Here is a 95,597-nt window from a genome sequence, read left to right as displayed (position 1 = left end):
TCTGTGATGATCCGGCCGGCGCCATTGCCGCGCTCGGCGCCTAGGGATTGTGTCGCGGCACTGCCAAATGCTCAAACACCGGCACGAGGCTGTCCGGAACGGGCCGGTAGCTGCCGATATCGGGTCGCGACAGTGCACAGGCATTGATCCACACTTCGGTTGTGATGCCGGTGCACTCCGGGTTGTAATCGAGCTTGAAGCCGCTGAGTGCCGAGACGTGCTGCATGAACAGTTTTCCGACCCGGCCGTTGCCTTCGCGGAACGGGTGCGCCTGGTTGATGTGGGCGAACACTTCGGCGGCCGCCTTCGCGAATTGCATCCGATCCAGCTGCGGCCATTCCGCGCCGCGTACGAGGCGTGAAACGTCGTCCAGGTAACGGCCGATTTCGTCGGGGTGAGCGAATTCAAGCGGTGGTTTGTAAATGCCCACGGTGCGATATTCTCCCGCCCACTCGTAGACGTTCTTGAACAGCGCGCGGTGGATCGCCCGCAGGTGCTCGGCGTCGTAGGTGCGGGGGATCACGATGGCGCCGCGCTCGATGAACGCCTGCTGCTTAGCGGTTTCCGCGTACTCCCGCCGCGACAGGTCGGCCCCGTCGCGCAAACCGTAGAGGTTGCGTAGGACGGGGCCGCCCGGTTCCCAAAAATATGAATCCCAGGAATCGAAGCGTGCGGTCATTAGCCAGCGGCAGCGAGGGCGTGAGCGCGCTCGACGGAGGCCGCCGCGCGGCGGTCGTACTCCGCCTCATCTATCGCGCCGCGCATCAGGTCGGTGAGGTTTTTGACATCCTCGCGGTTCGGCACCCAGCCCTCGTGCCAACTCGACGCGAGGGCGTTCACAACGATCTCACGGTCGGCTGCGCTGAGATTCGCAAACAGCTCGGGCCAGCGCGCCTCGACGTTGAACTTGGTAGCGGCCATAGGGTTCCCTCCTGGTCTCCTATTTACTCTACCGTTGGGGTTGAAACTCAAATATCGGACGAAACGAGACCGTTACCCCTGCGGTTTTGCGGGGTGTAATGGGACGAGACACAGACGTGGCTGGCAGATATTGCGCTCGACGCCTAGGGATTGTGTCGGAGGTTGCGGATAGGGTTTACGAGACATGTTCAACCTGTTTGCTCCCGAAGTTCCCTCGCATCTGGTCGACGGTCTCAACCCACCTCAGCGTGAGGCGGTCGAGTACCGAGGCGATGCGATGCTCATCATTGCCGGGGCCGGTTCTGGCAAGACTCGCGTGTTGACCCACCGCATCGCCGGTCTGATCGCCACCCGTGAGGCCTGGCCGAGCCAGATATTGGCGATCACCTTTACGAATAAGGCCGCCGCCGAGATGCGTGAGCGTATCGGCCAGCTCCTCGGCGAAGCGGTTGAGGGGATGTGGGTGTCAACCTTCCACTCGGCCTGCGTGCGCATCCTGCGCCGCGAAGCACCGCGATTTGGGTATCCGCAGGGGTTCACCATCTATGACGCCGCCGACTCGAAGGCGCTCATGAAACAGATCGTAAAAGCGCTCGAGGCTGAGTCGCTGGGCGTCACCCCGGCGGCCGCGCTGAACCGAATCTCGGGTCTGAAAAACGAACTCATCGACCCGGACGGTTTCGCGCGCAGCATCGACGGCAGCAACCCGCGCGATACGCTCATCCTCGAAATCTATCGCCGCTATCAGCGTGAATTGCAGCGTAATAAGGCGTTTGATTTTGACGACTTGATTAGCGAGACGGTGTGGATGTTCCGCAGCTTTCCCGAGGTTGCGGCCCTGTACCGACGCCGTTTCCGGCACGTGCTGGTGGATGAGTATCAAGACACGAACCATGCCCAGTACGCGCTCATCCGTGAACTCACGCGCCGCACCGAAGCCGAACACGTACCGGCCGATACTCGCATCGAGCTTGACTCCGACGGTTCGCTACCACCGGCATCGCTCACGGTTGTGGGTGACTCAGACCAGTCGATTTACGCATTCCGCGGCGCGGATATTCGCAATATCACCGAGTTCGAGCAAGACTTCCCCGGTGCCAGGGTGGTGTTGCTCGAACAGAACTATCGCTCAACACAGAACATTCTTGACGCGGCGAACGCGGTGATCGGCAACAACTTCGACCGGCGCGATAAAAACCTGTTCACCACCGCTGGAACTGGCGCAAAAATTGTTGGCTACACCGGTTTTTCGGCGCACGATGAGGCGCAGTTCATCGCCGACGAGATTCACAAGTTGCGTGATGAGGGGTATCGCTTCGGCGATATGGCGGTGTTCTATCGCACGAACGCACAGACCCGTGCGCTCGAAGAAATCTTGATCCGTTCGGCCGTGCCGTACAAGCTCATTGGCGGCACGAAGTTCTATGAGCGCGCCGAAGTGAAAGATATCGTGGCGTATCTGCTCACGATCGCCAACCCCGCCGATGAGCTCTCGGTGCGGCGCATTATTAACTCACCGAAACGATCGATCGGGCCCGCCACCGAGACCGCGATCTCGAACTTCGCGCAGGCACATGACATCACCTTCCGCGAGGCGATGAGCCGTGCCAGTGAGCTGGGGCTCGGGCCGAAGGTGACCCGAACGATTATCGAGCTCGCCGAGATTCTTGACCGGGCAGGGGCGGCTATCGACCCCGATCGACCGCAGGGGCCGATTCCGGTTTCGCAGCTGCTCGCGAACCTGCTGCGAGACATCGGCTATGTCGACAAGCTGCGTGCCACGGGAAACCCGCAGGATGAGGCGCGTGCCGAGAACGTCGAAGAACTTGTTGGCGTTGCGAAAGAGTTCGACAAACAGCATCCGGAAGGCACCCTCGTCGACTTTCTCACCGAGGTGGCGCTGGTGGCCGCAGCCGATGAGATCGACGATGAATCGGGTGTGGTGTCGCTCATGACCCTGCACACTGCGAAGGGGCTCGAGTTCGATGTGGTGTTCATCACCGGCATTGAAGAACAGCTGTTGCCACACCGGATGAGTGTCGACGAACCCGGTGGTCTTGCCGAAGAACGACGTCTGTTCTATGTGGGCATCACCCGTGCCCGCAAGTTGCTGCATCTGACGCTGGCGATGCAGCGCACCACTTTTGGTGAGTCGGCGCCATCGCTGCCGAGTCGTTTTTTGCAGGAGATTCCGGATGCGCTGGTTGATTGGCGTCAACCGCCGGGGATGCCGCAAAACCGACAGCTTGGCAGCAGCGGCTTCGGCGGGGGCGCAGTTCGGTCGCGCGGCCCAGAACGGCTACCCGCAGGCCGCGGGCTCAAGGGAACGTTCAAACCCACTCGCGAAAATCAGCGGTTCGCGAACCGAGTGACCGGGGCAGTGCGCGACAACTCGGCTCTCGAACTCGCAGCGGGTGACCGCGTGAAACACACCGACTTTGGTGAGGGCACGGTACGCGCAGTGCTCGGGGCGGGCCCCAAACGCCTCGCCGAAATCGACTTCGACGAGGCCGGGCGCAAAAAGTTGCTCGTTAAGATCGCGCCGCTTGAAAAGCTCTAGGCGTGTAGCCGTGCCGCAGATCACCACCAACCGACGCGGTGGTGGTTTGATTGATATGTCACGCAAATATGCAGATCGAGTGCGTATTCGCACGGGGAGCAGTAAGAGAGTAGGTCAGCATGCGGTCGGCGCGTGTGGGAGTAATTGGGCTCGGCTCAATCGGCGCGTTCGCGCTCTACGAACTGGTGAAACGCGGAGCCGATGTCGTCGGGTTTGAAGCGTTCGGCGTTGGTAATGACCTTTCGGCTGTGGGTGGTGAAACCCGCCTATTTCGCCGCCTCTATCGTGAGGGTGCGGCCTACCGCCAACTGATCGAGCGGTCGCTGCAGCTGTGGCAAGAGTCATCCCAGCGGCTTGCCGGCTCGTTTGTGCAGTGCGGGGCGCTCACGATTGTGCCCCGAGGGTCGATGTACGCCTACGACCTCGAAACCTACGCCGACCAGTTCGATGTGGCGTATGAGGCGCTCGACCCGGATGAGATTGCCGCACGATTTCCGCAATTTGCGCAGGCGCACGGCGATATCGGCTATTTCGATCCCGATGGCGGTTTTGTGCGCACCGACCTGGTGGTGCGGGATGCGGCCGACCGCGCCCTCGATCTTGGGGCGACGGTCATCGAAAATCCAGTGCGCCGTATCGAGCGGCACGGTGACGGGGTGGTGGTGCACACCGAATCGGGCGCTTGGCTGTTTAACCGCGTCATCGTTGCTGCCGGTGCTCGCACGGTGCAAATCTTGCCACAGCTCGCGACGGTCGCCAGCCCCGAGCTGCAGATCATGACCTGGTTCCAGGCCGATGACCCCGAACTTTTCCGTGCCGGCAGGATGCCCGTGTTCATCCGCGAGGGTGCCGGTTTTCACGCCTACGGCGCGCCCTCGCTCGACGGTTTGCACGTGAAAGTTTCGGGGCTCACCGAGCGACGCCCAGCCGAGTTCACCGGGCTCACCTACGACCAGTTCGTCACTCGTGACGATTTGCTCGCCTGTGAGGCCGGGATTCCGCGGGTGCTGAACGGGATGCATCCGCTGCCGGTACGCACCGCGATCTATCCCGAACTGTATGCGCACGATAAACGGTTCATCCTCGACTTTGTTGATAATGATCAGCGCATCTTTGCGGCCACCGCATTTTCGGGGAAGGGTTTCAAGATGGCGAATGCCATCGGTGAATATATTGCCCGGGTGTTCTTCGACGAGATCTCGCTTAACCCCGATTTTCAATTGGCTCGGTTCGATAACTAACCGCATTCAGATCGGTCATAGCTGCGAAAACGTAGGAGGTGCCGTGTCGCGCAGTCGGAACACGGGGATGGTTATTGCGGTGTTGACCGCGATTGCTTTTTCAGGGTCGGGCCCCTTCGCGAAACCGTTGATGCTCGCCGGTTGGTCACCAAACGCGGTGGTTGTGATGCGTTTGGCTGCGGCCGCGCTGGTGGTAATGCCGGTTGCGCTGTGGCAGACACGCATCGACTTGAGCGTGTGGTGGCGGCGTTGGCGCTGGATCATTGGCTACGGCGTGATCGCGTTGGCTGCGGCTCAGCTATTTTACTATTCGGCCGTGGCCAGAATGCCGGTGGGAATGGCATTGCTGATTCAGTATTTGTCGCCGGTTTTGATGCTGATGGCGGCGTGGGGGTACACGAAGTATCGGCCCGCTTCGCTTTCGTTGATCGGCTCGGTGCTGTCGGTGCTCGGGCTCGTGTTCGCCCTGGACGTTTTCGGTTCGGGGGAGGGGATCGACCCGATCGGGATCTTGTTTGCCACGCTGGCGATGCTCGCGGTGTGTGGCTACTACCTGATTGCGGCAGCTATTCCGGATGATTTGCCGCCGACCGCGCTCATCGGCGGTGGTTTGGTTGTGGCTGCTTTGGCCACCGGCACTGTCGGTGTTATCGGTTTGGCGCCGCTGAAATTCACTTTTGGCACGGTCGAGCTGTTTAACCAGCCGGCTCCGTGGTGGATACCGATGCTCGTGGTGGTGCTCGTCGGTACTGTCGGTGGCTATCTCGGTGGCGTGGCTGCGGCGAAGATTCTTGGCTCGCGGCTGGCTTCATTTTTCGGGATCCTTGAAGTGCTCGCGGCGATCGGTGTCTCGGCGATCTTGCTTGCTGAGCTGCCAACGTCCAGCCAGCTCATCGGTGCGGTGCTGGTTGTTGGTGGTGTGGTGTGTGTGCGTTTGGCCCCCGATACCGTCACCGTCGAGGCGCCGCTCGGCCCGGTTACCGCACCGATTACGCTGCCGCTCAATGACGAAGAGTTCGAGGTGTTGCGTGAGCTGGAAGAAGCGGAGCCAATTACCGCCAGCATCCCGGTTATTCGTGATGATTCGACACTCGCCGGCGGCGTCGATCAGTCGGTCGCGCCGACGCTGCCACAACCCACTATCGAGGGCGGGGATGCTCGAAAGTAACGCTTGTGGGCAGTCGCTCGGCAGCTGTGAAATGTATCCGAGCATAAAACTGACCGTAAGGTTGGGGGCGTTAGACTTCGAGACTGGATGCGTGCCGTCTCACCATGGTGCGAAACTTTGGTGCAGTGCCGCGCCTCTATCTGCTAGTTAGGGCTCGGACGGATAACCGCCCGAGGAGTCGATCGACGCGGCTCAGCCGCGGATGGGAAATCAACGTGGATCTTTTCGAGTACCAGGCGCGCGACCTGTTTGAAGCGCACGGCGTTCCGGTGCTGGCCGGTATTGTCGCCGACACCCCTGAAGCGGCAAAGGCTGCCGCTGAACAGCTGGGCGGGGTGACCGTCGTGAAAGCTCAGGTGAAAATGGGTGGCCGTGGTAAAGCCGGCGGGGTGAAGGTGGCGAAGAACCCCGATGAGGCATACGCTGCGGCACAGCAGATTCTTGGTCTCGACATTAAGGGGCACACTGTCGAGCGCGTGATGGTGGCGGCCGGCGCCAACATCGCCGAAGAATACTACTTCTCGGTGCTGCTCGACCGCGCCAATCGCAACTATCTGGCCATGTGCTCGGTTGAGGGCGGTATGGAAATCGAGCAGCTCGCTGCCGAGCGTCCCCAGGCGCTTGCTCGCGTCGCTGTCGACCCGATCGTGGGGATCGATGAGGCGAAGGCTCGTGAGATTGTGGCGCAGGCTGGTTTCGAGCCTGAGACGGCCGAAAAGGTGGTGCCCGTGCTGCAGAAGCTTTACGAGGTTTACCGTGACGAAGACGCAACCCTCGTCGAGGTGAACCCGCTCGTGCTCACCGCCGAGGGCGAGGTCATTGCGCTCGACGGTAAGGTCACGCTTGATGACAATGCCGAGTTTCGTCACCCCGACCACGAGTCGTTGCGTGTCGCCGCCGGCGGCCTCGACCCGCTCGAAGAAAAGGCGAAAGAACACGACCTCAACTACGTCAAACTCGACGGCCAGGTTGGTGTTATCGGTAACGGCGCCGGGCTAGTGATGTCGACCCTCGATGTTGTGGCTGGCGCTGGCGAGAAGCACGGTGGGATGAAACCCGCGAACTTCCTCGACATCGGTGGCGGTGCCTCGGCCGAGGTGATGGCTGCAGGGCTTGACGTCGTCCTCGGTGACGAGCAGGTCAAGAGCGTGTTTGTGAACGTCTTCGGTGGCATCACCGCCTGTGATGCCGTAGCCAACGGTATTGTCGGCGCACTCAAAACGCTCGGCGATGCGGCCTCCAAGCCGCTCGTGGTGCGCCTCGACGGCAACAACGTTGACGCCGGTCGTGCCATTCTCGACGAATTTAACCACCCGCTGGTCACCGTGGTCGCCACCATGGATGAGGCCGCCGATAAGGCCGCTGAGCTCGCAGCAGCCGCCGCCTAGCCCGAAGCTACCGATAAAGGATTCAGAAACATGGCAATTTTTCTCGACGAAAACTCAGTCATCATCGTCCAGGGCATCACGGGTTCAGAGGGTTCGAAGCACGCAACCCGCATGCTCGAGGCCGGCGCCAATGTCGTGGGCGGCACAAACCCCCGCAAGGCTGGCCAGACCATCGAGCTCGCCGGTAAAGAACTGCCGATCTTCGGCACTGTAAAAGAGGCGATGGCTGCCACCGGCGCCAATGTGTCGGTAATTTTTGTACCTCCGGCATTCGCCAAGGACGCAATCATCGAGGCTGCCGAGGCCGAGATCGGCCTGGCTGTTGCGATCACCGAGGGGATTCCGGTGCGTGACGCCGCCGAAGCTTTCACTCGCGTGCAGCAAATCGGCAAGACCCGCCTGATCGGCCCCAACTGCCCGGGCATCATCACCCCCGAGGTTTCGCTGGCTGGTATCACGCCCGCCAACATCACCGGCTCGGGCCCGATCGGTCTCGTGTCGAAGTCGGGCACCCTGACCTATCAGATGATGTACGAGCTGCGCGAGATCGGCATTTCGACCGCAATCGGCATTGGCGGCGACCCGGTGATCGGCACCACGCACATTGATGCGCTGGCTGCTTTCGAGGCCGACCCCAAAACGAAGGCCATCGTGATGATTGGTGAAATCGGTGGTGACGCCGAAGAGCGTGCCGCCGAATACATCAAGGCGAACGTCACCAAGCCCGTTGTCGGCTATGTTGCTGGTTTCACAGCCCCGGAGGGAAAGACCATGGGGCACGCCGGTGCGATTGTCACCGGTTCGGCCGGTACCGCGCAGGCCAAGAAAGAAGCTCTCGAGGCTGCTGGCGTGCGCGTGGGCACCACTCCCACCGAAACTGCCAACATCATGAAAGAGATCTTCGCCGGGCTCTAGGCCCAGCGCCTGTTAGATGTTGCATCTCGGGGTCGGCAGCGGCAGCTTCCGGCCCCGAGGTGTTTTGGGTATCGGGGGTTCCACGGCGCTCCGGCTCGATGCCGCATTTGCCACGCCCGAGTCGACTACTCTCAGAACGCAATGTTTCGGCCACTGACTCTCATCTCACTCATCGCCGACGCTCTGCTCTGCGTCGCGGTGGGCTTTGGCGTACCTGCACTTGTTGGTGCGATCAGTTGGCTTGCCACGCAGGGGTGGGTTGATACTCCGTTTAGCGCGATCATCATGGCTGCCACCGCGGTTTGGGGGCTCGGGCTCGGCGGTGAGGTGACGTTCACTGTCGACCCGGCCACCTACCCGCAGCTCGGACTCCCTGAGCCGTTCAGTTTCATGGTTTCGGTTGCCCCGCTGCTATTTGCGGTGCTTATCGCCGTGTTCGGTTGGCGTGCGGGCGCTCGGATGACGGTTGATGAGAACCGACAGCCCTGGTTCGAGTTTGTGGTCGGCATTGCGGCATTTGTGGGGGCCGCTGTGTTTTCGCTGCAGTTCACCAACCCCGACGTGGTGGCCGTTGATGTTACGAGCGCGGTGGTGCCGGGCGCACTCATTTGGCTGCTGGCGATGCTCGCCGGTATGCGGGTGTGGGAGTTCGTGCCCTGGGAGCGCTGGCTGGGCGAGAAAACCGATCTTGTGCTCGAGCTTGCGGGGCGTGCGGCTCGGGTTGCTGCGGGATTGATTGTTGGGGTTTTTGCACTGGCATCGCTGGCCCTTTTGGTGGCATTTTTCACCGGCGTTGGACGTGTTATCGCACTGCAGCAGGCCCTGCAACTGGATATTTCGGGTGTGGTCGCAGTGGGGCTTGCCCACCTGGCGTATTTGCCCACAGCTGTCGTGTGGGCGGCGTCGTGGCTACTCGGCTCGGGTTTCGCGCTCGGTGAGGGATCGTATTCGCAGCTGGGCGGCACCCACGCCGGTCCGCTGCCGGCGGTTCCGCTGCTCGGGCTGGTTCCCGAGGGTGAGCTGCCGGCACTGTGGGCGCTGGTGGCGCTGCCGCTGGCACTGGCAACTGCGCTGTGCCTGAGCGACCGGATGCTGGCGCCGAGTGACGCTGGCCGGCCCTGGTATTTGCGGCTGGTGCCCGGTGCTATTGGCGGGTTACTGGCTGCGGCGGCGCTGTCGCTGTGTGGGGTGTTGGCGCGGGGGTCGCTCGGCCCCGGTCGGCTGAGCGATTTTGGCCCGCATCCGGGGTGGATGCTCTTGGCCGCGATTGTAATTTTTGTCGTGGCCGCGTGCATGGGCACTTTCGTGCCGCTTGAGATAATCGGGTTGGATGCTGCCGCGAAGCCGTCGGTGTCGCCAGTAGCGTCTCGGGAACCAGGGTCGTCGCGAGAACCAATGTCGTCTCGGGAACCGGGGCCATCGTGGTTTGCCGGCGACCGGTTCGAGGCTGAGCCGTACGCAGCCGAGGTTGATGACCACGACTCGGGCGTGCAGCCAGAAGTGAGTAGCGACAGGGCGAAGCGGCCGGATGCGCGCTGGCCGCGCGCGGTTGGCTCTGCTGCCGCGGGTGCGAGTGAGGTGGCGGCAGATCACGGCCGAAGCGGCCAGCGCCGCGACCCGAAAGAGGTGTCTCGCCGCGACCTGTCTGAAGTGCTGCGCCGCCCCGACGAACCCGATATTTACGCCGATCTCGACGACGAACTCTAATCGGGGGCGGTTGCTGCGCCGAGGTCCATCGGCGCCGGCGCGATAAGCTGGAGCGGTGCTGAAGCTCGTAGTTCTTATCTCTGGGTCGGGAACGAACCTGCAGGCGCTACTCGAAGCGCTCGAGGCATCGCAGGCAACACCCAACCCGATTGCCGCTCGCGTGGTCGCAATCGGCGCCGACTCGCCGCGAGCCAACCTGGCATTCGCAGACGAACTCGGCATCCCGACCTTCATCGTCAACCCGGCCGACTACGACAGCCGGGCCAGCTGGGGTGACGCGCTACTCGAAGCGGTGCAGCAACACCAGCCCGACCTCACCGTGCTCAGCGGCTTTATGCGCCTGGTGCCGCCGCGATTTGTGGCGTCCCTGGCACCGGCACTGCTCAACACGCATCCGGCCTATCTGCCCGAATTCCCCGGCGCGCACGCGGTGCGCGACGCCCTCGCAGCCGCCGCCACCCAAACCGGGGCCACCATCATGATCGTCGACAACGGTGTCGACACCGGCCCAATCATCGACCAGGTGCGCATCCCTATCGCACCCGACGATGACGAAACCACACTTCATAACCGCATCAAAGTAGCCGAACGAAAGCTACTCATCGACACGGTGCGCGGCATCGCTGACGGCACCATCAACCTGGAGGAAATCACGGCATGAGCGCACCGAAGATCACCGAGCCACGTCGCGAACGCGACCGAATCACCGTTCGCCGCGCGCTCATCAGCGTGAGCGACAAAACCCGTGTCGAAGAGCTCGCCGCCGCAATCCACGCCGCCGGCGCCGAAATCGTTTCGACCGGCTCAACCGCATCCCGCATCCGTGACACCGGCATCCCCGTAACCGATGCCGCCGAGGTAACCGGATTCCCCGAAATCCTCGACGGTCGCGTCAAAACCCTGCACCCGCACGTCCACGGCGGGCTGCTCGCCGACCTGCGTCTCGCCTCGCACGAACAGCAACTGGATGAACTCGGCATCGCGCCGTTCGAACTCGTCGTCGTCAACCTCTACCCCTTCGCGCAGACCATCGCGGCCGGCGCCGAGTATGACGATGCGGTGGAACAGATCGACATCGGGGGCCCGGCAATGGTGCGTGCAGCGGCGAAAAACCATGCCAATGTGGCCATCGTCGTCAACCCCGACCGCTACGGCGACATCATCGCCGCGCTCGCGGCGGGTGGCACCACCTACCAGCAGCGCCGCGAACTGGCCGCCGCAGCCTTCGCACACACCGCCGAATACGACACCACCGTCGCCAATTGGTTTGCCGAACAGCTGTCTGCCGGTAACCACGAGCGCGCCGGTGTTCTGCCCAGCCGCCTCGAAGTTGGTGCCAGCCGCGCTAGTGAGCTGCGTTACGGCGAAAACTCACACCAGCAGGCCGCCCTCTACACCTTTGATAGGGGTGCCGGTATTGCCCAGGCCACACAATTGCACGGCAAAGAGATGTCGTACAACAACTACGTTGACGCCGATGCGGCACTTCGCGCGGCCTACGACTTTACGGTGCCGGCCGTTGCCATCATCAAACACGCCAACCCCTGCGGTATTGCCATCGCTCCCGCCGGGCTCGATGATGCCGCGGCAATTGCCGAGGCGCACCGGCGGGCACACGCCTGCGACCCGCTTTCGGCATTCGGTGGGGTAGTGGCCGCCAACCGCGAAGTTTCGCTCGAAATGGCCCAGACTCTGAGCGAGATTTTCACCGAGGTGGTCGTGGCCCCGAGCTTTGCCGCCGCGGCTGTCGAGCTGCTCACGAAGAAGAAAAACATTCGCCTACTGCAGCTGCCCGCGGGATACCATCGCGAAGACATCGAACTGCGGCAGATTTCGGGAGGCCTGCTCGCTCAGACTCCCGACCGCTTCCCGGCAGCCGGTTTCTCGGCCGGCTGGGAGCTCGTCACCGGCGAGGCCGCGGATGTCGAAACCCTGCGCGACCTTGAGTTTGCGTGGATTGCTTCGCGTGCGGTGAAATCGAACGCGATTCTGCTCGCCAATCAGGGCGCCTCGGTGGGCGTGGGGATGGGGCAGGTCAACCGGGTCGACTCGTGCCACCTCGCGGTCAGCCGTGCAGGCGACCGTGCCAGGGGTGCTGTGGCCGCATCCGATGCGTTCTTCCCGTTCGCTGACGGCCTGCAGGTGCTCATCGACGGCGGTGTGCGGGCGGTCGTGCAACCGGGCGGGTCGATCCGCGATGATGAGGTGAAGGCCACCGCCGAGGCTGCCGGGCTCACCATGTACTTCACCGGCGAACGTCATTTCTTCCACTAGACCAACACACCAGCTGCCGCAGGGTCGAGAGTAGTCACTGTGCGGCAATAGCCAATGAGATTGAGGGAACCCGTGGCCCGTATTCCGCAACCCACCCACGCCGCGCTGGGAGCAGCACTCGCAGCTGCCGCCGTCACCCTGGCAGGCACGCTGCTCATCACCAACCAGCGCGACCTCACTTTTGTGCTCTCGCCGTTCGACACGTTCGGTCGAGCGCTCGGGGTCGCCGCCATGCCGGTGCTGTTCTACCTGGTGCTGATGTTTACCGCGGGCGCGCTCGGTTGGCTGCGCACCTGGTGGCAGGGCGCCCTCGTCGGGCTGGTTTCGGTGGTGGTCGGCGGCGTGCTCGGACATGTCATTCTCATTGTGGCCAATGGTGCACAGCTTGACGCATCCACCTGGGGCGCCGTGTTTGCAGAGCTTTTGGGGCTGACCTTTCCCTACGCCATGACCGGTGTTTTGACGGCGACGCTGTTAGCTCCGCCGGTGTACCGTTCGCTCGCCGGGCTGGAGGTGAATGCGCGCCTGGTGGGCAATATCGCGGCGCCGGTTTCGACCAGCGCTGCCGGGTCGGCTTTCGTTCGCATCCCGTCACAGGCAATGCTCGATGCCGCCGTCAATGATGATGCCCGCGAGGCGCTGAACGCGCAGTGGGAAGCCATGGTTGCAGCGTTTGAGTCTCATGGCTGGGGCACCGAGGCGATAGCCGAGGCCGCGCACGAGAAACGGTCAGTTTTCGTTGGCGATACGGCGTTGGTGATCGGCGAGCAGGTGGTGTTGGCTCGGCCGAAGCGTGATGTGCGTCGCGCTGAACTTGCCGATGTGCGAGAGGTGCTTGTGGGTGCCGGAGCGGTGCTAGAAGAGTTGGAGGCACCCGCATTTTTTGACCCGGCCGATGTGCTCGTGAGCGAATCGACTGTCTACGTGGGATTGGGCGGGGCAACCAACGTCAGCGCGGTGCGGCAGCTGCGCCGCCTGCTGGCGCCGCGCGGCTACCGGGTGGTGTCGGTGCCGATGGTTTCGGGGATGCAACTGACCGACGTGGCGTCGGTGCTACCCGACGGTGTCGTGCTGGTGTGGCTGGCCGCGATTGAGCTGCCCGAGGCGCTGGGCGGGTTCATTCCGGTGCCCGAAGCCCGCGGTGCTGCGACAGTTGCGTTCGATGAGTACACCATCGGAGTTTCGGCATCGGCGCCCGAGACTGCCAAGCTGCTTCGCGGCCTCGGATATGACGTGGTTGAGCTGGAGATTGGTGAGTTTGAAGCTGCCGGCGGCTCGCTACCGCGGCTCTCACTGCGCTCGCGCGACTAGCGCCAGCGGGTGCGCCGCTACTGCATGATGCGACGCTCGCCGATGACCTCGCCGTAGGGGGTTTCGCCGACGACCTTGAATCCCATCGCCTCGAAGAACCGACCGGGGCCGAGGTCGCCGTCTTCCCACACCGCGATCACCCGGTCGAAACCACGGTTGAGAGCTTCGGTGAGCACCGCGTTAACCGCGAACGCCCCGACCCCCTGGCGCTGATGTTCGGCGCTCACATTCATGCGCAGGATGGTCGAGCGAAACAGCTCGTCTTCGGCGTCTGGATCGAAGGTGGCCATGATGAAACCAACCACCTCGCCGTCGGCTTCGACAACCCGCGGCCACATGGTGTCTTGGTTGACGTACGCTTCCGAGATTGAGTGCGAAACCGGAGCGACAAATGCTTCCTGCCCTGGCTTCAGCGTCAAGGTATTGGCTGCCACAACATTGTCGGCAGTAAGTGGAGTAATTCGCAGCTCGGTCATAGCTCGAGCCTACCCGCTGTAGGTAACGCTTCACGGAAACCTCGCTGTGCACCGGCTGGATGCGAGCTTGTTTACCAAACGGTAAGTTCCAGCTGTTCTCGAGCTATACCGCACTACCATTACCAGATGATGAAGCTCGCTCTGAACGGGCGTGCCTAGCGGCTTGCGGTACTCACCGGTACCGATGTCGGACCCCAATCTCATGCATTCGCTGGAGGCTCCTCGTGACACGTGATTCAAGTGACGCACGGCATGGTCTGGTCGCGCTGGTTCGCTATGACGGGAAAGGCGAGCTGCGTGAGGGGCTACACGTAGAGCGTTTCGAAGCCGCCGATGCCGACACGGTGCGTGAACTAGTAATTACCAGGGCCATTGAGCGTGCCGCCGAACTGGGTGAAGACCTCGATGTGCGCACGATCGACGTTGATGCGGTTTATCCGCTGCGCGTGCGTGCGAGCGGTGGTCTCGATCAGGTAGGCGACCCTGAGCCACTGCAGCCGGGCGACACCTCGCTGGCACCAGTGACCGAATCGCTGCACGAGACGGTTTCGCTGCCGCGCACCTCGATGATGGCGAAGCTGCAATCCGAGCCTGAACCGGTGGCGCAGCAGCACGCACCAGCGGCAGAGCAAGACGAGCAGCTGGTGTTTGCCAAGCCCGAACCGGCGGCCGAAACCGATCACGAAACGAAGGCTGCACCTCAACCCCAGCGTTCGCGAGTTCAGGCCGAAGCCGACCCCGAAACCGACGAGGTGCCGATCATCAGCCGCATGTTTGCTGATCTCGACGACGATAGTGTCGCCGCACTTGATGCCTATCTCAATGAGGGGGCAGGCCGCAACTTCGACGACGCTGAGCGGGCTACCGAGGCCACTGACACTGCGGCGGATGAAGACTGGTCACCGGTATTTCCGCGAGAGGCACGGTCTGCTAAACAAGACCAGCAAGCCCAGCAGGCAGCACCGAAACCGACCAGGGATACCACACCACAGCCAGCTGCATCCCCGTCGGTGGGCGCCGAATCGGTGCCCACACTCGACGATTTTTTCACCGAACCCGAACCGGCCCACAAGCAGGTTGCTGAAACCGGTTGGCGCGCGGGGCTGAACAAGCTCAGTGGTGGTCTCATCACGCTGCGCCCGGGGCGTGTCGAGCTTTCTGAGAGCGAAGATATCGAGGCCATTCAGCGACACTACGATGGGCCGCGCACTATCGTGGTGGTCAATCCCAAGGGCGGCGCACACAAGACCACCACGACCCTCATGATCGCGGCAATGTTCGGGATGTACCGCGGCGGCTATACCCTTGCCTGGGACAACAACGAGACCCGCGGCACCCTCGGCTGGCGGTCGAAACCGGCCAATCACTCGAACACCGCCGTCGATCTGTTGCGCGAACTGCCGAAGTTTGAGATTTCGGGCGGAGCCTCGGTGAACGAGCTCGACCGGTATGTGCGCAACCAAGGGCGCGCTCGCTTCGATGTGCTCGCCAGCGATGACGATGCGGCCAGCGCCGCGATTATTGACGACGACGCGTTTAGTCGGCTGCACCGGGTGTTGAGCCGGTTCTACCGCATCATGGTGATCGACACCGGGAACAATATGCGCGCTTCGAACTGGGAGGCGGCGGTTGAGGCTGCCGACCAGCTCGTGATTGTTTCTACCTCGCGCGAAGACACCGCAGCCTCGGCGGCCTGGCTCGCTGACGGGCTGCGTGAACGCGGCCTGGGAGACAAACTCGCCAATGCCGTCACAATCATTTCGGCACCCTCGGCGAAAGAAGATCAAGCGCGCACCAACCGATTGGAGAACCACTTCTCTCAGTTGACGCGAGTGGTGCTTTCGGTGCCCTACGATGAGGCATTTGTTGGCGGCAGCGAACTCGATGTGCGCTCGCTCAAACCCGCAACCCGCGATGCGTGGCGGCGCGTAACCGCCGAGATTGCGCGGGGGCTGTAGCAGCCGCCAGCTGTGCACCGAAAACTTGGCTGATCGCGCACCCGCATTCTCTCGGCGCATCCAGGCACTAACCTAGCTTGTATGCTCACAGTAACTACCGCTACGCACGCCGTCGACCCCGCAGAAATGACTGAGATCATTACCGGGCTCGACTGGCGCGCCGGTGTGGTGTTGTCGAGCGGAGTGGAGTTTCCGGGCCGCTACACCCAGTGGGACCTCGGCTTTATCGATCCACCCCTGAAACTTGAGGGCCGCGGTTTCTCACTGCGGATGCAGGCGCTCAACGACCGGGGGCTGGTGCCGTTGCAGGCATTCGTGGATGCGCTGCAGCAGATTGATGGGCTCACCCTCAGCGCCGCCTCGAGCCACGAGTATCTGATTGAAATCACACCGCAGCGCGATGAACTGCTCGCTGAAGAAGACCGCACCCGTCGCCGCTCATCGTTCACAGTGCTGCGGGCGCTCATCGCTGCACTACCGTCGGATGCGCCGCATCTGGGGCTGTACGGCCCGTTCGGTTACGACCTGGTGCGCCAAATTGAGGCGCTGAACGAGCCAGCCGGCGGCAGCCAGCGCGACCTGGTGGTCTACCTACCCGACTCGGTGCTGGCGGTTGACCGGCAGCGCGGGGATGCACGCCGCTACGACTTCGAGTTCGAATATCTCGGGCAATCAACCCAGGGCATCCCCCGCGCCGAGGTGCCGGCACCGTTCACAGGTCCCGACCCGCTGGCGCAGCCGAGCCGTGACCACCAGCCCGGTGAGTATGCACAGCTGGTGCGTGAAGCAAAAGCATCGTTCCGGCGCGGCGACCTGTTCGAGGTGGTGCCCGGGCAGGCGTTCCGCAAGCCGCTGCACACCACACCCTCGCGAGTTTTCCAGCGCCTGCGTCGCGACAATCCGGCACCCTATGGGGCGCTCATGAACCTCGGCGACAATGAGTTTCTCATCACCGCATCCCCCGAAATGTTTGTGCGGGTTAATGGCCGCCGCATCGAAACCGCGCCGATCTCGGGCACAATCGCCCGCGGTGCCGACGCGATTGAAGATGAGGGCCAGATTCTCACGCTGCTCAATAGCGAAAAAGACCGCGCCGAACTGACGATGTGCACCGATGTCGACCGCAACGACAAGGCACGAATCTGCGAGCCCGGGTCGGTGCGAATTATTGGTCGCCGCCAGGTTGAACTGTACGCCAAAGTGATCCACACGGTCGACCACGTCGAGGGCACGCTGCGCCCCGGATATGACGGTATTGATGCCGTCGCCTCGCATATGTGGGCGGTCACCGTTACCGGGGCACCGAAGATTTGGGCAATGCGCTTTATCGACGAACATGAGCGCTCACCGCGCACCTGGTATGCGGGCGCGCTCGGCGTACTCGGAGCGAATGGCGACATCAACACCGGGCTGACAATTCGCGCGGCAATGATTCGCGACGGAGTGGCCGAAGTGCGCGCCGGCGGCACGCTACTCATCGAATCGGTCCCCGAGGACGAAGAGCGCGAGACCGAGATGAAAGCCTCGGCGCTACTCGAAGCCATCGACGCCGCCGATGCTGACGAACCCGAAACCGAAGCCGCGCCGCGCACCGGCAGCGGGCATCGCATCCTGTTCTTCGACCACGAAGACTCATTCGTGCAAATGCTCGCCGGATATATGCGCGAAACCGGCGCCGAGGTGCACACGGTGCGAGTGCCGAAAGGCGGCCTGGATGCAGAGACTATCGTCGCGGTCATCGACCAGCACCAGCCCACGCTCGTGGTGATGTCGCCAGGGCCAGGCAGCCCCGATGATTTTGCGGATGCGCAGATTCTCGCCGAGGTTGACCGTCGCGGTCTGCCGGTGTTCGGTGTGTGCCTCGGACAGCAGGCGATAGCCGAATATTTTGGCGCCACCCTCAAACAGCTCGACCATCCGCTGCACGGCCAGGAGCGCGAGGTGCAGGTGGTGGCCGCGGGATTCCTCGACTCACTCCCCGAAACATTCGTCACCGGCCGCTACCACTCGCTGTATGTCGACCCCGTTTCGATACCCGACGAACTCACCGTGGTCGCGAGCGACACCGACGGCATCCCGATGGCGATCCAGCACCGTGACAAGCCGTGGTTTGCGGTGCAATTTCATCCCGAATCACTCATGACACTGCGCGACCGCGCCGGGCACCGAATCATCGATGCGGTGCTGGCACGGTGCGAGGCCACAGCGTAACTCAGCCAGCGATAGCCACCGCGAAAGACGGGTTTGGGCAGCGGCAGCAAAGGCGTTACCAACCCGTCACTTCGACTTTGGTCGTGCTCGATTACACTCGCTTTCGGCGCCGATCACGCGCTATCTCACCCGCGCGTGCCGTGCGCCCCACCAGGGCGGTGCATGCCTGAGTCTGAAAGGATCTTGTTGAGCAGCAAAATCGAGTTCCGCTACCTTTCCGAACCCGACACTATCGCGGCTGGAGTGTTGGATATGCCCGCGTGCGTGTCGGTAATGGAAGAGACATTTCAGCTGTATGCCCGCGGTGATTATCGGATGGCCGGGCCCAATAATGATTCGCACGGTGCGCGGATGACCTTCCCCGAACATCCGGCAATTCCAACGATGCCGGCACACGCCGATGAGCGTCGTTTCACCGCGATGCCGGCCTATCTGGGTGGCTCGTTCGGCACCACCGGAATGAAGTGGTACGGCTCAAATCTCGACAACCGCGACAAGGGCCTGCCGCGCTCCATCCTCATGTTCATGCTCAACGACACCGACACGGCGGCACCGCTGGCACTGATGTCGGCGAACCTGCTTTCGGCGATGCGCACCGGCGCGGTTTCGGGTGTGGGCGCCAAATATTTCGCGCGCCCCGACTCGAAGGTGGCGGGCATTGTTGGGCCCGGCGTGATGGGGCGAACAACACTCTCGGCGATGGCCGCGGCGCTACCCGAACTTGACACCGTAAAGGTTCGCGGCCGCAGCCAGGCGGGTATCGAGGATTTTCGCGAGTGGGTGGGGGAGTGGATTCCGCAAATTCGCGATATCCAGGTGGTGTACTCCAACGAAGAGGCGGTTTGCGATAGCGATGTGGTTGCCTATTGCGCCACCGCCAAAGCCGGGGATGTAGAAAACTACCCGCTGCTCAAGCGCGAGTGGCTGCGTGCAGGCACATTCGTCACCATGCCCGCACCGGCAAATATTGACGAGGAACTCGAAGATCTCGCGGTGCGCAAGGTCGTTGACTCGTACGGGCTGTATGAGGCCTGGGCGCTGGACGCGCCATATCCCACGCACAACTTTGTCGGCATTATCGGCTGCAAGTTCCTCGACCTGGTGTCGGAGGGCAAGATGCGTCGCTGGGATATCGAAGAGCTCGGCGCCGTAGTTGAAGGGAGCGCACCGGGGCGTCGCGACGATAACGAAATCGTGCTGTTCTCGGTGGGTGGCCTACCGATTGAGGATGTTGCCTGGGGCACCACCGTGTACCGCAACGCGGTCGAGCGCGGCATTGGCACCGTGTTGCCGCTGTGGGAGACCCCGGCGCTTGCATAGCAGCAGCGACAATAGCTCACCGGGTGGCAGCTGCCCAGTGCATGGCACCTGCCGCCCGGTGGGTTCGTAGTTTGCGCGTGCGGGTGGCTAGTCGAAGACGATCGTGCGCTGACCGTCTAACAGGATGCGGTGCTCGGCGAACCACTTCACCGCCCGGGTGAGGGTGCGCGACTCTTCATCCTGGCCGAGCGATTGCAGCTCAGCCACCGACTGCGAGTGATCGACACGGCGCACATTCTGCTCGATGATCGGGCCCTCATCCAGGTCGGTAGTGACAAAGTGCGCGGTGGCACCCACGAGCTTCACGCCGCGGGTGTGGGCCTGCCGGTAGGGGTTCGCGCCCTTGAAGCCGGGCAAAAACGAGTGGTGAATGTTGATGGCGCGGCCCTCGAGCGCATCACACAGCTCTGGCGACAAAATCTGCATGTAGCGGGCGAGCACCACCAGCTCAATATCGTGCTCGTTGACCACCTCGAGCACTCGACGCTCGAACGCGGCCTTTTCTTCGGGGTTCGTCACCGGGAGGTGTTCGAACGGCACCTCATAAAACTTGGCGAGGGATGCGAGCGTGGGGTGATTCGACATCATCATCGGCACCTCAATCGGCAGATAGCCCGAGTGATACCGGAAAAGCAGGTCATTGGCGCAGTGTTCGGCCTTCGAACCGAGGATGAGCGTGCGGATGCGGCGGTTGGTGGCATCGAGGTGGATCTGCGCGTTGAACCGGGCTGCAACCGGTTCGAGCTCGGCCATCAGCGCACCGCGCGTTACCGGCGTCGCGACCTCGAGGCGCAGGAAGAACCGGCCAGTGTCAGTGGACGAAAACTGTTGCAGTTCAAGAATGTTTCCCGAGGCCGCCACCAGGGCGGCGGTGATGGCGTGGACGATACCGGGGCGGTCGTCGGCGACAAGCGTCAAAATCCACTGCTGTTCGTTCGGGGTGCTGGGCTGCTGCGTCGAGGAATTGCTCACCAGATCAGCCTACGACACCGCCAAGTTTCAACGCGTAATCTGGGGCAGTGAATATCAGCCTCGATACCAAACATCCCCTGCCCATGCTGGCGCTCATCGCGCTCGCGGCGGCAACTTTCATGTCGATCACTATCGAGATGATGCCGTCGGGTTTGATGCACCTGATGGCGCCCGAGCTGCAGGTGCAGCACTCAGACATCGGCAACCTGGTGTCGGTTTTTGCGCTGACGGTCGTGCTCACCTCCACGCCGCTGGTGCTGCTATTCGCCCGCATCCCCAAACGCACACTGCTGGTGGTGGTGCTCACGATCTTCGCGATCGGCACCATTTTCACCGCGCTTGCCCCCAACTATGCGCTCGTGGTGGTGAGCCGAGTGGTCACCGGGGTTGCCCATGGGGTGTTCTGGGCCACGGTCACCGCCTACACCGCGACCATCGTGCAGCCCGAACAGGTGATGAAAGCGGTATCGATCACCGGCGGTGGCGGCAGCCTTGCCTTCGTGCTGGGTGTGCCGATCAGCACCTCGCTGGGGCAGTGGCTGGGATGGCGCGCAGCGTTTATCGCAGTGGCCGGAGGCTGTTTGGCGGTGGTGCTCATCCTGCTTGTGGTGCTGCCGAAGGGGCGGCCCGGTAAGCAACCTGTCACTACCGGCGCAATCGACACTGAGGCTGTTGTGAGTGCGCTGCAGGGGCCGCAGCACTCGCTGCGGATGGTGACGCTGGTGTGCATCCTCACCGCTATCGTCATGTGCGGGCAGTACAGCTTCTACTCGTATAACGCACCGTATCTGCTGCACGAGGTGGCGATTACCGAGGCGCAGCTACCGGTGGCACAGTTCGGTTATGGCATAGCTTCGGCGCTCGCGGCGATGGCAACCGGGATGCTGTTCACGAGCCGACCGAAGTCGGGCTGGTATCTCACCGCGGTGATCATGCTTGTCGGTGGCGCCGTGGTGACGATTTTTGCAGAGGTTCAGCCGGTGGCGCTCGCGGGGTTTGTGCTGTGGGGTGCCGGGATGGGATTCATGCCGGTGCTATTGCAGGCCCGACTGCTGGCAGCTGCGGCTGCACGCCAGCGAGATCTGGCGGCGGCGCTCTACAACACCGGGTTCAATGTGGGTATTGCATCCGGCTCGTATTTGGGTGGTGTGTTGCTGACCTCGTTCGGGATGCGGGCGCCCGGTTGGGCGTTCATGGGGCTGATAGCGCTGTCGATCCTGCTGTCGATCGCGATTGATTTGCGGCAGCGAAAGTCGGCTGCGTCTGCCGAGTGAACGCGACAATTTTGTTGCGCGCCGTATTCTGAGCTGCTCGCAACTTCGGCCCGCTTTAGTATGGAACGAGCCGCGACTGGCGTTGGGTGGGTCACCATCGGGAAGCGGCAAAGGAAACACGAGCCGCACGCCTGGGTTCGCCGATCCAGTTCAACAAGCCATTGAATTGAACAAGGAGTCAATGTGTCCGACTACCAAAACCTGCCGCTTTCACAGGTCGACCCGGAAATCCTCGAAGTGCTGCGCGATGAACTTGAACGCCAGCGCAACACGCTTGAAATGATCGCCAGTGAGAACTTCGTGCCGCGTGCCGTGCTTGAATCGGCCGGTAGCGTGCTCACCAATAAGTACGCTGAAGGCTACCCCGGCCGCCGCTACTACGGTGGCTGCGAGGTTGTTGACGTGGCCGAGAACCTCGCCCGCGATCGCGCCAAAGCACTGTTCGGTGCGAAGTTCGCAAACGTGCAGCCGCACTCGGGTGCCACCGCAAACGCTGCCGTGCTGCACGCCCTCGCCACCCCCGGTGACACGATCCTGGGGCTCTCGCTTGACCACGGCGGGCACCTCACCCACGGCATGAAAATCAACTTCTCGGGCAGGCTTTACGATGTGGCCGCCTACGGTGTTGACGAAAACACCGGCCGCGTCGACATGGAAGAGGTCGCCCGACTCGCCCGTGAACACAAACCCAAGGTCATCATTGCCGGCTGGTCGGCCTACCCGCGCAAGCTCGATTTTGCCGCCTTCCGCGAGATCGCCGACGAGGTTGGCGCCTACCTGTGGGTTGATATGGCGCACTTCGCAGGCCTGGTCGCCGCCGGTTTGCACCCGAACCCGGTGGAGTACGCCGATGTTGTCTCATCGACCGTGCACAAAACTATTGGCGGCCCCCGCTCGGGATTCATCCTGACCAACGACCCCGACCTGTCGAAGAAAATCAACTCGGCAGTGTTCCCAGGTCAGCAGGGCGGCCCGCTGATGCACATCGTCGCAGCAAAAGCCACCGCCTTTAAGGTCGCCGCTACGCCCGAGTTTAAAGAGCGTCAGGAGCGCACCCTGCGAGGAGCGGACATTATCGCCCAGCGACTGCTGCAGCCAGATATGGCCGAACACGGCATTGCCCTCACCGCCGGCGGTACCGATGTGCACCTGGTGCTCGTCGATCTGCGTAACGCCGAAATTGACGGGCAGCAGGCCGAAGACCTGCTGCACCAGGTGGGCATCACCGTCAACCGCAACGCCGTCCCCAACGACCCGCGTCCGCCGATGGTGACCTCGGGTCTGCGGATTGGCACACCGGCACTGGCAACCCGCGGTTTCGGTGACGACGAGTTCCGTGAGGTGGCTGAGGTGATCGCCGAGACGCTCAAACCCAACCCCGACATCGAGGCACTGCGTGCCCGCACGAAGGCGCTGGCTGAAGCTTTCCCGCTCTACCCGGGGCTGGTCTACGCGTGAGCGCAGAACGTCTTGACGGCAAACTCGCCGCAGCTCAGATTAAGGCTGAACTGAAACAGCGCGTGGCGGCACTGCGCGAACGCGGCGTTGTTCCCGGCCTCGCCACGGTGCTGGTTGGTGACGACCCGGCATCCAAGCTCTATGTGGGCGGTAAACATCGCGATTGTGAAGAGGTGGGCATCGCCTCAATTCGTGTTGAGCTGCCCGCCGACGCAACATTCGAGCAGGTGGCGTCCGAGCTCGATCGGCTCAACGCCGACGACAGTTGCACCGGCTATATCGTGCAGCTGCCGCTGCCGAAGCATCTCGACCAAGACGCGCTGATTGAACGCATCGACCCCGCCAAAGACGCAGACGGTTTGCATCCGATGAATCTTGGCCGGCTCGTGCTCAACGCCAAATCACCCATCGAAACGCCACTGCCGTGTACTCCGCGCGGCTGTATCGAACTGCTCGAACGCAACGGCATCTCGCTCGACGGTAAACATGTGGTGGTGCTTGGCCGTGGTGTAACCGTGGGCCGCTCGATTGGTCCGCTGCTGACGCACCGTCGCTATAACGCCACTGTCACGCTCACCCACACCGGCACCCGCAACCTGGCCGAGATCGCTCGCACCGCCGATGTGATCATCGCCGCGGCGGGCTCGCCCGGTGTGGTGACTACCGACATGGTGAAGCCCGGTGCCGCGGTGCTCGATGTGGGAGTGTCACGCATCCCCGACCCCGAAACCGGCAAGGCAAAGGTGCGCGGTGACGTTGACGCCGCAGTGTGGGATGTTGCCGGCCACGTCTCGCCGAATCCCGGCGGTGTTGGCCCGATGACCCGAGCGCTGCTGCTGGCAAATGTGGTTGAAACCGCTGAGCGTGCGCTTGCCGCTCGCGACCGGTCAGCGAATTAGTCGCCGAAGCACGAAACCGGGGTGTTTCCCTTGCGGTGGAGCACCCCGGTTTTGTGTTGTTGAAACAGGCTATGCGTCGCGGCGGGCAGCACCGGTTTTCACTGCCGGGTAAATCCGCAGCCCATCCCAGCCGTATTCGGTGAAAGCCTCGCGCAGCGTAGTTTCGAATCGTTCGCGGTTCGACTCTTCCATGATGACGAACACGGCACCGCCGAACCCCGAACCGGTCATGCGAGCAGCCGGGGCGCCAACGGTTGCCGCCACCTCGCAGATGAGGTCGATGCGCTGGGTCGAAACCTCGAAGTCGTCACGAATTGACTGCTGCGACTGGTTAAACAGCGGCAGCACCGAGGGCAACCCCTCAGTGCGGTTGAGGCGCGTGAAATCGAGCACGCGTTGAATCTCGGTCACGATATAGCGGGCACGGCGATAGTCGGCGTCAGCAAGTTGTTCGCGCGCGGCATCCAACTGTTCGAGCGATACTTCACGCAGCGTCTGGTAGCCGAGCTGTTCGGCAACGCGGCGGCAGGCCGCGTGGCGGTCGTTCACCTGGCCTGCCCAGTTGCGATGTGTCTCACCACTTTCGACAATCATCCCCACATAGCCGTGTGCCGACAGCGGGTTGACATCGATAGCCGTGGCGTCATCGCCGCGAGCGTCATAGAACACATCGCGGTGCTCTTCGGCCAGCAGCACCGTGACGTGGTCGCTCATCCCCGATGAAGCGCCGATGTAGTCGTTCTCAACCTCGTAACCGAAGCGCGCCAGACGCATCGGGGGCTGATCGAGCTTCCACAGCTCGTTGAGCCCGGTGGAAAGTGCGGCGCACAGCGACGCGCTCGAAGCGAGCCCGGCACCGATTGGCACATCGGTGGTGATAAACATGTCGAGCCCGGTCAGCTGCGGTGTAGGGCGGTCATCGTCGAATACGTGGCCGGGCAGCCAATTGCGGATGATCCAGAGCATCCCCAGCGGATAGTCGCGCCAGGCGTGAGCTGCGGGAGGGGCAATATCGTCGAGCTCGACATCTATTGCCTCGTCAACCAGGTCGGTGCGGATGCGGATAAGGCGGTCGGTGCGCGGGGCGAGCGCCACTGCCGAGCGGGCGCCATAGGCGAACCCATAGCTGATGCCGTCCTGAATGTCGGTGTGGTCACCCATCAGGCTAATGCGACCGGGGGCAGACCAAACTCCGGCGGGGTTGAACCCAAACGCATCGGCGAAACCTGTGCGAACAACGTCGCTCGTATTGCGGTGCATCAGCTGCTCAATTTCCTACGAGAAAAATTACGGATGCCTCTATGGTATCGGGCGCTGCGCAACGGTTCATCGAGAGAACACCGGTGCTGGCGCGGAGCCGGCACCCCAATAGTGCCCTAATCGTTCGTTGCTGGGCCCTGGGCGGCCGACAATAGTGTGCGCAGCTCGGCGCACGAAAGGGTCGCGTCGGCCCGTGCCCGCCGCTGCAGCTCACGGTCGGCGGTGGCAAGCGCAATCAACGGCTGTGGGTGTTGTTCGCGCAGCTGCTCGACCGTGGCGACCAACTCATCGTCACCCGAACCGCTGGCGGCGCGAAGGGATATCAGCTCGGCTGCGGAAACGGCTGCTACGGCTGGCCTCGCCGCCCCCTCGAGCACGATCACAAACCGCGGCCAGATTCGCTCCAGCGGCAGCCCCAACAAGCTCGCCGGTACCCCCGATTGGCTGAGCACGGCGAACTGTTCGATCAGAGTGCGGGCGGCTGCAGCACGGTCGCGCCACCAACCATCGGGAACCGTGCCCATTAGGTTTGCCAAATCGACCACCACCACGGGCCGGGCGTGGAGCACCCAATCGAGATCGGTGAGGGACGAGGCAAAGCCGGGATGCAGCGGAAAATCAGGCAGCTTCTCGAACGGTACCCAGCGCGCGTCGGCCGACTCAGCATCGTTGAGCTGTGGCTGAAACGGATAGCGTGCTTCGGCGACCACAGTGGTGTACGACCAGAACCCCAGATCGAGCACCCGGGTCGCGATGATGTGTGCTGCGTCTGGCGGTACGGTGAGCTCTTCGTGTGCTTCGCGAAGTGCGGCTGCGGTGGCCGTTTCATCACGATCACGCGCCCCGCCAGGAATACCCCAGGTGTCGCCGTGGTGGCTCCAGCTGGCGCGGTGCTGCAGCAGAATGCCGCGCTGCTGATCGACAATCGCCAGACCCGCGGCACCATAACGCCCCCACATTCGGTTCCCCCGAGGGCCGTACACCCAGGCATCGCCCGACTGTGGGTCGATAGTGCGTTGCTGCTCCATCACTCCTCGCTTTCTGGTGTCGACCGAAACCCCCGCCGCGAACGTTCACGCCTCAGCCTAGGTGCTTCACCCGAGACACCAATTCAGCGCGTTAGCACAGCGCCGAACTTCGTCACCGGCACACCAATAGAACGGTTGAATTTTCGTTCAACCGCGCTGGCGATGAGTTTCGACGCGGCAATTGCTGAGCTTGAACCATGCAAACAACTGTCGTCACACTGGCCCGCCATGCGCTCGGCCGCCGTGGTGCTTGGATTGCACTCGGCTCGCTGATGCTCATGATCGCACTACTTTTCGCACTGTTCGCATCCGCTCCGGCAGCGGCGCGAGCCGATCACGCCGCCGATAATGCCGAATCGACCCGCGCCGCTGAACTGCTGGCAGGGTTCCCCGACGCCGATAGCCAATCAGTGCTGATAGTCGCCGAACGCGGCGATCAACACGAACTCACCGCCGCCGACATCGACCGCTTGGCGGCCCTCCCACTACCGCAAACTGCCGACACTGTCGGCGGGCCGATTGTCAGCCAAGACAGACAGGCGGCACTGCTCGTGCACACCATCACTACCGGCGATACCAGCTCCGACACCGCCGAAACAATTTCGGCACTGCGTCAGACACTCGCTGACGCGGACGTGCCCGGGATGACGCTGTATGTCACCGGTGGCCCGGCCTTCGGTGCCGATATCGCCGCATCGTTCGACGGTGCTGATTTCACGCTGCTGCTGGTCACCGTCTGCATCGTTGCGGGGCTGCTGATCATCACCTACCGGTCGCCGATACTGTGGCTCGTGCCACTGGCAGTGGTGGCGGTTGCCGATGGTCTCGCCGGGCGGGTGACCGCGGCGCTAGCAGAATGGCTTGGGCTGAACTTTGATGCCGGCATCATCAGCGTGCTCGTGTTCGGGGCCGGCGCCAACTACGCGTTGCTGCTGATCTCGCGATACCGCGACCAGCTGCGTCACGAACCCGACCACCGCGCAGCGCTCGCGACCGCCTGGCGAGCATCCCTTGGCGCAATCGTGGCGTCGAACCTCACCGTCGTGCTGTCACTTCTCACCCTCGTGTTTGCGGTGATTCCCGGCACTCGCGGCCTCGGAGTTGCGGCAGCTGCGGGCCTGCTCATCGCCGCGGCCGCCGTACTGCTGGTGCTGCCGCCGGCGCTCGCGGTGTGCGGACGCGGGGTGTTCTGGCCGGTAACTCCGCGGCCCGACCGCGAGCCCGCCCGAGTCAATATCTGGCAGCGGATGGCAACAGGAGTGTCGCGTCGCGCCGCAGCGAGCTTGGTTTCGGGGCTGGCATTGCTAGCGGTGCTCGCGGCGGGGTTCATTGGCACCTCGGTGGGGCTCGACCAGCTGGCGAAGTTTCGGGTGCAATCCGAGTCGGCGACCGGGCTCAAAGTGCTCAGCGAACACTTCCCGGCAGGTGAAGCCCAGCCGATTCAGGTGGTGGCACAAACCCGCGACACCGATGCCGTGGTGGCGGCAGCGATTGATGTGCCGGGTGTGTTGCGGGCCCACCCGAGCGGTACCGCTGCTGATGGTGCCCTCACCCGCATCAGTGTGACCAGTGAATATTCGCCGAGTTCCCCCGAAAGTCTCGAACAAATTCCAGAGCTGCGCAGCGCTCTTTCACAGGCGGCCGAGGGAGAGGTGTTGGTTGGTGGCGCGGTCGCGACCGACTATGACTCCCGTGCCGGTAATGTGCGCGATTTTGCGCTGCTGGTGCCGATGATTATTGCCGTGAGCCTGCTGGTGCTGGCAGCGCTTACCCGGTCGATGTTGGCACCCATCCTGCTGATCGCGGTGAATATCGCCAGCGCGGTCGCAGCGATCGGCGCGGGTTCGTGGTTGAGTCGGATGCTGTTGGGCCAGCCCGCCCTCGATGTGCAGGTGCCGCTGCTGGCTTTCCTGTTCTTGGTGTCGCTCGGTATCGACTACACCATCTTCCTGGTGCATCGAGCGCAATCTGAGGCGCGCACGCTCGGTACCCGTGATGGGATGGTGGCTGCGGTCGCGCAAACCGGTGGTGTTATCACCAGCGCTGGCATCGTGCTGGCCGCGGTGTTTGCGGCACTGGGCGTGCTGCCGCTGGTCACGCTCGGCCAGCTGGGGCTCATTGTTGGGGTTGGGGTAATCGTCGATACGCTGGTGGTACGAACGGTCATCGTGCCCGCACTGTTCGCACTGCTGGGCGACCGCATCTGGTGGCCACGAAAACCGAGCTCGGCGCTCGCGAACGAGCCGGTCTCGCAGAAAACGGAGCATGCAACACCCAACGTCAACAGCCAATTGGCCGCTGCTCGTGAGTGAATCGGCAGGGGCCCCACAGTCGGTGGTGGGCCGTCGCACCGTGAGCGCGATGCTGATTGGCCAGCACGTGATAGCGGTGCTGCTCAGTGCCATCGCGGTGTACCGTTCGGTGGCCGACGGGGTGCCGGTGGCGCTGGCGGTCGTGCCGGCCGTGCTCATCCCGGCCTGGAACTTCATTGGGATGCAGCTGTTGCAGCGGTTGACGTCGCTGCGCCGAGCTGGGGTGTGGTGGCTGGTCGGCTTCGGGGTGCTGTGGCTCGGGGCGATCGTGATCTCACCCGAATATGTGTGGCTGGCGTTTTTGCTGTGGCTACTTGCGGGCCATCTGCTGCCGCTGTGGTGGGGGCTCGGGTATTCGGCGCTCGTGTTTATCGCGGTGGTGACGGCGCCGTTACTGCATCACGGTGCCACGAGCTACGCCTACATCATCGGACCGCTCGTGGGTGGCGTGTTCGCCTTCGGGGTTTCGCGCGGCTATCTGCAGCTGCTGCGCGACGCCACCGAGCGTGAGCGCCTAGTGACCTCGCTCACCAAAGCGCAGCGTGATCTGGGCGCGCTGCAAGAAGACCTGGCGATCGCGCAACGGCAGGCCGGTGCCGTGGATGAACGCACCCGAATCGCGCGCGATATTCACGACACGATCGCGCAATCGCTCTCATCGATCACGATGCTCGCGAACTCGGGGCAGCAACACACCTCGGATGCCGCGGCGAAACGCACCCTCAGGCAGGTTGAAACGCTCGCGCGCGAAAGCCTCGTGGATGTGCGGCGCGTGCTCGACGCGCTCACACCCGCCGAACTTGAGGCGGGGGCTTTTGCGGCGGCATTACAGGGGATGCTCGAGCGCACTCACGACGAAGCGGGCGTGGCCACCGAGGCGCATATTGCCAGTTCGCTACCGCCGCTTCCCGCCGAGGTCGAAGTGGCGCTGTTGCGGATCACCCAATCGGCGCTGGCAAATGTGCGCGCCCACGCCGAAGCATCCCGTGTGGTGGTGAGCCTGATTGACGATGGCGATTCGATCATCCTCGATGTCATCGACGATGGCCGCGGTTTTGATCTGGCTGCCTGGCGACAACACGACCCGGATGCATCCGGAACCGCAAGCTACGGGCTGCGGTTCATGCAGCAGCGCGTGCAGCAGCTTGGCGGCACCCTCGACATCAGTAGCGAACCGGGCCGGGGAACGGCTCTGAGCGCGCGCATCCCCATCGGCGCCGCGCAAACCAGCCAGCCAGAATCCCCGCGGCGAAAGGACGATAAATGACGATTTCGGTGCTCTTGGTAGACGATCACCCCGTGGTGCGCAGCGGCCTGCGCGCGGTGCTCGATGGTGAGACGGTGCGGGTAGTTGGCGAGACCGGCACCGGTGAAGACGCCGTGGCGTTGGCCGCCGAATTGCAGCCCGATGTGGTGCTGTGCGATCTGCGGCTTGGCGACGGAATCGACGGGATTGAGACGACCGCGCGGCTGCGCCAGCTTAACCCGGCCCCGGCAGTGCTCATGCTCACGACTTTTGACCGCGATGTTGAGGTGCTTGGTGCGATTGAGGCCGGCGCCACCGGGTATCTGCTGAAAGATTCAACCCCGGACGAGATTGTCGCCGGTATTGTGCGTGCGTCGGCTGGCGGTATGGTGCTCAGCCCGGGCCTGTCGGCCCGGCTCATTGAGGGGATGCGTTCGCCTCGACCGCGGCTGACGGAACGCGAAACCGAGGTGTTGCAGCACCTGGCGGCGGGGGAGTCGAACCGGGAAATCGCGCAGAACCTGTTTGTGAGTGAGGCGACGGTTAAAAGCCACCTGGTGCATATTTTCACCAAGCTCGATGTCGATAGTCGGGCGCGCGCAGTTCACGTGGCCCGCGCACTTGGGTTCGTGTAGCGAAACGAGCCCGCTAGCACCCGCTACGGCTTAGGGATATGGATGACTTCGGTGGTCTCACAGAACGTCTTGTGGTGTTTTCAGGAATTTGGTGCCGATCGAATGTGAGCCAAAACTAACCCGCATATGCCGCGCATGCTCACCAAGGTGCGTCGCGACATCATTAAATCACCATCGGGAAGATCGGCGTATGTGTCGAGACCGTTATCGTCGCCACACCAGAAACTCGCGAACTGGCTCGCTACACGAATCGCGCCTAACAGCTAGTCAGGAGACAGCATCCGCCCCCGCGGATACCGTGCCGACGCCGCGAGCCCGGGCGTCCTCGGCGACCTCGACAAGCTGGCAGCTGAACTCATTGAAGTGGTGTGGTTCTGACAGGCTGCTTCTGAAGACCTCGACCTGGCGCCGGACGGGAACGTACCAGTGTGTTCTGACCAGCATGAGGTAGCGGTAGCGGCACAGTGAGCTGTGCCGCATACGATCGGTCTACGCGAATCTCGAGCACGCTACTTGGCTGTGTGCGCAGTGCGGTCGGGTGCATCGGTCGGGTGCATCGGGTCGAGATGTGGCTACCAAACAAAGAAGCCGCAAAGGTGCCTGGTGTGAACCGTTCAACGATCACGCGATGGGTGCAGGTCTGAGCGTCTGGATCCAGGAAGCAGCGGTCGAAACTATGGTTGAGGTCAGCGAGCGTCGTGACTGCCAAGGGCTGTCTGTCGGTCGGGTTGCTCTAACTTAGTTCAAAGCTGACCGGCAGCCAGCCGGCGACTTGCGATGCTAATCTATCTGCAGCTAGTGTGGTAGCGATAGCTGGGGCTGAAACAGTGCTCATGAGCGTCAATTCGAGAAACCCGTGCATCGCGCACGGGTTTCTGCGTTTCCAGGCATACTAGTCAAATGCTGCTTGCCTACATCGATGAGATTGGCGAACCCGGTGCTTTTATCAGCAGGGATGACGCGAGGTTCAATACCCACCCGGCGTTTGGGTATGCCGGGTTCATCATCAATGATCACGATGCTGGCTACTTCGCGAGCAAGTTTCAGCAAGAGAAAGCCGCACTATTTGCGCACGAGATACGTGAAAGCGACAGAGATGCTGGGAGGTGGGAGAAGAAGGGCTCCGAGATCTTCACCTGGAAGACGATGGTCCGCTACCCGCAACAGTTTCGTGTGTTTGACGGTCTCGTTCGACTGCTGACGGATCGTGGTGGAAAGCTCTTCTACTACGCCAATGAGAAATTACGGGGGACGCCAAAGCAGGCGAAGGTAGATCCGGGGGATCGAGAAACCGCAGCTATGCAAGAGACACTCAACAGGCTGGCCACATATGCCGAAGCAAAAAAGAAGAATCTGTTGGTAATGATGGATCAGGTCAATGAGAAGCAACGCAAGAGTCGACTTCAGGTCATGTACGCGCACATTCTTGGACGTGGAACTCGGCGGATTGAGATGCGGCGCATCGTGGAGCCACCAATGCACATTGACAGCCAGCTGAGCGCAAACATTCAATTTGCAGATTGGGTAGCGGCGTGCGTTGGGCGCGCGATGGACTACCAGTTATTGGAGCATTCGCAGTATCAGTGGGTAACAAACCGGGAGATGGCACCAGCTTTGCATGGCAGTTTCACGCTTGAATCGAAACTGCATCTATGCCATCGATCGGTTGATGATCTCCATCACTACGAGATCTTTCATAAACATCGCCCGATCTACCCGGTAGTGGATGGCCATCGCGTGAGTGCCTCAACCCCGCTTGACGTGCAACGTAAGATGCGCGGGCTTGCGAGCCGGGATAGTCGGCCTCAATAGGTCTCCGAATGCACACGTTGATGTGATAGCCGCAGGCGCGTAGTGTCTGAACGCGCAATGAAGAACCCCCGGGGGGCGTCTCGAAAGATGCCGGGGGTTCTTGCGTTACACGGCTACTGAGCGTCCTGGTCGGCCCATTTACGGCCGCGCCCGGGGCGTGAGGCGTTCCATTTATCTATGGTTTCGGGTATCCAGCCGTGCATGGTTCCCACGATGGCGTCGGGTTCTGGCAGGTTGAAGCGTCCTGGGTTTTGTTCCGCTTCTTATGTGAGTGCCGGTTTCGACTCTCGGGTTCGATGGTAGGCCCGTTCGACGTCGGCCGGGGTCTGGTAGTCCAGGGCCTGGTGGAGCCGTTGATGGTTCCACCAGTGGACCCAGTTCATAGTCGCGAACTCGACCTCGGTTACCGACGGCCATGCCGGCCTGGCGTGGATCAGCTCTGCCTTGTAGAGCCCGTTGACCGTTTCGGCCAGAGCGTTATCGTAGCTGTCTCCACGCGAACCCACCGACGCAGTGATCCCCGCCTGGGCGAGGTTTTCGGTGTAGCGGACACTCACGTACTGGCTGCCACGATCACTGTGATGCACCAACCCGTCGATGACCTGACCCTTCGCCGTGACCAGCGCGTGCTGGAGCGCCTCAAGGGGAAGGTCCTCGGTGCGCATGCTCGCCCTTGTCGCCCAGCCCGCGATACGGCGGGAGAACACATCGATCACGAATGCGGTGTAACAGAACCCGCCGGCCGTGCGGACGTAGGTGATGTCCGCGACCCACAGCCGGTTCGGCCCGCCCGCATGGAAGTTCCGTTCTACCAGGTCCGGGCGATGCTCCGGAACAACTGCCGGCCGCGTGGTGCGCAGCTTACGGCCACGGACCACACCCTGCAGACCGGCCTGTCGCATCAGACGGGAGCACTGGTCACGGCCGATCCGCCAGCCCTGGCGACGCATCGCATTCCAGATCTTCCGTACCCCATAAACCCCGTAATTTTCGGCGTGGAGTCGGCGGATATGTTCGATCAGCACCTGGTCACGCAAAGCCCGGTCGCTCGTCGGCCGCGACCGCGCGGCCCGATACCCACGCGAGGTGACTGAATCTCCCTCAGTCTGCCCCAACACAGAGCAGATGGGCTCGACCCCGAACTGATCGCGATACATGTCGATGTAAGCGATCATCTCGTCGAGGGGCGGTCGAGCTCCGCCGCGAAAAACGCTGACGCAGTCTTCAAGATCTCGTTCGCCCTGCGCAGCTCAGCACTCTCACGCCGCAGCCGAGGGATCTCAGCCTGCGCATCACTCGACACACCAGGCTGGACACAGGCATCAATCCGGGCCTGCTTCAACCACCGCCGCAACGACTCCTTCGACACATCCAACTTCGGCGCGATCTCACTGATCGCCTGGTACTGCGAGAGGCCTTCCTCGGCCTCCATCCGATCCATCACCATGCGCATCGCACGATCCCGGAACGGCTGCGGGTACTTACTCGGCATCTTCCAATCCTCCCGCATCAGGATTGGAACGAAACCCAGGACGCTTCAATTTTTTTCGCGTTTCCGGCACGGTGAACTGCAAGGAAATGTGGCCAAAATGTGGGCACAGCCAGTTTCTGCATGCTCGAGAATCCTTTGACTTCCGCTTGTTTAAGCCGAAGGCGGGGGAATCATATTGGTGGGCCCAGCGGGGCTCGAACCCGCGACCCATGGATTAAAAGTCCACTGCTCTGCCATCTGAGCTATAGGCCCACCGAGCAGTCTAACGTGATTCGTCCCGTCCTTGCACATCCTCGCCATCATCAGTGTCGTCAGCGCTGTCTTCAACAGCCATGTCTGCGTCATCATTCGCTGTCGCATCGTTAGTCAGCTCGCTGACGAGATCATCCGCACTCAGCGGGGCCACCGCATCCGCTTGCCCGGGGCCCTGCACCGCAAAATGATCGCGTTCGCCGCGCCGCCACCAGTTCAAATAGGCAATCAGTGCGAACAGGCTGGCCATCGCCGCAATCAGCGTGCCGAAAAGCGCCGGATGCACACCCAGATAGCGGTTGAGCTGCGCCCACCCCAGCACCTGCAGCCAGCCGATTGCCAGCAGCTCGAGCACTGCCCAGATCGCGATCGTCGGTGCCGTAATGGCACGCGGTCGCGCCGCGCGCACCACCAGCATCAGTGCCAGCACAATCAGCGGCAGCGTCGGTACGAGCCCAAGCGCTACCCGGCCGATAGCTGAAAGCCCCGAACCTTCGGCGTGGCCAGAACCAAAACCGATCTGGATGAGCTGCCAACCGTGTAGCGGGCCACCAACCGTTTCACGGAAATCAAACTGCGTTTGCCACCAGGGCAGCAGCAGCGAAACCAGCATGATCAGAGCCAATACCGCGGCAGTGATGCGCTTCACGGGGGCTTCCGGCGCCGTTTGCTGCTGGCGCGAATCGACAAGCGGCTCATTGGGTTCGCTGTTAGCGTCGTGAACTGACTGGCTCATGAGGTCTAGCCTAGGGGTACTGTCAGGCGGGGCTGCGCCGGTGTGAGTGCAGCAGTTACCGGATGCAAGAAAGCGAGCCTTGTGGAACGACATCATCGGCCAGTGCGGATGCCAATCGAGGCATTTGATCACTACATCGGCGGTGACGATCCTGCAGCGATCAGCCGAGTGGCACACGAAACCGCCCGTGCCCTGCTGCACCGGGTGCACGGCAGTGACGATCCGAGCGTGGTGAAACGCACTATTCGCTACACCGCCGAGCACGGCGTGTCTGATCTGGCCGAACTGTGGGCCAAGTCGGCGCCGCGCACGCTGCCCGGCGCGCTCTGGCGGCTGTATCTCGTGCACGCGGCGGTGTCGCGCGATACTGACGGCGCGGCGATCGCGTTTCGACGGGGCGTGGCCAGAGATCGGTCGATTCACACGCTGGTCGCGGGCGCACCCGAACCCACCGGGCCGACAGAAATTCGCGAACTGACCGATGAAATTTTGCGCGGTGCATTCACCGGCGACTTCGCAAACGCGCTCGACCGGGCCGCATCGTTCTGCATGGTCATGTCGCTCGGTTTTGGTGCTTTCGCCGACGATATCGATGCGGGGGATGGGCTCACTAGCGAGCCACAAAAACTTGCCGAAGCAGCTGCGGTTCGCGGCGCACGCTACCTGGAATACGGGCGCGATTTAGCTGCTGCCGCAGCGCTGCAGCGCCAGGGAAAGCTCGACTAGCGCGGGCTGCAAATCGCCACTGGCGAGTCGACGCGAATGCCGGTATCGTGGTGACCCGCCGGGCCGCAGTAACCCCGGGCTCCAATTTTTGCCGCTGCGAGCGGCCCTCCGCCGAGAGGCGTTCTGCGGCCCGGTATTCTTATTGCCGGCACGCGTCGGTAGCCTCCTGCACCCCGTTCATACTTCAGCCGGCATCGATTGGCTGCGGCGGAAAAGCAAGCGGCCTCGCGCATCCGAAGATGGCGAGGCCAGCTGCAAACGACCGACGAACTAACCGAAACGACCGGTTACGTAGTCTTGGGTTTGCTGGTTCGAGGGGTTCTCGAAGATGGTGCGGGTGTCATCAAACTCGATGAGCTTGCCAGGCTTACCGGTGCCGGCAATGTTGAAGAAACCGGTGCGGTCGCTCACGCGGGTTGCCTGCTGCATGTTGTGGGTCACGATGACGATGGTGTAGTCGGTCTTGAGCTCGTGGATGAGGTCTTCAATCGCGAGCGTCGAGATCGGGTCGAGGGCCGAGCAGGGCTCGTCCATGAGCAGCACGTCGGGCTTCACCGCGATCGCGCGGGCAATGCACAGACGCTGCTGCTGACCACCCGAAAGGCCCGCACCGGGAGCGTCGAGACGGTCTTTCACCTCTTCCCAGAGGTTTGCGCCGCGCAGCGAAGTCTCAACGAGCTCTTCGGCATCCGCTTTCGAGATGCGCTTGTTGTTGAGCTTCACTCCGGCGAGCACGTTCTCGCGAATCGACATGGTGGGGAACGGGTTGGCGCGCTGGAACACCATACCGATGTGGCGACGCACAATCACGGGGTCGACGCCGTGGCCGTAGAGGTTGTCGCCGTCGAGCAGGATCTCGCCGTCGACCCAGGCCTTGGGGATGACCTCGTGCATGCGGTTGATCGAACGCAGCACGGTTGATTTACCGCAACCCGAGGGGCCGATGAACGCGGTAACGCTCTTCGGCTCAATAGTCATGTTCACGCCTTCGACGGCTTTGAACTTGTCGTAGTAGATGTCGAGGTCTTTGATTTCGATGCGCTTAGCCATTGAAATTCCTTTTCTAACGTTGTTCCGCCACGCGGTTAGCGGTTGCCCTTGGGCGAGAAGTAGTGCGAGATAACGCGGCCGATGAGGTTCAGCACGATCACGATGACGAGCAGGATGAACGCGCCACCCCAGGCGAGCAGCTCGGCCTCGTGCTTTGCGTTACCGATGAGCTGGAACGAGCCACCGTGCTGGTTGTAGACGAACACCGGCAGCGAGGTCATGATGCCCTGGAAGGGGTTGGTGTTCATGTTGATCGAGAAGCCAGCTGCCACCAGCAGCGGCGCGGTTTCACCGATCACGCGAGCGATGGCCAGCAGCACACCGGTGACCAGACCGGCGAGGCAGGTGGGCAGCACGACGCGCACGATGGTGCGCCACTTTGGTACACCGAGCGCGTATGACGCCTCACGCAGGTCGGGTGGCACCAGGCGGATCATCTCTTGGGATGAACGCACCACGGTGGGAATCATCAGCACCATGAGCGCGATCGCACCGACAAAACCGGAACGGATTTTGGTGAGGTCTCCGCCTGATTGTTGCACGATGAGCAGGAACAGGGCGTAGGCGAACAGACCAGCAACGATCGACGGAACACCGGTCATTACATCCACGAAGAAGTTGATGGCGCGCGAGAGGAAGTTTCCCTTGCCGTATTCAACGAGGTAGATCGCGGTGAAAATACCGATCGGCACCGAGATGAGTGTCGTCAGCAGCGTGATCCAGAGGGTACCGACGATAGCGTGCAGTGCACCCTTTTGGCCGGGGCGTGAAGCATCGCTGGTGAAGAAGTGTTCGAGACCGAGACCGGGAACACCGCGGACAACGAGCGAGAACACGAGCGACAGCAGCGGGATCATTGCCAGGATGAAGGCGGTAACCAGCAGGCCCGAAACCAGTCGGTTTTTTGCCTGCCGGGCGCCTTCAACGGTGCGGCTGACCCAGTAGATCGCCACCAGGTAGAGCACCGCGGCGAGCGCCATCCAGCCGCCCCAGTTGAAGTTCACGGTGAGCTGGCCGGTGCGTTCGTTGACCTTCGAGAATTCGTCGCCGGAGGTCATCCACATCAGGCCAAAAATGATGCCCGAAACAACGAATGCGGCAACCAGCAGCAGCGGCGCGACCGAATCCTTGAGGCGCCCGGCAGCGAGCGAGTTTACTTTTTTCTTGCCCGTGTGTTTGGTTGCAGAAGTTGCAGTAGTCACGTTTGGCATCTCCTACTTGTTGTTTCGAGCGATGATGAAGCGGCCGATCGAGTTCACCGCGAGGGTGATGGCGAACAGCACCAGACCGCTAGCGATCAGTGTGTTGCTGTTCATACCGTGCGCCTCGGGGAAGTTCTGCGCAATCGATGCCGCGATGGTGGTGGGGTTCTGTGCGGTGAGCACCTGGAAGCTCACGACCCCGGTGCCCGAGAGCACCATGGCGACGGCCATGGTCTCACCGAGTGCGCGGCCGAGCGCGAGAATGCCGGATGCAAACACACCCGAGCTGGCGTAGGGGAATACTGCCTGCTTGCACATCTCCCAGCGGGTGGCGCCGAGTGCGAGCGAGGCTTCTTCGTGCAGACGCGGGGTTTGTTTAAAAATTTCTCGTGAGAGCGAGGTGATGATCGGCAGGATCATGATCGCGAGCACGATTGCGGCGGTCATGAGGTTACGGCCCGAGGGAACGATGTTGCCGCTAAACAGCGGGAACCATGCCATGTATTCGTTGAGCCACTTGTAGAGCGGGCCGGCGATGGGGGCAAGCACGATGATGCCCCACAGACCGAACACAACCGATGGCACCGCGGCAAGCATATCGACGATAAACCCGAACGGCCCGGCGAAACGGCGCGGCCCGAAGTGGCTGATGAACAGCGCCACACCAATACCTACCGGGAGCGCGATCAGCATTGCGAGCAGCGACGCCCAGATGGTGCCGAAGGCAAGCGGCGCAACATACTGCCAGAAACCGCCCGCGGCCTGTCGGTAGTTGTCAGGGGCTCGAGATCCGAGCGGTTCGACGATCGCCGGTGCACCCTGGGCGAGCAGGAATACAAAGACCGCTGCCAGAATCGCGAGGATGAGCGCACCCGACGTAGTCGAAATAGTTTGGAAGATGGTGTCGCCCGCGCGGCGGACGGTCGCAGGGCGAGATGCCTGCGGAGCCTGAGCAGTATCAGCGCTCGTCATCTGCTTGCCTTCCTAAAGTTGGTTGGATTGCAAAGGGAAGTTTGGTAACGGATGATGCCCGGCACCCCGATTTGGGGGAGTGCCGGGCAACATCACTGTTCTTGACGTATCAGTTCAACGTCTTCAAGTAGCAGATGACTACTTGATGGTGTCGATGGCAGCCTGTGCCTCGCTGCGGATCTCGTCCGAGATCGGAGCGTTGCCGGCAACGCCAGCGGCTGCATCCTGAGCCTCGGGGCTGATCACGTAGTTGAAGTAAGCCTTCACGAGCTCAGCCTTGGCCGAGTCAGCGTACTCCTGGCAGCCGATGAGGTACGACACGAGAACGATCGGGTAGGCACCCTCAACGCCGGTGTAGTCGAGGTCGTAGACCACGTCGGTCGCCTCACGGCCCTCAGCCTTCGGCGAGCCAGCCACAACGGCGGCAGCAGCTTCGGGGGTGTAGGCGACGAAGTCTTCGCCCGACTTGACCTTGGCGGTCTGCAGCTCGGTTGCGGCCGAAGCGTCGAGGTAACCAATCGAACCCTCACCAGCGGCGATGGCCTGTGCCACACCACCGGTCTTGTCGGCAGCTTCGCCACCGAGGTCGCTCGGGAAGGCGTCTTCGGTGCCGTAGGTCCAAGCCTCGGGAGCAGCAGCCTCGAGGTACTTGAGGAAGTTACCGGTGGTGCCCGACTCGTCGGCGCGGTGAACCGCGTTGATGGCGGTGTCGGGGAGCTCGACGCCCTCGTTCAGCTTGGCAATTGCCGGGTCGTTCCACTTGGTGATCTTGCCGGCGAAGATGTTCGAGAGGGTCTCACCGTCGAGGTTCAGCTCTTCAACCTCGGGAAGGTTGTAGCCGATAGCGATGGGCGAGATGTATGCGGGGAACTCGACCAGGGCCGAACCCTCGGCGCAGCTGCCGAACTTGCCTTCTGCGATTTCTTCGGTCTTGAAAGCACGGTCTGAACCGATGAAGTCTGAGGTGCCGGCGACGAAGTTGTCGCGGCCCGGGCCCGAGCCGGTGCCGGTGTAGTCGACGGTCACGCCGTTGTTCTCCGACTGGAAGCCGGGAACCCAAGCCTCGGTCTGAGCGGTGCCCTGCGAGCTAGCGCCGGTGGCGCTGAGGGTGCCCGAAAGCGACGACGACGCGCCACCCTCGTTGCCGGTAGCAGCAGCGGTCTCGCCTGCGTCCGAACCGCCGCCGGCGCAGCCAGCGAGAGCGAGAGCGGCAACTGCCGAGAAGGCAACAGAAGTGCCTACGCGCGAAAGCTTCATTGAGTTTCCTCCATAGATGGGGTTTGTGGAACCAGAACGGGGTTCGAAGCGAAGCTATGCGCTGCGAGTTACGTGACATCGTGCTGGGGGTAAACGCTTGATGAACGTCATTTATCTAAATTCCCTAGCTCGGCGTCACTTAACTGTCAGCAATGCGGTCAAATAACCGGGCCGTGCGTTTCGGCAGCAACCATCCCTCGGCGCACATCTGCCACTGGCACATGCAGCACCGAACACTCGGCGGTCGACAGCATTGCCTGGCGTGATAGGCCGCTCAACCGGGTGCTGGTGGCGTTCGCGAGCACGGTAAGAATCTCGGGCATCACCGGCGAGTGGCTGCACAGCACCACGGGTTCGCGTCGCTCAAGCACATCCGCCAACACCTCGGTGAGCCCCGCATCCCCAGACGAGGTGTTCTGCGACAGCGAGGCGTGGCTTTCGGGAAAGATCCCGAGTGCATCCGCCAGCGGCGCGATTGTCTCGCGGCAGCGGGCAGCCGTTGAGGTCAGGATGCGCTGTGGCGCGAAAGCGCGCAGGATCGGAATAATGTGCTGCGACTGTTCCAGGCCACGCGAGGTCAGCGGGCGGGTCTCATCGTGCCCCGGCCACTGCGCAGCCGGTATCGCCGTGGCGTGACGCAGCAGCACAATCGGGAAGGTGCTGGCAATACCGCGCTCATAGCGTTCGGCTAACAGCTGCAACAGTTCTTTATCACGCTCGTAGCTGAGCGCCTGTTTCGCCTTTTTCACCGAGAGCCACTCGAGCCGGTCGACCTCGGTGTTGGGCGTGAACTCATGTTTGGTGAACTGCGTGTCGCTCACCTCGCTCGACCAGTAGTGCACCTCTTTTGGTCGGCCGCTTGGCAGCGTGTAGTCAATGATGCCCAGCGGAGCCCCCAAGGCCACCCGGTAACCGGTCTCTTCCCAAACCTCGCGCGCAGCGGTCTGCGCCAGCGACTCACCCGGATCCACCTTGCCCTTTGCCAACGAATAGTCGTTGTGCCGGTTGCGGTGAATGACCAGCACCCGCAGCTTTTTACCGTCGAACCGCCACAGCACCGAGCCGGCGGCGTAGACGGTTTGGTCGCGATTGCTGGTTGGCGGCTGCATAGTTGTCTTTCTTGCTCAAAGAGGAGGATTAGCGAATTGCCTGCGGGCGGGCGCGCTGCACGTAGTCGTTCATGATGACGTCATGCAGTTCGGCCAGCGGCTGGTCGTTGTCATCATGGGCAACTCGATGCCAGGTCGCATCCGAATCGAGGTGCCAGCTCGCCACCTCACCAGACATAACCAGGTCGAACATGCGCTGGCAGCGCTGCACATGCTCGGGCTGGGTGAGGAGCACGAGCGCTTCGATGCGGCGATCGAGGTTGCGGTGCATCATGTCGGCCGAACCGATGTAGACCTGCTCATTGCCACCGTTCAAGAACGAGAACACGCGCGAGTGTTCGAGATAGCGGCCAACCACTGACCGAACTGTCATGGTCTCGCTCATTTTGGGCACGCCGGGACGCAGACCGCAGATACCGCGCACAAACACCTCAACCGGCACGCCGGCGCGGCTGGCGGAATAGAGCGCGTCGATAATTTCCTCGTCGATCATCGAGTTCACCTTGATGCGCACGCGACTCGGTTTGCCCGCGAGCGCGGCCTGACGTTCGCGCTCGATGAGCTTGAGCAGCCCCTTGCGCAGGTGCAGTGGGGCAACGAGCAGGCGGGTGAAATCGCGCTCGATGGCGTAGCCCGAGAGTTGGTTAAACAGGCGTGTCACGTCGGTTGACACTTCGGGGGCGCAGGTGAACAGGCCCATATCTTCGTAGATGCGTGAGGTCTTCGGGTGGTAGTTGCCGGTGCCGACGTGGTTGTAGATGCGCAATTGACCGTCTTCGCGGCGGATCACCTGCAGCAGCTTGCAGTGGGTCTTGAGCCCAACGAGCCCGTACACCACGTGCACGCCTGCCTTTTCGAGCTTGCGTGCCCAAACGATGTTGTTCTGCTCGTCGAAACGTGCCTTAATCTCAACGAGCGCGAGCACCTGTTTGCCGGCTTCTGCGGCCTTAATCAGTGACGCAATGATCGGGGAGTCGCCCGAGGTGCGGTAAAGCGTTTGTTTGATAGCCAGCACATTCGGATCGCTCGCGGCCTGGGCGATGAATGCCTGCACACTGGTCGAGAACGACTCGTAGGGGTGCTGCACCAGCACCTCCTGTTCGGCAATGGCGCTGAAAAGATCGGTGGGTTCGGCATCTTCGCTGGGCCGGAACTCGGGTGCAGTGACCGGCACGTGCGTGGTGAACTTGAGGTCGGGGCGATTAATACTCGACAGCGCGAACAGTGCCGTCAGGTCGAGCGGGCCGGGGAGCACCGTGACCTCGTTATCGGTGATATCGAGCTCATCTTTCAGCAGTGAAAGGGTCTCGGCGTCCATATCATCCGACACCTCCAGCCGGATGGGCGGGCCGAAGCGGCGGCGCAGCAGCTCTTGTTCGAGCGCCTGCAGGAGGTCTTCGGTTTCGTCTTCTTCGATGTTGACGTCTTCGTTGCGGGTGATGCGGAAGGCATGAAAGTCAATGACCTCCATCCCCGGAAACAGCTCATCGAGATGCTGCGCGATGAGGTCTTCGAGCAGGATGAACCAGTGCTGCCCCTCAGGCGCGCGCAGCGGGTACAGGCGGGGCAGCACCGGCGGAACCTTGAGGCGGGCAAATTCCACCCGGTCGGTTTGCGAGCTACGCACCCGCACCGACAGGTTGAGCGACAGGCCAGAGATATAAGGGAAGGGATGCGCCGGGTCGACCGCCAGCGGCATCAACACCGGGAAAATTTCGGTGTCGAACACCTCGTGCAGGTGTTGACGGCTCGATTCATCAACGTCATCCCACTGCAGGATGCGGATGCCCTCGGCGGCGAGTTTTGGTTCGAGGTCGTCACGCCAGACTCGAGCGTGACGTTGCTGCAGCTCGTGGGCCCGAGCACGGATCCGTGTGAGTTCGACCGTGGGCGGCACACCGGCAGGAGTGGGCACGGCCAACCCCAGGTCGATGCGTCGTTTCAGCCCGGCGACACGCACCATGAACCATTCGTCAAGGTTTGAGGGGAAGATCGCCAAGAAGTTTGCTCGCTCAAGCAGCGGCACGCTGGGGTCTTCGCCGAGCTCGAGCACGCGCTGGTTGAAAGCCAGCCAGCTGAGTTCGCGGTCGACATAGCGGTCGAGTCCAAGATCGTCGAGGCGGTCTGCGGCAGAGGTCATTCCACGCGTCCTTTCAGTCCGTGGCGCTGCTGTTCACAACTGTAGTTCGGTCGAGGGAGTACTGAACATCCAAGCGATGCGTGGTAAACCCAAGACGACGATAGAGGCTCATAGCCGGGGTATTACTGCCGTCAACGTAGAGCATCGCGTGCTCAGCTCCGCGTTCGAGCAGGTGGTTGAGCCCGGCGTTCATAAGCGCTCGGCCAAGACCGCGGCCGGCGAGCGCGGGGGTCACCCCGACCACATAGATTTCGTGGTCGCTGCCGTCGATCTTGCACCAGCAATAGCCCGCTAGCTCACCGTTTTCGGTGAGCACCAAGAAGTCTTCAGCGTTGAACCATGGCTGCTGCATGCGGGCCCGAAGGTCGGCCAGCTGTAGCCGACCCTGTTCGGGATGCGCGGCAAAAATTGTGGCGTTCAAGACCACCCAGTCGCGAGCATCCCGGGTCGCATCAAAGGTGCGAATCTGCATTCCGACAGGGAGTTCTGGTTGCGGCAGCGGCGTGTTGAGCGGCAGCGTCAGCACATAGAGTTCGCGAGTGGCCGCGGCACCGAGCATGGCTGCGAGCTCGCGAGATCCGGGCAGACTGCCATGCGCCCACACCCGCAGCTGCGGTGCCGCACTGGTGTTGAGGGTGTCGGCGAGTTGGTGGGCGAGAGCGGCACCGATGCCGCGACGCCGAGCAGCGGGATGCACGACCAGCTCGGCAGCAATCATCCCGGCATCCTCATGGTGCAGGGCAGCGCCCAGTGGCGAACCGGATGCATCCCGCGCAATCAGTGCCTGCCGCTGATCGGGGTTGAGGATGGTCTGCTCGTTAAACGGGGGTAGGCCATCAACCGCGGTTGCCGCGCGGGTGAGCTGCTCGATATCGGCGGTGAGTTCGGTCGCCGTATCAGCTGCTGCAATTGTGAAATGCTGCACCAGGTTCTCCCTCGCTTATTGGCCCTCGAAAATTGACGCGCTGTGAACATGCTAGTCAGGCCGGTGCGGCACAATTGCGGTATGGATACTGGCTCGCTGACCAAACGTGAACGCGCCTCCGTTGGCATCGCCTGGGTGATCGCGCTGCTCTCGGCAATCCTCATCGGGGTGCTCGCCGGGCGTGACCGTCAGATTGCCTGGGTTTCGATTGCGATGCTGATGCTGGTGTTTGTTTCGGCGCTGCTGCAGCTCATCCTCGCCAAACCGGCCGGGTTCATCCACCGTATGTCGTTGAGTCTGGCCGGTGCCGCGGTCATCCTGGCACTTGCCTCGCTGGTGTTTGTGCTGGCGGGCGCATCCGGGTTTGTCACCGCGCATTAGCCCCGGCCTGCGTCGCTGCCGAAGTTGCCCGACCTGCCTCTCTGCTTCCCTGCCTCTCTGCCGCCCTGCTCTGCAGAATTTTGTTTCCTGGCCTCAAAAATTTGTTTCCTGACATCAGAATTTTGGCTGCAAAACTCGGAAATAACGGCGTTTTTGGGCCGGATAGCCGCATTGCGCAGCCAGGAAACAATTCTCCGGTGAAAACTGCAGCCAGGAAACAAATTTCGTATGTGAGTCGGGCAGGTGCAGCGTCAAGCAGGGTGGTGGTTCGGCGTGAACTGCAAGCAGGGTGGTGGTTCGGCGTGAACTGCAAGCAGGGCGGAGGTTCTGCAGGTAGGGATGGTGCGGTGAGTGGGGCGGGATGCACATCGGGAATGACGCGGGGAGCGCGGCAGGCATCGGCTAGACTGAAAGCATGGATGCAGCGATGTTCTTTGAGATTCTGTTCATGGGCCTGCTCGGTGCCGCGATGGTGGGCATCGTTGGCGTTTCGTTTGCCGTGATCCGCGGTCTGTTCAAGGGCCAGAGCTAGACACATAGCTCACCACCCAGCGCCGGTTTTTGCGTCGCTGAAACAGCACGCCAGTTGTCGCGCGTGGTCGTCATGCGGCGGCTGCGACGAATGAAACTCCGGGATGAAAGATGTTTGATATTCCCACTGATCTGCCACCCGAACTGGTGCCGCTGACCTGGCTTATCGGCACCTGGGAGGGTGAGGGCATGGTCGAGTATGAGGTTGACGGCAAGCTGCGGATGCATCCGTTCCACCAGCGTGTCGAATTCACCCACAATGACCAGCCGTTCCTCGAGTACCGTTCTCGTTCGTGGCTGTTGCCGGACGGATCCAGCGACGCTGACGGCACCGGCGAACCCGGCGCAGGTGAGAACAGCACTGAAGGAGCCGAAAAACCTTTTCTTCCCGAGGGAATGGATGCGCTCATGCCCAAGGGCCCGACCATCATCCCTGCCGCATCTGACGAGCTGGCGGGGCTCTTACCGCTGACCAGCGAAATGGGTTTTTGGCGCCTGGCTCGACCGCGCGATGCGGGTGATGTGGGCCCGGGGATGCTCCCGCCGAGCGATAACACCTCGTACCCGAATGCCGATGCGGTTGAAGAGTTGCGCAACGACCAAAATGGTTTCGACCTTGAAGTGACTCTTGCGCATCCCACCGGCGTGAGTGAGCTGTACTACGGCATGATTCGCGGGCCGCGCGTTGATCTGGCAACCGAAGGGGTTGTGCGTTCATCCGGCAGCGCGGAATACCGCTCGGCCACGCGCATGTACGGTCTGGTGCAGGGGCGCATGTTTTGGGCGTGGGATATTGCCGCCCTCGGTGGTGAACTCGCAACCCACGCCTCGGCCCAACTGACGCGGGTGTCAGAGTGAGCGATAACCCGTTTCTGAGGCTTGCCGGAGCCGTTGAAGGTGTGGCACCCGATGCGGGAGTTGCCGCGCACTACGGCGAACCGTTGCGTGAACAGCGGGCCCTCGCTCGAGGTGCGGCCGTTGTCGATGCGAGCCACCTCGGGGTGGTGCGCGTGGCGGGACCCGATCGCGCCGACTGGTTAACCTCGCTCAGCACGCAGGTGCTCACGGTTGGCGGATCAGGTGAGGCGCTCATCCTCTCGCCCCAGGGCCGCATCGAACATCAATTTGCGTTCGCGGATGACGGCGAATGCACCTGGCTGATTACCGAACACGATTGTGCGGCTCCGCTGGCTGAGTTTCTTAACCGGATGCGGTTCATGAAGCGGGTGGAGGTTGCCGATCTTTCGGATGAACGCTTTGTGTTCGCCTCGATAGGCGCGATGGCTCTACTCGACGGCTTTTCGGATGCAGTGGTGTGGGACGACCCCTGGACCGGTATCGCCACCGGCGGCACGCAGTACGCCGCGGTCGCACCTGAAGAACATCCGGGCACACGTTTTCGGATGCGGTTCACGATTGTGCCTGTCGAGGGGCGCGATCGGCTGCTGACGGCAGCGCGCACTGGCGAATTACCGATGGCGGGCATGTTGGCGTTGGATGCGTTACGTGTCGCCGCATGGCGGCCACGCCTTGCTCGTGAAGTTGATGAGCGGGCACTACCGCACGAGCTCGATCTGCTGCGCAGTGCCGTGCACCTCAACAAGGGTTGCTATCGAGGTCAAGAGACCGTCGCTAAAGTGCATAATCTTGGGCATCCGCCGCGGCGACTCGCACTACTTGATCTTGATGGAATGGACGGTCGGCTTCCGGCACCGGGCGCGCTCGTGCACGCGGATGGAAAACCGGTTGGTCGCATCACCAGTGCCGTGCTGCATTACGACGAGGGCCCGATTGCCCTCGCGCTGCTGAAACGCACCGTTGATCCGGTAGCGGAGTTGCAGGTCGACCTGGATCTCGCACCGCAGGTTGCCGACGGTGCCACCGCTGAGTCGACTCCCGGCGCACCCGAACAGATTTCCGCATCCCAAACGGTCATTGTGGCGCCGGATGCTGGTGATGCCGCACATATTGCCGAGCTTCGGCAGCAATTCCGGCGTCACTAGTACTTGACCCCACCAACGTCGGGAGGGAGGTGCGGGCCATGGAACCGAGCGCGGTGCCCGTAGCGGAGTTTCTCGCCACGGTGAGCGAACGTCGACGCAGCGAAGCCGAGCAATTGATATCGGTGCTCGCCAGCATCACCGGCGAAACACCCCGAATGTGGGGACCGAGCATCATCGGTTTCGGCGAGGTGGCCTATCGGTATGAGACCGGTAGGCAGGGGCTCATGCCTGCGGCTGGGTTTAGCCCGCGAAAAGCGGCGATCACCATCTATGTGCCCGAGGGCTTTGACACCTATACCGATCTGCTCGACCGGCTGGGCAAGCATCGGATCACCGTGTCGTGCCTCTACCTCACCCGTCTCGAACATGCTGATCCGCACGTTCTGCGCGAGCTGCTTGAGCGCAGCTATCGGCACCAATTAGCGCAGCACTAGCCCCAGCGCGTCACGCCATGACAAATGTCATGGTCAAATTGTGACCGTTGGCGCATCCGCTGTTTCCATTGGCTGCCGAAGATGGAGTCATGAACTCCAAACTTGATGCCACGGCGTCCACGACGCAGCCCGCGGGCACCGCACCAGCGCTGCAACTCACCAACCTCGTGAAGACGTTTCCGAATCCTGGCGGTGGCCAGTTTCGGGCAGTCGACGACCTCTCACTCACCATCGGTAACGGTGAAATTGTTGCGTTCCTCGGACCGAACGGAGCCGGCAAGACCACCACGCTCGACATGGTGCTGGGGCTCACGCAACCCAACGGTGGCACGGTACAGGTGCTCGGCATGACACCGGCTGAAGTGGTTCGCCAGGGACGGATCGCGGCCGTGCTGCAGACAGGCGCACTGCTGCCCGACCTTTCGGTGCGCGAAACCGTGCAGATGATCGCGGCGCTCTACCCGAAGAATATTGGCGTCGATGAGGCCATCAGCCGCGCGGGCATCCAGCAGATCGCGGGCCGCAAAGTGTCGAAGTGCTCGGGCGGTGAACAACAGCGGCTGCGCTTCGCACTCGCGTTGCTGCCGAACCCCGACCTGCTGGTGCTCGACGAGCCTACTGCGGGTATGGATGTCAACGCCCGCAACGCATTCTGGTCGACGATGCGCGCCGAAGCTTCGCAAGGGCGCACGATTATCTTCGCCACCCACTATCTGAAAGAGGCCGAAGACTTCGCCGAACGCATCGTCCTGATCGCACAGGGACAGCTCGTTGCAGACGGCGCCGTTGACGAGGTGCGGATGCTCGCCGGCGGCAAGTCACTGACCGCCCACCTGCCGGAAGTACCGGAATCAGAATTGCAACAGATCCCGGGTGTGAAGCAGGCACATCGTGTTGACGAGTCCCGCATCGCGCTGAAATGTCACGACGCCGATGCCGCCGCACGCTACCTCCTCACCAACACTTCGGCACGCGACCTCGAGATCCGTGCCGCCAGCCTTGATCAGGCATTTGAACAGCTCACCACCAATAACGGTAAGGACCAGTCATGACCACCGATGTTGCTCGCCGCTTCTTGAACTTCCGCTACATCGGCTTCGACCTGCGCCGCAACCTGCGGATGTTCAGCACCGTCTTCTTCGTCATTGCCCTCCCGGTGGCGATGTTCGCCATCTTCGGCACCATGTCGGATTTCTCGAGCACCGAACTCGACACCGGCCGTGGCAGTATCACCGCGAGCATCATGGTGGGGATGGGCGCCTACGCGGCCATCACGGCCACCACGGCACTTGCGGGCTCGGCGGCCGTCGAGCTGCAGCAGGGCTGGGGTCGACAGCTTGGTCTCACCCCGTTCACCACGGCTGGCTACATCATCAGCAAGGTGGTGGTGGCCTTGAGTTACGCAATTCTTGCGATCGGTGCCGTCTACCTCACCGGCGTGTTCGTTGGCTCGCGCATGGACGGTTGGGTCTGGGCCGCGACGGCCGGTCTTTTGCTCGTCGGCGCAACCGTGTTTGCGCTCTACGGTCTCGCCTTCGGTTTGCTGCTGCGCAGTGAAGCGGCCGTCAGCGCGGCGAGCGGTATCGTCGTGATCCTCATGTTCCTCGGCAACGCATTCGTGCCGCTGAGTGGCTTCCTACTCGACTTCTCGGTGTTCACCCCCGTGTGGGGCCTGAACCGCCTCGCCGTGTATCCGCTCGACGGCGGCAGTTACTTCGATCCAAGCACCGGCAGCCCGGTCCAGTATGAACTGTGGCAGATGCTGGTCAACCTGGCGGTCTGGACGGTGGTATTTGCGGTGCTCTGCATCATTGGCGCGCGCCGCGGCACCAGCCGTCGGTAGATTCAAACCATGCCAATAATGCGGATGCGGGAGCGTCACGGATTCAGCGCGAGCGAGATGTATGGCCTGGTTTGGCTCATGTTCCTGCTCGTCCCGCTCGTGCTGATCTGGTCGCTCGACCCTGCCGAACTCTACTGGCGCATCATCGCCACCATCGCGACGGTGATCTTCGGCGCCATCTGCGCGTGGACGACACTCTTCGAACGCTGGCCGCTGCGCCGAAACGGTCTGCTCACGCTGCCGCAGGTGGCGCTGGTCCTTGCCGTGCTCGCGGTGCCGATCGTCATCAGCGTGCCTGCCCTCGGCGTGGGGATCACCTCGTTTGCGCCCTATATCGCTGCCGTGGGGGTGTTCGGGCTGCCCCTGCGGCGAGGCCTGTATTGGGCGGCGATCACCGCGCTGATCACCACCTTCGTGCCCTGGTTCATCTCGCCCGAGCTGGTCTTTACCGCGGCGATAGGGCCCGCGCTCGGGGTGCTATTCATCGTCGTCATGCGGGTGCTTGACGAGCGCAGCGCGGCCGAGATGCGCGCCCAAAACGAGTTGGCGTGGGTGCAGGAGCGTGAGGCAATATCGCGCGATGTGCACGATATGCTCGGCCACACGCTCACCATTGTGTCGCTGAAAACCCAGCTGGCGCTGCGCACGGTTCGCAGCGATCCTGACCGCTGCGAGGCCGAACTCACCGAATTGATGCGCCTCAACCAGCGAGCCCTCGAAGAAGTTCGAGCCACCGTTGGCCGATTGCGCACCCCTGACCTCGCCGCCCAGGTCGACGATGCCGAATCCGCCATGCGAGCCGCCGATGTTGAAGTAACCAGGCTGGGGAACTGGGCACGATGGAGCCCCGACCGCCGTGCGCTCGCGGCCTGGGCGATCCGCGAGACCAGCACCAACATCATCCGGCACGCGGGAGCCACGGAATGCCGCATCGAGTTTTCAGAACAGGGATTCAGCATCACCGACAACGGGAAAGGCGTCGCCAACCTGCGCGAGGGCCACGGCCTCACCGGGTTGCGCCGTCGTGCCGAAGACGGTAGCGGCACCCTCAGCATCCGCGATACCGGCACCGGCACCGAAGTGAGATTGGAATTCGTATGACGGATGCAATCCGGTTGATTATTGCCGACGACCAGGCACTTGTTCGCGGCGCGCTCGCGGCGCTGCTGAATCTCGAAACCGACCTCGAAGTCGTGGGGGAGGCGAGTTCTGGCACCGAAGCGGTCGCACTCTGCCAGCGTGGGCGAGTGGATGTGGCGCTGCTCGACATTGAGATGCCCGGCCTTTCGGGGATCGAAGCGGCCGCGGCGATTCAGCAGCAGGGGCTCAATACCCGAGTGCTGATCGTCACCACATTCGGGCGGCCGGGATACCTGCAGCGTGCACTCGCCGCGGGGGCGCGGGGATTCGTTGTGAAGGATGCGCCGGCACAAGACCTGGCGGAAGCGGTGCGGCGGATTCACCGAGGAGAGCAGGTGATTGATCCACAGCTTGCGGTGGAATCGATTTCACTCGGCCGTTCGCCACTCACAGAGCGTGAGCGGGAAGTATTGACGGTAGCGCGCACCGGCGCAAGTGTGCGCGATATTGCCGCGCAGCTTTTTCTCTCGGAGGGAACGGTACGAAATCATCTCTCTTCGGCGATCGGCAAACTCGGTGTTGACAACCGCACCGCCGCCGCCAACGAAGCTGCCGAGCGCGGCTGGCTCTAGCGCATCCAGAATCCGGTAGCACTGCGTTACCCGCAGGCCACCCGACCCCGATACGCTAGAAGCATGAATGCACCGCTGACGCTCATTCTCGTCCGCCACGGACAGAGCGAATGGAATGAAAAGAACCTGTTCACCGGTTGGGTCGATGTCGAACTGACCGAAAAGGGCCGGGGCGAGGCCAAGCGCGCCGGTGAGCTGATTCGTGAGTCGGGTCTGGCTCCCGACATTCTCTACACTTCGCTGCTCACCCGCGCGATCGACACCGCAAATATTGCGCTCAAAGAAGCCGGCTTTGCATGGATTGACGCCAAACGCGACTGGCGCCTCAATGAGCGCCACTACGGTGCGCTGCAGGGCAAAAACAAGGCCGAGGTGCGCGACGAGTTTGGTGAAGACCAGTTCATGATCTGGCGCCGCTCATATGACGTGCCGCCGCCCCCGCTCGCCGACGACGACAAGTGGTCGCAGGTGGGTGAGCGTCGCTACGCGAACCTTGGCGACGACATCCCGCGCACCGAGTGCCTCAAGGATGTGCTCGAGCGTCTGCTGCCGTTCTGGGAATCGGACATTGCGACCGACCTGCGTGCCGGGAAGACGGTGATGGTCGCGGCCCACGGTAATTCATTGCGTGCCCTCGTGAAACACCTCGACGGAATCGGTGATGACGAGATTTCGGCGCTGAACATCCCCACCGGTATCCCACTGGTATACGAACTCGATGCCGAAACGCTCAAGCCGATCGCGCCGGCACGCTACCTCGACCCCGAGGCGGCCGCGGCAGGCGCCGCGGCTGTCGCCAACCAGGGCGCCCAGAAGTAGCCGATCGTAATCCACAGCGGCGGGGCCAGTTCAACCGAACCGGTCCCGCCGCTGTGCGCTAGTGGTAACTATTTGGGTTGCCTATTCGGCTGCGACGCCCTCTTGCAGGTAGCGCATCCGCCTGGCGATGGCGACGGCGTGATCGCTGAAACGCTCAAAGTATCGGTTGGCGAGGGTCGCATCCACCACCTGCTCGGCAGAAACCGACTCGTCGACGGTCGAAAGGCCGTCGAGCACCTCCTTGTGGAGGGCATCGTTGGCGTCGTCGCTGGCGATAATCTCGTCGAGCAGCTGCGGGTCTTCGGTTTCGATGAGCTTGCGCACGCGTTCAGCCTGAGCGACGCAGAGCTCGCCAGCCTCGCGGAAATGCTCACGCAGCGGCTCGGGTGAAACCTCAACGGGGAAACGCATTCGCGCGAGCTGGGCGATGTGGGCCGCCAGATCACCCATGCGCTCGAGCGAACTCGAGATGCGCATGGTCGAAACGACGAACCGCAGGTCACGAGCCACCGGCGACTGCAAGAGCAGCACCTCGATGGTGAGGTCATCGATGTGCGCGGCAGCTTCGTCAATTTTCATGTCGTTGCTGATGACCTCGTCGGCCAGCGCCACATCCGAGGTTTGGAATGCACGGGTGGCGTTGCGGATGGCGTTCACGACACCGTCGGCAACCTCGATGAGACCGGTCTGAATATTGGCTAGTTCCTGCTGAAAAACTTCGCGCACTGAAAACTCCCATTGGTTTGCGGTGTTGGATATCAACGGATGCGGTGAGCCCATACGGTGCGCGCCCAATCCGCGACCCGAGGTAACTTAGCTGTTCAAAGTGACGTTTCGGTGAAAATCTCACCATTATTCTTGAAACATGGATGTCGGCGCCGCACTTTTGATCACCTTTCTCATTGGCCTGGTTATTGGCGTGGTCACAACGGCAATAGTCATGGTGCTGGATCGTAGGCGGCAGAATCTTGCCGAACTTTTGGAGCCGCGCCTGAATGACTCGGTGATTGAGGTGCTCAAAGCGCTCCCACAAATGGCAATTGTTACCGACCGTTCATATAACGTCGTTTGGGCCTCACCCGGTGCAACCGTGAAAGGCTTGGTGAGTCGAGACAATCGACTCACACAGCGGCTGCAGGCAGTGGCTCAGGTGGCCTGGGGTGCCGACGACCATAGTGAAACCCAGCTGATGCTACCGAGGGGCCCGTTTGGTAGCGCCGCGATCACTGTTCGGATTCGTGCCAATCAGCTTTCACCGCGCTACCTCATCCTGCTTGCTGAAGATCTCACCGAGGCGATCCGCGTCCAGGAGGTTCGCCGAGACTTCGTGGCCAATGTGTCGCACGAACTGAAAACACCGATTGGTGCTGTGACGCTGCTCGCCGAAGCGATCGGCGAGGCTTCGGATGATCAGGAGCAGGTGGAGTATTTCGCCAAGCGGCTATTGACCGAGGGTGACCGGCTCACCCGTCTCGTGCGCGAGATCATTGATCTTTCGCGCCTACAGTCAACCGATGCCATGGCGGAGGCCGAAGACGTCGATATCGCTGATGTGGTGGCCAGCGCAGTCGACCAAACCGCGACTATTGCCGAGGGGAGGAACGCCACCGTGAGTGTGCGTGTCGACCCCGATCTGGTGGTGTGGGGTGATCCGCGACTGCTGGTGATGTGCATGCAAAACCTGATTACTAACGCGATTTCATACTCTCCCGTGGGCTCTCGCGTGGGTGTTGGCGCTCGCCGGCAGGGTGACGTGGTGGCGATTTCGGTGACCGACCAGGGAATCGGTATCTCAGAAGAAGATCAGAAGCGCATCTTTGAACGTTTCTATCGCGTGGATACGGCGCGTTCGCGCAACACCGGGGGTACCGGGCTCGGGTTGAGCATTGTGCGCCACGTGGTCGAGAATCACGGCGGTGATATTTCGGTGTGGTCACAGCTGGGGAAGGGGTCGACCTTCACCGTGCGTCTGCCACTGGTTGAGACCTTCAAGCCCGGACACGGCTCGGCTGAGGCGCCTATGATCAACCCGATTCCGCTTTCGGTGCCCGAACAATAACCGCCTCGAATGCGGGGCCGTGAATGCCTGTTGGCGGCCGCCATCTGCTGTGAGGTAATGCGGATTTAACCTTTGGTTAGTTTGTTGTATGCACAATAGTCGTGTGACACGAATTCTGATTGTTGAAGACGAAGCTTCCCTTCACGAACCGCTTTCGTACCTATTGAAGCGCGAAGGTTTCGAGGTTGAGGTGGCAGAGGACGGCACCGAAGCTATCGAAATGTTCGACCTGGACGGTGCAGACATGGTGCTTCTCGACCTCATGCTTCCCGGCATTCCGGGCAGCGAGGTCTGCAAACAGATTCGCATGACCTCGAATGTGCCCATCATCATGCTCACTGCAAAAGACAGTGAGGTCGATATCGTTGTGGGGCTTGAGCTCGGGGCTGACGACTATGTGACCAAACCCTACTCGACTCGTGAGCTGCTGGCGCGCATCCGTGCCGTGCTGCGCCGGAGCGAGCAGGCCGATGGCGACGAGAATGACGGCATTGTCGAGGTTAACGATATTCGAATGGACGTTGACCGCCACACGGTGACCGTGCGCGGTGAACTCACCCAGATGCCATTGAAAGAGTTTGAGCTGCTCGAATATCTGCTGCGCAACGCTGGTCGAGTGCTCACCCGTGGTCAGCTGATCGACCGGGTTTGGGGGCCCGACTACTACGGCGACACAAAGACGTTGGATGTGCACATTAAACGCATCCGTTCGCGCATCGAAGAGACACCCTCGTCACCGAAACTACTGGTGACTGTTCGCGGTCTGGGGTACCGCTTCGAAGGTTAACGCGAGAAACTGCTGCGGGCCGCATCCGATCGGATGCGGCCCGCAGCAGTTTGGAGTCGGGAGATTACTCGCCAGTGTCTTCGACGGGAGCCTCTTGTTCGGGTTCTTCCGCGGCAGTGGGGGTCGGCGTCTCGCTCGGAACTTCGGTGGGCTTCACCTGGTTGGGGGCGAGGGTCTTGTACTCGTCGAGCACGTTTTCGGGGTTGTCAGCGCCCAGCACCGGTACCTTGATCGTGGCTTCGCTGCCTGCCGCGCTGAAGGTCACCTCGACAGTGTCACCCGAGCGGAACTTGCCGGTCACCAGCTGCGCTCCAGCATCACCGAAACCAACCTTGACCAGGCCCTTGTTCTTGGGGGTGAGAGCAACGGGGATGCTCACGGTTGAGCCACCTGCAACCGACGCCTCAAGGGTTGCGGGAGTTTCCGACTCGGTGACGACACTGAGCACGAGGTTGGCTTCGGTTACCTCTTTGGTGTCGGAATCGACGATGAGCAGCGCATTACGAACCTCGAGGTCGCCAACCGTGGCGTGGACGCCGTCGCTGGCGGCATATTCCATGGTCGTGCGCTGTGGGCTAATGAGGTTGCAGCCGGTGAGCCCCGCCGCGAGGGCGAGGGCCAGTGCGGATGCGGCGACGGCGCGGAACTTCACTGCAGGAGCCTCCCGTAGAAATGTGCGAGCGAGCAACACCTTGATTAACTGCAGCACTCGCTTGGTCACACATCAGCGTAGCCGATTGTGCCGCCGCTTCGTGTCGTTATCCCCGACTTGGTTCGTCGAGGCGCGGAATCGTAGCACTAATTCGTGGTAAAATTGGCCACTTAGGAAGGAGACCCTGTCTATGAATCTTGAGGTCGGAGAGACCGTTGTCTACCCACACCACGGTGCGGCGACAATCGAAGAAGTCAAGACTCGAGTCATACGCGGTGAAGAGGTGACCTTTCTGAAGCTCAACGTTGCACAGGGCGATCTGACGATCGAGGTCCCCGCGCACAACGTTGAGCTTGTGGGAGTGCGCGATGTGATTGACGACGCCGGTCTGCAAGAGGTGTACGACGTGTTGCGTGCACCACTGACTGAAGAGCCCACCAACTGGTCGCGTCGCTACAAGTCAAACCAAGAGAAGCTCTCGTCGGGCGATGTCATCAAGGTCTCGGAAGTGGTTCGTGACCTCTGGCGTCGCGACCAAGACAAGGGCCTGTCAGCGGGCGAAAAACGGATGCTCGCAAAAGCACGCCAGGTGCTTGTCTCTGAGCTCGCCCTCGCGCAAGACACTGACGAAGAGGCTGCAAACGAGCACCTCGACGAAGTGCTCGAGTCGTAGCCACTTGTTGACTCAGGCACTGCTTCAACGCTGTACAGCTGCTCTGTAAATCGGGCCTTCGTGAATCAAGTGGACGTTCAAGCCGAATCGCAACGACCACCGCGCACCGGCGTGGTGGTCGTTGCTGCTGGCAGCGGTAGTCGCCTGGCCGCTGGGATGCCCAAAGCATTCGTACCGCTTGCCGGTGAGCCGATGCTGGCGCACACTCTGCGGGGGCTGCGGCAGCTGCCCGGTCGCCTGGCGGTAACGATTTCGACACCACCCCGAAACTCCGAGCTTGCCGCTTTGACACAGCAGCTGGCCGCAGACGCGCTAGCGCCGCTGGGGGAGCGGCTCGAATCACTATCGGTGGTTGATGGCGGTGCCAGCCGAACCGAATCTGTCGCGCTCGCCCTGGCACAGCTACCCGAATGCGATGTGATCCTTGTGCATGATGCCGCCCGCGCGCTCACCCCCGCATCGCTGGTCGCCGAGGTGGCAGGCGCGGTGCGTGCGACCGGTCTGGGTATCATCCCGGTGCTACCGGTTGTCGACACCGTTAAAGAAGTATCTGGTGACGGCCTAGTGCTCAGCACCCCCGACCGATCGACGCTGCGGGCGGTGCAAACTCCGCAGGGGTTCCCGGCGGCCGCGCTGCGCGAAGCCTACCGCCTAGCCGACAACGAATCGGCAACTGATGACGCCGGTACGTTCGCGCAGGCCGGCGGCGAAGTGCAGACCATCGCCGGGTCGCCGCTGGCGTTCAAAGTGACCACACCGGCCGACCTAGCCCGCGCGGAACAGCTGCTCGCGCATCCCGAAACTGCGGGGCACTCGCTTGCGGAACTTCGTGTGGGTGTCGGCACCGATGTGCACGCATTTGCTGCCGATTGCGAGTGCTGGCTTGCCGGGCTGCACTTTCGCGACGAACCTGGACTCTCTGGTCATTCCGACGGGGATGCGGCGGCACACGCCATTGTGGACGCGCTGCTTGGCGCGGCCGGGCTCGGAACTATCGGCACGCGTTTCGGTACCGCCGACCCCCGCTATGCGGGAGCCAGCGGTGAAGTGTTCTTGCGGGCCACGGCTGAACTGCTCGCCGAAGCCGGATGGCGGCCACTCAACGCATCCGTACAGGTGGTGTGCCGTCGGCCACGATTCGGCGACCGGATCTTCGAAGCCGGGCGGGTGCTCAGCGAATATATTGGCGCGCCGGTATCGGTTTCGGCCACCACCAGTGACGGACTCGGGTTTACCGGACGCACCGAGGGCGTGTTCGCGGTTGCCGTTGCCGCCATCACACGCATTTAGCGCGGTTGCTCGCGTGGGTGATGGTCGCACCCAAGTAGACTCGGCTGCGTGATGCAACGCCTATATGACACCCGCCAGCAGCAACTCGTTGACTTCACGCCCCTGAATGAGGGCGTAGTAACGATGTATGTCTGTGGGCCGACCGTGCAATCAGCTCCGCATGTTGGGCACCTGCGGTCGGCGCTGGTGTACGACCAGATTCGACGCTGGTTTGAACGCACCGGGTTGCGAGTGGTGCTCGTGCGCAATGTCACCGATATCGACGACAAGACCCTCGCGAACGCCACCGAACACGAGCCCTGGTGGGCGCTCGCATACCGGGTCGAGGGCGAGTTCAACGCGGCCTACCACACCCTGCGCGTGCTGCCACCCACCTACGAACCGCGCGCAACCGCATCCATCCCAGAAATGCAGGCGATCATCACCCGACTCATTGAGCGCGGGTATGCCTACCCGGCCGAGGACGGCTCGGGTGACGTGTACTTCGACACCTCGAGTTGGTCGAGCTACGGCGAACTCACCCATCAACAGATTGGCGATATGGAAGCCGGCGACGGCCCCGTGCGCGCCAAACGCTCACCGCAAGACTTCGCGCTGTGGAAGGGCCACAAACCCAACGAACCTGAGTCGGCGACGTGGGAGTCGCCCTGGGGAAGCGGCCGGCCCGGCTGGCATATCGAATGCTCGGCAATGTCGACGAAATACCTCGGCAGCGAGTTTGACCTGCACGGTGGTGGCCGCGATCTACGCTTTCCACACCACGAAAATGAACTCGCTCAATCGCGCGCCGCGGGCGACGGGTTTGCTCGCCACTGGCTGCACAACGGGCTGGTTTCGCTCGGTGGCACCAAGATGTCAAAATCGGTCGGGAACGTGGTGTCAGCGCAGCAATTGCTTCACGAACGCCGTCCCATCGTCGCGCGCTATTTGCTCGGATCAGCACATTACCGCTCGACCATCGAACTTTCAGATGACGCCTACCGCGAAGCCGAGGCAGCATTCGCGCGCATCGAAGGATTTTTAGCACGCGCCGGACGGGCCGGAGCCGACCTGAGCCCCCGAGAATCGCTGCGTACCGTCGATAGTGCAGTGCCCGACGCTTTTACCGCCGCGATGCTCGACGACTTCGGGGTGCCGCAGGCAGTGGCGGCGATTCACGAAGCCGTCACCGCCGGTAACCAAGCCCTCGACGCCGGAAACTCCGACGCGGGCGCGAAGCTCGCGCTGCAGGTGCGGATCATGCTGGATGTGCTCGGCTGCGACCCGTATGCGGAAGAATGGGCGGATGCATCCGCGAACAGCGACTCGACCCTCACGGCCCTTGACACCCTGGTGCGTTCGCTACTCGAACAGCGCGCCCAGGCCCGCACCGATAAAGACTGGGCCACTGCCGATCGAATTCGCGACTCGCTCGCAGCTGCAGGAATCAACGTCGAAGACACCCCCAACGGGGCACACTGGAGCGTGAACTGATGAGCAACACTGGCAAAAAAGGCAAGCCCCGCAAAGGCACCGGCGGACACGGCCGCAAGGCGCTCGAAGGTCGCGGCCCAACTCCGCGGGCCGAAGACCGCCACTGGGCCAAAGACCGCCGCCGCCGCGCGGCAGCCGAAGCGAAAGAGCGAGCCAAAGCACGTCCGCAGCGGCGACGCCCGGCCATGCCCGACGGTGCCGAACTCGTGACCGGCCGCAACGCGGCGGTTGAGGCGCTGCGGGCCCAGATCCCCGCCACCACGGTCTATGTGGCCCAGCACATCGAAGTCGATGACCGCATTCGCGAGATCGTGCAGCTGGCCGCCAAACGCAATATCCCAATGCTCGAGGTCACCCGCCCCGAGCTCGATCGCATGGTGCCCTTCGACACCATCCACCAGGGTGTGGCAATCAAGGTGCCCGCCTACGAGTACGCCGACCCGGTGACCCTGCTACAGGATGCGATATCGCGCGCCCAGGTGCCGCTTTTTGTGGCACTCGACGGCGTCACTGACCCCCGCAACCTCGGCGCGATCGTGCGCTCGACCGCGGCATTCGGCGGTCAGGGTGTGATCGTGCCGCAGCGCCGCTCGGCGGGAATGACCGCGTCGGCCTGGCGCACCTCGGCTGGTGCGGCAGCGCGGCTTCCGGTGGCGCTGGCAGGTAACCTCAACAACACCATCGCCGACTTCAAACGCGCCGGGGTGTTCGTGATCGGTCTTGACGGTGGCGGCGATGTGCAGCTACCGGGGCTAGACCTGGCCACCTCACCGCTATTGATCGTTGTTGGTTCGGAGGGCAAGGGGCTCTCGCGGCTCACCGCAGAGCTATGCGACGCCATCGTGTCGATCCCGATTGATTCGGCCACCGAGTCGTTGAACGCGGGAATCGCCACTTCGGTTGCCCTCTACGAAGTGTCACGGCTTCGCGCCGCCACCGAATAACCGAACGTAGCGCGGCCAGTTAGGCGGCCGGGGTGAGTCGGTCGCCGGTTTCGACGTCAAAGAGATGCACCCGCTCGGGGTCGATGCCGATACGCACCGTGGCACCGCGTTCGGGGTGGTCGCGGCCCGTGCGACGCACCACCACATCGGTGGGTGCTTCGCCGGGCCCACCCAGCTGCGCCTTACCGTACAGATAGGCAACGGATCCGAGCTCTTCAAGAATCTCGACCGTGAAATCAATACCGGGCTCGTCGGCGACAATTCGGAAGTCTTCGGGTCGCACGCCGGCGCGCACCGGGCCGTCAGCGTGACCGGCTGGCAGCGGCACCGATGCATCCCCACATCGAAGGGCACCGTCGCGGATCTCAGCGGTCCACACACTCATCGCCGGCGAGCCGATAAACCGACCGACGAACTCGTTGGCAGGATGATCGTAGAGTTCTCGCGGCGTGCCAAGCTGCTGCAACTGGCCATCATTGAGCACCGCGATGCGGTGTCCCATGGTCATCGCCTCGGTCTGGTCGTGCGTGACATACACCGTGGTGGTGCCGAGTTCGCGCTGCAGCGAAGTGATCTGGGCGCGGGTTTGCACGCGCAGTTTCGCATCCAGGTTCGACAGTGGCTCGTCCATCAAAAACACCTGCGGGCGGCGCACGATCGCGCGGCCCATAGCCACGCGCTGGCGCTGACCACCCGAAAGATCTGACGGCTGCCGGTCGAGCAGGTCTTCAAGATCAAGCATCTTGGCCACCTCGCGCACACGCGCCTCAATCTCGGCCTTCGGAGTTTTGCGAGTGCGCAGCCCAAACCCCATATTGTTCGCCACTGTCATATGCGGGTACAGCGCGTAGTTTTGGAACACCATCGCGATATCGCGATTTTCGGGGGCGGTGTCGGTGACGTTCTGATCGCCGACAAAAATTTCGCCCTCATCCACCGGGTCGAGACCGGCAAGCATGCGCAGCGTCGTCGACTTACCGCATCCCGACGGGCCAACCAACACGAGAAACTCGCCGTCGGCAATTTCAAGATCGAGTGCATCCACGGCGTTTTCATTCGCGCCGGGGAAGCGGCGGGTTACGCCTTTGAACGTCACTGCAGCCATAGGGATACATGCTAGCGGCCCCGGCCTGAACGGCCCCCGCTGTTACGCGGGCGTGTAATAAGCGCGTGCTCGACGGTGGGTAACGAAGCCGTGCAAGACGGGCTAATATTGACGAGATGCCCGCTTAGCTCAGTTGGTAGAGCAGCTGTCTTGTAAACAGCAGGTCGCAGGTTCGAGTCCTGTAGCGGGCTCCAAGAAAAGGTCCTGGTCGCGCGGACTAAAAGCGTTCTATCCTGAAGAAGCGGCGCAGCGTCTCGGCGCCGGTGATCTCGATCGACTCGGTCGGACGGATGAACGTCGCCGGCGTCACACACACTTCATGCTCGATGACACCCACCAGCTCGCCATCAATCCGCTGCACGATTCGGCGAGCACCGACATCGACGTAGCCGGTCTTGCGGCTGACTGCGGCCGACGCGGCATTCCCTTCGATATAGCCGGAGCGGCACTCGAGTGCATCAAACTCGTCGAAGGCAAGCGCCACCACCATTTGCCGCATGCGTGTGCCAATGCCCTGTCCATGCCACTTGGCGGCGAGCCATGACCCCGACTCGATGCTGCGTCGCAGCGGAAAGTATTCCGCCATCACATCCTGTATTCCGACGGCTGCTCCGCCAGAGCGCACAATCAGCGGCAGCTTCCAGTTATCGGCAGCTACAGTTGCCCGCTGCTGCCACCACCAGCTCAGAGAGTGGGCGGGTTGTTGGTTAGCAACTCCCAGCTGAAACGGCAGCGCATGCCAGTCTGCAAGAAACGGCATCGGCAAGTTGGCATCGGTGATCCCGCTGCGGATGAGCTCCACAACCTCGGGGATATCGTCGTCGCGTAGCACTCGCATCTCGACATCACCGCAGCGGATATGGAGCTGATACGGCGGGAAGAGTTCTTCGAGCGTCAACATGTGCCGATTCAAGCATCTGGAAGCGTAGAGACAGTGAGCAACTCGGAAGATTTTGGGGCTTCGAGGCGCTATACGCTATCGAAGCCCCAAAATCTTTCGCTGAACTCACTTACCCGGGCACAGGCGGTCAGCAAGGGCGGCCCCAAAGCGATAATTAAGCGTGCCGCTACTGCGCGGCCTCGCCATCGGGCACAAAGCGTAGCGCCACCGAGTTCATGCAGTAGCGGCTGCCGGTAGGGGTGCCGAAACCGTCGGGGAACACATGCCCGAGGTGCCCGTCACACTCCGCGCAGCGAATCTCGACCCGGCGCATGCCCAGCGAATTGTCTTCATGCTCGGTAACCGCCTCGGGCCGCAGCGGCTCCCAGAAACTCGGCCAGCCGCATCCGGCATCGAATTTTGTTTCGGCACGAAATAGCTCGTTGCCGCATCCGCGGCACACATAGTGGCCCGGTTCCCAATGCTCGTTGTATTCGCCGCTGAATGGCCGCTCGGTGCCGGCCTCGCGCAGCACGTGGTAGGCGCTGGCATCAAGGATTTCACGCCACTGTTCGTCGCTGCGTTCGGATGCGTTCATGGCACTCGCTTTCGGTGGAAGACAGAAACAGAAAAGCTGTCTCGCACGATACCGCGCGGCAATTGATTTGCGTCGGGTAGTGCGGAGTAAACTTCAAAAAACATGCTCGAGGAAGGAGGCGACTGTGGAGCTGACCGAGCTAGAAATGCAGCTGCTGGCTTTCGAAGAGTCGCACCCGCAACACACGCGAGCAAAAGAAGACCTGCTCAGGCGAGAGTTCGGGCTAACCTCAGCTCGCTACTACCAGACCTTGAGTACGCTGATTGATGCTCCCGCGGCCCTGCGCGCCAATCCGCTGTTGGTGCGGCGGCTACAGCAGCGACGAGACCAGACACGTGCGCGCCGTACTGGCACCTCGGCACGGTTAGCCCAATAAGCAGGCAGCCCAGTAAAGGATTCACGAGCTTGGCGAACTACCCCAAAGATCGATTCGATGAGTTTCCGAAGTCGGTGCAGCGTCGCGGTGCCCACCGTGCGCCGCGCACCCGGCTTTCGAAGCTGGGTTCGTGGCTGATTGCACTGGCCTCGGTGCTGGTGTTGGTGGCGATCGGTGTTGGGGTGATGTGGGCGATTGACCGTCAGGTGCAGTTCACAGCCTCGCTCGGAGAGAACAAGGCCGAACCCACACAAACTGCTTCAGCGGCGCCCACACCCACGCCCACTCCAACCGAGACCACTCCTGAACCAGACAAGACGATGCCGGTCACGGTGCTCAACGGTGAGGGTACGGGTGGACTCGCCACCGCTGGCAGCGACCGGCTAACCGCCGATGGCTGGAATGTCGGCTATGTGGCTGACGCCGATAGCTACGACAACCCTGTCACCATGGTGTATGTCGCTGTCGAAGACGAACTTCCCACCGCCGAGGCGGTCGTGGTGACGTTGGGTTTCGGGTCGGCTGCGGTGAACCCCGAATATGCCGAACCCGGCACCGTGGTGGTGGTGCTCGGTGACGACTCGATCGGCCTGCTCGGGGAGTAGAGCCGCTCGGCTGGCCGTCACGGGCTGCGTCCGGGGACGTTTCGGCCCGGATATTTGCTCAACGTTCAACTGTTGCTTGCCGTGCAGACACGCTCGGCACACCTGGGCGCAATAGCTTCAGGATGATCGAGTCGGCTGCCGATTGGGTAGCGGCAAACAACAGGCGACAGGATGGGCGGCCCTATGGCAACCGGAACAGTCAAGTGGTTCAACGCCGAGAAGGGCTTCGGATTCATCACTCTTGATGAAGAGAACGCGCCAGATGTGTTCGTGCACTACAAGTCGATTGAGATGGAGGGATTCCGCACCCTGGATGAGGGCCAGCGGGTGGAGTTCACCATTGTTGACGGGCCGAAGGGATCGCAGGCCGAGCAAGTGCGGCTCGCCAATTCATAGTTGCGTTGCCGAGGCCGGGCAGCCGCGGTGACGTTTGCCGGCCTAATTTTGGGTTGTGTGTGCCCCGGTGCAGAGCAGTCGCTGAGCCCTGAAACACCAGCCTGGATGCGGCATAGCCTCGCCCTGTTCGCCATCGGCGCAAGCGCCCGGCTCAGCTTGCACTCTCAGGTAGCGAGTGCAAATATGGGTGCTGGCACTCGGATCTTGTGAGTGCAAATTGCCAGGACCGATAGCTTCCGTCCGGGAAAGGACCCAAGAACTTATGTCGAAGATCATCACCTTTGATGAAGAGGCCCGTCGCGGTCTCGAACGTGGCCTAAACGTACTCGCCGACACCGTTAAGGTGACCCTCGGCCCCCGCGGCCGCAACGTTGTGCTCGAGAAGAAGTGGGGTGCCCCCACCATCACCAACGACGGTGTCTCGATTGCCAAGGAAATCGAACTCGAAGACCCGTTTGAGAAGATCGGTGCCGAGCTCGTCAAGGAAGTTGCTAAGAAGACTGACGATGTCGCCGGTGACGGCACCACCACTGCCACCGTGCTCGCTCAGGCTCTCGTGCGAGAAGGCCTGCGCAACGTAGCCGCTGGCGCCGACCCGGTGTCGGTTAAGCGCGGTATCGACAAGGCCGTTGCCGCTGTCACCGAGCACCTGCTCGATTCGGCCAAGGAAGTTGAAACCAAAGACCAGATCGCGGCAACCGCATCGATCTCGGCTGCCGACCCTGAAATCGGCCAGATCATCGCCGAAGCTATCGACACCGTCGGCAAGGAGGGCGTGGTCACTGTCGAAGAGTCGAACACCTTCGGCACCACCCTCGAACTCACCGAGGGTATGCGCTTCGACAAGGGCTACCTCTCGCAGTACTTCGTGACCGACGCTGAACGTCAGGAAGCAGTCTTCGAAGACCCCTACATCCTCATCGCCAACAGCAAGATCTCGAACGTTAAAGACCTCCTGCCGGTTGTTGACAAGGTGATGCAGGCTGGCAAGCAGCTGCTCATCATCGCCGAGGATGTTGACGGCGAAGCGCTTGCCACGCTCGTGGTGAACAAGATCCGCGGCATCTTCAAGTCGGTTGCTGTGAAGGCGCCCGGCTTCGGCGACCGCCGCAAGGCCATGCTGCAAGACATCGCCATCCTCACCGGTGGTCAGGTCATCTCGGAAGAGGTCGGCCTCAAGCTCGAGAACGCAACGCTCGACATGCTCGGCCAGGCTCGCAAGGTGGTAATCACCAAAGACGAGACCACCATCATCCAGGGCGCTGGCGCCCAGGAGCAGATCGAGGGTCGCGTTGCGCAGATTAAGGCCGAGATCGAAAACAGCGACTCAGACTACGACCGCGAGAAGCTGCAGGAGCGTCTGGCCAAGCTCGCCGGCGGCGTTGCCGTGATCAAGGCCGGTGCGGCCACCGAGGTTGAGCTGAAAGAGCGCAAGCACCGCATCGAAGACGCCGTGCGTAACGCCAAGGCCGCCGTCGAAGAGGGCATCGTCGCCGGTGGTGGTGTTGCACTCGCTCAGGCAGGTTCCGTTATCGACGCGCTTGAGCTTGAGGGTGACGAAGCAACCGGTGCCGCCATCGTGCGCGCCACCCTCGACGCTCCGCTCAAGCAGATCTCGATCAACGCTGGCCTCGAAGCCGGTGTGGTTGCCGAGAAGGTTCGCGGCCTCAGCGCGGGCCACGGCCTCAACGCCGCAACTGGAGAGTATGTCGACATGATCGAAACCGGCATCCTTGACCCGGTGAAGGTGACCCGTTCGGCGCTGCAGAACGCAGCTTCGATCGCTGGTCTGTTCCTCACCACCGAGGCTGTCGTTGCCGACAAGCCGGTTCCGCCGAGTGCTGCTCCGGCTGCCGACCCGACCGCAGGCATGGACTTCTAACCAAGTTTTTGCGGTGACCGCCGCGGGCGGTAGACGGTTGCAATCCGTCTGCCGCCCGCGGCGATTTTTGTGCAATCTTTTCACCCACTGGGCGGATGCGGGACGACCCCGCTACGACGCGTTACGCCGAGAACATCCGCGCCACATTCGACTCGGCGCTGCCGTACTGGTCGGCAGCCTGGCCGAGTGCCTGGTTGATGCTGGTAATCGCATCCTCAACCGTCAGTTGAGCGGTGCGCCACTCCTGCACGGCGCTCTGGAACGCGGCCGAACCCTGACCTGTCCAACTCGACTCCAGCGCGGTGAGTGTCGAGGTCAGCTGCGCAGCTGAAGAGCGCACCTGCTCAATCTGCGAGTGGGCAGCGCCCATTGCCCCCGTAAGCTCATCACTATCGACTCGGTACTGTGCCATTACTTTCCCTTTCTCTGCATCCCCACACTCTCTGGTTGCGGGTGACGTGAAAAAGGTATCGGCGCCGCAAGTTGCGCGGCGCCGAACTGGATCATTCTGTGGATACATCGCTTTCCACAGGGGGAGCGGTCAAGAGCGGGAAGTGCAGTCGGAAGGTGGCGCCACCGCCGGGAGTCTCGATCACATCGACGGTGCCGTCGTGGGCCTGCATGATTGCCGAAACAATGGCCAGCCCCAGCCCAGTGCCGCCGGTTTGCCGGTCACGGGAAGTGTCGGCGCGCCAGAACCGCTGGAAGATCTGGCTGCGGGTTTCGGCGGGGATGCCCGAGCCGTGGTCGATAATCTCCACCGTCGCGCGTTTTCGGGGCACATTCAGCACGATGCCGAGTTCGAGCGGTGAACCGGCGGGCGTATAGCGCAGCGCATTCCCAATAATGTTCTGGACGGCCTGCCGAACCTTGTCGCTATTGGCATAGATCATCGCCGGTACATCCGATTCACCCGGATAGTCGGCCTGCTCGACTGTAGCCTTGACGGGCTGATCGGAGGCGGTGAGGTTACGGGCGGCTTCGTCGGGTTGCGTGCGACGCTTTCGGCCCAGGCCAGGGATGCGGATGCGGTTGGTGCCTCGGCGCTGCGGACGTTCGGCGGCGCGGGAAGACACGGTTGCCGACCGTGATGCAGGCTCATCATGTTGGGCCGAGTCGGCTGAGCTCTCACCGAAAGCACTTTGCTGCGGATCGAACTCGTCACCCTCCACAAACACTCGGATGGGATGCACGCGCACCCGGCGATCGGGTGCCTGCGCGTTGGTGTCGAGCGCGGCATCGTCGACGATAGGTTCGAGATCGATGACGTCTTTCGGCATCTCACGGTGTTCGTCGAGCCGCGCCAATTGCAGGAGGTCTTCAACAAGACCCGCCATCCGTTTAGCCTCTCCCTCAATGCGATCCATTGCCTGGCCGACCTTCTGGTCATCGCTGAGCGCCCCCATGCGGTATAGCTCGGCATACCCACGCACGGTCACAAGCGGGGTGCGCAACTCATGGCTGGCATCGCCAACGAACCGGCGCATCTGTAAGATCGTGCGATCTCGCTCATCGAAGGCCGAATCGATGCGGCCAAGCATGGTGTTGAGCGACCGTGACAGCCGACCCACCTCGGTGTTCGGGGTCAGCTCGGGAAGCCGCTGTTCATAGTCACCGGCCGCGAACGCCATCGCGGTTGTTTCTACCTGGCGCAGTGGCTGCAGCGTAATCGACACCAGTAGCCGGGTGAGGGCGGCCGCGAAGATCAACACCGAGAGCCCAAAGCCCGAGAAAATTGCCAGGAAGCTTGCCATGGTCGCGTTCACCGTCGACATCGGCGTGGCGACCACCAGCACGCCCTGCACCTCGTCGGCGGCGTACTCGGGTTGAAACACGGTCACCGCCCGCCAGGCAGAGCCCAGCGAGTCACGCACATCGATGATGGTGTAATTGCGCCCGTCAGGCTGGTGATCGAGCGTTACCAGACCCGAAACATCCGGTGCCGCCTCGCCGCGATTTGAGCTCCGGTTGTCAACCAGCAACCTCCCGGTGTCGCTGTCGAGCAGCGCAACATAGTAGGGCTGCGGCGCGGTCTGAATATCGTCGTAGCCAAACCGTCCGGTGGTGAGGTCGGTGCCCACAATCAGTGACGGGTCGGCTGCGATCGCCAGCAGCGAGGTGTCGACCTGGTTTACGAGGGTGGGGCGCAGCAGCAGCGTGGTGCCGATTCCGGCCACCACGAGCGATAGCATCAGCAGGGCAACATTGACGAGTGTGAGCTGGTTCCGCATCGAAATGTGGTCCCAGCGGGGTAGCCGCTTGGCCACGGCGCTACACCTTGGTGCCCGGCACCTTGAGCATGTATCCGAATCCGCGCTTGGTTTGGATCAGCGGTTCTTCGGTGTGCTTGTCGAGTTTGCGGCGCAGGTACGAGATATACGACTCGACGATGCCCGCATCGCCATTGAAGTCGTACTCCCACACGTGGTCGAGAATCTGCGCCTTTGACAGCACCCGGTTGGGGTTGAGCATCAGGTAGCGCAGCAGCTTGAACTCGGTTGGCGACAGATCAACCGGGTCGTCGTTGACGAACACTTCGTGGGTGTCTTGATCCATGGTGAGGTCACCAACGCGGATAACCGCTTCTTCTTCGGTGTGCATGGTGCGACGCAGAATCGCTTTGATGCGCGCCACAATCTCGTCGAGGCTGAAAGGCTTGGTGACATAGTCGTCACCGCCCGAGTTGAGCCCCTCGATCTTGTCGTCGGTGTCATCCTTCGCTGTCAAGAAAAGAATCGGCGAGGTGTAACCGGATGCGCGCAGACGCTTGGTAACGGCGAACCCCGACATATCCGGCAGCATGACGTCGAGCACAATCAGGTCGGGCTCTTCGTCGATCACCGCGGCAATAGCGCCAGCACCGTTGCCCACAGTACGCACCATGAATCCTGCGAAACGAAGGCTCGTGCTCAGTAGCTCGCGAATGTTTGGTTCGTCATCGACGACCAGAATCTTGGGTCCACCATCAGTCATGTGGATCATTATTCCGCGCGGTTGCTGAATGTGCCCTGGTGAGTTCGTCGCGAATTGCTCGTGAACAGGTGCTGTGCCACGCTATGCCTCGAGGTCATCGACATCGAGAATTGAATATGCGTAACCCTGTTCGGCGAGAAAGCGCTGCCGGTTCTGCGCGAAATCTTGGTCGACCGTGTCGCGCGCAACCAGCGTGTAGAACGAGGCGCTGACGCCGCTGGCTGCCGGGCGCAGTAGGCGGCCTAGGCGCTGTGCTTCTTCCTGCCGCGAGCCATACGAACCGGAAATCTGGATGGCTACTGAGGCGTCGGGCAGATCGACCGAGAAGTTCGCCACTTTTGATACCACCAGCACCGGCTCGGCGCCGCTGCGGAACGCCGCGAACAGCGCCTCGCGTTCGGCCACGGGAGTTTGCCCGGTGAGCTGCGGCACCCCCAGCTCGGTTGCTACGGCATCGATCTGATCGAGATACTGGCCGATAATCAGGATGCGTTCGCCCGCGTGTCTGGCAACCAGACGCTTTACCACATCCAGTTTTGCGGGCGCCGTTGCTGCGATGCGATAGCGCTGGTCGTCGCCGGCCGAGGCATACTCCATCCGGTCTTCATAGGGCAGATCAATCCGCACCTCGAAACACTCCGCGGGCGAGATGAACCCCTGCTGCTCAATTTCTTTCCAAGGCGCATCAAACCGTTTGGGGCCAATCAGTGAGAACACATCGCTCTCGCGGCCGTCTTCGCGAACCAGCGTCGCGGTGAGACCGAGACGGCGCCGGGCTTGCAGGTCGGCCGTGAGTTTGAACACCGGGGCGGGCAGCAGATGCACCTCGTCGTAGACAATGAGCCCCCAGTCGAGCGCATCCAAGAGCGAAAGGTGCGTGTACTGTCCCTTCCGACGGGCAGTGAGGATCTGATAGGTGGCGATGGTGACCGGCTTGATTTCTTTTGATTCGCCCGAGTATTCGCCAATTTCATCCTCGGTGAGCGAGGTGCGGCGCAGCAGTTCGTCGCGCCACTGCCGTGCCGAAACGGTATTGGTCACCAGGATGAGGGTTGTGGTGTCGGCGGCGGCCATCGCCCCGGCGCCGACGATAGTTTTTCCGGCACCGCAGGGGAGCACCACCACACCCGAACCGTGCGTGAAGAACTGGTCAATCGCCTGCTGCTGGTAGCTGCGCAGCTGCCAGCCGTCGTCATTGAGGCTGATGTCGTGCGCAGTTCCCGGTGTGTAGCCGGCGAGGTCTTCGGCGGGCCAACCGAGTTTAACGAGCTGCTGCTTCAGCGAGCCGCGCGCCCAGTCGGCGATGCGGTAGGCGTCGTCGCCCAGTTTGGCGAGCAGCATTGGTGAGATGTGCTTATTGCGCGATACCTGTTCGAGCACGGCCGCATCATCAGCCCGCAACACCAGCCCCTCATCATCGCGTTCGATAACGAGCCGCCCGTATCGGGCAACTGTGTCGCGCAGGTCGGTGACCAGCGCTTCTGGCAGCGGAAATTTGGCATACGAGTTGAGTGTGTCAATCATCTCGTCGGCGGTGTGGCCGGCCGCGCGCGCGTTCCACAGCCCCAGCCGGGTGATGCGGTAGGTGTGGATGTGTTCGGGGGCGCGTTCGAGCTCGGCGAACACTGCCAGATCATGACGGGCTTGGGCGGCATCGGGATGCGCCACCTCCAACAGGACGGTGCGGTCGCTTTGCACAATGAGTGGGCCAGTCATGAGGGACGAGTCTAGTTCGTCTCAGTGGCCGCGCTTGCGTTGCGCACAGCCGCCGACCAGTCACTCATCATCGATCGCGGTGATTGACCGTAGCGGTAGGGTGCGCTCGACATCGGCATCCATATCGAGCGCGCGCAATCGCTGTGCGGTTACCGAAATCGGCAGCAGCAGCAGTGTGCGGGTCTGACCGCTGCCGAGACTGATCGTCACGTCGAGTGCCTGCCGGTCGCGTCGAGCAAGTTCGAGTCGCCGTCGCAGCCACGAGTCTTCATCGTCGCTTTTGCGGCTGTGTGCGGCCAGTTCGGCGAGGGCCTCAGCGGTTGCTTGGATGCTCGGGGTTACCTCGGCAAGATACGGCGCAGCGGTGAGCTGTGCGGTGGCCGCGACCGGGGTGCCGTCCGGGTTTTCAAGCACTGCCGGGTAGCGCGATTCGCGCAGCGTGCTGAGCACGGTCGGCGCCGAAAGTGCGGTGGTGAGCCCCTCGCTGCCGGCCTGTAGGCGCAGTGATCGCAGCGATGCATCCACCCGCAGCTGATCGGTGAGTTCATCGGTGAGCGCCCGCACACTCGCTCCGCTGCCGTAGCTGCGCACGCGCACCTGCCCGTAGCGTTCGGCAAGATCACCGATGAGGTAGGCCACCGGCTGTGGCACCCGCGCTAGCGAGATATTTGTCAGCAGCGAATGGATTTGGCGGGCGGTCATACCCGCCTGCAGTGCGCGGGTGAGTGACTGTTCGGTGATTCGATATTCGCTGGCGATGGCGCGATGCGTGAGGTCTGCAACCTGGCGCAATCGCACCTCTACATCGGGCCGCAGCGGCCCTGGCGCGATCACGGTGCGGTCGGGTTGCAGATAGACGCGATCAACTTCGGCGGGAAACTCGGCCGCGAGAGTTTCGGCGGCGGCAGTGGTTTCGTTGTTGAGCAGTAGCGCGCCGGCGCGGGTGAGCTGCGCTTCGCCGGGTAATGGGGCCTGAGGGCCGGCGGCCTGGTCAATGTGGATGATGCCGAGCGCCGCGGCCGAGAGTGCTCGTGCGGCCGAATCGCCGGGCAGCTGAATCGCCGCGGTGGCGGGCGCGGCGGGGTCGAGAAAGTCGGTGAACGGCGCGCACGGATCGGGAATGCCGGTGACAAGGCAGAGTTCAGTCAGCGCGTTGGGTGTTAATTCGCGCATCCAGGCTGTCGCGAGCATCCGCCAACGGTTAATCACCGGCAGTCCGGCAAAGTCACGACCGGCGGCGGTGGGGAGCCAGCTGTCACCCTTGGGGGCGATGAGACCGCTCACGAAAAGCCAGCGGTACAGCGAACCCGCAACCGCCGGAGCGAGGTCGAGCTCGTTTGCGATTCGGCGCACTTCGATACCGCTCATGCGGATGCCGCCACGGCCGCGGCGAACCGTGCGTGGTGCCAGATCGAGCTGTTCGATAGCGTCGGGCGCGGTTGTGGCGATAGCCCTGGCCGGTTCGGCGCCGCTGCGGGCGTCGTCGGCGAGCAGCTTGGTGAAGTCGGGGATGCTCGGTAGGAGTTCTGCCAGCGGCTCGGCTACCGAATCAAGCAGCACCGGTGGCTGTTTGCCCGGATGCGTGAAGTGAAAGTCGGCGGCCGCATCGAGGGTTTTATGGTCACCCGCGCGCAAGCCTCGGAGGGTGGGCCAGTCGAGTCGGCTGAGTGTTGCTCGGATCTGTTCGGGGGCGGCGAGTGCTTCCGAAAGGTCGAGCAGGGTGTTCATACCGCGCGGGCTCACCCGGCGTGCTTGAAAAACTCGCACGTAGCCCGCGGCATCCAGCTGCCGCAGACCGGCAAGAATATGGAGCGAATCGGGCACTTTGGCGGGAATCATGCGTCGCGGTTGGCCCTCCGGCTGGTGATCATGCGGAGGACGATGACCACCACGACCAATAAGAATGCGACTGGAATACCGTAGTAGCCGATCACGAGCATGACATCCCAGTACCAGGCGGGCGGGGTGCCGAACTCGATCCCGAAATAGGGGGCTGCAAACACCACCACAAGGCAGATGAAGGAGACTGCCGCGAGCGCTACCGCGGTGATCGCGAGGGCTCGCTCGGCGAGTGAAGCTTTCAGTGGAGACTGGGAGTTGGCCACCACATCAGCCTAGTCGACCTGAATAGTGTCGGTGGTGGCGGCTAGACTTAGGGCGTAATGCGCGTCGACCCCGCGCGCGCAATTGTCACTGGCTGCTGCGCATACGAGTCGATGCGTCGGCCAATTGGGCAAGTGTGAACTGACCACATTGATCACCGCCGCGTGGAAGCGGCGAAGGAGAAAATATGCCGACCGGACGCGTGAAGTTTTATGACGAAGTCAAGGGCTTCGGGTTCATTCAGGACGATGACGGGCAGGAAGTCTATCTGCACGCCACTGCGCTACCACCGCAGGTGACGTCGCTGCGCAGCGGCACTCGTCTCGAGTACGGAATTGCCGACGGCCGTCGTGGCGCGCAGGCGCTCTCGGTGCGGTTGCTCGAAACCCCGCCGTCGGTGACCAGGATGCACCGCAAGCCCGCCGATGACATGGCGATCATTGTTGAAGATCTCGTGAAGCTGCTCGACCGCGTTGGCGGTCAGCTGCGTCACGGCCACTACCCAAACCGCCAGCAGGGCCGCAAGATTGCGGCCATGCTGCGTCGAGTGGCGGATGATCTTGATGCCTGATTCACGCGTGTCGAACGAAACTGCGGCAGCCCAGGACAGCAGTCAGGAGACTGCCGGTAACTCGGCGCGCGAGTTGACGCTGGATGTGCATGAGCACCGGCTTGACGAACTTCCGAACCCGGTCGGGTATCGGATTGTGAGTGCGAGCGAGGTTGCGACGGTGCCGTTTGCGAGCGCGGGCACCGGTGAACTTGTGCCCGTCAGCGAACTCGACCTTGCCGGGCAGCTGCACGAATCGCTACAGCTGGCTGCGGCGGCACTGGCCGAGGTGGTGGATGCTGAGCTGGTCGGTGAGCTGATTGGTGCCGTGGATGAGGGCGAGGGGGTGTATTCGCTCTGTTTCGCCAGCCTGCGTGACGGCTATCGCGACTGGCGTTGGTGCGCCACACTCTGCAAGGTGGTGGATGTCGAAACCTCGGCTGCGGCACCGACCGTGCTCGAATGTGAACTTGTGCCGGGTCCCGACTCGCTGGTGGCTCCGAAGTGGATTCCCTGGGCTGAACGGCTTGCCGAGTTCAATGCCACACACGATGCGCACGGCAACGTGATTGCCAGCGAAGATGGCGACGGCGGTGAGCCGGCTCCGGCCCGCACACGCACCTCGAGTCGCACCCGTACGCGGCGGCGACTGCGTCGTGACCGCAGCGGGAATACGACCGGCACTGAACCCGCTGCGTCGAAAACCACATCCGAGAGCTCGAATGATGGTGAGCTTCCCATCGCTGACGACATTCGAGAGTTTGCCGACGAGCGCGACCAGCAGCTCGACGGCATCAACTTTGAACCCGACGACGAGTAGCGCTGATGCGGCGGGCTCGGTGATGAGTTCGTTCGCACCGGTAGCCTCGGGTGCGCAGTAGCTGAGTAGCGGTTTGGTGCGGGCTACAGCCGCTCAACCACGTATTCGAGGCAGTTAATGAGCGCTCGCACATCATCCGGTTCGACAGCCGCGAAGGTGCCGATACGCAGTTGGTTTCGGCCAAGTTTGCGGTAGGGGTCGATATCGACCACACCGTTCTCGCGCAGCATTGCGCTCACCCGCTTGCCATCGACGCCATCGGCAAGGTCGAGGGTGACGACAACCGGTGAGCGGTGGGCCGGGTCGCGAATGAACGGGGTGACCCAGTCGGTGCGCTCGGCCCAGTCATACAGCAGCTGCGACGATTCGCGAGTGCGCGCGGCAATTGTCGACAGCCCGCCGAACTCGTTCATCCAGCGCACCTGCGATTCGAATAGCGAAATCGTTGCGATTGCCGGCGTGTTGTAGGTCTGTTCTTTGCGCGAGTTGGTGACCACCGTGTCGAGACGCAAGAACTCGGGCACATAGCGGTCGCTCGCGGCGATCTGCGCGATGCGTTCGAGCGCCTTCGGCGACACAAGCGCCACCCACAGACCGCCATCGGCACCGAAATTCTTTTGCGGCGCGAAGTAGTAAATATCGCACTCGCGCAGATCGACCTCAACACCGCCGGCACTGCTGGTGGCGTCGATCATCGTCAGCGCATCCTTGTCGGCGACACGCCGCACCGGCACAATCGCACCGGTCGAGGTTTCGTTCTGCGGGGTGGCATACAGGTCAATTCCCTCGGTCGCCACCAAATGCGCCACCGAACCCGGTTCTGCCTCCCGAACATCGGGCGCGCTCAGCCACGGGGCCGCGGCGGCCTTAGCGAATTTGCCACCAAACTCGCCAAATACAGCAGCCTGGGCGCGTTCACGAACGAGGCCGAACGAAGCCGCATCCCAAAACGCAGTCGACCCACCGTTCGATAGCAGCACCTCGTATCCGTCAGGAAGCTCGAACAGTTCACTGAGCCCATGCCGCAATTGCGCCACCAGCTGTTTCACCGGCGCTTGACGATGCGAGGTGCCCAGCACGTGCCGGCCACGAGCAACTAACTCATCGAGTTGCTGCTGGCGAATGAGCGACGGACCCGAACCGAATCGGCCGTCTCGAGGGAGAAGATGTGCGGGAATCTGCATGCATCCAGCCTAGGCTGAATTACCAGTCTCACGGTGCCCGGCGGGTAGGCTACAGCGAAGAGCGCTGTCGTGGTGGCAGCGATGCAACGTCACCATCGCAGCATTGACAGCCTTATAGAGAAAGGAACGGGCGTGGCGCAACTCGTCGACACAACAGAGATGTATCTGCGCACCATCCTTGACCTTGAAGAAGAGGGAATCGTGCCGTTGCGGGCGCGTATTTCTGAGCGTCTGGGCCACTCCGGCCCCACAGTGTCGCAAACTATTGCCCGGATGGAGCGAGACGGGCTCGTGCGGGTGGCAAGTGACCGCCGGCTCGAACTTACCGACCAGGGGCGAACGATCGCCGTGCGGGTGCTGCGCAAGCATCGCATCGCCGAGGGGTTGCTGGCCAACGTTATCGGGCTCGATATGTCGATGGTGCATGACGAGGCCTGCCGCTGGGAGCACGTGATGAGCGATGAAGCCGAGCGGCGCATCTATGAGCTGCTCGGGCGTCCGAAAGAATCACCATACGGCACACCGATTCCGGGGCTAGAAGAGTTTGATGCGCCGGCTTCCGAGTTGTTTCTTGACGGTGTGGTTCCGCTCGATCAAACGCCGCTTGATGGTGAAACTGTGCTGCAGATTCGACGCATTGGCGAGCCCGTCCAGGCCAACACAGCCGACCTGGAAGTGCTCGTTACAGAGGGGATCTGTCCGGGTTCTCAGGTAATTGCAAGGAAACTCGAAAACGACTTTATCGAGGTTGCAGTTTGTGGCACTGACCGGGCAATTTGCATCCACAATCAGACCGCCGGGCACGTCTATGTTGCGGGCGACGTTACCAATTTGTGAGATTTCCGTCATAACGGCGTGACATTTCCGTGATCTTTCGTTAGTGTCGGTTCATGTCGACGAACACACCAAGTGTTCACGCACGTCGAGGCGCCGCATCCCTGCCCCTCGACTGGGCCTAACCAGACAACTGGCAGGCAGGGCACTCAAGCGAGTGAGGCGGCGGGAGGTCGAATTGGACAACGTCACTTCTATCACCGATGCACCGCTCACGCGCCGCCAGGCCCGCGAGATCGAACGTCGTACCGGTATCCGGCCGATCGCCGGTGACGCCGGCCAGTCGGTAACGACTAAGGGAGAGGCATTCCGCCACGACACCGGTGAGATCAAGCGCAACGACGCTGCCGCACTGGTTTCGGTGCTGCCCACCGAGCTCATCGCTGCCGTCAGCGAGGTACACGCCCCCGAAGCTGAACTCGCCGAGGTCGCAGAAACTGTTGACAGTGAGCGCTCTCTGACCGTGCGCGCAACCGTCCCTGCAGTGCTGGTGGCGCAGCGCCGTCGCCGTACCATCGGTGGTTTTGCGGCCGCAGCCTCAGTGGCTGCCGCGGCAACGGTCGGCATGGGGTCGCTGACCGCCACCGCCGACGACCAAAACGCCACTGATAAGCACCTGGCAAGCCTCGCTGCTGCCGTTAACGGTGGCGGTTCGCAGCTGCCCGAACAGGCAGAAAAGAACGAGGTAATCGCCGCTGCCGCACCGGTGACGATCACCGCCGAAAACACTTCGGTCACCGCAATCAGTGCCGAAGCACTCGCATCCACCGCCGAGGCAACCGAGGTGGTTGTTGCTGAACCGGTCGAATCGGTCGAAACTGTCAGCGACGAAACCTCGACAGAGGCTGCCCCCGCAGCTCCGCAGCGCACCGCTCCGGTTGGCAGCGGCAGCGCCGCACTTGCCGCCGCCGCGTACAACCAGGTGGGTATCACACAAGACTGCACCGACGCCGTACAGAACGCCCTCGCCGAGATTGGTCTCACCACTCGCCGCGACCAGGGTGGCTACGACATGGGTGTCTCATCGTTCGCGCAGTTCGGCACCCCGGTGTCGCCCGACCAGGCGCAGCCCGGCGACATCATGATCTCGTACGGCTACCACGTGGCCATCTACCTCGGTGACAACACCGCGATGCACGGTGGCTGGAATGGCGACGCCGACGACACTGTCGTCACCACGCAGATGGGTTCGCCCTACGACTTCGATGTCATCATCCGGCTTCCCTAAGCACTAAGCACTTCGAGGCGTGAAACCACGCCGCAGCGCCCAGCCCTCAAGCAACACCAAGATGAACGTTGCATGACGGCTGGGCGTTTTGTTTCCGCCGACCGCCACTCAGCGCCGGTCACGCGGTACTATCAGCAAGATTGCTCACCAAACACCGAAGGAGCCTCCGTGTATCCGCAATACTGCATCCCCGCCAGGGATGCTTCGCGGTGCCCGCGCGGAGGTGGCTCCGGGTTCGAACACCATCGTGTGTTCGCAATATCCGGCGCCGCTCAGCTGCGTCGACATGACAGTGTCTGCGTTCCGAGTGCACGGCATCGCCAAGTGGTGGTGCCGTTTTGCGTTTCCGCAGCAATCACCCTCACATCCCAGTCCGTCACGAAACCACGTGGCTGAACGGAAGGAATCCCTCGAATGCGAACGCTCGTGCTCAACGCCGGATATGAACCACTGTCGGTCGTATCTGATCGCCGCGCCCTCATCCTGGTGCTGGGAGGTAAGGCCTCGGTGCTGGAAGCAGATTGCGATAATCCGCTGTGCTCGGTGAGCGCCGAGTTCGCGCGGCCGCGAGTGATTCTGCTGCGTCGCTATGTGAAGATGCCGATGGTGCGGCGCACACCCGTGTCGCGTCGCGGGGTGCTGCGCCGCGATGATCACCACTGCGCCTACTGTGGCCAGTTTGCCAACACGGTCGATCACGTGCTGCCGCGCTCGCGCGGCGGGCGCGACACTTGGGAGAACCTCGTGGCCTGCTGCCTGAAGTGCAACAACATCAAGGGTGATCGCACACCCGACGAGGTCGGCTGGAAGCTGCGTTGGCAGCCAAGCGCTCCGACAGTGCGCCGCTGGCACATTCGTGATGTAGACGAGGCGGCTGCCGAGTGGGCAGAGTATCTGCCGGCGGCCTAGCCCCGATTAGGCGGCGCTAGTAGCTGCGGTGGCGGGCATGGGGTGCCAGTTCGTCGGCGTCGCCCCGCTGTCGCACTTGCTCAATGAGCGATGCGTCTTCACAGGCGGCAAGCAAGTCTGCCAGGCGCTGGTGCACCTCGGCGGTGAACGAGCGCTTGAGTGTGAGCGCTGCAGCTTCGGCAAATGCCGGTGCGCTGTGCCGCCAGATGAGTTTGTGAGTGACGCGCGTACCACCCTCGGCGGGGGCGAAATGCCACCCCTCGCCGTATTCGGCGAGCCAGAAGGGACCCTTCACCAAATGCGCGCTCGATTGCTGTGGCGGGAACCACGAATCGTACTCGACGATGACGCGGCGGCGGTTAGCGACCCGCTCAAATACCAGCGCGCCGCGCTCCACCCGCCGATGATCGCGGATCAGCATGCGGCGCTCCACCTGGGTATCCCAGGCGGTGCGATCGTCACCCAGCGTGTGCGCCAGGGCAAACGCGGTGTCGATATCGACCGGGATAACGACGCTTGCTTCGGTCTGTTGAGCCATGCATCCAGTATGCCCCGCGGGTGCGTCCAGTGCTTTGACGCGGCAAGCGCGCGCGGTGCCCCCGACAGGAATCGAACCTGCGCGCACCCTTTAGGAGAGGGATGCTCTATCCACTGAGCTACGGGGGCAGTCTGAGCTATCGTACCGTGCCGACCCAGCTGAGAATTCCTGACAGATCCGTGAAACTCCCGACGGGGTGCTGATGAGCGAGGCGGATCTGGAATATGTTGGGCTGCGTGTGGGGTCTATTCCGTAAGCGAGAGACGACTGAACACGCGCAGCGTGAGGCAGTCGATGAAGAGCGTGCCCAGCCCACCGAAGAGCTCGAACGCGATAGCGAAGACCGCGATTTGGTTGATGGCGTTGAGATCGGTGAGCATCCGGGGGAGTGGGTCGACCGCGCAATTGCCTCCCGCTCAACCCGCGAGAACGACTCGGCGTTCGCGCCCCCCGAAGCAGACGAAGCTGCCGAACAAGGCGAACCCGGCGAAAGCACCGCTGCCGGGGATGACCTGCTCGACAGTGAAAAATTGTCGGCAGCAGCCGACAGTGATGCAGCAGCCTCGGGCACGGCATCATCCGCCGCCGACGAGTCGGCACTCAACACCGAAACCAATCACCGCGCACCAAGAGTCGAGCTGCCACAACACCCCAGCGAACCGCTCGCCCTCACCCCCGCCGAGTTTTACGCGGTGAAAGAACGCTGGCGCGCCCAGCTCGCCAAAACCGGCGGTATCAGCGCGCTCACACACTTCCGCAGCGAACGCGGCACCTATATCGACCTGACCACCGCCCACCCCTCGGGCGTGGCCACCCTGCTCGCTGGCCGCCCGGTTATGCTCACCAGCCTGCTGCGCGAACCCCTCGCATTCCGTAACGCACTGGATGCAGCCGATCACGTGGCACGAAAAGGCTCCGAACTCGAATCAGCGCGCGGGCTCAGCTGTGTGCAGCTAGCCATCGGGCTTGCCTCATGGACCAGCCAGACCGGTCAGATGCGCTGCCCGGTGCTGCTGCGAGCCGCGACGCTGCAACGACTGGGGCGCGACTATGAGGTGCGCCTGCGTGGCCGCACCCACCCCAATGTGGCGCTACTGCGTGCGCTCTACGACGACGGGGTGACGCTGCGCGCATCCGAACTCAATGACGCTACCGGCGATAGCGGCAGCCTGCTTCCCGAAGCGGTTTTTGAACTGGTTCGGGAGCGCGGCGGTTCCCTACCCGACTTTTATGTGGATGCGCGCGCCTTCCTCTCCACCTTCGGGGATGTGGCCGAACAGCTCGTTGCTGACGCCAGCGACCTCGACCATCCAATGCTTGAGGCACTTGCCGGAGATGAACGAGCACAGGTGCGATTGGGCGGCGATGTGCGCGTCGAAACCAGTATCGACCCCGATCTGCGCGACCCCGCCGCCGACCGGCTGCTGCTCGACGCCGACACCGAACAGGAACGTGTGGTCGACGCTATCCTCGGCGGCTCGAACCTCGTAGTCGAAACGCTTCCCGGCACCGGCCTCACTCAAACCGTGGTGAACGCTGTGGGCCAACTGGTTGACCGCGACCGGCGGGTGTTGATCGTCACCCCTCGCGCCGCTTCGGTGCGCGAGATTCGCGCTCGGCTGCGCCGCGCCGGGCTTGCCGGGTTGGCAGTCACCCCGCGCACACTGCGCCGCGACACAGTGGCCGCGATTTCCCGCGACGAGCGCGCCGAACGCCCCAACACGAGCGATCTTGACGACGCACTGGTGCGCTTGCGGCATGTGCTTACCGACTATCGCGGCGCGCTCAACGAACCCTCACCCGATTTCGGGGTGGCACCGTTCGACGTGCTCGAACGGCTCAGCAGTCTCGAACTGCTCGACACTCCGCCCTCAACCACTGCCCGACTGCGCCGCGAGGTGTTGGTTGAGCTGCGCGATCCCGGCCGTCGCGCCCAGGTTGCTGAACGGCTGCGTGAACTCAGCCAACTCGGGGCATTCAAGTTTGGCCCAGACGATTCGCCCTGGTTCGGCGTGGTGTTTTCGACCACCGAAGAAGTCGGCGAAATGCACGAGATAGCTCGCGAGCTGGCCGCGGGCGCCGTCACCGAGCTGCTCAACGCCGGGCGCGGCATCGTGGGGCAAACCAACCTCGCCCCACCACAATCGCTCAACGAACTCGGTCTCTACCTGCGGCTGCTGGCAGATATACGCGAAACCCTTGACCGCTTCAGTGCCGAAGTGTTCGACGCAAACCTGCCCGACCTCATCGAAGCAACCGGCCCACGCCGAGAGGGTAACTCGATGCCGGCCTCCCGTCGCCGCGAACTGCGGGTCACCGCCCGCGAACTCGTGCGCCCCGGCGTCGCCGTAAACGATCTGCACGAGGCACTCAAATTCGTGCATCGGCAGCGCATCCTGTGGCACCGACACGTGGTGGATGGCGCACTCCCGAATGTGCCGGTGGGAATCGAACCGGTGCGGGAACAATACCGCGCGATCGCCAAACAGCTGCGCCCGCTTGACGACCTGCTGGGCGACTCGGGCATCCCGCAACTTGCCGAGGGCCCGATCGACGAACTACAACCGCGGCTGGAAGCGCTTGCGGCCGGCTCTGAGGTGCTCGACAACGCTGTTGAACGGCTGCAGCTCACCGAACGGCTGCGGATGCAAGGGCTGGGCGAGCTGCTCGAAGACCTGCTCGAGCGCCGCGTGGGTGAAGAACTTGTGGGGCACGAGCTCGAACAGTCGTGGTGGCAGTCGGTGCTTGAGTTCCAGCTGCAAGAACACAAGGCGCTGCTCAACGCCAACACTCGTGTGCTCACCCGGCTCGAAAACGATTTTCGTGTGGTCGACGAAGCACACACCGCATCCAGCGCGCAGCAGCTTGCCTGGCAGCTTTCGCAAGCCTGGAAAGTGGGGCTTGTCGACTATGCCGATGAGGCAGCTGCGCTGCGCGAACTGCTGCGCCGTGCGGGCGTGAACTCGCGGACGCTAGTAGAACAGGCGCCGCGGCTGTCGCGCTCGATCGCCCAGGTGTGGATCGCGAACCCGTACGAAGTGCCACGCATTGACGACCGCATCCGCTTCGACACCCTGCTGCTGGTGGATGCGGGCGATATGTCAACCGCCGAAACGATCGGTGCAATCCGCCGCAGCTCGCAGGTGGTGGCCTTCGGTGACCCGGTAACACAGGTGCCGGCACCATTCTCGATTGCGGTGCAGACTCCCCACCAGCAGCGGCAGGCAGCCAATATTTCGGATGCTGACGTGAAAGCGCGCGCGGCAGACTCGATTTTTGCGCGACTGGCGACGTTCTTGCCAAAAATGGCGTTCACTCGCTCATACCGCACCGGCGGCGAAGACCTCGTCGACCTCGTGAACGCGCGGTTCTACGGCGGCCGCCTCGACACGATGCCGTGGGCGGGGGCGTTCCTCGGCCACTCATCGCTGACCTACTCGTATGTTGAGGGCGGCACCGGGCTGCCCGACGACGAATCGGGCGCGGTCGAAGCCACCGACGCCGAGGTGACGCGCGTTGTCGAACTCGTGCTCGACCACGCCATCCACCGCCCGCGCGAGTCGCTCATGGTTGTTACCGCATCAGCCGTGCACGCGCAGCGCGTTGAACAGGCCGTGTGGTCATCGCTGACGCACCGCCAGCAGGTGGTTGATTTTTTCACCGGGCCGCGGAACGAACCGTTTTTGGTGACCACGATTGAGGGCGCCGCGGCGCTGGCGCGCGACCGGGTGATTTTCTCGCTCGGCTACGGCAAGACCCCGCACGGCCGCGTGCTTTCAGAGTTTGGGGTGCTCGCGGGCGCCGACGGGCAGCGTTCGCTGGCGGTGGCAATGACCCGGGCTCGCCGCTCGCTGGTAATCGTCACCTGTGTGCGTCCGGCCGAATTCGACCTGGCGCGCATGAGCGCGGGCACGATCGGGCTGGCAGAAATTCTTACCGAGCTTGAAGAACGCACCGATCGCCCCGGTCGGGGCCGACAGGTCAACCCCGAGGATGCGCCGATGCTGGTTGATCTTGGGCGACGCCTGGCGGCGTTTGGGATGCGCGTCGAGTTCGACTACCGCGGCCGCATCCCGCTGGCCGCAAGCTACGGCAATCGGGCGATTGCGATCGACCTGGATGTGCGGGGCCCGGCAGCTTCACAGACGCTGCGCGAACAGTTGCGATTGCGGCCAGAACTGCTTAAGCGTCTGGGCTGGTACTACCTGCGGGTACACGCGTTCGAACTGTTTGCGAATCCGGCGGATGTGGCCGAACGCATCGCGGTGGCCATGCAAGTGCCGATTCCCGAGACCGACGCGGCCCCACGCGAACAGCTCGAGACCGGCAAAGCCAAGGCCGAGCGTGACGAGTTTGCGTCGGGCGGCGCCGCTGCCGAGCTCGAACCGGGCACTAACGAGGCAGAAGCGGCCGCACTCATCGACCTTGACCGCTAGTCACCGGCGCGCTGGGCAACCGGATGGGTGCGCTCATCCCACACAAAATGAGTGCGCATACAGTGGGTGGCAATAGCGAGCGAAGAGAGAGGCGTCACGGGTATGGCCAAACCGCAGCGCCGGGTGCGCACCAATCCCGTTCCCGGTGCCGACCCCACACCGCAGCGTTTTGAGCGCGACGGTCGCACCCAAATCTTGGGCGAATCAGCCGGTGAAGATCGGCTCGAACGTTGGGGCGATTTCGATACCGAACGCTCCCTCGAAGTGCGCGACGACTACGCCAGCGACTCGAATGACGCCCGCCTGCTCGCCGACCTACCGCCACACAATGTCGAGCATTAAACCGCGCCCCGATAACTCGGCCGAGTCGCACGAGGCGCAACGCGCACAGCTGGAGTCGCTTGAAACCGGCCAGATTCCCATCATCCTCGACCCAAAACCGCCCGCACGCATCCCCACCGAAATATGGACCCTGCTGTCGGCGACGTTTTTCGTGGCGGTTGGTTTCGGGCTGATCGTGCCGGTGCTGCCGCAGTACACGAAATCGTTCGGCGTCGACGAACTGCTCGTGGGGCTGGTGGTGAGCGCCTTTGCCCTCATGCGGCTGGTCACCTCGCCGGCTGCCGGGCGCCTGACCGATCGCTTCGGCGAACGAGTGATGTATTCGACCGGCATGGTGATTGTGGCGGCGTCGAGTTTTGCCACCGCAATGGCGGCTACTTATTGGCAGCTGCTGGTGTTTCGCGGGCTGGGTGGTGTGGGCTCGGTAATGTTCACCCTGGCTGCCGCGTCGATGGTGGTGAAGTATTCGCCTCCCGAGCTGCGCGGTCGAGTGTCGTCGATGTGGGCCGGAATGTTTCTCATCGGTGGGATCTCGGGGCCGTTCATTGGCGGGTTGCTTGCCGAACTTGGGGTGACGGTGCCCTTTGTGGTCTACGGTTTCGCGCTGCTGGTGGCGAGCGCAATCGTCGCCATCGCCCTGCGCGGGGCACATGAACGCGGCGTGAAAGATCGGGCCGCACCACCGATGAAGCTCGGCGAAGCACTGCGGTTGCCGGCCTACCGGGCCACGCTCGTGTTCGGAGTTGCAAACGGCTGGGCTGTGATGGGGATGCGGGTGGCAGTGGTGCCACTGTTTGTGGCGTCATTGGTGCCGGACGAGTCGTGGCTGACGGGAACTGTGGTTGCCGTGGGTGCGATTGGCAACGTGCTCGCCCTGCAGTGGGCCGGCCGCGCAAGCGACCGGATTGGTCGACGCCCGCTCATTATCGCGGGATTGGCGGTGGCCGCAGCCGGGTTTGTGATGTATGCGCTCACCCGCGAAATGTGGTTTGTGTTTGTGGCGAGCTTTGTCGCCGGTTTTGGGTCGGGGCTTGCCGCACCCGCTGAGCAAGCGGCGCTTGGCGACATTATTGGTCGGGAACGCTCGGGCGGTCGGGTGTTGGCAGCCTTTCAAATGTCGCAGGATGCGGGGCAGATTCTCGGCCCGATTGTTGCCGGCTGGGTCGTGACGAAGGTTGGGTTCTCGTGGTCGTTTGCCATGGGGGCGGCGATTTTGCTGGTGGCGCTACTTGCCTGGGTGCCGGCGCCCGACACGCTACACCGGCACCGATTCGCATCCGGTGCGGCCGCATCCGAATAAAAAGCAGCTGGCCGCCACGCGAACGTGACGACCAGCTGCTGAAGATAGCGGATTTCGCTACTGCTGCTGCTTGTTTGCGGCGAGCATGTCGCGGATCTCGGTGAGCAGCTCGGCCTCGGTGGGGGCTGCCTCTTCGGGTTCGGGCTTGTGACCGTGGCGCATGATGTAGGCGCGCTCATTCAGCTTGTTGAACGGCAGCACGATCGCGAAGTAGACAACGAATGCGATGATCAGGAAGTTGATGATGGCGGCGATAACCGCACCCACGCCGAAGTTCACGGGGCCGATCTGCAGCACGGCATCGGCGAGACTATCGGCGTTGAACAGGGCGGCGATCAGAGGGTTGAAGATGCCTTCAACCAGCGCATTAACGATGGCGGTGAAAGCGGAACCGATGATGACCGCGGTGGCAAGTTCGATGACATTGCCACGCATGATGAATTCTTTGAAGCCTTTCAAAGGTGTCCTTTACGCTCGGAAACAAACATGAACGGCCCCATTGTATGCGTAAGCGGTCGCCGATAGCAGCTATCGGCATGCGGAAGGGCTAGTTGGCGAATTCGGTGCATCGAGTGGGTGTCACTACACCATTAACGCGCATATCGTGCGGGGCGAGAGGCACCGCATCAACCAGCTCATCGTCGTGGATGAGCGCATACACCGGCGGGCACTGGGTGCACGAGTCGAGCATCCGGTCGTAGTAGCCACCACCCCAGCCGAGTCGCCCGCCCCAGCGATCTACTCGGGCAGCGGGGCAGATCACCAGGTCGACGCTGTCGAACTCGATCGGTGCGACGGGCGTGCCCACCGGTTCGGGCACGCGCAGCTGTTCGTTTTGCCGGTATTCGCCGGTATCAACCACCCAGTCGAGCAGGCCGTCCTCGCGCGAAATCGGCAGGAGCACCGTGATGCCACTGCTGCGTGCCCAGCGCAGAAACGGGTCGAGCTGCGGCTCAAGCGGGGTCGACAAGAACGCCGCCAGCCTTCTCGCTTTGCGGGTGGTGACCAGCTGCCGCAACTGGGTGGCGATTTCTTCACCGAGCGCTTGTCGTTCGGCCTCGGGCCGAGCCATGCGGCGCTCACGCGTTTCGATACGCAGCGCGCGTTTGGTCTGCACTATCGGGTCGTTGGCAGGTGGGGTGTCGAGAACCGAACCGGGCACCATCGGGTTGGGAGTTGCGGGCGCGTCAAAGCTGCTCATACCAACAGGGTAGGCGTGGGGTGATGCCGAAAGCTGTAATGAGTGGGTAACATGCTCGCCATGACCCAACGCGTTACCAAAGCAGTAATTCCGGCCGCTGGTCTCGGCACTCGGTTCTTGCCGGCGACCAAGGCAATTCCGAAGGAAATGCTGCCGGTGGTGGATCGGCCGGCGATCCAGTATGTGGTTGAAGAAGCCGCCGGCGCCGGTCTAACCGACCTGCTCATGGTCACCGGGCGAAACAAAACTCCGCTCGAAAACCACTTCGATCGGGTCGCCGAACTTGAAGAAACGCTCGCGCAGCGCGGCGATGAAGAGAAACTCGAAGCCGTTCGGGTTCCGCAAGAACTTGCCGATATGCACTATCTGCGGCAGGGGAACCCGCTCGGCCTCGGCCACGCGGTGCTGCGCGCCCATCAACATGTTGGTGACGACAGCTTTGGTGTGCTGCTCGGTGACGACATCATCGTCGGCGGCGATGAGCTGATGCGCGAAATGATCAGGGTGCACGAGGCAACCGGCGCAAGCGTAATCGCGGTGCAAGAGGTGCCGCTGGAGGATGTGCGCTCGTACGGTGTTGTCAGCCCGGTGCTGGTGAATGGCGAGCCTGAGCGCGTGGACGGTTTTCGGTGGCCCTGCGTGAGGCTGGATGCGCTTGTTGAGAAACCAGAACCCGAACACGCGCCGTCGAACCTCGCCGTGATTGGCCGCTATGTGTTGCGCTGCGAAGTGTTCGATGTGCTCGAGCAGACCCAACCCGGCCGCGGCGGTGAGATTCAACTTACCGATGCTCTGCAGGTGCTGGCGAAAAACCCCGAGCTTGGCGGCGGTGTGGTCGCGCTGGTGTTTGACGGGCGCCGCTATGACACCGGCAACAAGCTCGACTATGTGAAAGCCAACCTCGAACTTGCCTCGCAACATCCGAAGATTGGTGCCGAGCTGCGGGCGTGGTTGCGCGATAACGTCGATCAGCTTGTTGGCCCTGCCGAAGCGTGATCCAGATGATGCCTGGTTCATTCGTGCCGGTGCTGAACGATGGTGAGCTGCGGCTGCGTTGCGTGCGCTCGCGTGATGCGCGTGAACTCGAACAAGTGCTGCTGCGCGACCGCGAGTGGCTGCAGCCCTGGGAGGCGACCTTGCCGGGGGATGAGGGGCGCTGGGACGTTCGCGCGGGCATCCGCAACCTTCTCGACCTTGCCGGGCAGGGGGCGGCGCTGCCGTTTGTGATGTCGATCGACCAGGCGATCGTTGGGCAGCTGACGGTGTCGAACATCCAGTACGGTGCTGTGCTGTCAGCATCAATTGGCTACTGGGTGAGTAAAGATCTGGCCGGCCGGGGGATTACGCCACGGGCGGTGGCGTTGGCTGCCGATTATTGCTTTGAACGGATGAAGCTGCACCGAATTGAGATTTGTATTCGGCCCGAGAATGCTGCGTCGCTGCGGGTGGTGCAAAAACTCGGGTTTCGATACGAGGGGTATCGCCGCCGCTACATCCACATTGATGGCGATTGGCGTGACCACTACTGTTTCGCGCTGCTTGCTGAGGAGGTGCCCGAGGGCGTCCTCAACCGGTGGCGCAGCGGTCGAGTCGACGAGTCGGTTACCCGCGTGACCTGGCCGCTTTAACAGTAATTTCTCAGGGTCTCGGGCTGCATACGGGCAGGCAATTAGGACACACCCGTATCAATTCGTCACAATCGTCACAGCCGTACCATGCTTTATGGCATGGAGATGTTGACGGGAATCAGTGGAGTTGCACTCGTGCTGCTCGCACTGCTTGCCGTGGGCGTATTCGTTCCCGGATGGGTGCGCGACCACAATGCGCGGCAATCGCAGCGCTACGCGATCCAGCTACAGCAGACCATGCGGGCGCTGGCTGAAACCTGCGAGTGCCCGGAAGTGATGGAGATCGAAGCGAGCGCCCGAAATCTGCGGGCGCAGCGCCGTGAACTGCGTCGCGCATCCCAGGCCGAAGCGAAACTTGCGCGCGAGAGCGCGCGGCTCGAGGCACAGCGGCGTGAACATGAGGCAGAATTGCAGCGTGAACGTGAGCGGCTCGAAACCGAACAGATCGAACAAGAGCTGCGCGAACAGCGCATTCGCGAACAGGCGTGGCGCACGGCCGCGAAACTACGCGAAGCAGAACTTGAAACCGAACGCGAACGAGCGGAGGCAGCAATAGTGGATGCACAGGCACGGCAGCAGGCAAGTGCGCGCGCACGAGCGGCAGCCGAAGCGGAGCTTCAGCGCGAAGCGGCCCGGCACGCCGACCGCACCACCGCTCATGATCGCTGGGCCAACGGTGCTTCGGGTGCAGAGCGCGCGGAAGCGCGCCGCCGCACCGAAGAAGTGTTGATTGGTGAATCGCGTAATGAGGCGGCGGCCCGTCGACGTCGCGGTCGCCTGGCATCCACCGGTGTGGGGGCGCTCGGGCTGGTGCTGGCGATTACCGGACTGGCGCTGCTCGGTGGCAAAGTCGGCGGTGCCGTGCTCGTGGTGCTGGGGCTGGCGCTGCTTGCTGGCGCGGCATGGATGCTGCAGCGCATCCACCGCGTGGCTCAGGCTGCGATGCGGGCCGCGAACATCCCTGCCCCGGCTGCCGAACCCGCTGCCGAACCGAATGCTGCTGCCGTGGCCGCCGCTAACGAGCCGGTCGTGTACGACATTGACCCGATCGTGTCGACGCCGGCACCTGCGCGCGATGCCGAGTGGACGCCGGTGAAACTGCCGAAGCCGCTGTACCTGCAGCGGGCGACTGCCGACGAGCTCGACCCGACCGACCCGGATGGCCCCGGCGGCGACCGTGACAAGCAGTTTGATCACGATCTGGCCGCGCTGCTGCACGAAGAGGCCGCGAAGTCGACGGCGGCGCTGCGTGAGGCGCACCAGCAGGTTGAGAGCAACCGTTTTGCCACGCAGTTGAAGCCGATGCGGGCGATCACAGTCAATGGTGAATTGAACGAGCGGCTCGACCACCTGGATGCGCTCGCCGCTGAACCCGGCGACTGCAGCGATTTGGATGCGGTGCTGCGTCGGCGCCGCGCCAGCTAGCGGGTGTCTCGAGGGTTGCCGTGCAGGCACCGGCAACTGGGAAAACCGTGCGGAGTGATCTAAAGTTGAGTATCTTCGCCCCGGCATGTTTCGGGGTGGCTATTTCTGGGGGATGTAATGGCTGACGAAATCGACGACCCGTTCGCGGGTGCCGACGATGAGGCCATTGATGTACCCGAGGGCACGTTCTCTGCCGAGGGTGAGGATAACGCGCGCATCGGTTCGACGAGTGCGCGCGCCCGTCAGGGCGGTTTGCTCGCGGTTTGGCGGTCGGCTTCGCGTCAGCGTCAGGTGCAGTGGGTCACCGCGGCCGCGATTCTGGTTGTGGTGCTCGTGCTATTGCCGACAGTGTTTTCGGTGGTTGGTGCATCGCAGCGGGCACGAACCCAGGCGTTGGCGACCGAAAACATTGGCGTGATTCAGCTTGACGACGAGGTAATTCGGGCAGGCGCGCAGATCGACCCGCTGTTTGGATGCTATGCGGTGTCGGCGACGTTCGCGCCGACGAAGGCGAGCAGCGAAATGCGCGACCTGCTCGATGAAACCAGCGAATCGGTGTACAAGAACGATGTGGGTTTTACGCAGCGCAAGGCTGACGAAACTCGGAAGTTCTTTGTGGAGCAGTATGCGCGCGGGCTTGCTGACCAGGTGGAGTCGAAGCTCGAGGAATGGTACGAAGCTAACTGGTCGACGATGGAGGCAGCGCGCGAAGCCGAGCAGAAGCTGCGTGGGCATCTGAAGATCGACCAGATCGACCAGCTCTGTGTTGACGTGCGTGACCTGGGTGTGGCCCTGGGAGCAGTGCGTGACGAACACATGGAGTATTCGCAGTCGTATGTGCCGCCACCCCCACCACCGCCGACGCCGGAGCCGACCAAGACCGAGGAACCAAAGCAGACTGAGGAACCGAAGAAGACTGAGGAACCGAAGGAAACTGAGACGCCGGATCCGAGCGACGAGAGCACTCCCGACGAGTCGGAGACTAAGGCACCCGAGAAGCCCGAACCAGGTGATGGTGGCTAGCTGCACCACCGAAATGAGCAGTGCTAGGCTAAATAGACGCTCATGGGCCTATGGCGCAGTTGGTAGCGCGTCTCGTTCGCAATGAGAAGGTCACGGGTTCGAATCCCGTTAGGTCCACCAATCAAAAACGGTCCCCGTGAGGGGGCCGTTTTTTGATTGGTGAGTTTGGCAGGGTATGAGAACCCGTAGTGGGGCCCCGGCGCCGGAGGCTCAGCGCGTCGTTTGCGACGCGTGGAGATGGTGATGGGTGGGGCCCCGTCGGCGAGGGGCCCCGCGCGCTGTTGGCGCGTGGGGGAGCTGATGGGGAGTCGAATCCCGTTAGGTCCACGTAAAGTTGCACGTTCGAACTCTGCCCCGCATCATCGCGGTGCAAAGTTCTTTCGTTGTGTGGCCTGGAGCTGGTGGCCAGGATGGTCTGGATCGCTTCGGTCGGTTGGAGGGCAGCGTTGTCCTCGTCATCGATGGTGAAGCGGCCGCACCGCTCGCAGCAGCCTTCGCGCACTTGGGCAGCAAGCTGCCGGACGCACGCCGGGTAGCACTGAACCACGTCGGCCACCTCTCTGCCGCGAACAGAGGCAGCCCTAGGCGGATCACCGCAGCACATCCACCGCTTCTTCGCCGATTCGTAGAATCGATACAATCACCACAGAGACCTTGTCGGTACTGCCGCGCCTTGAGCTATTCCGCATCGCATGGCACCAAACCAACTCTCCGATAGCACCCCGTGTCGTCATGAAAGCAGTCAGGTCTTGAATGACGCCTTCGTGCCGAGCCGGCGTACCGAAGAACGAGACGCCCAGACTCGGTCAGTACGCTCAAGGGATGACCACCAACCCATACGCAGCGTTCTTGCCAGCAGGGCGGCGAGCAGCTGGCGCGCTGGAACCAGAAGAGACCTGGTGGCCCTGGTGCGGCCACAACATCCACATTGCGCGAGCCCGCCGTCCTGGCGCTTCGGCTCGCGTACTGGTGATCCATGGCGCGGGCGGACATAGCGCTGCCCTCTGACCGCTGGCAGCCCAGCTCGCCGAACGTGGACTGGATGTCGCTGCTGTCGATCTGCCCCTGTACGGACGCACGACCTCGCCCCATCCCGAGCCGGTGCGCTACGAAGACTGGGTGCAACTCCTGAGCGATCTCGTCGAGGCAGAACACGATGAGCTGCCGTTGATTCTGCTCGGCGCCAGCATCGGGGGCATGCTGGCCTACGAAGTCGCCGCGCACTCGTCACTCGTGACGACTGTCGCGGCTACCTGCCTCCTCGATCCTCGGGATTGGCGCGCCCGGGCCCGCATGACCCGCTTCGGGCCGCTGGGTATCCTGGGTGGGCCGCTCTCCGTCTTGGCGCGTGGCCGGGTCGCATCGGCGATGATCCCGATGCACTCGGTGGCAAACCTCTCGAAGATGAGCCGCAATACCGGGCTGTCCAGACTTTGTGCGACCGACCCTCGTGGTGGCGGAGCCAAAGTACCTCTCGGGTTCCTGGCCTCGTACATGCGCTACCGACACGCCCCGCCCGAACAGGTGACGACCCCAGTGGCGCTCCTGCATCCCAGCAGAGATGCGTGGACCCCGGTCGAACTGAGCATGCGCGTCTTCCGCCGTCTCGCTTCGCCTGACAAGGTGGTCATGCTCCGCGAATGCGGACACTTCCCCATCGAGGAGCCCGGCATTACCGATCTGGTGTCGGCGATTCTCGAACTCGCTGAGAAACAGCATCACTCGGGCGCATAAATCGATCGCAGTGCGTTGTTTCTTGTGCAATCCCGTTGGAATGGCACCACGATGAAGACAGAACCCTGCACGGGTCGCAAAGGGAGCTGCATCTTCTTCGTTCCTCGTCGGTGGCGATGCGGCTTCAACTCAACGACTTGGGGAGAATCTTCGCCAAGTTGATGCGAGCGGTGAGGCATCGAGCCATAGCGGAACGTCGTGAGGTGAGGTCGTCTGGCGTATTTTCGGGCTGCTTTAATCGATCGATCGCGGCGAGGGCGAAATGCGGTGCGGTGCCGAGCGCGCTGTGTCCCTGATCGCGGGCCGGAAGGAGCGTCGCGTTCGGTGCCGTGTCTACGAACTCGTTGGCCACTTCTCGGGGAGTGCGGATGTCGCGTGCGCCGAAGATGACGAGTGAGCCGGGGCAGTACGGCGCGGATGTCAACAGACTCCCCGGTGAACGGAGGGAATCTTTCTGCGAGGCTCGACAGGCTTGCAACACTCATCAAAGGGTTGTCGGCTGAGCGGTGCAGAGCACCGTAGCCGAGTTCGGTGAACGCGAAAGGCTCCACAAGATCGAACACCATCACGAAGAGGCACGGGCGCATCACATCAGCATCACCGAGCCGCTGCATCCAAGCCCAGCCCGGGCACCCTTGCCGCGTTCGAGAAGAGCGAGTATCGAGGCGACCAGAGCGGGACCGCCCGACTCGTGCAGGAGGTGCAGCGGGAATCCCGCGGTACCCGCCGTGATGATCTCGCGCTCCACCAGCGTGCGCACTCGCGCCGCATGGCCATCTCTTGCCGCTGTGCCGTGCCAATAGAACTCGTTCAGAGAGTCCGCGGCGGCGCGCTGGCTCGATGTGTCGATCATGGTCGAGTCCAGGATCATCCCGGCGATGCGGTCGGGATACCGGGCACCGAGCGTGACAGCCAGATAGTTTCCGTAGGGCGAGCCGTACACGATGACGCGATCGATCTGTTCGGCACCGAGGGCCGCGATCAGATTGTCTAACACCGCGGTGATGCTGATATCGGTCGGTTCGACGTCCACTCCGTCGCTTGTTCGCCGCGACAAGCCGACACCGCGATGCTCCGCAAGACCAGCAAACCACGAAGTCCGGGGGCGAGTGCGTAGCCCAGGTTCGCGATCACGAACACCGTCAGTCCCGCCACGAGTACGTTCTTGCGGGGGAACCGGTCAAGCCAGACCGCAAGCACGGGCGCTGCGAGCGCGAAGGCAAGGACGAATCCGGTGACGAGCTGCCTGGCAGTTCCCGGCGTGGTGTTGAGGTCGGAGGCGACGCGGTTGAGGACGCCCGTGATGAAGAACTCATCGGTACCGAGTGCAAGGGTGGTGATGAACAGGGTCGACCGCCATAGCCATGTCCGAGGCATGGGCTTCTCCAGAGACGGTCATGAACACAAACATGTTCTATGCTTCACGAACATCGAGCAAGGTAGCGGATCGTTCGCCCCTGGTCGAACAGGCTGTCATCGGGTCATGACACCAAAGCACGCCGTGAAGCAGTCCCTAGCCGTGGGGGAGTTGTCCCTGGCCCGTGTCCTGGGCTCGCTCTCTGACCCGCTGCTACGTCCACCTCCGCAGCGACGACCCCGAAGCCCAGCTCCCAGGTCTACTTTCATCCCTGCTTGTCGCAGCCTCCGGCGACGCAACTCCTGTCGGTTTGAAATAGCCGCGGCGGTTCTCTGGTGAAGACTGCCACGCGTCTTGCAGATCGAGATGGAGCGCATCCAGCTGTCCTGTCGACCGTGACGTGAAACGTCATCGCGTGGGCAGATCATTGCCGCTAGCCCGAGCGTAAGCTACGGTCAGGGTATGAAGTGCACTGCGCCGGTTAGGGGGCACCGGAGCCCCAACGCAAAGTCGAGATGTCCCGTATGTCGGGGCGGTGGGTGGCGGGGCCCGTCTGGCAGCCATAGCACGGCACCAACACAACCTGCCTCCAACGGTGTGCGCTCTAGGCTGACTCGAGGGGTAGCCGAGGTGGAGCTCAGGGCTGACTCGGCTGAAAGTGCTCTGGTCTCAGCTGGGCTGGATCTCGCGACTTCTAAGAAGTTCACAGTCGCTCTGATGGAGGTTGCTTCGTCTCTTCAGGCGGGAGCGTCAAGTCGTGGAAAGGCTAGCCATTGGCTATGTGAGCTTCTGGCCGAAGCTGCCGATTCTATTGATCCGGGTTTGGTTGCGAACGCGGTGGGTGCGGTATTCTCCGACCTCTTGGTAGCGAACGGAATGCCGCAGTGGGCGGCAGGAATCGCCGGAAAGGGCGTTGCCAAGGCGGCGGAGGCCACCATCTCGTCATTCATGCCAAGCACCCAACTGAGTCTCGGTCTGCGGGTGCTTGCGGTACTCGTGTGTCCGTCACCTAGGAGCTGTCCAGTTGAAGAAAGGGTTTCAGTCCCGATCCTGAAGGACGTTCTCAGTGAGTTTTGACTGTGAAGGGGTCAGGTTGGCTTAGCGACTCACTTCACATGATGAGAAACGTTCGTGCGATTTCCGTCAGGGCATCTGTGAGTGTCGAATATGCTCAGGACACTACTAAGGGGGCGCATGCGGTTCGCGAGACTTGATAATGAAGGGGAAGTTGACGCATGGGTACTCCAAGACTCTGAACGCCAAACCTATCGCGGGCGTATTACGTGCCCGGATCCTGATTGCGGCGCTCGGTTGCATTGGCGGAAACGATCAAGAGATGGCAAAGCGCCTACGTTCTATGGAAATCACTTTGACGGCTGTGATTACAAAACCGAGTTTGAGGAACGGATTGCGCAGCGCGAACTAGAAGAGGTGGAGGCAGTGATCAACTCTTGCGAAGAGATGAAGATCCGTCTCGACGCGCCCAACAGGAATAGGCTGAAGGCGGAACAAACTCCAGGCTCGGTGCGGATCCCGGGGAAGTTTCACGTCCACGAACGGAATGACCGCAGAGCCAGGGCGGGGTCAACCGGATTGCGACCCCTTCTTCGGAAGCTCATAACTGCGCCGACGTTTCGCGAAAATCGCATGCCGCTCGTCCTAAGTGATGGCACCCGTACGACAGTCGTTGATGGCTGCCAGCATGTCGATGACTTTGAGATTACTTCGGCAACATGTATTGCATGGGGAAAGGTGAAGACAGCAAAATCAGGCTGGATCAACTCGGGCTACCGAAACGAGAAACTGCCGTCCGTTCGAGTGTGGAAGGATGCGATTCCGGATATTCTTGGGTTCGCTGGAGTCCAAGAAATCAGTGACCTAGTCGGTTGGTACTTCCTTGTAGAAGGAAAGTTTGGAACAACCTCCACGGGCACCCCTTACGTCAGCTTGCGAGACCCTAAGAGGATTGCCTTTTGTCGGCCCTATGAGGAGTGGAATTGAGGCGCTTTGCCCTGACCTGAAGTACCCTTAGGGATCTTGCTATGGGGTCACGATCAGGAGCAGGATCGACAGAATCTGGGCTATCCCCTTGGGGGAGCTCCTCAAAGTGAGGCATAAAAGTTACGGATCTGGAGTTTGATCGGGGTGGCGGCCGCCCCTGATCTGCAAGAGGCGAGAGCGGCTGGGCGTCGGTCGCCTCACGGCGCTAGCCTGGCTCAGACTTGAGGAAGTGCGCCGGTCCATACTGTGACAGCGACCAGTGGCCCGCTTGCCACTCTGGGGTGGTTGTTCCACTCTCGTCGATCCGAACCCAGCGCAGATCTGTCTGATGTCGCTCGGCATTGATAGTCAGTCTGACGTCAGTATGCGCGACTGCTGCCGCCACGTGGCGGACGCGGAGGATCTCCCACTCTTCAAGTCTCAACTCTTGGTAGAGGAACTTTGCCTCTTCGGCGAGCTGACCGACGGGTCGCTGCGTGGGGCCAAACTGTATGAAGTGTTGACCCACTGGGCCCCATTGGCGTCTACTCCAGCGTTCAAGAAAGTCCGTGCAGGCGGCGACGAGTTCCGAGGGCTGATCGCCAAACGATCCTGGGTCGCCCCCTTCATTCGGTCCGGACGTTCTGTGAGTCGTCGGTTTCGATT

The 95,597-nt window shown here is 62.4% G+C and carries 85 protein-coding genes, 4 tRNA genes and 1 other annotated feature; of the genes, 55 read left to right on the top strand and 34 right to left on the bottom strand.

Features of this window, described 5'->3' with window-relative positions:
• Positions 1-40: 40 nt before the first annotated feature.
• Together RQ865_RS06670 and RQ865_RS06665 are read right to left on the bottom strand one after the other, a co-directional pair.
• A complete protein-coding gene (locus tag RQ865_RS06670; protein ID WP_311478358.1) occupies positions 41-679 on the bottom strand; it encodes a Fic family protein in 639 nt (212 codons plus the stop codon).
• Positions 679-921: a hypothetical protein gene (locus tag RQ865_RS06665; protein WP_311478356.1), complete on the bottom strand. Its 243-nt coding sequence runs from the start codon at positions 919-921 to the stop codon at positions 679-681. The genes RQ865_RS06670 and RQ865_RS06665 overlap by 1 nt, the downstream gene beginning before the upstream one ends.
• A 184-nt stretch (positions 922-1,105) precedes the next feature.
• Here RQ865_RS06665 and RQ865_RS06660 point away from each other — a divergent pair, with 184 nt between their 5' ends.
• From RQ865_RS06660 to RQ865_RS06620, 9 genes are all read left to right on the top strand, one after another.
• A complete protein-coding gene (locus tag RQ865_RS06660; protein ID WP_311478355.1) occupies positions 1,106-3,481 on the top strand; it encodes a UvrD-helicase domain-containing protein in 2,376 nt (791 codons plus the stop codon).
• A 119-nt stretch (positions 3,482-3,600) separates the two neighbouring features.
• Entirely contained in the window at positions 3,601-4,722 is a 1,122-nt protein-coding gene (locus RQ865_RS06655; RefSeq protein ID WP_311478354.1) for an FAD-dependent oxidoreductase, read from the top strand.
• A gap of 43 nt (positions 4,723-4,765) precedes the next feature.
• Entirely contained in the window at positions 4,766-5,890 is a 1,125-nt protein-coding gene (locus tag RQ865_RS06650; protein WP_311478352.1) for a DMT family transporter, read from the top strand.
• A gap of 215 nt (positions 5,891-6,105) precedes the next feature.
• Positions 6,106-7,278 carry an ADP-forming succinate--CoA ligase subunit beta gene (gene sucC, locus RQ865_RS06645; RefSeq protein WP_311478350.1) on the top strand — a complete coding sequence of 391 codons (1,173 nt, stop codon included), beginning with the start codon at positions 6,106-6,108 and terminating at the stop codon, positions 7,276-7,278.
• Positions 7,279-7,308: 30 nt separating this feature from the next.
• Complete coding sequence (sucD, locus tag RQ865_RS06640) at positions 7,309-8,193, top strand: succinate--CoA ligase subunit alpha (RefSeq protein ID WP_311478348.1); 885 nt, start codon at positions 7,309-7,311, stop codon at positions 8,191-8,193.
• Between the two features lie 141 nt (positions 8,194-8,334).
• The gene (locus RQ865_RS06635) at positions 8,335-9,900 is read left to right on the top strand and encodes a DUF6350 family protein (protein WP_311478347.1); all 1,566 of its coding nucleotides are present in this window, start codon (positions 8,335-8,337) and stop codon (positions 9,898-9,900) included.
• Positions 9,901-9,955: 55 nt separating this feature from the next.
• The gene (gene purN, locus RQ865_RS06630; RefSeq protein WP_311478345.1) at positions 9,956-10,561 is read left to right on the top strand and encodes a phosphoribosylglycinamide formyltransferase; all 606 of its coding nucleotides are present in this window, start codon (positions 9,956-9,958) and stop codon (positions 10,559-10,561) included.
• Positions 10,558-12,174 (top strand): bifunctional phosphoribosylaminoimidazolecarboxamide formyltransferase/IMP cyclohydrolase, encoded by a 1,617-nt coding sequence (gene purH, locus RQ865_RS06625; protein WP_311478343.1) that lies wholly within the window; start codon positions 10,558-10,560, stop codon positions 12,172-12,174. The genes purN and purH overlap by 4 nt, the downstream gene beginning before the upstream one ends.
• Positions 12,175-12,246: 72 nt before the next feature.
• Positions 12,247-13,485, top strand: a complete 1,239-nt coding sequence (locus RQ865_RS06620) for a hypothetical protein (protein WP_311478341.1) — start codon at positions 12,247-12,249, stop codon at positions 13,483-13,485.
• 17 nt (positions 13,486-13,502) lie between these two features.
• Here RQ865_RS06620 and RQ865_RS06615 read toward each other — a convergent pair whose 3' ends face one another.
• On the bottom strand, positions 13,503-13,961 hold the full coding sequence (locus RQ865_RS06615) for a GNAT family N-acetyltransferase (RefSeq protein WP_311478339.1): 459 nt from the start codon (positions 13,959-13,961) through the stop codon (positions 13,503-13,505).
• 224 nt (positions 13,962-14,185) lie between these two features.
• Between RQ865_RS06615 and RQ865_RS06610 the strand changes: the two genes are divergently transcribed.
• The 3 genes from RQ865_RS06610 (at position 14,186) to RQ865_RS06600 (ending at position 19,450) form a co-directional block, all read left to right on the top strand.
• On the top strand, positions 14,186-15,919 hold the full coding sequence (locus tag RQ865_RS06610; protein ID WP_311478337.1) for a chromosome partitioning protein: 1,734 nt from the start codon (positions 14,186-14,188) through the stop codon (positions 15,917-15,919).
• Positions 15,920-16,000: 81 nt separating this feature from the next.
• Entirely contained in the window at positions 16,001-18,130 is a 2,130-nt protein-coding gene (locus RQ865_RS06605) for an anthranilate synthase component I (RefSeq protein ID WP_311478335.1), read from the top strand.
• A gap of 186 nt (positions 18,131-18,316) precedes the next feature.
• On the top strand, positions 18,317-19,450 hold the full coding sequence (locus RQ865_RS06600; protein ID WP_311478334.1) for a tyramine oxidase subunit B: 1,134 nt from the start codon (positions 18,317-18,319) through the stop codon (positions 19,448-19,450).
• A gap of 87 nt (positions 19,451-19,537) precedes the next feature.
• On the opposite strand, the gene purU is transcribed toward RQ865_RS06600, so the two are convergent.
• Positions 19,538-20,371 carry a formyltetrahydrofolate deformylase gene (gene purU / locus RQ865_RS06595; protein ID WP_399521810.1) on the bottom strand — a complete coding sequence of 278 codons (834 nt, stop codon included), beginning with the start codon at positions 20,369-20,371 and terminating at the stop codon, positions 19,538-19,540.
• Between the two features lie 98 nt (positions 20,372-20,469).
• Here purU and RQ865_RS06590 point away from each other — a divergent pair, with 98 nt between their 5' ends.
• From RQ865_RS06590 to RQ865_RS06580, 3 genes are all read left to right on the top strand, one after another.
• Positions 20,470-21,696 (top strand): MFS transporter, encoded by a 1,227-nt coding sequence (locus RQ865_RS06590; RefSeq protein ID WP_311478332.1) that lies wholly within the window; start codon positions 20,470-20,472, stop codon positions 21,694-21,696.
• Between the two features lie 183 nt (positions 21,697-21,879).
• Positions 21,880-23,154 carry a serine hydroxymethyltransferase gene (glyA, locus tag RQ865_RS06585; protein ID WP_311478331.1) on the top strand — a complete coding sequence of 425 codons (1,275 nt, stop codon included), beginning with the start codon at positions 21,880-21,882 and terminating at the stop codon, positions 23,152-23,154.
• Positions 23,151-24,053, top strand: a complete 903-nt coding sequence (locus tag RQ865_RS06580; RefSeq protein ID WP_311478330.1) for a bifunctional methylenetetrahydrofolate dehydrogenase/methenyltetrahydrofolate cyclohydrolase — start codon at positions 23,151-23,153, stop codon at positions 24,051-24,053. Before glyA ends, RQ865_RS06580 begins: the two co-directional genes overlap by 4 nt.
• A 69-nt stretch (positions 24,054-24,122) precedes the next feature.
• Here RQ865_RS06580 and RQ865_RS06575 read toward each other — a convergent pair whose 3' ends face one another.
• Entirely contained in the window at positions 24,123-25,313 is a 1,191-nt protein-coding gene (locus RQ865_RS06575; protein WP_311478328.1) for a galactokinase family protein, read from the bottom strand.
• Between the two features lie 116 nt (positions 25,314-25,429).
• Positions 25,430-26,341: an NUDIX domain-containing protein gene (locus RQ865_RS06570; protein ID WP_311478327.1), complete on the bottom strand. Its 912-nt coding sequence runs from the start codon at positions 26,339-26,341 to the stop codon at positions 25,430-25,432.
• A gap of 197 nt (positions 26,342-26,538) precedes the next feature.
• Here RQ865_RS06570 and RQ865_RS06565 point away from each other — a divergent pair, with 197 nt between their 5' ends.
• The 4 genes from RQ865_RS06565 to RQ865_RS06550 all read left to right on the top strand — a co-directional run bounded on the left by RQ865_RS06565 (position 26,539) and on the right by RQ865_RS06550 (position 32,346).
• Complete coding sequence (locus RQ865_RS06565; RefSeq protein WP_311478326.1) at positions 26,539-28,653, top strand: MMPL family transporter; 2,115 nt, start codon at positions 26,539-26,541, stop codon at positions 28,651-28,653.
• On the top strand, positions 28,607-29,920 hold the full coding sequence (locus RQ865_RS06560; protein ID WP_311478325.1) for a sensor histidine kinase: 1,314 nt from the start codon (positions 28,607-28,609) through the stop codon (positions 29,918-29,920). The genes RQ865_RS06565 and RQ865_RS06560 overlap by 47 nt, the downstream gene beginning before the upstream one ends.
• Entirely contained in the window at positions 29,917-30,534 is a 618-nt protein-coding gene (locus tag RQ865_RS06555; RefSeq protein WP_311478324.1) for a response regulator transcription factor, read from the top strand. Before RQ865_RS06560 ends, RQ865_RS06555 begins: the two co-directional genes overlap by 4 nt.
• A gap of 900 nt (positions 30,535-31,434) precedes the next feature.
• Positions 31,435-32,346 (top strand): DUF3800 domain-containing protein, encoded by a 912-nt coding sequence (locus RQ865_RS06550; protein ID WP_311478323.1) that lies wholly within the window; start codon positions 31,435-31,437, stop codon positions 32,344-32,346.
• Between the two features lie 263 nt (positions 32,347-32,609).
• Here RQ865_RS06550 and RQ865_RS06545 read toward each other — a convergent pair.
• From RQ865_RS06545 to RQ865_RS06535, 3 genes are all read right to left on the bottom strand, one after another.
• A protein-coding gene (locus tag RQ865_RS06545; protein ID WP_311478322.1) for an IS3 family transposase occupies positions 32,610-33,838 on the bottom strand; the annotation gives its coding sequence in 2 pieces (ribosomal slippage) (positions 32,610-33,550 and positions 33,550-33,838; 1,230 coding nt in all).
• Positions 33,464-33,560 (bottom strand) — a sequence feature (AL1L pseudoknot). It overlaps the preceding gene by 97 nt.
• Positions 33,839-34,014: 176 nt before the next feature.
• Positions 34,015-34,090, bottom strand: a tRNA-Lys gene (locus RQ865_RS06540).
• 10 nt (positions 34,091-34,100) lie between these two features.
• On the bottom strand, positions 34,101-34,826 hold the full coding sequence (locus RQ865_RS06535) for a hypothetical protein (RefSeq protein WP_311478321.1): 726 nt from the start codon (positions 34,824-34,826) through the stop codon (positions 34,101-34,103).
• 108 nt (positions 34,827-34,934) lie between these two features.
• On the opposite strand from RQ865_RS06535, the gene RQ865_RS06530 reads away from it, so the two are divergent.
• Entirely contained in the window at positions 34,935-35,552 is a 618-nt protein-coding gene (locus tag RQ865_RS06530; protein WP_311478361.1) for a DNA-directed RNA polymerase subunit beta, read from the top strand.
• Between the two features lie 270 nt (positions 35,553-35,822).
• Here RQ865_RS06530 and pstB read toward each other — a convergent pair whose 3' ends face one another.
• The 7 genes from pstB to mshD form a co-directional block, all read right to left on the bottom strand.
• Positions 35,823-36,602, bottom strand: coding sequence for a phosphate ABC transporter ATP-binding protein PstB (gene pstB / locus RQ865_RS06525; RefSeq protein WP_201518140.1), 780 nt, complete (start codon positions 36,600-36,602; stop codon positions 35,823-35,825).
• Positions 36,603-36,637: 35 nt separating this feature from the next.
• Positions 36,638-37,813 carry a phosphate ABC transporter permease PstA gene (gene pstA, locus RQ865_RS06520; RefSeq protein WP_311478320.1) on the bottom strand — a complete coding sequence of 392 codons (1,176 nt, stop codon included), beginning with the start codon at positions 37,811-37,813 and terminating at the stop codon, positions 36,638-36,640.
• A 3-nt stretch (positions 37,814-37,816) separates the two neighbouring features.
• A complete protein-coding gene (gene pstC, locus RQ865_RS06515; RefSeq protein WP_311478319.1) occupies positions 37,817-38,776 on the bottom strand; it encodes a phosphate ABC transporter permease subunit PstC in 960 nt (319 codons plus the stop codon).
• Between the two features lie 138 nt (positions 38,777-38,914).
• Positions 38,915-40,033, bottom strand: a complete 1,119-nt coding sequence (pstS, locus tag RQ865_RS06510; RefSeq protein ID WP_311478317.1) for a phosphate ABC transporter substrate-binding protein PstS — start codon at positions 40,031-40,033, stop codon at positions 38,915-38,917.
• Positions 40,034-40,191: 158 nt separating this feature from the next.
• Positions 40,192-41,142: an NUDIX domain-containing protein gene (locus tag RQ865_RS06505; RefSeq protein WP_311478316.1), complete on the bottom strand. Its 951-nt coding sequence runs from the start codon at positions 41,140-41,142 to the stop codon at positions 40,192-40,194.
• Positions 41,143-41,170: 28 nt separating this feature from the next.
• Positions 41,171-43,282, bottom strand: a complete 2,112-nt coding sequence (locus RQ865_RS06500; RefSeq protein WP_311478315.1) for an RNA degradosome polyphosphate kinase — start codon at positions 43,280-43,282, stop codon at positions 41,171-41,173.
• A gap of 13 nt (positions 43,283-43,295) precedes the next feature.
• Positions 43,296-44,207, bottom strand: a complete 912-nt coding sequence (gene mshD, locus RQ865_RS06495; RefSeq protein ID WP_311478314.1) for a mycothiol synthase — start codon at positions 44,205-44,207, stop codon at positions 43,296-43,298.
• Between the two features lie 81 nt (positions 44,208-44,288).
• On the opposite strand from mshD, the gene RQ865_RS06490 reads away from it, so the two are divergent.
• From RQ865_RS06490 to RQ865_RS06450, 9 genes are all read left to right on the top strand, one after another.
• Positions 44,289-44,588, top strand: coding sequence for a hypothetical protein (locus tag RQ865_RS06490; RefSeq protein ID WP_311478313.1), 300 nt, complete (start codon positions 44,289-44,291; stop codon positions 44,586-44,588).
• 642 nt (positions 44,589-45,230) lie between these two features.
• Positions 45,231-45,977 (top strand): FABP family protein, encoded by a 747-nt coding sequence (locus RQ865_RS06485; protein ID WP_311478312.1) that lies wholly within the window; start codon positions 45,231-45,233, stop codon positions 45,975-45,977.
• Entirely contained in the window at positions 45,974-47,122 is a 1,149-nt protein-coding gene (locus tag RQ865_RS06480; RefSeq protein WP_311478310.1) for a folate-binding protein, read from the top strand. The genes RQ865_RS06485 and RQ865_RS06480 overlap by 4 nt, the downstream gene beginning before the upstream one ends.
• Before the next feature lie 38 nt (positions 47,123-47,160).
• Complete coding sequence (locus tag RQ865_RS06475; RefSeq protein ID WP_311478308.1) at positions 47,161-47,556, top strand: DUF1801 domain-containing protein; 396 nt, start codon at positions 47,161-47,163, stop codon at positions 47,554-47,556.
• Between the two features lie 89 nt (positions 47,557-47,645).
• Positions 47,646-48,608: an ABC transporter ATP-binding protein gene (locus tag RQ865_RS06470; protein ID WP_311478306.1), complete on the top strand. Its 963-nt coding sequence runs from the start codon at positions 47,646-47,648 to the stop codon at positions 48,606-48,608.
• Positions 48,605-49,399, top strand: a complete 795-nt coding sequence (locus RQ865_RS06465; RefSeq protein ID WP_311478304.1) for an ABC transporter permease — start codon at positions 48,605-48,607, stop codon at positions 49,397-49,399. Before RQ865_RS06470 ends, RQ865_RS06465 begins: the two co-directional genes overlap by 4 nt.
• Positions 49,400-49,408: 9 nt before the next feature.
• Positions 49,409-50,500 (top strand): histidine kinase, encoded by a 1,092-nt coding sequence (locus tag RQ865_RS06460; RefSeq protein WP_311478302.1) that lies wholly within the window; start codon positions 49,409-49,411, stop codon positions 50,498-50,500.
• A complete protein-coding gene (locus tag RQ865_RS06455; RefSeq protein WP_311478300.1) occupies positions 50,497-51,111 on the top strand; it encodes a response regulator transcription factor in 615 nt (204 codons plus the stop codon). The genes RQ865_RS06460 and RQ865_RS06455 overlap by 4 nt, the downstream gene beginning before the upstream one ends.
• A gap of 63 nt (positions 51,112-51,174) precedes the next feature.
• Complete coding sequence (locus tag RQ865_RS06450) at positions 51,175-51,930, top strand: phosphoglyceromutase (protein WP_311478298.1); 756 nt, start codon at positions 51,175-51,177, stop codon at positions 51,928-51,930.
• Between the two features lie 81 nt (positions 51,931-52,011).
• Here RQ865_RS06450 and phoU read toward each other — a convergent pair whose 3' ends face one another.
• A complete protein-coding gene (gene phoU / locus RQ865_RS06445) occupies positions 52,012-52,656 on the bottom strand; it encodes a phosphate signaling complex protein PhoU (RefSeq protein ID WP_311478296.1) in 645 nt (214 codons plus the stop codon).
• A gap of 139 nt (positions 52,657-52,795) precedes the next feature.
• On the opposite strand from phoU, the gene RQ865_RS06440 reads away from it, so the two are divergent.
• A complete protein-coding gene (locus RQ865_RS06440) occupies positions 52,796-53,989 on the top strand; it encodes an ATP-binding protein (protein ID WP_311478294.1) in 1,194 nt (397 codons plus the stop codon).
• A 103-nt stretch (positions 53,990-54,092) separates the two neighbouring features.
• Positions 54,093-54,776: a response regulator transcription factor gene (locus RQ865_RS06435; RefSeq protein WP_311478292.1), complete on the top strand. Its 684-nt coding sequence runs from the start codon at positions 54,093-54,095 to the stop codon at positions 54,774-54,776.
• A 64-nt stretch (positions 54,777-54,840) separates the two neighbouring features.
• Here the strand turns inward: RQ865_RS06435 and RQ865_RS06430 are convergent, their stop codons facing one another.
• Positions 54,841-55,428, bottom strand: a complete 588-nt coding sequence (locus RQ865_RS06430; RefSeq protein WP_311478291.1) for a hypothetical protein — start codon at positions 55,426-55,428, stop codon at positions 54,841-54,843.
• Between the two features lie 190 nt (positions 55,429-55,618).
• On the opposite strand from RQ865_RS06430, the gene RQ865_RS06425 reads away from it, so the two are divergent.
• The 4 genes from RQ865_RS06425 to rlmB are packed head-to-tail and all read left to right on the top strand — an operon-like array spanning position 55,619 to position 59,808.
• Positions 55,619-56,101, top strand: a complete 483-nt coding sequence (locus RQ865_RS06425) for a CarD family transcriptional regulator (protein WP_311478290.1) — start codon at positions 55,619-55,621, stop codon at positions 56,099-56,101.
• Between the two features lie 60 nt (positions 56,102-56,161).
• Positions 56,162-57,391: a 2-C-methyl-D-erythritol 4-phosphate cytidylyltransferase gene (ispD, locus tag RQ865_RS06420; protein ID WP_311478288.1), complete on the top strand. Its 1,230-nt coding sequence runs from the start codon at positions 56,162-56,164 to the stop codon at positions 57,389-57,391.
• Between the two features lie 48 nt (positions 57,392-57,439).
• Entirely contained in the window at positions 57,440-58,864 is a 1,425-nt protein-coding gene (cysS, locus tag RQ865_RS06415) for a cysteine--tRNA ligase (RefSeq protein ID WP_311478287.1), read from the top strand.
• Positions 58,864-59,808, top strand: coding sequence for a 23S rRNA (guanosine(2251)-2'-O)-methyltransferase RlmB (rlmB, locus tag RQ865_RS06410; RefSeq protein WP_311478286.1), 945 nt, complete (start codon positions 58,864-58,866; stop codon positions 59,806-59,808). Before cysS ends, rlmB begins: the two co-directional genes overlap by 1 nt.
• A 19-nt stretch (positions 59,809-59,827) precedes the next feature.
• On the opposite strand, the gene RQ865_RS06405 is transcribed toward rlmB, so the two are convergent.
• Positions 59,828-60,913, bottom strand: coding sequence for a sn-glycerol-3-phosphate ABC transporter ATP-binding protein UgpC (locus tag RQ865_RS06405; protein ID WP_311478285.1), 1,086 nt, complete (start codon positions 60,911-60,913; stop codon positions 59,828-59,830).
• Positions 60,914-61,031: 118 nt separating this feature from the next.
• Between RQ865_RS06405 and RQ865_RS06400 the strand changes: the two genes are divergently transcribed.
• Positions 61,032-61,107 (top strand) — tRNA-Thr (locus RQ865_RS06400).
• A gap of 23 nt (positions 61,108-61,130) precedes the next feature.
• On the opposite strand, the gene RQ865_RS06395 is transcribed toward RQ865_RS06400, so the two are convergent.
• Positions 61,131-61,814 carry a GNAT family protein gene (locus tag RQ865_RS06395; protein WP_311478284.1) on the bottom strand — a complete coding sequence of 228 codons (684 nt, stop codon included), beginning with the start codon at positions 61,812-61,814 and terminating at the stop codon, positions 61,131-61,133.
• Between the two features lie 166 nt (positions 61,815-61,980).
• A complete protein-coding gene (msrB, locus tag RQ865_RS06390; RefSeq protein ID WP_311478283.1) occupies positions 61,981-62,391 on the bottom strand; it encodes a peptide-methionine (R)-S-oxide reductase MsrB in 411 nt (136 codons plus the stop codon).
• Between the two features lie 124 nt (positions 62,392-62,515).
• On the opposite strand from msrB, the gene RQ865_RS06385 reads away from it, so the two are divergent.
• The 4 genes from RQ865_RS06385 to groL all read left to right on the top strand — a co-directional run bounded on the left by RQ865_RS06385 (position 62,516) and on the right by groL (position 65,650).
• Entirely contained in the window at positions 62,516-62,767 is a 252-nt protein-coding gene (locus tag RQ865_RS06385; protein WP_311478282.1) for a DUF3263 domain-containing protein, read from the top strand.
• A 29-nt stretch (positions 62,768-62,796) separates the two neighbouring features.
• Positions 62,797-63,372, top strand: coding sequence for a LytR C-terminal domain-containing protein (locus RQ865_RS06380; RefSeq protein WP_311478281.1), 576 nt, complete (start codon positions 62,797-62,799; stop codon positions 63,370-63,372).
• A 183-nt stretch (positions 63,373-63,555) separates the two neighbouring features.
• Positions 63,556-63,768: a cold-shock protein gene (locus RQ865_RS06375; protein WP_311478280.1), complete on the top strand. Its 213-nt coding sequence runs from the start codon at positions 63,556-63,558 to the stop codon at positions 63,766-63,768.
• Positions 63,769-64,030: 262 nt separating this feature from the next.
• On the top strand, positions 64,031-65,650 hold the full coding sequence (gene groL, locus RQ865_RS06370; RefSeq protein WP_311478279.1) for a chaperonin GroEL: 1,620 nt from the start codon (positions 64,031-64,033) through the stop codon (positions 65,648-65,650).
• Positions 65,651-65,771: 121 nt separating this feature from the next.
• Here groL and RQ865_RS06365 read toward each other — a convergent pair whose 3' ends face one another.
• The 6 genes from RQ865_RS06365 to RQ865_RS06340 form a co-directional block, all read right to left on the bottom strand.
• Positions 65,772-66,062, bottom strand: a complete 291-nt coding sequence (locus RQ865_RS06365; RefSeq protein ID WP_311478278.1) for a WXG100 family type VII secretion target — start codon at positions 66,060-66,062, stop codon at positions 65,772-65,774.
• A 91-nt stretch (positions 66,063-66,153) separates the two neighbouring features.
• Positions 66,154-67,917 carry an ATP-binding protein gene (locus RQ865_RS06360; protein WP_311478277.1) on the bottom strand — a complete coding sequence of 588 codons (1,764 nt, stop codon included), beginning with the start codon at positions 67,915-67,917 and terminating at the stop codon, positions 66,154-66,156.
• Positions 67,918-67,921: 4 nt separating this feature from the next.
• The gene (locus tag RQ865_RS06355) at positions 67,922-68,623 is read right to left on the bottom strand and encodes a response regulator transcription factor (protein ID WP_311478276.1); all 702 of its coding nucleotides are present in this window, start codon (positions 68,621-68,623) and stop codon (positions 67,922-67,924) included.
• Positions 68,624-68,704: 81 nt separating this feature from the next.
• Positions 68,705-70,339, bottom strand: a complete 1,635-nt coding sequence (locus RQ865_RS06350) for a DNA repair helicase XPB (RefSeq protein ID WP_311478275.1) — start codon at positions 70,337-70,339, stop codon at positions 68,705-68,707.
• 60 nt (positions 70,340-70,399) lie between these two features.
• A complete protein-coding gene (locus tag RQ865_RS06345) occupies positions 70,400-72,178 on the bottom strand; it encodes a helicase-associated domain-containing protein (protein WP_311478274.1) in 1,779 nt (592 codons plus the stop codon).
• The gene (locus RQ865_RS06340; protein ID WP_311478273.1) at positions 72,175-72,444 is read right to left on the bottom strand and encodes a hypothetical protein; all 270 of its coding nucleotides are present in this window, start codon (positions 72,442-72,444) and stop codon (positions 72,175-72,177) included. Before RQ865_RS06340 ends, RQ865_RS06345 begins: the two co-directional genes overlap by 4 nt.
• A gap of 185 nt (positions 72,445-72,629) precedes the next feature.
• Here RQ865_RS06340 and RQ865_RS06335 point away from each other — a divergent pair, with 185 nt between their 5' ends.
• Together RQ865_RS06335 and RQ865_RS06330 are read left to right on the top strand one after the other, a co-directional pair.
• Complete coding sequence (locus RQ865_RS06335) at positions 72,630-73,013, top strand: cold shock domain-containing protein (protein ID WP_311478272.1); 384 nt, start codon at positions 72,630-72,632, stop codon at positions 73,011-73,013.
• Entirely contained in the window at positions 73,006-73,812 is an 807-nt protein-coding gene (locus RQ865_RS06330) for a DUF3027 domain-containing protein (RefSeq protein ID WP_311478271.1), read from the top strand. The genes RQ865_RS06335 and RQ865_RS06330 overlap by 8 nt, the downstream gene beginning before the upstream one ends.
• Before the next feature lie 83 nt (positions 73,813-73,895).
• Here RQ865_RS06330 and serC read toward each other — a convergent pair whose 3' ends face one another.
• Positions 73,896-74,996, bottom strand: a complete 1,101-nt coding sequence (serC, locus tag RQ865_RS06325; protein WP_311478270.1) for a phosphoserine transaminase — start codon at positions 74,994-74,996, stop codon at positions 73,896-73,898.
• 132 nt (positions 74,997-75,128) lie between these two features.
• On the opposite strand from serC, the gene RQ865_RS06320 reads away from it, so the two are divergent.
• The 3 genes from RQ865_RS06320 (at position 75,129) to RQ865_RS06310 (ending at position 77,967) form a co-directional block, all read left to right on the top strand.
• Positions 75,129-75,833 (top strand): metal-dependent transcriptional regulator, encoded by a 705-nt coding sequence (locus RQ865_RS06320; protein WP_311478269.1) that lies wholly within the window; start codon positions 75,129-75,131, stop codon positions 75,831-75,833.
• 175 nt (positions 75,834-76,008) lie between these two features.
• Positions 76,009-77,058, top strand: a complete 1,050-nt coding sequence (locus tag RQ865_RS06315) for an NlpC/P60 family protein (protein WP_311478268.1) — start codon at positions 76,009-76,011, stop codon at positions 77,056-77,058.
• A gap of 414 nt (positions 77,059-77,472) precedes the next feature.
• Positions 77,473-77,967, top strand: coding sequence for an HNH endonuclease (locus RQ865_RS06310; protein WP_311478267.1), 495 nt, complete (start codon positions 77,473-77,475; stop codon positions 77,965-77,967).
• A gap of 16 nt (positions 77,968-77,983) precedes the next feature.
• On the opposite strand, the gene RQ865_RS06305 is transcribed toward RQ865_RS06310, so the two are convergent.
• Positions 77,984-78,505: an SRPBCC family protein gene (locus RQ865_RS06305; protein ID WP_311478266.1), complete on the bottom strand. Its 522-nt coding sequence runs from the start codon at positions 78,503-78,505 to the stop codon at positions 77,984-77,986.
• A gap of 56 nt (positions 78,506-78,561) precedes the next feature.
• Positions 78,562-78,633, bottom strand: a tRNA-Arg gene (locus RQ865_RS06300).
• Positions 78,634-78,729: 96 nt separating this feature from the next.
• Here RQ865_RS06300 and RQ865_RS06295 point away from each other — a divergent pair.
• The 3 genes from RQ865_RS06295 (at position 78,730) to RQ865_RS06285 (ending at position 84,583) form a co-directional block, all read left to right on the top strand.
• Positions 78,730-82,941 (top strand): AAA family ATPase, encoded by a 4,212-nt coding sequence (locus RQ865_RS06295; protein WP_311478265.1) that lies wholly within the window; start codon positions 78,730-78,732, stop codon positions 82,939-82,941.
• Positions 82,942-83,043: 102 nt separating this feature from the next.
• The gene (locus RQ865_RS06290) at positions 83,044-83,283 is read left to right on the top strand and encodes a hypothetical protein (RefSeq protein ID WP_311478264.1); all 240 of its coding nucleotides are present in this window, start codon (positions 83,044-83,046) and stop codon (positions 83,281-83,283) included.
• A complete protein-coding gene (locus tag RQ865_RS06285) occupies positions 83,270-84,583 on the top strand; it encodes an MFS transporter (protein WP_311478263.1) in 1,314 nt (437 codons plus the stop codon). The genes RQ865_RS06290 and RQ865_RS06285 overlap by 14 nt, the downstream gene beginning before the upstream one ends.
• Positions 84,584-84,640: 57 nt before the next feature.
• Here the strand turns inward: RQ865_RS06285 and mscL are convergent, their stop codons facing one another.
• Positions 84,641-85,042: a large conductance mechanosensitive channel protein MscL gene (gene mscL / locus RQ865_RS06280; protein ID WP_311478262.1), complete on the bottom strand. Its 402-nt coding sequence runs from the start codon at positions 85,040-85,042 to the stop codon at positions 84,641-84,643.
• An 88-nt stretch (positions 85,043-85,130) separates the two neighbouring features.
• Positions 85,131-85,784 carry a 5-formyltetrahydrofolate cyclo-ligase gene (locus tag RQ865_RS06275; protein WP_311478261.1) on the bottom strand — a complete coding sequence of 218 codons (654 nt, stop codon included), beginning with the start codon at positions 85,782-85,784 and terminating at the stop codon, positions 85,131-85,133.
• Positions 85,785-85,835: 51 nt separating this feature from the next.
• Between RQ865_RS06275 and galU the strand changes: the two genes are divergently transcribed.
• The 6 genes from galU (at position 85,836) to RQ865_RS06245 (ending at position 91,594) form a co-directional block, all read left to right on the top strand.
• Positions 85,836-86,780, top strand: coding sequence for a UTP--glucose-1-phosphate uridylyltransferase GalU (gene galU / locus RQ865_RS06270; protein ID WP_399521809.1), 945 nt, complete (start codon positions 85,836-85,838; stop codon positions 86,778-86,780).
• A gap of 5 nt (positions 86,781-86,785) precedes the next feature.
• A complete protein-coding gene (locus RQ865_RS06265) occupies positions 86,786-87,412 on the top strand; it encodes a GNAT family protein (RefSeq protein WP_311478259.1) in 627 nt (208 codons plus the stop codon).
• 99 nt (positions 87,413-87,511) lie between these two features.
• The gene (locus RQ865_RS06260; RefSeq protein ID WP_311478258.1) at positions 87,512-88,837 is read left to right on the top strand and encodes a hypothetical protein; all 1,326 of its coding nucleotides are present in this window, start codon (positions 87,512-87,514) and stop codon (positions 88,835-88,837) included.
• 117 nt (positions 88,838-88,954) lie between these two features.
• Positions 88,955-89,860, top strand: coding sequence for a hypothetical protein (locus tag RQ865_RS06255; protein ID WP_311478257.1), 906 nt, complete (start codon positions 88,955-88,957; stop codon positions 89,858-89,860).
• A gap of 44 nt (positions 89,861-89,904) precedes the next feature.
• Positions 89,905-89,980 (top strand) — tRNA-Ala (locus tag RQ865_RS06250).
• Positions 89,981-90,871: 891 nt separating this feature from the next.
• The gene (locus tag RQ865_RS06245; RefSeq protein WP_311478360.1) at positions 90,872-91,594 is read left to right on the top strand and encodes an alpha/beta hydrolase; all 723 of its coding nucleotides are present in this window, start codon (positions 90,872-90,874) and stop codon (positions 91,592-91,594) included.
• Positions 91,595-92,180: 586 nt separating this feature from the next.
• On the opposite strand, the gene RQ865_RS06240 is transcribed toward RQ865_RS06245, so the two are convergent.
• Together RQ865_RS06240 and RQ865_RS06235 are read right to left on the bottom strand one after the other, a co-directional pair.
• Entirely contained in the window at positions 92,181-92,591 is a 411-nt protein-coding gene (locus RQ865_RS06240) for a hypothetical protein (protein WP_399521808.1), read from the bottom strand.
• Entirely contained in the window at positions 92,585-92,971 is a 387-nt protein-coding gene (locus RQ865_RS06235; RefSeq protein ID WP_311478255.1) for an MFS transporter, read from the bottom strand. Before RQ865_RS06235 ends, RQ865_RS06240 begins: the two co-directional genes overlap by 7 nt.
• Before the next feature lie 2,309 nt (positions 92,972-95,280).
• On the opposite strand from RQ865_RS06235, the gene RQ865_RS06230 reads away from it, so the two are divergent.
• A partial coding sequence (locus RQ865_RS06230) for a hypothetical protein (RefSeq protein ID WP_311478254.1) occupies positions 95,281-95,597 on the top strand: 317 nt, incomplete at its 3' end.

It is taken from the genome of uncultured Gulosibacter sp., from assembly GCF_963509965.1.
Taxonomy (GTDB): domain Bacteria; phylum Actinomycetota; class Actinomycetes; order Actinomycetales; family Microbacteriaceae; genus Gulosibacter.
The sequence above is the reverse complement of the archived record's forward strand: the minus strand, read 5'-3'. Positions and strand labels throughout refer to the sequence as shown.

Excerpts from the sequence above, each read along its gene's own strand:
- RQ865_RS06355 (WP_311478276.1), bottom strand. The coding sequence starts at position 68,623 with ATGACTGATGGTGGACCCAAGATTCTGGTCGTCGATGACGAACCAAAC.
- RQ865_RS06500 (WP_311478315.1), bottom strand. The coding sequence starts at position 43,282 with ATGACCTCTGCCGCAGACCGCCTCGACGATCTTGGACTCGACCGCTAT.
- RQ865_RS06670 (WP_311478358.1), bottom strand. The coding sequence starts at position 679 with ATGACCGCACGCTTCGATTCCTGGGATTCATATTTTTGGGAACCGGGC.
- RQ865_RS06465 (WP_311478304.1), top strand. The coding sequence starts at position 48,605 with ATGACCACCGATGTTGCTCGCCGCTTCTTGAACTTCCGCTACATCGGC.
- RQ865_RS06255 (WP_311478257.1), top strand. The coding sequence starts at position 88,955 with ATGGCTGACGAAATCGACGACCCGTTCGCGGGTGCCGACGATGAGGCC.
- RQ865_RS06295 (WP_311478265.1), top strand. The coding sequence starts at position 78,730 with ATGTTGGGCTGCGTGTGGGGTCTATTCCGTAAGCGAGAGACGACTGAA.
- pstC (WP_311478319.1), bottom strand. The coding sequence starts at position 38,776 with ATGACGAGCGCTGATACTGCTCAGGCTCCGCAGGCATCTCGCCCTGCG.
- RQ865_RS06505 (WP_311478316.1), bottom strand. The coding sequence starts at position 41,142 with ATGCAGCCGCCAACCAGCAATCGCGACCAAACCGTCTACGCCGCCGGC.
- RQ865_RS06565 (WP_311478326.1), top strand. The coding sequence starts at position 26,539 with ATGCAAACAACTGTCGTCACACTGGCCCGCCATGCGCTCGGCCGCCGT.
- RQ865_RS06535 (WP_311478321.1), bottom strand. The coding sequence starts at position 34,826 with ATGAGCCAGTCAGTTCACGACGCTAACAGCGAACCCAATGAGCCGCTT.
- RQ865_RS06665 (WP_311478356.1), bottom strand. The coding sequence starts at position 921 with ATGGCCGCTACCAAGTTCAACGTCGAGGCGCGCTGGCCCGAGCTGTTT.
- RQ865_RS06330 (WP_311478271.1), top strand. The coding sequence starts at position 73,006 with ATGCCTGATTCACGCGTGTCGAACGAAACTGCGGCAGCCCAGGACAGC.
- groL (WP_311478279.1), top strand. The coding sequence starts at position 64,031 with ATGTCGAAGATCATCACCTTTGATGAAGAGGCCCGTCGCGGTCTCGAA.
- RQ865_RS06485 (WP_311478312.1), top strand. The coding sequence starts at position 45,231 with ATGTTTGATATTCCCACTGATCTGCCACCCGAACTGGTGCCGCTGACC.
- RQ865_RS06260 (WP_311478258.1), top strand. The coding sequence starts at position 87,512 with ATGGAGATGTTGACGGGAATCAGTGGAGTTGCACTCGTGCTGCTCGCA.
- RQ865_RS06310 (WP_311478267.1), top strand. The coding sequence starts at position 77,473 with ATGCGAACGCTCGTGCTCAACGCCGGATATGAACCACTGTCGGTCGTA.
- msrB (WP_311478283.1), bottom strand. The coding sequence starts at position 62,391 with ATGAACGCATCCGAACGCAGCGACGAACAGTGGCGTGAAATCCTTGAT.
- RQ865_RS06455 (WP_311478300.1), top strand. The coding sequence starts at position 50,497 with ATGACGGATGCAATCCGGTTGATTATTGCCGACGACCAGGCACTTGTT.
- RQ865_RS06550 (WP_311478323.1), top strand. The coding sequence starts at position 31,435 with ATGCTGCTTGCCTACATCGATGAGATTGGCGAACCCGGTGCTTTTATC.
- RQ865_RS06490 (WP_311478313.1), top strand. The coding sequence starts at position 44,289 with ATGGATACTGGCTCGCTGACCAAACGTGAACGCGCCTCCGTTGGCATC.
- serC (WP_311478270.1), bottom strand. The coding sequence starts at position 74,996 with ATGCAGATTCCCGCACATCTTCTCCCTCGAGACGGCCGATTCGGTTCG.
- RQ865_RS06365 (WP_311478278.1), bottom strand. The coding sequence starts at position 66,062 with ATGGCACAGTACCGAGTCGATAGTGATGAGCTTACGGGGGCAATGGGC.
- RQ865_RS06605 (WP_311478335.1), top strand. The coding sequence starts at position 16,001 with ATGCTCACAGTAACTACCGCTACGCACGCCGTCGACCCCGCAGAAATG.
- RQ865_RS06560 (WP_311478325.1), top strand. The coding sequence starts at position 28,607 with ATGCAACACCCAACGTCAACAGCCAATTGGCCGCTGCTCGTGAGTGAA.
- RQ865_RS06635 (WP_311478347.1), top strand. The coding sequence starts at position 8,335 with ATGTTTCGGCCACTGACTCTCATCTCACTCATCGCCGACGCTCTGCTC.
- pstS (WP_311478317.1), bottom strand. The coding sequence starts at position 40,033 with ATGAAGCTTTCGCGCGTAGGCACTTCTGTTGCCTTCTCGGCAGTTGCC.
- RQ865_RS06395 (WP_311478284.1), bottom strand. The coding sequence starts at position 61,814 with ATGTTGACGCTCGAAGAACTCTTCCCGCCGTATCAGCTCCATATCCGC.
- purH (WP_311478343.1), top strand. The coding sequence starts at position 10,558 with ATGAGCGCACCGAAGATCACCGAGCCACGTCGCGAACGCGACCGAATC.
- RQ865_RS06335 (WP_311478272.1), top strand. The coding sequence starts at position 72,630 with ATGCCGACCGGACGCGTGAAGTTTTATGACGAAGTCAAGGGCTTCGGG.
- RQ865_RS06570 (WP_311478327.1), bottom strand. The coding sequence starts at position 26,341 with ATGGAGCAGCAACGCACTATCGACCCACAGTCGGGCGATGCCTGGGTG.
- RQ865_RS06450 (WP_311478298.1), top strand. The coding sequence starts at position 51,175 with ATGAATGCACCGCTGACGCTCATTCTCGTCCGCCACGGACAGAGCGAA.
- RQ865_RS06440 (WP_311478294.1), top strand. The coding sequence starts at position 52,796 with ATGGATGTCGGCGCCGCACTTTTGATCACCTTTCTCATTGGCCTGGTT.
- RQ865_RS06375 (WP_311478280.1), top strand. The coding sequence starts at position 63,556 with ATGGCAACCGGAACAGTCAAGTGGTTCAACGCCGAGAAGGGCTTCGGA.
- RQ865_RS06305 (WP_311478266.1), bottom strand. The coding sequence starts at position 78,505 with ATGGCTCAACAGACCGAAGCAAGCGTCGTTATCCCGGTCGATATCGAC.
- RQ865_RS06470 (WP_311478306.1), top strand. The coding sequence starts at position 47,646 with ATGAACTCCAAACTTGATGCCACGGCGTCCACGACGCAGCCCGCGGGC.
- rlmB (WP_311478286.1), top strand. The coding sequence starts at position 58,864 with ATGAGCAACACTGGCAAAAAAGGCAAGCCCCGCAAAGGCACCGGCGGA.
- RQ865_RS06555 (WP_311478324.1), top strand. The coding sequence starts at position 29,917 with ATGACGATTTCGGTGCTCTTGGTAGACGATCACCCCGTGGTGCGCAGC.
- RQ865_RS06530 (WP_311478361.1), top strand. The coding sequence starts at position 34,935 with ATGCCAATCGAGGCATTTGATCACTACATCGGCGGTGACGATCCTGCA.
- pstA (WP_311478320.1), bottom strand. The coding sequence starts at position 37,813 with ATGCCAAACGTGACTACTGCAACTTCTGCAACCAAACACACGGGCAAG.
- RQ865_RS06660 (WP_311478355.1), top strand. The coding sequence starts at position 1,106 with ATGTTCAACCTGTTTGCTCCCGAAGTTCCCTCGCATCTGGTCGACGGT.
- pstB (WP_201518140.1), bottom strand. The coding sequence starts at position 36,602 with ATGGCTAAGCGCATCGAAATCAAAGACCTCGACATCTACTACGACAAG.
- RQ865_RS06475 (WP_311478308.1), top strand. The coding sequence starts at position 47,161 with ATGGAACCGAGCGCGGTGCCCGTAGCGGAGTTTCTCGCCACGGTGAGC.
- RQ865_RS06405 (WP_311478285.1), bottom strand. The coding sequence starts at position 60,913 with ATGGCTGCAGTGACGTTCAAAGGCGTAACCCGCCGCTTCCCCGGCGCG.
- galU (WP_399521809.1), top strand. The coding sequence starts at position 85,836 with ATGCTCGCCATGACCCAACGCGTTACCAAAGCAGTAATTCCGGCCGCT.
- RQ865_RS06460 (WP_311478302.1), top strand. The coding sequence starts at position 49,409 with ATGCCAATAATGCGGATGCGGGAGCGTCACGGATTCAGCGCGAGCGAG.
- RQ865_RS06615 (WP_311478339.1), bottom strand. The coding sequence starts at position 13,961 with ATGACCGAGCTGCGAATTACTCCACTTACTGCCGACAATGTTGTGGCA.
- RQ865_RS06265 (WP_311478259.1), top strand. The coding sequence starts at position 86,786 with ATGATGCCTGGTTCATTCGTGCCGGTGCTGAACGATGGTGAGCTGCGG.
- RQ865_RS06425 (WP_311478290.1), top strand. The coding sequence starts at position 55,619 with ATGAATCTTGAGGTCGGAGAGACCGTTGTCTACCCACACCACGGTGCG.
- RQ865_RS06345 (WP_311478274.1), bottom strand. The coding sequence starts at position 72,178 with ATGATTCCCGCCAAAGTGCCCGATTCGCTCCATATTCTTGCCGGTCTG.
- RQ865_RS06275 (WP_311478261.1), bottom strand. The coding sequence starts at position 85,784 with ATGAGCAGCTTTGACGCGCCCGCAACTCCCAACCCGATGGTGCCCGGT.
- RQ865_RS06290 (WP_311478264.1), top strand. The coding sequence starts at position 83,044 with ATGGCCAAACCGCAGCGCCGGGTGCGCACCAATCCCGTTCCCGGTGCC.
- RQ865_RS06285 (WP_311478263.1), top strand. The coding sequence starts at position 83,270 with ATGTCGAGCATTAAACCGCGCCCCGATAACTCGGCCGAGTCGCACGAG.
- RQ865_RS06575 (WP_311478328.1), bottom strand. The coding sequence starts at position 25,313 with ATGCACCGCAATACGAGCGACGTTGTTCGCACAGGTTTCGCCGATGCG.
- sucD (WP_311478348.1), top strand. The coding sequence starts at position 7,309 with ATGGCAATTTTTCTCGACGAAAACTCAGTCATCATCGTCCAGGGCATC.
- RQ865_RS06350 (WP_311478275.1), bottom strand. The coding sequence starts at position 70,339 with ATGACTGGCCCACTCATTGTGCAAAGCGACCGCACCGTCCTGTTGGAG.
- RQ865_RS06655 (WP_311478354.1), top strand. The coding sequence starts at position 3,601 with ATGCGGTCGGCGCGTGTGGGAGTAATTGGGCTCGGCTCAATCGGCGCG.
- RQ865_RS06235 (WP_311478255.1), bottom strand. The coding sequence starts at position 92,971 with ATGCCTCGGACATGGCTATGGCGGTCGACCCTGTTCATCACCACCCTT.